107 protein-coding genes, 6 pseudogenes and 3 riboswitches (1 of these 116 only partly in view) are annotated in these 115,343 nt (G+C 30.3%); of the genes and pseudogenes, 23 read left to right on the forward strand and 90 right to left on the reverse strand.

The features are described 5' to 3' along the window. The 18 genes from ACWPW7_RS19085 to ACWPW7_RS19170 form a co-directional block, all read right to left on the reverse strand. On the reverse strand, nucleotides 1-1,212 hold the 5' portion of the coding sequence (locus tag ACWPW7_RS19085; RefSeq protein ID WP_454054802.1) for an opine metallophore biosynthesis dehydrogenase. 108 nt of this gene lie to the left of the window's left edge; only the first 1,212 of its 1,320 coding nucleotides appear in the window; the start codon lies at nucleotides 1,210-1,212; its stop codon lies off the left edge, out of view. Further along, on the reverse strand, nucleotides 1,209-1,988 hold the full coding sequence (locus tag ACWPW7_RS19090; RefSeq protein ID WP_454054803.1) for a nicotianamine synthase family protein: 780 nt from the start codon (nucleotides 1,986-1,988) through the stop codon (nucleotides 1,209-1,211). Before ACWPW7_RS19090 ends, ACWPW7_RS19085 begins: the two co-directional genes overlap by 4 nt. 69 nt (nucleotides 1,989-2,057) lie before the next feature. Next, entirely contained in the window at nucleotides 2,058-2,816 is a 759-nt protein-coding gene (locus tag ACWPW7_RS19095; protein WP_454054804.1) for an ABC transporter ATP-binding protein, read from the reverse strand. Continuing rightward, nucleotides 2,816-3,877: a FecCD family ABC transporter permease gene (locus tag ACWPW7_RS19100; RefSeq protein ID WP_454054805.1), complete on the reverse strand. Its 1,062-nt coding sequence runs from the start codon at nucleotides 3,875-3,877 to the stop codon at nucleotides 2,816-2,818. Before ACWPW7_RS19100 ends, ACWPW7_RS19095 begins: the two co-directional genes overlap by 1 nt. A gap of 3 nt (nucleotides 3,878-3,880) precedes the next feature. After that, on the reverse strand, nucleotides 3,881-5,017 hold the full coding sequence (locus ACWPW7_RS19105; RefSeq protein ID WP_454054806.1) for an ABC transporter substrate-binding protein: 1,137 nt from the start codon (nucleotides 5,015-5,017) through the stop codon (nucleotides 3,881-3,883). A gap of 300 nt (nucleotides 5,018-5,317) precedes the next feature. Further along, nucleotides 5,318-5,506: riboswitch (cobalamin riboswitch) on the reverse strand. A 402-nt stretch (nucleotides 5,507-5,908) separates the two neighbouring features. After that, a complete protein-coding gene (gene ribH / locus ACWPW7_RS19110) occupies nucleotides 5,909-6,370 on the reverse strand; it encodes a 6,7-dimethyl-8-ribityllumazine synthase (RefSeq protein ID WP_454054807.1) in 462 nt (153 codons plus the stop codon). 66 nt (nucleotides 6,371-6,436) lie between these two features. Next, complete coding sequence (locus ACWPW7_RS19115; protein WP_454054808.1) at nucleotides 6,437-7,636, reverse strand: bifunctional 3,4-dihydroxy-2-butanone-4-phosphate synthase/GTP cyclohydrolase II; 1,200 nt, start codon at nucleotides 7,634-7,636, stop codon at nucleotides 6,437-6,439. Between the two features lie 12 nt (nucleotides 7,637-7,648). Continuing rightward, nucleotides 7,649-8,293: a riboflavin synthase gene (gene ribE, locus ACWPW7_RS19120; RefSeq protein ID WP_454054809.1), complete on the reverse strand. Its 645-nt coding sequence runs from the start codon at nucleotides 8,291-8,293 to the stop codon at nucleotides 7,649-7,651. 4 nt (nucleotides 8,294-8,297) lie between these two features. Beyond that, complete coding sequence (ribD, locus tag ACWPW7_RS19125) at nucleotides 8,298-9,365, reverse strand: bifunctional diaminohydroxyphosphoribosylaminopyrimidine deaminase/5-amino-6-(5-phosphoribosylamino)uracil reductase RibD (protein WP_454055541.1); 1,068 nt, start codon at nucleotides 9,363-9,365, stop codon at nucleotides 8,298-8,300. Between the two features lie 197 nt (nucleotides 9,366-9,562). After that, nucleotides 9,563-9,710: riboswitch (FMN riboswitch) on the reverse strand. A gap of 159 nt (nucleotides 9,711-9,869) precedes the next feature. Beyond that, nucleotides 9,870-10,364, reverse strand: coding sequence for a hypothetical protein (locus ACWPW7_RS19130; RefSeq protein WP_454054810.1), 495 nt, complete (start codon nucleotides 10,362-10,364; stop codon nucleotides 9,870-9,872). 204 nt (nucleotides 10,365-10,568) lie between these two features. After that, a complete protein-coding gene (locus tag ACWPW7_RS19135) occupies nucleotides 10,569-11,216 on the reverse strand; it encodes a hypothetical protein (protein WP_454054811.1) in 648 nt (215 codons plus the stop codon). After that, nucleotides 11,143-12,396: an ABC transporter permease gene (locus ACWPW7_RS19140; protein WP_454054812.1), complete on the reverse strand. Its 1,254-nt coding sequence runs from the start codon at nucleotides 12,394-12,396 to the stop codon at nucleotides 11,143-11,145. Before ACWPW7_RS19140 ends, ACWPW7_RS19135 begins: the two co-directional genes overlap by 74 nt. Then, the gene (locus ACWPW7_RS19145; protein ID WP_454054813.1) at nucleotides 12,393-13,259 is read right to left on the reverse strand and encodes an ABC transporter ATP-binding protein; all 867 of its coding nucleotides are present in this window, start codon (nucleotides 13,257-13,259) and stop codon (nucleotides 12,393-12,395) included. The genes ACWPW7_RS19140 and ACWPW7_RS19145 overlap by 4 nt, the downstream gene beginning before the upstream one ends. Further along, nucleotides 13,240-13,530, reverse strand: coding sequence for a hypothetical protein (locus ACWPW7_RS19150; RefSeq protein ID WP_454054814.1), 291 nt, complete (start codon nucleotides 13,528-13,530; stop codon nucleotides 13,240-13,242). Before ACWPW7_RS19150 ends, ACWPW7_RS19145 begins: the two co-directional genes overlap by 20 nt. Continuing rightward, nucleotides 13,520-14,083 (reverse strand): RNA polymerase sigma factor, encoded by a 564-nt coding sequence (locus tag ACWPW7_RS19155; protein ID WP_454054815.1) that lies wholly within the window; start codon nucleotides 14,081-14,083, stop codon nucleotides 13,520-13,522. The genes ACWPW7_RS19150 and ACWPW7_RS19155 overlap by 11 nt, the downstream gene beginning before the upstream one ends. A 372-nt stretch (nucleotides 14,084-14,455) precedes the next feature. Then, nucleotides 14,456-15,025 (reverse strand): NAD(P)H-dependent oxidoreductase, encoded by a 570-nt coding sequence (locus ACWPW7_RS19160; RefSeq protein WP_454054816.1) that lies wholly within the window; start codon nucleotides 15,023-15,025, stop codon nucleotides 14,456-14,458. Nucleotides 15,026-15,048: 23 nt separating this feature from the next. Next, nucleotides 15,049-15,606 (reverse strand): flavodoxin family protein, encoded by a 558-nt coding sequence (locus ACWPW7_RS19165; RefSeq protein WP_454054817.1) that lies wholly within the window; start codon nucleotides 15,604-15,606, stop codon nucleotides 15,049-15,051. Between the two features lie 100 nt (nucleotides 15,607-15,706). Then, nucleotides 15,707-16,033 carry an ArsR/SmtB family transcription factor gene (locus ACWPW7_RS19170; RefSeq protein WP_039633574.1) on the reverse strand — a complete coding sequence of 109 codons (327 nt, stop codon included), beginning with the start codon at nucleotides 16,031-16,033 and terminating at the stop codon, nucleotides 15,707-15,709. Between the two features lie 172 nt (nucleotides 16,034-16,205). Continuing rightward, nucleotides 16,206-16,388, forward strand: a riboswitch (Lysine riboswitch). Nucleotides 16,389-16,553: 165 nt separating this feature from the next. Between ACWPW7_RS19170 and ACWPW7_RS19175 the strand changes: the two genes are divergently transcribed. Both ACWPW7_RS19175 and ACWPW7_RS19180 read left to right on the forward strand, forming a co-directional pair. Continuing rightward, on the forward strand, nucleotides 16,554-17,948 hold the full coding sequence (locus tag ACWPW7_RS19175; RefSeq protein WP_454054818.1) for an APC family permease: 1,395 nt from the start codon (nucleotides 16,554-16,556) through the stop codon (nucleotides 17,946-17,948). 4 nt (nucleotides 17,949-17,952) lie between these two features. Next, nucleotides 17,953-19,557: an amidohydrolase gene (locus ACWPW7_RS19180; RefSeq protein WP_454054819.1), complete on the forward strand. Its 1,605-nt coding sequence runs from the start codon at nucleotides 17,953-17,955 to the stop codon at nucleotides 19,555-19,557. Nucleotides 19,558-19,699: 142 nt separating this feature from the next. Here ACWPW7_RS19180 and ACWPW7_RS19185 read toward each other — a convergent pair whose 3' ends face one another. The 7 genes from ACWPW7_RS19185 to ACWPW7_RS19215 all read right to left on the reverse strand — a co-directional run bounded on the left by ACWPW7_RS19185 (nucleotide 19,700) and on the right by ACWPW7_RS19215 (nucleotide 27,612). Further along, nucleotides 19,700-20,407, reverse strand: coding sequence for a DNA alkylation repair protein (locus ACWPW7_RS19185; RefSeq protein ID WP_454054820.1), 708 nt, complete (start codon nucleotides 20,405-20,407; stop codon nucleotides 19,700-19,702). A gap of 438 nt (nucleotides 20,408-20,845) precedes the next feature. Next, nucleotides 20,846-22,591, reverse strand: coding sequence for an ABC transporter ATP-binding protein (locus tag ACWPW7_RS19190; RefSeq protein ID WP_454054821.1), 1,746 nt, complete (start codon nucleotides 22,589-22,591; stop codon nucleotides 20,846-20,848). Nucleotide 22,592: 1 nt separating this feature from the next. Continuing rightward, nucleotides 22,593-24,383: an ABC transporter ATP-binding protein gene (locus ACWPW7_RS19195; protein WP_454054822.1), complete on the reverse strand. Its 1,791-nt coding sequence runs from the start codon at nucleotides 24,381-24,383 to the stop codon at nucleotides 22,593-22,595. A gap of 318 nt (nucleotides 24,384-24,701) precedes the next feature. Beyond that, complete coding sequence (locus tag ACWPW7_RS19200; protein WP_454054823.1) at nucleotides 24,702-25,661, reverse strand: helix-turn-helix transcriptional regulator; 960 nt, start codon at nucleotides 25,659-25,661, stop codon at nucleotides 24,702-24,704. Nucleotides 25,662-25,776: 115 nt separating this feature from the next. Next, complete coding sequence (locus tag ACWPW7_RS19205) at nucleotides 25,777-26,295, reverse strand: GNAT family N-acetyltransferase (protein ID WP_454054824.1); 519 nt, start codon at nucleotides 26,293-26,295, stop codon at nucleotides 25,777-25,779. A gap of 47 nt (nucleotides 26,296-26,342) precedes the next feature. After that, a complete protein-coding gene (locus tag ACWPW7_RS19210) occupies nucleotides 26,343-26,999 on the reverse strand; it encodes a class I SAM-dependent methyltransferase (RefSeq protein ID WP_454054825.1) in 657 nt (218 codons plus the stop codon). Between the two features lie 91 nt (nucleotides 27,000-27,090). Then, nucleotides 27,091-27,612 carry a GNAT family N-acetyltransferase gene (locus ACWPW7_RS19215; protein ID WP_454054826.1) on the reverse strand — a complete coding sequence of 174 codons (522 nt, stop codon included), beginning with the start codon at nucleotides 27,610-27,612 and terminating at the stop codon, nucleotides 27,091-27,093. Between the two features lie 222 nt (nucleotides 27,613-27,834). Between ACWPW7_RS19215 and ACWPW7_RS19220 the strand changes: the two genes are divergently transcribed. Further along, nucleotides 27,835-28,596, forward strand: coding sequence for a kanamycin nucleotidyltransferase C-terminal domain-containing protein (locus tag ACWPW7_RS19220; protein WP_454054827.1), 762 nt, complete (start codon nucleotides 27,835-27,837; stop codon nucleotides 28,594-28,596). Between the two features lie 190 nt (nucleotides 28,597-28,786). On the opposite strand, the gene ACWPW7_RS19225 is transcribed toward ACWPW7_RS19220, so the two are convergent. The 6 genes from ACWPW7_RS19225 to ACWPW7_RS19250 all read right to left on the reverse strand — a co-directional run bounded on the left by ACWPW7_RS19225 (nucleotide 28,787) and on the right by ACWPW7_RS19250 (nucleotide 33,078). Continuing rightward, a complete protein-coding gene (locus tag ACWPW7_RS19225; RefSeq protein WP_454054828.1) occupies nucleotides 28,787-29,260 on the reverse strand; it encodes a HepT-like ribonuclease domain-containing protein in 474 nt (157 codons plus the stop codon). Continuing rightward, entirely contained in the window at nucleotides 29,244-29,402 is a 159-nt protein-coding gene (locus ACWPW7_RS19230; RefSeq protein WP_454054829.1) for a hypothetical protein, read from the reverse strand. Before ACWPW7_RS19230 ends, ACWPW7_RS19225 begins: the two co-directional genes overlap by 17 nt. A 129-nt stretch (nucleotides 29,403-29,531) precedes the next feature. Further along, nucleotides 29,532-29,891, reverse strand: coding sequence for a metal-dependent transcriptional regulator (locus tag ACWPW7_RS19235; protein ID WP_291566106.1), 360 nt, complete (start codon nucleotides 29,889-29,891; stop codon nucleotides 29,532-29,534). 285 nt (nucleotides 29,892-30,176) lie between these two features. Beyond that, entirely contained in the window at nucleotides 30,177-30,782 is a 606-nt protein-coding gene (locus tag ACWPW7_RS19240; protein ID WP_454054830.1) for an MptD family putative ECF transporter S component, read from the reverse strand. Between the two features lie 24 nt (nucleotides 30,783-30,806). Next, a complete protein-coding gene (locus tag ACWPW7_RS19245) occupies nucleotides 30,807-32,318 on the reverse strand; it encodes an ABC transporter ATP-binding protein (RefSeq protein ID WP_454054831.1) in 1,512 nt (503 codons plus the stop codon). Nucleotides 32,319-32,349: 31 nt separating this feature from the next. Next, on the reverse strand, nucleotides 32,350-33,078 hold the full coding sequence (locus tag ACWPW7_RS19250) for an energy-coupling factor transporter transmembrane component T (protein WP_291566112.1): 729 nt from the start codon (nucleotides 33,076-33,078) through the stop codon (nucleotides 32,350-32,352). A gap of 694 nt (nucleotides 33,079-33,772) precedes the next feature. Between ACWPW7_RS19250 and ACWPW7_RS19255 the strand changes: the two genes are divergently transcribed. Continuing rightward, nucleotides 33,773-34,741: a helix-turn-helix domain-containing protein gene (locus ACWPW7_RS19255; RefSeq protein ID WP_454054832.1), complete on the forward strand. Its 969-nt coding sequence runs from the start codon at nucleotides 33,773-33,775 to the stop codon at nucleotides 34,739-34,741. A 499-nt stretch (nucleotides 34,742-35,240) separates the two neighbouring features. Here the strand turns inward: ACWPW7_RS19255 and ACWPW7_RS19260 are convergent, their stop codons facing one another. From ACWPW7_RS19260 to pdxR, 9 genes and pseudogenes are all read right to left on the reverse strand, one after another. Then, the gene (locus tag ACWPW7_RS19260) at nucleotides 35,241-36,008 is read right to left on the reverse strand and encodes a C39 family peptidase (protein ID WP_454054833.1); all 768 of its coding nucleotides are present in this window, start codon (nucleotides 36,006-36,008) and stop codon (nucleotides 35,241-35,243) included. 250 nt (nucleotides 36,009-36,258) lie between these two features. Beyond that, a complete protein-coding gene (locus ACWPW7_RS19265) occupies nucleotides 36,259-36,927 on the reverse strand; it encodes an ABC transporter ATP-binding protein (RefSeq protein WP_454054834.1) in 669 nt (222 codons plus the stop codon). Between the two features lie 9 nt (nucleotides 36,928-36,936). Further along, the gene (locus tag ACWPW7_RS19270) at nucleotides 36,937-38,379 is read right to left on the reverse strand and encodes an ABC transporter permease (protein WP_454054835.1); all 1,443 of its coding nucleotides are present in this window, start codon (nucleotides 38,377-38,379) and stop codon (nucleotides 36,937-36,939) included. Between the two features lie 560 nt (nucleotides 38,380-38,939). Next, nucleotides 38,940-40,247, reverse strand: coding sequence for a sensor histidine kinase (locus ACWPW7_RS19275; protein ID WP_454054836.1), 1,308 nt, complete (start codon nucleotides 40,245-40,247; stop codon nucleotides 38,940-38,942). After that, on the reverse strand, nucleotides 40,237-40,923 hold the full coding sequence (locus ACWPW7_RS19280; protein ID WP_454055542.1) for a response regulator transcription factor: 687 nt from the start codon (nucleotides 40,921-40,923) through the stop codon (nucleotides 40,237-40,239). Before ACWPW7_RS19280 ends, ACWPW7_RS19275 begins: the two co-directional genes overlap by 11 nt. A 195-nt stretch (nucleotides 40,924-41,118) precedes the next feature. Beyond that, nucleotides 41,119-41,859, reverse strand: a complete 741-nt coding sequence (locus tag ACWPW7_RS19285) for a WD40/YVTN/BNR-like repeat-containing protein (RefSeq protein WP_454054837.1) — start codon at nucleotides 41,857-41,859, stop codon at nucleotides 41,119-41,121. A gap of 355 nt (nucleotides 41,860-42,214) precedes the next feature. Then, a complete protein-coding gene (locus ACWPW7_RS19290; protein ID WP_454054838.1) occupies nucleotides 42,215-43,300 on the reverse strand; it encodes a uroporphyrinogen decarboxylase family protein in 1,086 nt (361 codons plus the stop codon). Nucleotides 43,301-43,722: 422 nt separating this feature from the next. Beyond that, nucleotides 43,723-43,881, reverse strand: a pseudogene (locus ACWPW7_RS19295) (DUF5780 domain-containing protein); the annotation flags it as partial. Between the two features lie 177 nt (nucleotides 43,882-44,058). Next, complete coding sequence (pdxR, locus tag ACWPW7_RS19300; protein WP_454054839.1) at nucleotides 44,059-45,444, reverse strand: MocR-like pyridoxine biosynthesis transcription factor PdxR; 1,386 nt, start codon at nucleotides 45,442-45,444, stop codon at nucleotides 44,059-44,061. 129 nt (nucleotides 45,445-45,573) lie between these two features. Here pdxR and ACWPW7_RS19305 point away from each other — a divergent pair, with 129 nt between their 5' ends. After that, nucleotides 45,574-46,443 (forward strand): pyridoxamine kinase, encoded by an 870-nt coding sequence (locus tag ACWPW7_RS19305; RefSeq protein WP_454054840.1) that lies wholly within the window; start codon nucleotides 45,574-45,576, stop codon nucleotides 46,441-46,443. 282 nt (nucleotides 46,444-46,725) lie between these two features. After that, nucleotides 46,726-47,481, forward strand: coding sequence for an ECF transporter S component (locus tag ACWPW7_RS19310; protein ID WP_454054841.1), 756 nt, complete (start codon nucleotides 46,726-46,728; stop codon nucleotides 47,479-47,481). Nucleotides 47,482-47,888: 407 nt separating this feature from the next. Here ACWPW7_RS19310 and ACWPW7_RS19315 read toward each other — a convergent pair whose 3' ends face one another. Next, the gene (locus tag ACWPW7_RS19315; RefSeq protein ID WP_454054842.1) at nucleotides 47,889-49,097 is read right to left on the reverse strand and encodes a DUF5780 domain-containing protein; all 1,209 of its coding nucleotides are present in this window, start codon (nucleotides 49,095-49,097) and stop codon (nucleotides 47,889-47,891) included. A gap of 371 nt (nucleotides 49,098-49,468) precedes the next feature. Here ACWPW7_RS19315 and ACWPW7_RS19320 point away from each other — a divergent pair, with 371 nt between their 5' ends. Continuing rightward, on the forward strand, nucleotides 49,469-49,771 hold the full coding sequence (locus ACWPW7_RS19320; RefSeq protein WP_454055543.1) for an agmatine deiminase family protein: 303 nt from the start codon (nucleotides 49,469-49,471) through the stop codon (nucleotides 49,769-49,771). Nucleotides 49,772-49,832: 61 nt separating this feature from the next. Here ACWPW7_RS19320 and ACWPW7_RS19325 read toward each other — a convergent pair whose 3' ends face one another. Further along, nucleotides 49,833-50,582 (reverse strand): MerR family DNA-binding transcriptional regulator, encoded by a 750-nt coding sequence (locus tag ACWPW7_RS19325; protein ID WP_454054843.1) that lies wholly within the window; start codon nucleotides 50,580-50,582, stop codon nucleotides 49,833-49,835. A 1,219-nt stretch (nucleotides 50,583-51,801) separates the two neighbouring features. On the opposite strand from ACWPW7_RS19325, the gene ACWPW7_RS19330 reads away from it, so the two are divergent. Further along, on the forward strand, nucleotides 51,802-53,331 hold the full coding sequence (locus ACWPW7_RS19330) for a thiol-activated cytolysin family protein (protein ID WP_454054844.1): 1,530 nt from the start codon (nucleotides 51,802-51,804) through the stop codon (nucleotides 53,329-53,331). 139 nt (nucleotides 53,332-53,470) lie between these two features. Here ACWPW7_RS19330 and ACWPW7_RS19335 read toward each other — a convergent pair whose 3' ends face one another. The 8 genes from ACWPW7_RS19335 to mntA all read right to left on the reverse strand — a co-directional run bounded on the left by ACWPW7_RS19335 (nucleotide 53,471) and on the right by mntA (nucleotide 62,686). Then, nucleotides 53,471-54,550, reverse strand: coding sequence for a 2,3-butanediol dehydrogenase (locus ACWPW7_RS19335; RefSeq protein WP_454054845.1), 1,080 nt, complete (start codon nucleotides 54,548-54,550; stop codon nucleotides 53,471-53,473). 332 nt (nucleotides 54,551-54,882) lie between these two features. After that, a complete protein-coding gene (locus tag ACWPW7_RS19340) occupies nucleotides 54,883-56,823 on the reverse strand; it encodes a sigma-54-dependent Fis family transcriptional regulator (protein ID WP_454054846.1) in 1,941 nt (646 codons plus the stop codon). Between the two features lie 783 nt (nucleotides 56,824-57,606). Then, nucleotides 57,607-58,530, reverse strand: a complete 924-nt coding sequence (locus ACWPW7_RS19345) for a DUF5692 family protein (RefSeq protein ID WP_454054847.1) — start codon at nucleotides 58,528-58,530, stop codon at nucleotides 57,607-57,609. A gap of 557 nt (nucleotides 58,531-59,087) precedes the next feature. Next, complete coding sequence (locus tag ACWPW7_RS19350; protein WP_454054848.1) at nucleotides 59,088-60,527, reverse strand: SWIM zinc finger family protein; 1,440 nt, start codon at nucleotides 60,525-60,527, stop codon at nucleotides 59,088-59,090. After that, on the reverse strand, nucleotides 60,494-60,760 hold the full coding sequence (locus ACWPW7_RS19355; RefSeq protein WP_454054849.1) for an SWIM zinc finger family protein: 267 nt from the start codon (nucleotides 60,758-60,760) through the stop codon (nucleotides 60,494-60,496). Before ACWPW7_RS19355 ends, ACWPW7_RS19350 begins: the two co-directional genes overlap by 34 nt. 433 nt (nucleotides 60,761-61,193) lie before the next feature. Then, nucleotides 61,194-61,712, reverse strand: a complete 519-nt coding sequence (locus ACWPW7_RS19360) for a hypothetical protein (RefSeq protein WP_454054850.1) — start codon at nucleotides 61,710-61,712, stop codon at nucleotides 61,194-61,196. A gap of 166 nt (nucleotides 61,713-61,878) precedes the next feature. Then, nucleotides 61,879-62,286: a type VII toxin-antitoxin system HepT family RNase toxin gene (gene hepT, locus ACWPW7_RS19365; RefSeq protein WP_454054851.1), complete on the reverse strand. Its 408-nt coding sequence runs from the start codon at nucleotides 62,284-62,286 to the stop codon at nucleotides 61,879-61,881. Beyond that, nucleotides 62,279-62,686, reverse strand: coding sequence for a type VII toxin-antitoxin system MntA family adenylyltransferase antitoxin (gene mntA / locus ACWPW7_RS19370; protein ID WP_454054852.1), 408 nt, complete (start codon nucleotides 62,684-62,686; stop codon nucleotides 62,279-62,281). The genes hepT and mntA overlap by 8 nt, the downstream gene beginning before the upstream one ends. A gap of 279 nt (nucleotides 62,687-62,965) precedes the next feature. On the opposite strand from mntA, the gene ACWPW7_RS19375 reads away from it, so the two are divergent. Continuing rightward, nucleotides 62,966-64,423, forward strand: a complete 1,458-nt coding sequence (locus tag ACWPW7_RS19375; protein ID WP_454054853.1) for a TldD/PmbA family protein — start codon at nucleotides 62,966-62,968, stop codon at nucleotides 64,421-64,423. Further along, on the forward strand, nucleotides 64,413-65,741 hold the full coding sequence (locus tag ACWPW7_RS19380; RefSeq protein ID WP_454054854.1) for a TldD/PmbA family protein: 1,329 nt from the start codon (nucleotides 64,413-64,415) through the stop codon (nucleotides 65,739-65,741). Before ACWPW7_RS19375 ends, ACWPW7_RS19380 begins: the two co-directional genes overlap by 11 nt. Before the next feature lie 152 nt (nucleotides 65,742-65,893). Here the strand turns inward: ACWPW7_RS19380 and ACWPW7_RS19385 are convergent, their stop codons facing one another. From ACWPW7_RS19385 to ACWPW7_RS19410, 6 genes and pseudogenes are all read right to left on the reverse strand, one after another. Further along, nucleotides 65,894-66,418 carry a 2-oxoacid:acceptor oxidoreductase family protein gene (locus ACWPW7_RS19385; protein WP_454054855.1) on the reverse strand — a complete coding sequence of 175 codons (525 nt, stop codon included), beginning with the start codon at nucleotides 66,416-66,418 and terminating at the stop codon, nucleotides 65,894-65,896. Between the two features lies 1 nt (nucleotide 66,419). Continuing rightward, entirely contained in the window at nucleotides 66,420-67,202 is a 783-nt protein-coding gene (locus tag ACWPW7_RS19390) for a 2-oxoacid:ferredoxin oxidoreductase subunit beta (protein ID WP_454054856.1), read from the reverse strand. After that, nucleotides 67,202-67,324 (reverse strand): hypothetical protein, encoded by a 123-nt coding sequence (locus tag ACWPW7_RS19395; RefSeq protein ID WP_454054857.1) that lies wholly within the window; start codon nucleotides 67,322-67,324, stop codon nucleotides 67,202-67,204. The genes ACWPW7_RS19390 and ACWPW7_RS19395 overlap by 1 nt, the downstream gene beginning before the upstream one ends. Nucleotides 67,325-67,383: 59 nt before the next feature. After that, nucleotides 67,384-68,165: pseudogene (locus tag ACWPW7_RS19400) on the reverse strand (hypothetical protein). 154 nt (nucleotides 68,166-68,319) lie between these two features. Then, entirely contained in the window at nucleotides 68,320-68,508 is a 189-nt protein-coding gene (locus ACWPW7_RS19405) for an indolepyruvate ferredoxin oxidoreductase subunit alpha (protein WP_454054858.1), read from the reverse strand. 322 nt (nucleotides 68,509-68,830) lie between these two features. After that, on the reverse strand, nucleotides 68,831-69,460 hold the full coding sequence (locus tag ACWPW7_RS19410; protein ID WP_454054859.1) for a TetR/AcrR family transcriptional regulator: 630 nt from the start codon (nucleotides 69,458-69,460) through the stop codon (nucleotides 68,831-68,833). A 542-nt stretch (nucleotides 69,461-70,002) separates the two neighbouring features. Between ACWPW7_RS19410 and ACWPW7_RS19415 the strand changes: the two genes are divergently transcribed. The 3 genes from ACWPW7_RS19415 to ACWPW7_RS19425 are packed head-to-tail and all read left to right on the forward strand — an operon-like array spanning nucleotide 70,003 to nucleotide 71,475. Beyond that, nucleotides 70,003-70,578 (forward strand): heparan-alpha-glucosaminide N-acetyltransferase domain-containing protein, encoded by a 576-nt coding sequence (locus ACWPW7_RS19415; RefSeq protein ID WP_454054860.1) that lies wholly within the window; start codon nucleotides 70,003-70,005, stop codon nucleotides 70,576-70,578. Beyond that, nucleotides 70,557-71,090, forward strand: a complete 534-nt coding sequence (locus ACWPW7_RS19420) for a DUF418 domain-containing protein (RefSeq protein WP_454054861.1) — start codon at nucleotides 70,557-70,559, stop codon at nucleotides 71,088-71,090. Before ACWPW7_RS19415 ends, ACWPW7_RS19420 begins: the two co-directional genes overlap by 22 nt. Next, on the forward strand, nucleotides 71,077-71,475 hold the full coding sequence (locus ACWPW7_RS19425; protein ID WP_454054862.1) for a TetR/AcrR family transcriptional regulator: 399 nt from the start codon (nucleotides 71,077-71,079) through the stop codon (nucleotides 71,473-71,475). The genes ACWPW7_RS19420 and ACWPW7_RS19425 overlap by 14 nt, the downstream gene beginning before the upstream one ends. A gap of 386 nt (nucleotides 71,476-71,861) precedes the next feature. On the opposite strand, the gene ACWPW7_RS19430 is transcribed toward ACWPW7_RS19425, so the two are convergent. The 9 genes and pseudogenes from ACWPW7_RS19430 to ACWPW7_RS19470 form a co-directional block, all read right to left on the reverse strand. Next, complete coding sequence (locus ACWPW7_RS19430) at nucleotides 71,862-72,656, reverse strand: class II fructose-bisphosphate aldolase (protein ID WP_454054863.1); 795 nt, start codon at nucleotides 72,654-72,656, stop codon at nucleotides 71,862-71,864. A 28-nt stretch (nucleotides 72,657-72,684) separates the two neighbouring features. Beyond that, entirely contained in the window at nucleotides 72,685-73,443 is a 759-nt protein-coding gene (locus tag ACWPW7_RS19435; RefSeq protein ID WP_454054864.1) for an SDR family NAD(P)-dependent oxidoreductase, read from the reverse strand. A 23-nt stretch (nucleotides 73,444-73,466) separates the two neighbouring features. Further along, nucleotides 73,467-74,534: a 2-hydroxyacid dehydrogenase gene (locus ACWPW7_RS19440; RefSeq protein ID WP_454054865.1), complete on the reverse strand. Its 1,068-nt coding sequence runs from the start codon at nucleotides 74,532-74,534 to the stop codon at nucleotides 73,467-73,469. 38 nt (nucleotides 74,535-74,572) lie between these two features. After that, entirely contained in the window at nucleotides 74,573-75,400 is an 828-nt protein-coding gene (locus ACWPW7_RS19445; RefSeq protein ID WP_454055544.1) for an FGGY-family carbohydrate kinase, read from the reverse strand. Then, a pseudogene (locus ACWPW7_RS19450) lies at nucleotides 75,386-76,071 on the reverse strand (FGGY family carbohydrate kinase); the annotation flags it as partial. The gene ACWPW7_RS19445 and the pseudogene ACWPW7_RS19450, both read right to left, overlap by 15 nt. A gap of 48 nt (nucleotides 76,072-76,119) precedes the next feature. Next, nucleotides 76,120-77,394, reverse strand: a complete 1,275-nt coding sequence (locus tag ACWPW7_RS19455; protein ID WP_454054866.1) for a PTS galactitol transporter subunit IIC — start codon at nucleotides 77,392-77,394, stop codon at nucleotides 76,120-76,122. Between the two features lie 505 nt (nucleotides 77,395-77,899). Beyond that, the gene (locus ACWPW7_RS19460) at nucleotides 77,900-78,475 is read right to left on the reverse strand and encodes a glycerol-3-phosphate responsive antiterminator (RefSeq protein WP_454054867.1); all 576 of its coding nucleotides are present in this window, start codon (nucleotides 78,473-78,475) and stop codon (nucleotides 77,900-77,902) included. A gap of 107 nt (nucleotides 78,476-78,582) precedes the next feature. Continuing rightward, the gene (locus ACWPW7_RS19465; RefSeq protein WP_454054868.1) at nucleotides 78,583-79,077 is read right to left on the reverse strand and encodes a GNAT family N-acetyltransferase; all 495 of its coding nucleotides are present in this window, start codon (nucleotides 79,075-79,077) and stop codon (nucleotides 78,583-78,585) included. A 196-nt stretch (nucleotides 79,078-79,273) separates the two neighbouring features. Continuing rightward, the gene (locus tag ACWPW7_RS19470) at nucleotides 79,274-79,969 is read right to left on the reverse strand and encodes an HAD family hydrolase (protein ID WP_454054869.1); all 696 of its coding nucleotides are present in this window, start codon (nucleotides 79,967-79,969) and stop codon (nucleotides 79,274-79,276) included. An 843-nt stretch (nucleotides 79,970-80,812) separates the two neighbouring features. On the opposite strand from ACWPW7_RS19470, the gene ACWPW7_RS19475 reads away from it, so the two are divergent. The 7 genes and pseudogenes from ACWPW7_RS19475 (at nucleotide 80,813) to ACWPW7_RS19505 (ending at nucleotide 84,731) form a co-directional block, all read left to right on the forward strand. Continuing rightward, nucleotides 80,813-81,229: a hypothetical protein gene (locus ACWPW7_RS19475; protein WP_454054870.1), complete on the forward strand. Its 417-nt coding sequence runs from the start codon at nucleotides 80,813-80,815 to the stop codon at nucleotides 81,227-81,229. A gap of 13 nt (nucleotides 81,230-81,242) precedes the next feature. Further along, nucleotides 81,243-81,448 (forward strand): annotated as a pseudogene (locus ACWPW7_RS19480) (helix-turn-helix transcriptional regulator). A gap of 73 nt (nucleotides 81,449-81,521) precedes the next feature. Continuing rightward, nucleotides 81,522-81,737, forward strand: a complete 216-nt coding sequence (locus tag ACWPW7_RS19485) for a hypothetical protein (protein ID WP_454054871.1) — start codon at nucleotides 81,522-81,524, stop codon at nucleotides 81,735-81,737. Nucleotides 81,738-82,293: 556 nt separating this feature from the next. Further along, nucleotides 82,294-82,356, forward strand: a pseudogene (locus tag ACWPW7_RS19490) (TetR/AcrR family transcriptional regulator); the annotation flags it as partial. A gap of 138 nt (nucleotides 82,357-82,494) precedes the next feature. Continuing rightward, nucleotides 82,495-82,866 (forward strand): hypothetical protein, encoded by a 372-nt coding sequence (locus ACWPW7_RS19495; RefSeq protein ID WP_454054872.1) that lies wholly within the window; start codon nucleotides 82,495-82,497, stop codon nucleotides 82,864-82,866. Beyond that, nucleotides 82,866-84,112 (forward strand): annotated as a pseudogene (locus tag ACWPW7_RS19500) (cation:proton antiporter). Before ACWPW7_RS19495 ends, ACWPW7_RS19500 begins: the two are co-directional and overlap by 1 nt. Next, nucleotides 84,096-84,731 carry a GNAT family N-acetyltransferase gene (locus ACWPW7_RS19505; protein WP_454054873.1) on the forward strand — a complete coding sequence of 212 codons (636 nt, stop codon included), beginning with the start codon at nucleotides 84,096-84,098 and terminating at the stop codon, nucleotides 84,729-84,731. Before ACWPW7_RS19500 ends, ACWPW7_RS19505 begins: the two are co-directional and overlap by 17 nt. Before the next feature lie 196 nt (nucleotides 84,732-84,927). Here ACWPW7_RS19505 and ACWPW7_RS19510 read toward each other — a convergent pair whose 3' ends face one another. From ACWPW7_RS19510 to ACWPW7_RS19520, 3 genes are read right to left on the reverse strand one after another with little or no spacing between them, the layout of a single operon-like run. After that, a complete protein-coding gene (locus ACWPW7_RS19510; protein WP_454055545.1) occupies nucleotides 84,928-85,998 on the reverse strand; it encodes an FAD-binding protein in 1,071 nt (356 codons plus the stop codon). Between the two features lie 13 nt (nucleotides 85,999-86,011). Then, nucleotides 86,012-86,236, reverse strand: a complete 225-nt coding sequence (locus ACWPW7_RS19515) for a helix-turn-helix domain-containing protein (protein WP_454054874.1) — start codon at nucleotides 86,234-86,236, stop codon at nucleotides 86,012-86,014. A gap of 16 nt (nucleotides 86,237-86,252) precedes the next feature. Next, nucleotides 86,253-86,744: a DUF2975 domain-containing protein gene (locus ACWPW7_RS19520; protein ID WP_454054875.1), complete on the reverse strand. Its 492-nt coding sequence runs from the start codon at nucleotides 86,742-86,744 to the stop codon at nucleotides 86,253-86,255. Between the two features lie 453 nt (nucleotides 86,745-87,197). Here ACWPW7_RS19520 and ACWPW7_RS19525 point away from each other — a divergent pair, with 453 nt between their 5' ends. Next, nucleotides 87,198-87,995 carry an epoxyqueuosine reductase gene (locus tag ACWPW7_RS19525; protein WP_454054876.1) on the forward strand — a complete coding sequence of 266 codons (798 nt, stop codon included), beginning with the start codon at nucleotides 87,198-87,200 and terminating at the stop codon, nucleotides 87,993-87,995. Between the two features lie 81 nt (nucleotides 87,996-88,076). Here ACWPW7_RS19525 and ACWPW7_RS19530 read toward each other — a convergent pair whose 3' ends face one another. The 3 genes from ACWPW7_RS19530 to ACWPW7_RS19540 form a co-directional block, all read right to left on the reverse strand. Beyond that, nucleotides 88,077-88,649: a TetR/AcrR family transcriptional regulator gene (locus tag ACWPW7_RS19530; protein WP_454054877.1), complete on the reverse strand. Its 573-nt coding sequence runs from the start codon at nucleotides 88,647-88,649 to the stop codon at nucleotides 88,077-88,079. Between the two features lie 643 nt (nucleotides 88,650-89,292). Then, a complete protein-coding gene (locus ACWPW7_RS19535; protein ID WP_454054878.1) occupies nucleotides 89,293-90,423 on the reverse strand; it encodes a zinc-dependent alcohol dehydrogenase in 1,131 nt (376 codons plus the stop codon). A gap of 182 nt (nucleotides 90,424-90,605) precedes the next feature. Beyond that, a complete protein-coding gene (locus tag ACWPW7_RS19540) occupies nucleotides 90,606-91,550 on the reverse strand; it encodes an aminoglycoside phosphotransferase family protein (protein ID WP_454054879.1) in 945 nt (314 codons plus the stop codon). Nucleotides 91,551-92,001: 451 nt separating this feature from the next. On the opposite strand from ACWPW7_RS19540, the gene ACWPW7_RS19545 reads away from it, so the two are divergent. Beyond that, nucleotides 92,002-92,496, forward strand: coding sequence for a hypothetical protein (locus ACWPW7_RS19545; RefSeq protein ID WP_454054880.1), 495 nt, complete (start codon nucleotides 92,002-92,004; stop codon nucleotides 92,494-92,496). A 242-nt stretch (nucleotides 92,497-92,738) separates the two neighbouring features. On the opposite strand, the gene ACWPW7_RS19550 is transcribed toward ACWPW7_RS19545, so the two are convergent. Together ACWPW7_RS19550 and ACWPW7_RS19555 are read right to left on the reverse strand one after the other, a co-directional pair. Further along, nucleotides 92,739-94,136: an alginate O-acetyltransferase AlgX-related protein gene (locus ACWPW7_RS19550; protein WP_454054881.1), complete on the reverse strand. Its 1,398-nt coding sequence runs from the start codon at nucleotides 94,134-94,136 to the stop codon at nucleotides 92,739-92,741. Nucleotides 94,137-94,151: 15 nt separating this feature from the next. Continuing rightward, nucleotides 94,152-95,567, reverse strand: a complete 1,416-nt coding sequence (locus ACWPW7_RS19555; RefSeq protein ID WP_454054882.1) for an MBOAT family O-acyltransferase — start codon at nucleotides 95,565-95,567, stop codon at nucleotides 94,152-94,154. Between the two features lie 705 nt (nucleotides 95,568-96,272). Between ACWPW7_RS19555 and ACWPW7_RS19560 the strand changes: the two genes are divergently transcribed. Continuing rightward, nucleotides 96,273-97,154, forward strand: coding sequence for an alpha/beta hydrolase (locus ACWPW7_RS19560; RefSeq protein WP_454054883.1), 882 nt, complete (start codon nucleotides 96,273-96,275; stop codon nucleotides 97,152-97,154). A 205-nt stretch (nucleotides 97,155-97,359) separates the two neighbouring features. Here the strand turns inward: ACWPW7_RS19560 and ACWPW7_RS19565 are convergent, their stop codons facing one another. From ACWPW7_RS19565 to ACWPW7_RS19645, 17 genes are all read right to left on the reverse strand, one after another. Beyond that, nucleotides 97,360-98,979, reverse strand: a complete 1,620-nt coding sequence (locus ACWPW7_RS19565) for a PucR family transcriptional regulator (RefSeq protein WP_454054884.1) — start codon at nucleotides 98,977-98,979, stop codon at nucleotides 97,360-97,362. 319 nt (nucleotides 98,980-99,298) lie between these two features. Next, the gene (gene arcC, locus ACWPW7_RS19570; protein WP_454054885.1) at nucleotides 99,299-100,243 is read right to left on the reverse strand and encodes a carbamate kinase; all 945 of its coding nucleotides are present in this window, start codon (nucleotides 100,241-100,243) and stop codon (nucleotides 99,299-99,301) included. Nucleotides 100,244-100,354: 111 nt separating this feature from the next. Then, on the reverse strand, nucleotides 100,355-101,572 hold the full coding sequence (locus ACWPW7_RS19575; RefSeq protein WP_454054886.1) for a dicarboxylate/amino acid:cation symporter: 1,218 nt from the start codon (nucleotides 101,570-101,572) through the stop codon (nucleotides 100,355-100,357). Between the two features lie 48 nt (nucleotides 101,573-101,620). Next, nucleotides 101,621-102,454 (reverse strand): DUF2877 domain-containing protein, encoded by an 834-nt coding sequence (locus ACWPW7_RS19580; RefSeq protein ID WP_454054887.1) that lies wholly within the window; start codon nucleotides 102,452-102,454, stop codon nucleotides 101,621-101,623. A gap of 44 nt (nucleotides 102,455-102,498) precedes the next feature. Beyond that, nucleotides 102,499-103,764: a DUF1116 domain-containing protein gene (locus tag ACWPW7_RS19585; RefSeq protein WP_454054888.1), complete on the reverse strand. Its 1,266-nt coding sequence runs from the start codon at nucleotides 103,762-103,764 to the stop codon at nucleotides 102,499-102,501. A gap of 17 nt (nucleotides 103,765-103,781) precedes the next feature. Continuing rightward, on the reverse strand, nucleotides 103,782-105,539 hold the full coding sequence (gene fdrA / locus ACWPW7_RS19590) for an acyl-CoA synthetase FdrA (RefSeq protein ID WP_454054889.1): 1,758 nt from the start codon (nucleotides 105,537-105,539) through the stop codon (nucleotides 103,782-103,784). A 20-nt stretch (nucleotides 105,540-105,559) separates the two neighbouring features. Then, nucleotides 105,560-106,609 carry an ureidoglycolate dehydrogenase gene (allD, locus tag ACWPW7_RS19595; protein WP_454054890.1) on the reverse strand — a complete coding sequence of 350 codons (1,050 nt, stop codon included), beginning with the start codon at nucleotides 106,607-106,609 and terminating at the stop codon, nucleotides 105,560-105,562. 171 nt (nucleotides 106,610-106,780) lie between these two features. Beyond that, nucleotides 106,781-107,572, reverse strand: coding sequence for a (S)-ureidoglycine aminohydrolase (allE, locus tag ACWPW7_RS19600; protein ID WP_454054891.1), 792 nt, complete (start codon nucleotides 107,570-107,572; stop codon nucleotides 106,781-106,783). Nucleotides 107,573-107,596: 24 nt separating this feature from the next. Further along, entirely contained in the window at nucleotides 107,597-108,850 is a 1,254-nt protein-coding gene (locus ACWPW7_RS19605; RefSeq protein ID WP_454054892.1) for an MFS transporter, read from the reverse strand. Between the two features lie 25 nt (nucleotides 108,851-108,875). Continuing rightward, nucleotides 108,876-110,105 (reverse strand): allantoate deiminase, encoded by a 1,230-nt coding sequence (allC, locus tag ACWPW7_RS19610; protein WP_454054893.1) that lies wholly within the window; start codon nucleotides 110,103-110,105, stop codon nucleotides 108,876-108,878. A 1,123-nt stretch (nucleotides 110,106-111,228) separates the two neighbouring features. Then, nucleotides 111,229-111,918: a hypothetical protein gene (locus tag ACWPW7_RS19615; protein WP_454054894.1), complete on the reverse strand. Its 690-nt coding sequence runs from the start codon at nucleotides 111,916-111,918 to the stop codon at nucleotides 111,229-111,231. 141 nt (nucleotides 111,919-112,059) lie between these two features. Next, nucleotides 112,060-112,251: a hypothetical protein gene (locus ACWPW7_RS19620; protein ID WP_454054895.1), complete on the reverse strand. Its 192-nt coding sequence runs from the start codon at nucleotides 112,249-112,251 to the stop codon at nucleotides 112,060-112,062. A 110-nt stretch (nucleotides 112,252-112,361) separates the two neighbouring features. After that, a complete protein-coding gene (locus tag ACWPW7_RS19625; RefSeq protein ID WP_454054896.1) occupies nucleotides 112,362-112,889 on the reverse strand; it encodes a YcxB family protein in 528 nt (175 codons plus the stop codon). 662 nt (nucleotides 112,890-113,551) lie between these two features. Continuing rightward, nucleotides 113,552-113,845, reverse strand: coding sequence for a GNAT family N-acetyltransferase (locus tag ACWPW7_RS19630; protein ID WP_454054897.1), 294 nt, complete (start codon nucleotides 113,843-113,845; stop codon nucleotides 113,552-113,554). Between the two features lie 58 nt (nucleotides 113,846-113,903). Then, the gene (locus tag ACWPW7_RS19635; RefSeq protein WP_454054898.1) at nucleotides 113,904-114,086 is read right to left on the reverse strand and encodes a hypothetical protein; all 183 of its coding nucleotides are present in this window, start codon (nucleotides 114,084-114,086) and stop codon (nucleotides 113,904-113,906) included. 50 nt (nucleotides 114,087-114,136) lie between these two features. Beyond that, the gene (rpmB, locus tag ACWPW7_RS19640) at nucleotides 114,137-114,343 is read right to left on the reverse strand and encodes a 50S ribosomal protein L28 (RefSeq protein WP_454054899.1); all 207 of its coding nucleotides are present in this window, start codon (nucleotides 114,341-114,343) and stop codon (nucleotides 114,137-114,139) included. Between the two features lie 629 nt (nucleotides 114,344-114,972). Beyond that, nucleotides 114,973-115,248 carry a CD3324 family protein gene (locus ACWPW7_RS19645; protein ID WP_454054900.1) on the reverse strand — a complete coding sequence of 92 codons (276 nt, stop codon included), beginning with the start codon at nucleotides 115,246-115,248 and terminating at the stop codon, nucleotides 114,973-114,975. Nucleotides 115,249-115,343 lie beyond the last annotated feature (95 nt).

The following is a 115,343-nucleotide window of genomic DNA, read 5'->3' on the forward strand; positions in this document are numbered from 1 at the left end:
TCTATTCAAATGCATATCAAACACATATATTAGGTCTTTTGTATTTTTCATCTCTATATCTAGCATAGCCCCAATATTGTATAAAAGTTTAATCTTTCTATAGTCCTCGAAGGGCATTCTAGGTATATTCCATTTACCTAAGCTATCTTTGTAAATTTTAGGATAGGGAACCTTTGAAAACTCAAGATATTTGCCCTCTTTATCAGGAATAGAAAAAGGATCTATTAATATTGAAGAATATCTAACATAGAGTAAATACTCCTGTTTTATTTTACTGTATTGAGTAAAGCTATCTATATCATCTCTGGATATAGATTCTTCCATCACAGGATAATTATCATCATTTAAAAACTTAAGAAGATTCATAGGTTTAATTTTTAGATGACTATATACATTAGATATTTCTTTCCATAGAGAACACATGGTGGCAATAGTTTTCATTGTTATTGGTCCCTCAGGATATAGCTTGTACACATATTTATTTGTTTTATCATAATCAAATACTTGATTTAAACTAATATCATTAATCAAGAAAGCTGGATGCACAAATACAGTTATGTTCTTACTTTCTACTTCTAATGGTTCATCTAATATTTCATAAATAACTCCGATTTCTTTTAAAAAGCTTTTAAGAACTAGTATTTTAGAACTCTTTTTAAAAGTTGAACCTATATATATCTTTTTCTTCAAAGCTTTTGTTGTTATTTCTAATAAAGATTCCTTAGAAGTATACTTTGTAGCTCCAAAATAATTTGATAAACTAATTATTTCAATATCTCTTGCATACAATTTTAAATAATTAGAAACCAAGATGCTTGACCCAAATTCTGGTGACATTAAAATAATAGTTTTGATTTTTTTTAGTTTGTTAAAATCCACTTTTTCTAACACTTCTATATAACAGTCGCAAGGCACACACAATATAATAGTTTCCCAAATATCTTCTATGTTAGAATAATCTATATATAAGTTTTGTAATCTATAACTTCCTTCCATCATAGCTAATTCTTTTTTAGCTACATTTCCTTTTAATGTGAAATTGTTGTTTTTTAATTCTTCTACAAAACATATAGACTTACTACTATTTCTAATAACTATTCCAATTTCATCTGAAAATCCCTTAGATAAATTAATTATCATGTTAATTGCTACTGGTCCAGAACCTATTATTAGTGTGTTTTTTAAACTGTTACTCATATTTTTATTCATCATAAAGTTTTCTCCAAAACTACACTTTCATAAATATATTTATTATCTTTTATTATTGTTTTTTGGCAGTTCTTTATTTCTTTTATATCCAAAGGATAATTAAATATACTTTTTAATTTATTTCCATATCTCAAAATAACCTTTGTATCACCATCAATATTTTCTAATAAATATTTTGCCATATCTAATTTGGGTTCAACTAAAGAAGCTATTATAATATGGCTAAAACTATTTAAATCAAAATTACTTATATCTTCTGATGAAAATGATATATTTTTAATGCCATACTTATCAGATAACTTCTCTGATAGCTCAAGTGCTTCATTATCCACATCTAAACAAACTACTTCAGAATTAACTTCATCATTTATAGTGAATGCTGTTATAGGCATAGCCCCAGAACCTATAAATAAAATTTTTGATTTATTATTTATATCAAATTCTAATATTTCATTTTCTACTGCAAACCTTAGTTCATCAGAATACTTAAATGAATCTAAGTTATTATTTAATATGCTGCGAGCTTGACATTTTTCAACCCATCCTAAAGCCTTTGAATTAGCCTCTCTCACTTCTTTCACTAAAGTATCATAGTCTTCTTTTGATACATATTTGCTCCATTTTAAATTGTTAGAACTATCTAATATAAAATCGCATACGTAATCAAGCTTATCTTTCAAAACTATAAAACATTCACTATGTTCCTTACATAAACTCATAATTTCATTAATATCCACGTTTATTAATTTTAAATCTAATAAAAATTTATGTTTTTCCATATACATTAACCTCTCAACCTCTTTATACTTTTAATATTCAAACATTAATAAAATAATGTTATATCAATACTAACTGCAATTAATTGGTGTCACACTAAGATAACCTTTCTTTGTACAACAAACCTCTACTTCTACTTTATATACCTCTTTTAATAGTAATGGATCTAACACTTCTTCCGGCTTTCCTTCTTTAGCCACATATCCTTCGCTAAGTAGTATAAACTTATCACTGTATCTTGTAGATAACGCTAAATCATGGATTACTATAATAGTAATAGCATTGTTTTCTGTGGTGTATTCTCTTGCTAGATCTAAAACCTGTAATTGATGCCTTATATCTAACGCACTGGTTGGTTCATCTAATAGTAATATCTTTGGCTTTGAAACTAAAGCTTGTGCCATAATCACAAGTTGTTTTTCTCCACCACTTAAACTAGAAAACTTATTATAGCTTAGATGACTTAAATTTATTTTCTTTAATATTTTATTTGTTTCTTCTAGCTTATCTTTAGAAATCTTCCATCTTAGATCCTTCATATGTCCAAGCAATACCATTTCAAATACAGTTAAATTAGAGTTACTATTACTCATCTGTGGAACATAGGCCATTTTCTCTATAGGAATTTTTTCCTTTGGATTTCTGTCCATATGTATGGTTCCTTCATAATTGATCATTTTTGACATAGCCTTTATAAATGTAGTCTTTCCTGTACCATTTGGGCCGATAATAGAAGTTATTTCTCCCTCGTGAAAGGTAGCGGTAATATCTTTTAGTACTTCTTTATTTTTAAACTTAACTGAAACTTTTTCTGCTGTAATAAAACTCATTATTCTGCTCCTTTCGATAGTAATAAAAATAATAAGAATGGTACACCAACGATAGATGTAACAATTCCTATTGGTATTAAGGCACCTGGCTTTATTATTTTAGATATTATAGAAGCAACAACCATAATAAGAGCGCCAAACATGGCAGAAACAGGAGATAAATATCTTTGATCTTCTCCAACTGATAATCTAGCAAAGTGAGGAGAAATCAATCCTATAAATCCAATAGGTCCTATAAAAGAAACTGCCCCAGTTGTTAGTAAGGTTGCGATTGTAAATACTTTTAGTTTTAGCTTGTCTACATCTATTCCAAGGCTTCTTGCTCTTTCTTCACCAGCAGATAATGCGGTTATTTTCCACACTACTGTTGTGGTTAATAAAAGGCATATAATAAAAATTGACATTGTAACAAAAACACCAACCCAAGTAGATTTTAGTAAACTTCCAAACATCCAAAATACAATTTGTTGAGATACTTCTGGTGCAGACATATATTGAACTAAGGATTGCAGTGCCTGAAATAAAAAGTGAATAACAATCCCTGTTAATATCATTGTTATAGATTTCATCCCTTTATTTTTTCCTATAAAGTAAATACACATACTAGATATAAATGAAAATAAAAATGCCATCAGCGGTATAGAAAGCCAACCTATATTTCCAATAGTAAACCCTGTTAAAATAGCAAGTGAAGCTCCAAACCCTGCTGCTGAAGAAATGCCAAGAGTATATGGACTTGCTAAAGGATTATTAAGTATTGTCTGCATATGAGACCCTGCAAGACCTAATGAAGCTCCAACAAATACACATGTGAGGGTCATTGGCAGTCTTATAGACCACATCACAGCTGAATGTACACTTTTGTTCTTTGGTCCTTGTAACAATGTACTTATTACATCAGATAAGGACATACCAGATGGTCCAACAGCTAAATCTATGATACAAAATACAGCTAATAATGAAATTACAATAACAAATAAAAGAAGTCTTTTTTGATTGATATTTTTGTATATATGCTCTCCATTATTTAAATCTTCTAGTGCTTCTTTTTTATTTGTCATTATCTATTCCTCCTTTATCATAAAAGTACCCTCTGGTTTTACAGGTAAATACTTTGCATAGAACTCATTTAGGTTTGCTAATGGATCTACATCTGTAAACTTTTCTGGGTGAATAACTTTCGCAATATATTGAAGATATACGTAGTCATAAAGTGTTCTAAGTCCACTGTGGTCAACACCATATATTTCTTTATCCTTCACTGCATTTAAATTCTCCCAACCTGGTCTTTTCAAATACATATTCATTGTTTCTAAAGCTCTTTCTTTTTTAACATCAAATCCCATTTCAAATCTTTGTTTACCTTGATCTTTAGAATTGGTTTGTCCAGAAAAAATTATAAGCTGTGGATTGCTAGAAATAACATACTCAGGATTTAATGGTCCATAGTCTGTAATTTTTCCCTGTGCTATGTTGTTGCATTTTGCAGTTTTAAGTATATTTCCCCATAGAGAATCTCCATAAGAATTTCCATAGGTTTCTGGTCCTTGGCTTGCAAGCTCAAAATAAACAGATTTAAATTCACTTTCTGGTATTTCTTTTAACTTATTTTCAACATCTTCTGTCTGTTTTTTATAGTTTTCTATAAGTTCTTTTGCTCTTTCTTCTGTTCCAAGAAGCTTACCAAGTATTTCTGTGCTCTTTATATGTTTTTCTAAAGTAAATGAATTGTAATCAACTACTGCTATAGGTATTCCAAGATTTTTAATTGTGTTAATACCATCTCCTAATTTTTTTGCTTGATAAGGTGCAAGAATTACTAAATCTGGTTTGGCATCAATTAGCTTTTCCATACTGAAACTATCTAAATAAATTGAACCTGTATCTATACAGCCTTCTAAATTTGGAATTGCTTCTGCATATTTAGTCCACATTGCATTCATTAAATCTTTTGTTTCTCCTTTTGATATGGCAACGATTCTATCTAACTTAAAATCTCCAGATACAGCAAGATAATTTTCTATATAAAACCCTAAAAATATTTTTTCTGCTGGTTTTTCTAAAACAATTTTATCTCCGTTAATATCTTCTACCTCAATAACCTTACTTTCTGCAGACTCACTTTTCCCATCTCCTTGTGAGCAGCCCCCTAAACTTATAATCATTAATAAAGTTAATATAATACTAAATACTTTTTTCATAAGTATTCCTCCTAAATTAGTTCGGTAATTTGAAATTTTCCGATAATTGTAATGTGATTAAAACTATTTCTCAAATTTTTATCATTCTTATATAATTTTATGTGCATTTTAAAATGTATATTATTAATTGATAACGCACATTATTTGCATTATACAAACCTTTTTCTCTAAGAAAACCTTTCACCTCCTATAAAATAAATTATTTTTTCATAAATAATAGCCCTTTAACAACAGTTAAAGGGCTATTTATCCAAAAAAATATTTTTCAAACATTTATACCCCCCCATCGCTCGTAGAGTTATTAGTATACTAAAACAGGCAGGTCTTCTGGCTTAAGCATCAACATTCCTGCAGCCTTCCCAGTTTCCCAGTGGCGCAATTGCAGGAACTCATCTATTACAGTGGCGGGACCGCGTGGGATTCAAACCCACTTCCCTTTTAATTAATAGATATTAAAATATCTATCAAACCTATTTTCAATATATTCAATTTTCCAAAATCATTTTAGCACATTATGGTTACATTTAGCAAATACTTTTTAATATTCCATGATAAAGACCATACAATTTAGATTCTTAAGAGTCCAAATTGTATGGTTTTTTGTCTATTTAATTACATTTTTCACTTCAATGCTATAACGCAAAATTATGATAAGTAAAGTCTTTTAAAATTTTAGTTAATTTATTAAATCTGCTAGTAAATTCAATAATTGATATTGCTCATGAACCTAATTTCCACACTTCAATAAATAATTAAAATTCTTGGATATACTTTATATATAACTATTTTTTCTCTAACTTTATCACACACTCAAAATGTATTATAAAATATACTCTGAAATCCTCTTCCTTATGAAAACCTAATCAAATAGGTTGATTAACACTACTTAAACTAAATATTTTTAATCAAATTAACCATTTCAATTGCTGTACAAGCAGCATCATATCCTTTATTTCCAGCCTTTGTACCCGCTCTTTCAATAGCTTGTTCAATGTTATCTGTTGTAAGCACTCCAAAAATCGTAGGGATTCCTGTTGCTAACCCTATAGAAGCAATTCCTTTTGATACCTCTGCACACACATAGTCATAATGGGTAGTAGAACCTTTAATAACTGCTCCAAGACAAATAACTGCATCATATTTTCCAGATGACGCCATCTTTTGTGCCACTAATGGAATTTCAAAAGCTCCTGGAACCCATGCAAGGGTAATATCATCATCATTAACTCCATGACGTATTAATGCATCCTGAGCTCCCGATATTAATTTTGATACAATAAATTCATTGAATCTTGCTGCTACAACTCCTACTTTTATATTGCTTGCTACTACATTTCCTTCCAATTTTCTCATTTCTTTTCCTCCAATTATTCTTTATAATTTTCTTCCCTTAACCATGAATACTTTCGTCATATCACACTAATAAGTTGTCATATGTTCCATCTTTATTTGTTTAGTCATAAGGTAAAATCTATCATCTTTGTTAGGATTAATTTGAATAGGAACACGCTTTTTTATAGTAATACCGTAATCAGCTAGTCCTGTTATCTTTTTAGGATTATTTGTTAAAAGTAAAAGTTCTGTTGCTCCTAAATCATATAATATTTGAGCACTAATTCCATAGTCTCTTAAATCTTCTGGAAAACCAAGCTTAATATTAGCCTCTACCGTATCACACCCATGTTCTTGAAGTTCATAGGCCTTTAACTTATTGATAAGTCCTATTCCTCTTCCCTCTTGACGCATATACAGAATAATTCCTCTTCCTTCTTTTGCAATAGCTTTCATAGCAGTATCAAGTTGTTCACCGCAGTCACAGCGACGGGAGCCTAATATATCACCAGTTAAACATTCAGAATGGAGACGACATAAAACAGGTTCTCCATCAGCCACATCTCCCATTACTAAAGCTACATGCTCCTCTCCATTTAATGTGTTTTCATAACCATAAATAGTAAATTCGCCGTACTTGGTAGGTAGCTTTGCTTTTGCACTCTTCTTTATAACACTTTCTTCTTTTAATCGATAAGATACTAAATCTGCAATAGTTATCACCGTTAATTTATGTACTTTTGCAAATTCCAAGAGTTCTGTGGTACGCATCATCATTCCATCTTCTCTCATAATTTCGCAGCATAATCCACATTCTTTAAGTCCTGCAAGCTTTACCAAATCAACAGTTGCTTCCGTGTGTCCCCTTCTTTCAATTACGCCGCCATCTTTTGACTCTAAAGGAAACATATGACCAGGACGTCTAAAATCTTCCGGCTTAGCATCATCTTCTACCGCTTTTATAGCAGTAATGGATCTTTCATAAGCAGAAATCCCTGTAGTGGTATCTACATGGTCGATAGAAACAGTAAAAGCTGTAGAATGATTATCTGTATTATTGTTTACCATCTGCTCTAATCCAAGCTTCTTAGTTAACTTGGCACTCATAGGCATACATATTAATCCTTTTCCATAACATGCCATAAAATTTACATTTTCCTGTGTTGCAAATTCTGCTGCACATACTAAATCTCCTTCATTCTCTCTGTCAGGGTCATCGATAATTAGAACGATTTTTCCACTTCTGATATCTTCTATTGCTTCTTCTATTGTGTTTATTTTTTTCATAATATCATCCTCCTAAAAACCATGTTCGATTAAAAACTGTTCCGTAATCTTACTATTTTCTTCTGATTCCTTTGATTTTAAAAGCTTTTCAACATATTTTCCTACCATATCACATTCCAAATTTACCTTATCACCAATTTTCTTATAAGATAAAATAGTTTCTTTTTGCGTATGAGGTATAATTGATACTTTAAATCCCTCTTCATCTACACAGGCAATGGTCAGACTGATTCCATCTATTGCAATAGATCCCTTTTCCACAATATAGCAAAGCTGTTTTTTATCTGTGGTAATGGTGTACCAAACAGCATTGTCATCTTTTCTTATGTGCGATATGCATCCTATCCCATCAATATGTCCAGATACCATATGTCCTCCAAATCTTCCATTGGCAAGCATAGCTCTTTCTAGATTTACTTTTGAACCGCTTCCAATATTCCCAAGAGTGCTTCTGTTCATTGTTTCAGACATGACATCTGCAGTAAATCCATCCTTTGCCATATCAGTTACGGTAAGACATACTCCATTAACTGCAATGCTATCTCCAATTTTTGTTTCATCCAGAACATCCTTACATTCAACAGTTAAAATAGATGATTTGCTTCCATTTCTAACTGACTTTATAGTTCCTATCTCCTCAATAATTCCAGTAAACATAATTTCAACTCCTCAAATATCCTTCTATGCAGAAATCATTCTCAAACTTTATTATTGTGGTATCTTCTAGTTGAAAGGCATCACTCATCTGTTCCCGTCCTTTACCTTCAACAGGCGTAAGTGCTTCTTTTCCTCCAATTATCTTAGGTGCTATGTAAACATACGCCTTTTTTATAATTCCTGCCTCTAGAGCTGCCTCGTTTAAGGTTCCTCCCCCTTCAAGCAGAATGCTATCAATGCCTTTTTCGCCAAGCTTTTCCATGAGCTTCTTTAAATCAATTCTTTCATTATCACGAAATTCCATAAGAGTTACCCCTGCCTTGCTAAGCTTATACTTCTTCTCTCTATCTCCTTTGCAAAAAGCAATGATCGTCTCAATTTCATGAGATGATTTTACAATTTTGCTCTCTAGTGGAATTCTTAAGTTGGAATCACATATGATTCGAATAGGATTTACTCCATGGTCTATTCTGCAGTCTAACATTGGATCATCTGCTAGTACTGTTCCTATTCCTACCATAATTCCTGTGTATCTTTTTCGGAGATAATGCACATGTTCTCTAGTATCTTCTCCTGTTATCCATTTGGAATTCCCTGTACTAGATGCAATCTTTCCATCTAGGGTCATTGCATATTTTAATATGACAAAAGGTTCTTTCGTGGAAATGTAATGAAAGAATACTTCATTTAGTTTCCTACATTCCTTTTCTAATACTCCAATTGTTACTTCAATGCCATGTTCTCTTAAAAATTCAATTCCTTTTCCACCAACTAGAGGATTAGGATCAGTACAACCTACAATAACCCTCTTTATCCCATATTCCACAATGGCTTCTGTACAGGGTGGTGTCTTCCCATAGTGACAGCATGGTTCCAAAGTCACATACAATTCTGCCCCTTTCGTGTCTTCTATGCAGCTTAAAAATGCATTTCTCTCTGCATGGAGATCAGCATATTTCATATGCCATCCTTCACCTATGATACGTCCATTCTTTACGATGATGCATCCTACCATTGGGTTTGGAGATGTATATCCAATCCCCAGTTTTGCAAGCTCTAAAGCTCTTGCCATATAATTTTCATCCAAGCAATCCTCTCCTTTTTACTTCAGGCAATAGTTAGGAGAATTTTTCTTTTAAAACACAAAAAGCCCTGAATATAAAAATATCCAGGGCATAAAATTCGATAGTTATTAAATTTAGATTGCATCAAAAAAACATCCGCAAAATAAATATAACGACTGCATCAAAATAAGTAGAGATATTCTCTCTGCTTCTTCTCCCATCCAGACTTTACTGTCGGCTTTGGAATTGCCAGATAATCAATTATCAGCTTCACCAAATCAGCAGTCCATGTACATGAACCGCTCGCGGGCTTTACCGCCGGTAGGGAATTTCACCCTGCCCTGAAGAACTTATTTTCTTATTAACTTTTACATTATTTAATATAACATTAAAAAAATACTTTGTACAGTACTTTTCTTAATTTTCTGAAAGAGAAATTTCCTCTCAATTATTAAAGTAAGTAGCAGTTATACTAAAAAATTTTTATTACTACTAAAGAATTATTAAATTAATTACTCAAAAAAACCTTTATGAGAAATCTTTATATCATTATTTGCATTTATTTTTATATTTAAATTGCCACTTGCATTTTTTCCAACAATTCTAATAATATATTTCCCACTTTTAGGTGTAGTAAAATTTATATCTCCACTTTCATTTGATTCATCTTTTTTAGCTATTATATTATAATCTGAATCTAACACTACAACATAAAACTTACCTTTGTTAATTTTTGTATTATCATTTATAGTTATTTTATTATCTTTGTCTGAAGTAAACTCTATTATTGACCATTTACCTGTAAATCTATCAAAATCAAAGCTTTTGCCATCTTCAGTGTCTTTTTCATTTTTCATAGAATAAACACTTCTTTTTGCTTCTTCACTTGATAGATAGCTATCTGAACTAATATAAAGTGAGCTATTTTTATATAACATACTTCCTATTAGTAAGATTGCTATTATAAATGTTAGACAAATATTTATTAACCTACTTTTCTTTTTCATTCTATTCTTCCCCCATTTTTATGTTATCAAGTTATGAATAAGTTATTGTTATATGTAATACTACTGGATAAATATATATAATATACTTATATTATCCAATATTTATTGTATATAATATTACATATACTTTCAATGCATGAAAATTATAATAATAAAAATATACCCCTTTGAATTAAGGGGTATATTTTTATATATTAATATTATTTAACTTAGCTTTCTTTTTAACCATTTAGCAACAATCGCTATTAAAATTAAAACAATACTACCACCAAGCAGCCAATATTTTTCATCAAAACTGCCATTCTTCATAGACAATATATAAAAATTGCCTACATACTTATTTTTTGTGGCCATATTTAATATTAAATAACCAATAGAAGCCATATAACCAAGTATAGTACTGCCTGATATAGCAGATGAGCAAAGTCCTACACTTCCTAAAAATACAGCAGATAAAAAAGTACCTAACATATATTTTATAAGTGGAAAATCACAGCCCTTATGCTTTAATATCAATATAAAAGAACCCACTAAAACAAAAATAATTACTAAGTTTAGAATTATTCTAACTGTGTAAGGTATAAATAGTGACATTGGTTTTGATGCCACTATTTCATCAATTTCTCTTTCTTCCTCAGGAGCAAATATTGGCACAAGAAGTATGATGCCAATGATAGCCACATAGTTTTCGAGACAAATTGCACTGGACACTGCATTAAGGTTTGATGTTCCTTGAATGAAGGGCAGAGCAAATAAAAATACAACTGAAAATGCTAAGTTAGCGAGTGTACTTAACTTTAGGTTTACTTTTATTAAAGCTAAACCATTTCCCCATTTTTCTCCTAATGTCAAGCTTACCCCTCCTTTTTTGTTCATATATAAATACAGTTATTATAACTATTAACAGTGCAAGTCCTGTAATTACAAGTCGATTTGTCATAATTTTACTAAAATTTTCCCCAATCAACATACCCTTGCCACGATTATTGTGACGAACAAATAATCCTAAAAGTGGATAGTCACCTGTAAGTTGTATATTGTTTATGTTGAAAAACCATATAAATAACTCTACTGCAATAGCCACTGGTGTATCTGTCAGTGTAGTTAGAAACATTCCTATAGCTGTAACAATCATAAGTGTAGGCAATATCCACCACACTATATATTTTACAAATGCAAATAAATCAATAGTCAAATTCTCACTGTTTGCAAAGGACATAAAAGTTATAGTTTCTTTAATGCCTAATATTATGATTGGCAACATCATCATAAAAACAAGTGAAAAATACCGTGATAAAACAAGCTTTAAAGAAGAAGTTTCCCTAAAATAAACAAGCTCCTCCATTTTACTACGTCTATCCTTAATTGATGTAAATACCACTACAAATATAGGAAATATCCCCATAACAATGCCCATATAGTCACAGAATAATCGTGCATATCCGTTGGTTAATTTATCATTTTGTATCATATATTCATATTCTTCAACTGCTTCCTCATAGGTAACAGGTATACGAGTGAACCTACCGATAAAATCTTCTCCATAGGCAGAGCCTCCTCCTAAAAGCTTATCAATACTTGCCATTAACTCCTTAAATCTCTCGAGTGTTATATCTTCACTAACTGGTAAAGAAGCGGAATTAGTATTCTCCCATAGTAAGTTTAATTCTTCTATAGTTTTCCCAGTTATCTCTTCCAAAAAAAGTTCTATTTTTTTTGTTTCACTATCATCTAACTTAACAATTTTATAAAATCCCAGTGGATAAGTCACATATGAATTTTCTTTATATTCACGATATAAGTTATCTACTGTCTTTGGTATCATTTCCTTTGACGGTGTAGACTCTTTTTCACCATAAGGAGCATAATGTGTTTCCATATCTATTTTAGGTGGTGGAGAAAGTAATGTTTTTAAATCCTCCGAAGTAGTAATTCCCATTTGTGAGATATAAAATGATACTGCAACTGCAATAAAAATATAATATATATATGTTTTCAATATATTTCTGCACTCTTTAAAAAATAAGCTCATTTTGCCTGCCCTCCCATCAGTAGCATATATCCATCTTCGATGGTAGAGTTGCATGGTATAGCAGTATCAAAAGGCTTACTATCTGCCAAAACTCTAAGGGTGACATTGCTGCCTTGTGAGAGCATAGAGGTCACCATACATTTATCTTTAATATTATTCAAATCCTTTTGCGATACAGTAATTGTATAAACCTTACCACTTGCAAACTCAGCAAGTTTCCCAGTTGTACCTTTGTAAATAACTTTGCCATTATTTAAAATTGCAATGTTTTCACAAGTTGCTTCAATATCTTCTACAATGTGAGTGGAAAGGATAACAATTCGATCCTTTGCAATTTCACAAAGTAAATTTCTAAAACGTATCCTTTCCTCAGGATCAAGCCCTGCTGTTGGCTCGTCAACAATTAAAATCTTTGGCGCATGCATAATAGCTTGAGCAATTCCCAGTCGTCGTTTCATGCCTCCTGATAGTGCCTTTACTCGTACTTTTTGACAATCATATAAATTAACCTTATCTAACAGTTCTAAGATAATTTTTTTCCGCTCTTGTTTTGGTATTTCAGACAGTACACCTAGATAATCCATAGCTTCATATACTGTCATGTTTGGATACATAGAGAACTCCTGTGGTAAATATCCTACCATTTTACGAATATCTTTTGTATTTTCAATAGGAACACCACATATCGTTACAGTTCCTTCATTTTTAATTAGAAGTGTAGTAAGTATACGCATTAGTGTGGTTTTCCCTGCACCATTTCTACCAAGTAGTCCAAACATACCACTTGGTATTTCAAGATTTATATTATCAAGTACTGTTTTCTTGCCAAATTTTTTAGTAAGATTAGATATCATAATTTCCATAAGTTTTATCCTCCAATGTATTAGTTGATAAATATTCAAAAATAAACGCAATAGACAATCCCCCAATGGTTAGAGGATATATTGCATCACCAACAAATTGTGGGTACAATATAACAAATATAAAAGCTATTATAGTGAAAATCACAGTACCCGTGGCTTTTATAGTAAGCCTGCGATTAAGGGCTTTTATACGAACTTTTTCAAGTTCTTCATACTCTAAAATATTGACTTTACACCACATACCATTTAAAAATTCTCGTTCACTTTTCATTTTGCATATCCTCCTTAACATATTTTTGAAGTTTGTTTCTTGCCCTATAAAGGATGATTTTTATTTGCGGTAATGACTTGTCCATAATTTCTGCAATTTCCTTGTAGCTAAATCCATAAATCTCATAAAGACAAAATGCAATACGGTAATCAGCCTTTAGGCTATTAAGTAGCTTTGCTGAATATTTTAGCCTTTCTTGCTGTTCCATTAACTCATATAAAGTTGGTTCTGTACTTACTAAGTTTACATCTTCTAGACTTACAATATTAGAATCTTTATTTTTGCGTATAAAATCTATACACTTGTTTCTTATCACTGCAAACAGAAATGTTTTAAATGTATTTTTAGCCTTGTATCTATGACGATTTATGTATATAGCTGCAAAACTTTCTTGTACAATATCTTCTGCCATATATACATCTGTCAAAAAGCTAAATGCAAAACCAATTGCTTTTTCTCTATGTCTTAGAACAAGTTGTTCAAAAGCTTTTGTATCACCATTTTTAGTTTGCTCCATTAACATGTTGTCATCACAAATATAAATCACCACCATTCAGTAAAAAAGTTAATTCCTAACTCTTCCTTCATAAGCTTACACGAAAAAAACTTGAAGAAGTTACACTTAAATTAAAAATGATGAAATTAATTTAAAACAAATTAATTTCTTTAGATATTTACTAAAAAAGCCAGTAAAGATTTCAAATTGAAATCTCTACTGGCTTATATATTTAACTTATTATTCAATTCTACATTCAACTTCATTTCACTCTTCCAGCAAATAGTTTATCTCAAGTTTTTTAATATATTCTTTTATCTATAGTTCCTCTCTATGTAAAAGTAAAAGAACTATAAAATAAAAACCTTGCAAAATAACTATGTATTTGCAAGGTTTTTACTTATTATTTCATCTGAATATATACAATACTTAAATGTCAATCGCTAACTTTTGTAAAAATTTCTCTCTCTTCACTTGAGCGCCTTTAGAAACATCCCCACAATGAATCCACTTGGCATTTTTAATTCCAACACCTTTTAATGTAGCATTAATAAATGTTTTCTGAATCATATTACCAGCAAGATATTTTACATACCAACGTGGAGCTTGACCTGTTGTTATCACTTTGGCAGATTTAATATGGGTTAATTTCCCCTTTAAACCTGAACTCGATTCTGTATATGAGAAATTTTTCAACATAACTTTATCAATGAAACCTTTAAGGATAGCAGGGGTATTGTACCACCAAAGAGGAAATAGAAAAATAATTTCATCTGTTTTTTTTAGCATATTTTGATATTTTGTTACCAAAGGGTCCTTATGTTGTCCTTTTGAGTACAAAGCCAATTCCCCTTCAGTCATAACAGGGTTAAAGTTATCTTTATTTAAGTCAATTACCTGGTATTCCTTTTTCTTTTTTTCTAAAGCAGTTGTTATTGTATCCAGTATAGCCTTATTAAAACTTCCGTGCCATGGATGAGAAAATATAATTGTTACCATCTTGAATCACCTCTCAATAAATATTATAAATATTTTAAAATGTCTGCTCCTAATGCATAGGAAGCCTTTTTATATTGATTATTTTCATAAACCTGCAATTCATATGTGCTTGCATTAAGGTTTTGTATAAACTCCATACCAAGATAATTGGAAAGCATGTTGATGGATTTAACGATGTTTTCAACCCCTGCATTGGCTTCATTGATATCGCCATAGGTAGTTAATAGTACAATTTTTTTATTTAATAAAATATTATGATCTACTGCATATAACCGGTCTAAAAAAGTTTTTAACTGTCCACTCATATTAAAAACATAAACAGGGGTAGCAAAAACCAAAATATCTGCTTTTTCCACACTTTTATAAATATCCTGCATATCATCCTTTAATACACATTGACTTTGACTACTTTTTTGACAGGTGTTGCAGCCTGTACAATATTGTATATTTTTTGACTGGAGATAAATTGTTTCTATTTGGGCTGATGGTGTTAAATCTTCTACACCTTTTAAATACTCTTTTAATAAAATAGCTGTATTTCCTTGCTTTCGTGGACTTGCTAAAACAGATAATATATTCATATTTATTCTTTCCTTTCAATTAATTCGGTGAATGAATACTCTTATGCACATATATGCATATTATGATGTTTTTAAAAAGGCATACCTGCCTTTTTAAATTTTACTGCTGTATTAATTTTTTTAAATTGATTGCTGTTAACTCAAATTTTTCAAGAATATATTTATCGTTCAATTCATAAAAAACACTTCTATTTTCTTTTGTTTTATTAACTATTCCATATCTATGCATTAATTCTAAATGTCTTGAAATAACTGAACGGTCCTGTGTAAAATTTTCAGAAATATCTTTGATATTCTTAATGCCATTAACAGCAAGATATTTCATAATATCACATCGTACTGGATCAAATAAAGTCTTAAAAAATTCAAAATCAATACTTTCTTCTATTTCTTTGGCGCAGTCTAAAATTAAATCATTTTCATTCATATCTATCACCTAATTAAGATTATATATGCACATTCATGCACATGTCAATAATAATTTATAAATATTATTATGAACCATCCCTTAAATATATATAATCATATAGAGTTGACAAGATGTAAATATCATGTTACGATATCAAAAATTAAAATTTCATAAAAATCCTCATCCTTAAGGGTGGGGTAGAGGCGCGATTGCTAATATTAACTATATCGAGGTCGGAAACCTATGACATATAGTGAAAGGAGCCGTCGCCGAAGTTTCAGATACCAAAATCTGATGCTGGGTCTGTATTTAATAGGTACAGGACTGTCATCATCGTATTTGCTCGATACTTTGATGTTGCGCTATCTCACATTGAGCCAGAAAGGAGAGGATGTCTTTAGCTTTGCTATACGCATATAAGCACCCGACAAACCTGTTAGGTGTTTTTATTTTTCGTATTAATTTTAATTTTCTTACAATATTGTAAATTTAATGAACTAACATTGATAATTAATTACTTAAAAAGGAGGATGAATATATGGCTAATAATAATTTAAATGATTTAACTCAAGTAAAGGATTCAGGTTTTAAAAAAGAAATTAGTCTATTTGGTGGGGTCAGCATTTTAGGAGGTATAATGGTAGGGTCAGGTATTTTTTATCTAGGCTCATATGTATTAATGAGAACTGGAATGAGTCTTGGCTTAGCTTTATTAAGCTGGATTATTGGAGGCTTAGTTTCTCTATTAGGTGGTATTTGTTATGCTGAGCTAGGCGCTTCAGATCCCCGTGCTGGTGGACTAACTGTATATTTAAGTGAGGCCTATTCACCTATGGTTGGTTTTTTAGGTGGTTTTAATAGTTGGTTAATCGCTGGTCCTGGCTCTATTGCTGCCATAGCAATTGCACTACCAAGTGCTTTAACCATTATTATGCCTCTTGGAGAATGGACGATTAAAATTCTTGCTATCTTTTTAATCATAGCATTGACCATTGTAAATTATTTCGGTGTTAAATTTGGTTCTAAACTGCAAAATCTATCTATGATCGCAAAATTAATTCCTATTGGAATCATAATGATCTTAGGACTTTTATTTGGAAAAGTATCACCTGATTTAAGCCTAGTTCCCAAGACAGCAGATGCAAGCTTTGGCTCAGTTATTAGTATGATAGCCTTTGCTGTAGTAGCAAGCTTGTGGGCATATGAAGGCTGGACTAATTTAAATACCGTAGCTGAAGAAGTAAAAAATCCTAAGAAAAATTTACCCCTTGCTATCATTATTTCTATCCTTTCCATAACAGCACTGTATACATTATTTAATTATTCCATATATAAGGTTATACCTATTGATGAAATTGAAAGTTTAATATCTAATAATCAATATTATTTAGGAACTTATGCAGCAGAAAAATTGCTAGGAAATACTGGTAGTATTTTAGTTGTAATAGGAATGGTAGTTGCTATGTTTGGAGCTTTAAATGGTTGTATCTTAGCCTTCCCAAGAATGTATTATGCAATGAGTGAACAAGGTCATTTCTTTGAAAGTTTTAGAAAATTGCATCCTGTACACAAAGTGCCCTATGCTCCTTTAATAGTACAATGTGTAATATCTGTGATACTGGTATTACTTAGAAACTTAAATCAATTAACTTCTTTAGTTGTATTCTCTGGAATGATGTTTAATACTTTAGGTGTATACGCAGTTATGATTTACAGGAAAAAACGTCCTAATGTAGAAAGACCTTATAAAGTAATTGGCTATCCTATTACAGTAATCTTAACAACTTTTATCTTCGTAGGATTAATGATAAATACCTTTATTGAAGATCCTCAAACCTCAATTATTGGTTTATTGGTGCCAGCCATTGGTACATTATTTTACTTCTATTTTGATAGAAAAAATAAAACTTTACAAGAAAATATAAGGGGATGATATTTTGAAAACAATTTTACAAAACTGCAAAATCTATGTTGAAAAAAATAATTTTCAGGAAGCAATCTTTATTGAGAATGGTGTTATTCAGCAAGTTGGTACCAATGAGGAAATCTTAAAAAACAATGCTGATAATATCATAGACCTTCAAGGAAAAACTGTTTTACCAGGTTTCAACGACAGCCATCTTCATATGTCACATATGGGAGATGCTATGAGTTCCTGTAATTTAACATCCGCTAAATCAATTGATGAAATTATTCAGTTGGGTAAAAAATTTATAGAAGAAAATAAAGATATAACAGTTTTAAGTGGTAGAGGATGGAATCAAGATTACTTCACTTCTGGTGAAAAGCGTCTATTAAATCGCTTTGATTTAGATAAAATATCTACAGAAATTCCAATTGTCTTTGATAGAGTATGTGGACACGTTTCAGTAGGAAATACCAAGACTTTAGAAGTACTAGCTGTAGATGAAAGTACTATTATAGATGGTGGTGTAATTGAAGTTGGAAACGACGGAAAGCCAAACGGTATATTCAACGAAAACGCTGTCCGTGTTATTCAATCAGTTATCCCCAAAAAAGATGATAAAGAGAATGAAAACGAATTTATAAAAGCTGCAAATTATGCTTTAAGTGTTGGAATAACCTCTGTTCAGTCATGTGATATCATGGGCAATGATTTTAAAAGAATGTTCGATATAATTCATAATATTTATGACAATAAAAAATTAAAATTAAGATATAGTCACCAATACAATTTTCAAAATATAAATGATTTCAAAGCTTATATTGAAACTGAACATAAGACAGGACAATATGATGAAAAATTCTTATCAAAAGGTGTATTAAAACTATTTAAAGATGGTTCTTTAGGTGCTAGGACTGCTTTAATGTTAAAGGATTATGAGGATGCTCCAGGTACTAAAGGTGTAGCAGCATTAAGCGATAAACAGCTACAAGATTTATGCGATTTAGCAACAGAACATGGAATTACTGTAGCAACTCACGCAATTGGTGATGGTGCCATAGAAAGTGTTATTAATGCCTATGAAAAAACTATGAAGAATGAGAAAAATCCTCTTCGTCACGGCATTGTTCATTGTCAAATCACAAGTCAGGAACAATTAAAGAGAATTGCTAAATTGAATATCCCTGTTATGTACCAACCTATTTTCTTAGACTACGATATTAAAATTGTAGAGGCACGTGTTGGAAAGAAATTATCAAGTACTTCTTATGCTTTTAATACTTTATATAAATTGGGAGCTCCAATAAGTTTAGGAACAGATTCTCCAGTAGAAGACTGTAGCCCATTCTCAAATATTTATTGTGCAGTAACAAGACTAACATTAGATGGTAATCCAGTGGGAGGTTTTTATCCAAATGAAAGGATGTATCTTGAAGATGTTATTGATGCCTACACAATTGGTAGTGCTTTTAATGAGTTTAAAGAAGATTTTAAAGGAAGATTAAAACCAGGTTATGTTGCTGATTTAATCGTATTGGATAGGGACATATTCACCATAGATGAATTTGAAATCAAAGACATTAAGGTTGAAAAGACCATGATAGATGGAGAATTTGTATATGAGAAACAGGATTAAAAGTTAAGTTAAATTAGATCTATAAATTATAATATAAAATACCCTAGTAGGTAGTTCACCTGCTAGGGTTCACATATAAAAAACTACTTTAAAGATAAGGGTTCCACAAAATTCATTAATAGAAGTAATTTTCTATTTTTTTCTAACGTCCTAAGTTTTTAATCTTAATGCCTATTTTCCCTTTTTCCGCATATTTTTTTAAATATTCCGCTGCTGTCTGAGTATTACAGCTATTTTTAGCTATAACAGGCTCAATTTTTCCAATTTTTTCAGCAATTTCTAATGCAAATTCATGTAGTGGCTTTATATAAATACCTGCCATTATTACAAAATTATTCATAGAATTTTGTAATCGAATTTTTTCATTATGTATATTATTTGCTATTTTATTTAAAATGTTTTTAACCTCTTCTAAATCTATTTCACTATCATCTAATATAGTAAATAAAGTACAATAAATGGCATAGCCTGCACATACTATTAGTTCCTCACTACTATTGAGCCACTTTCGTGCAATTTCAAATCCAAAGGGAGTTTTTGCTGCAACTACAGCTACACAGCGGTCACTAAGCATATCCCAATTAGCAGCTTTTATCCATTCATCCATTTGATCAATAGAAACTTCTTTAGGATCTTCTATGAGTCCAGCAAGGTACATTGCATCACTATTGCCAGTGTTATACAATTCTAAGGCTAAATTATGATTAGTCTTAATTTTCTTTTTTAGCAATTTTAAATCACCAAGCTTTACGCCATATAGAGGTTCTTTTGCCCCATGGCTTAAATAGATTTTTTTGGTTTGTTCATTGCCATGTTCTTTTAAATATATCATTACTTCTTCTTTAGTCATTTTATTCTCACCCTACCTTTTCTTAATTTTTTATTTCGATTTTACCTAATTTGCTTTTTTTCTTCTTTTTCTTTATTAAAATTTTTATTGATTCTAGGGAATAATCTATACCAGCTCTGCTAAATTTAATAGGTAGAATAATCAATTGCTGTAGCATCTCTAAATACTACCTTATTCATATTTTTATCAATTAACATTTTCTAAAGTTTGTTATAGATAAATGCCCTCTTAACCTTTCCCGCATTCCTCTAATGCATGTAACAACTATTAATTATTGTACACCCTAAAGTTTATCTTAAATAATTATACCTTTCTTAATATAATGTAACAATATTTTCAGTATGCATTTATGAACTTGTATTATATTTATGTATAAAAGTTTAGAAGAGAAGCTACAATAGCTCCTCTTATTTTTGTATTTATGCAGTACAAATATTTTTAAATACTCCATCCTTCCGCTGTCTTTCTTATGTCTAAAAATCTTTTATAAACACCTTTCTGATTTATTAATTCTTTATGAGTTCCTCTCTGTACAATTTGCCCCTCATCCACTACAAGTATTTGATCTGCGTTTTCAATAGTAGCAAGACGATGTGCAATTATTATAATGGTTTTTCCATGTACTAAAGTACTAATAGCCTTCTGTATTGCATGTTCATTTTCTGGATCTATGCTGGCAGTTGCCTCATCTAGAATAACAATAGGAGCATTTTTTAACATTGCTCTAGCTATAGATATCCGTTGTTTTTCCCCTCCAGAAAGAGTTGAACCACCGTCGCCAATCACTGTTCCATATCCATTAGGAAGACTCATAATGAAGTCATGACAGCAAGCTTTTTTAGCTATCTCCACTACCTCTTCAAAGGTTGCCTCTGGTTTTCCAAATCGAATATTATTAAGCACCGTATCATGAAATAAATATACCTTTTGAAATACCATACTGATGTTTTTGAGAAGGCTATCACAAGTCATTTCCCTTACATTCATACCTCCTACTGATACACTTCCTTTATCAACGTCATAGAATCTAGCAATTAGATTACATATAGTTGATTTTCCACTTCCTGAAGGACCAACAATTGCTGTAGTAGTATTTTCTGGCATAGTGAATGATATATTCTTTAATATTTCTCGCTTTTCATATGCAAAGGTAACATCTTTAAATTGAATATCATATGCGGATAATTCCATATCCTTGCTGTTTTTATCAATAAATTCTGCATTTTCTATACTATCTAATTTATCTAATGTGGCATCAATAATTTCTAATACATGAGCTGCATTATTTATAGCTTCAATATGTCCAAAGATGACAAAAGAGAAAATAGCCATCATAAGCATGGTAGGGATATCCATAGCTCCATTTGTCGCCATTATTGCTGATGCAAGAACAATGCCAACAGATACTGCCTTAAGAGCGAATAAATGGAGACAGTTATAAGGAACATAATTCTTTTCAATTTTCATATTTATATCTTTACTCATCTTGTAGGCATTGTTAATACCTTCTATGGAAACTCCATCACGTTTAAATGCCTTAACTACAGGCATTCCTCTGATATACTCAATAGTAGCTGTAACCATGCTATCTTGTGCCTTTTGATGTATCGGTGCATTTTCACTACTCTTATTACCAAGTAATTTTAAGAATAGTGCAGATAACAATATACCTACTACTGCAATCAGAGCAATCCATAAATTATAAAATGCCAGACAAAACACCATTGTAAATGCACTAATATATCCGTTTACTACAACATCAATCATCTTCATTCCGTACATCTCAATAAAAGACAAATCTGTTGTTACAGCTGAAGCAATTTCTCCAGCACTCTTTTTGCTAAAAAAGCCCAAAGATACTCTTTTTAATATGTCACCAATTTTAATTCTTTGTTCTGCTGCTACTTCATGTCCAATACTTTCTTGAGTAGATGCACGAAGATAAGCAAACAAAAATCTACCCATTACAGTAAAAATCATAAATCCTAACATATAGAATACCCAATCTATTGTTAGCTTGCTATTCCCCTGCATGTCCTCTATAATTAGATTCAATCCATATGCAGCTCCCATAATTGGCATGGCTGTAAACATAGTATTAAAGAAGGAGTATATAAACCCTATATATAAACGCTTTTTTCGCTGTCCAGACCACTCAATAATTCTTTTTATTGATTTAAACATCTTACTTCACTACTCCTTTCTCATTGTTAGCTGCCCATTTCTTTGCACCAATATGAGCCTCCCACATTCCCTTATAAAGTTCACACTCCTTAAGAAGTTCGTCATGAGTACCTGTATTTATAATACATCCTTTTTTCATAACGATAATTTTATCTGCATTTTTGATGGTAGACAATCTATGAGCAATCACTAATAAGGTTTTACCTTTGGTAAGGGCAGCAATAGATTTTTGAAGTTTATCTTCATTTTCCGGATCAGTAAAAGCTGTTGCTTCATCCATGATAACAATAGGTGCATTTTTTAATATAGCTCTTGCTATAGCAATTCTTTGTTTTTCTCCCCCAGATAATTTTCCTCCTGCCTCTCCAGTATTGGTATCATATCCCTTATCAAGATTTTGAATAAACTCATCACAACAAGCTGCTTTTGCTGCATTAATTACTTCCTTATCTGATGCCTTAGGATTACCAAGTCGTATATTCTCCATAATTGAACAGTTAAACAAGAAATTATCCTGAGTTACAAAACTCACTGTATCAGCAAGTTGTGACAGTGGAAGTTTTTTTATATTAATACCTCCAATTTTCACTTCTCCACTACTCACATCCCAAAACCTTGCAATCAATCTTGCAACAGTGGACTTTCCTCCTCCTGAAGGACCAACCAGTGCCGCAAAGTTTCCTTGTGAAAGTTTTAAATTAATATTATTAAGTACATCATTTTCTTCACTATTTAAATTATCATTTTTATCAGTATCATAGGAAAAAGATACATTTTTTAGCTCAATATCATATTGATGAAGGGTTACTGGTTCTAATGAATTTTCAAGTTCTTTCAAATTTAAAAATTCATATGCATCCTTTACAGCATATTCTATAGCTTTAATCTCATTTACAAATACAGTAAAACTAGTCAATGGTGCTACAATTCCCAATGACAATATTAAACACATTGTAAGGTCCGCTGGACTTAAAGAGCCATTGATATAAAGGTACATACCAATAGGCATAGTACCAAGTAGAGTTGATGGTAAAACTGATCCACCAAAATTCATAAGTTTCCAAGTGCTTTCAAACCAGTTTAGTGTATATGCTTTAAAAGACTTTACTGCTTTTTCAAATTTTTCATAAGAGGATGAAGACCGATTAAATGCCTTAATAACTTCGATTCCCTCTACATATTCTACAACCACGCTATTTACATAGTTGCTGGACTCCATATAATCCGCATACTGTTTATTAAATGTCTTCATCATAATTGCATATGCTACAACTGCAATTGGCACCGTGACCATTGCTGCAAGCGCCATGCGCCAGTCTATCATAATGATGTAGATAAACACACCTATAGGCAAAAGTAAATTAGAGATTCCCTCTGGAATCAAATGAGCTAACGGAAGCTCAATAGTTTCAATACGATCTACAATAACATTCTTAAGCTTTCCTACTGGCTGATTCAACACAGTACCAAGTGGTGCTTTCATTAATCTATCAGCAACCTTAAGTCGCATATTCTCTAATATGGTATATGCAGAAAAATGGGCTAACATAGTAGATATGGCATAGAAACTAAGCTTCACCACATACCCTACAAGACATATTACTGACCAAAATAATATATTATTTAATGTTTGACTTCCATCGAAAAATGAAACTATGATTTGATAAACTCCTACATAAGGTACAATTCCACCTGCAACACTGATTATGGCGCATATTACTGAAAAGATCATTTTCAACCTGCACTCTGATGCAAAAGTTAAAACTGTTCCTAACCAATTTTTTTCTTTCATTTTACACTCTCACCTCTCACAGATTTTTTAGTTTTAAAGACTATACCTTTTTCTTGTCTTTCTATTGCGGTATGAATGCATAGATTTCTATGTCTATAATTAGTCTTTTAAAACAATTATAGGGATTAGTTACAACTAACTAATCCCTATTTTAATCATTCATAAATATGTCTGCCACTCCGCAAGGGTTAAATATGCTCCAATTGGACATTAGAGTTAGGATACCCTAACTCTAATGTCCAATAAAAGCGCCTTTCGGCACTTATAAACACATATATGATAATGTTATAACAACATAAAAGAAGAAGACCACTCCATTTATACAAAGTTTTTTCTATATTCAGAAGGCGAAATATTCATAAGTTTTTTAAATGCAGAGGCAAATTTACTTGAATTTTCGTAGCCAACTTTCCCTGCAATTGTAGTAATACTTTCATTGGTTTCACGGAGCATTAACGCCGCTGTTTGCATACGATAAGATCGCATATATGCAGACATTGATGTACCATAAACGCCTTTGAAGCAATTCTTCATAGAAGTAAGTGGCATATCAAATTGAGTGGATAATTTCTCTAAGGTAATATTTTTTTCTATATTATCAGTCATATATTTCATAATTAATTTTACTTTTTCAACTTGCTTTTTAGAAAAATATGGTCGTTCTTCAGCTTTTTCCGATACATCTACTACTGTTAAAAACAGTAGTAGTTCTAAAACCTTAATCTTAAAATAATTTATACGAATTTTATCAGGCACAGTATAGAGTTCGGAAAAGATATGTTGAATGGAGTCCTTTGCACGCATAATAAAAGGCAATTTTCCTAAACAAAATTTGCTATATAATTCTTGTAGATCAATGGAAAGACTGCCAAAAATATTTGATAATGTTTTCGATGCTTCCTCAATATATATTGCCACTGTAATTCCATGATAATGTTTTAGAGGAAGTCCAAATCCTATAGCATGATGATTTCTTGAATTAATCTGTAAATCTCCCTCCTGCAAATACATATATAAGCCGCCCTCAAGTTCCCATTCGATACGACCCTCTTGACAATGATCAATTCCTATCATCTTAACTTTAGGTAAAAACTCTGAGAAACAATTTTGCATGTGAAAATCATTATACATCAAATCAATGCCAGGAAACACATTATAGCAGGTCATGGTACCTTCTCCAGTGATATCTTCCATTTTATATACAGTACAATTTTCATCTCTTTTTATTACAGTAATATTATCACCATAAAAAGCTTTTTCTTCCGATAATCTATCCAATTTGACCCATCTCCATTTCTATCTTAATGAGAAACCTAATAATAGAAAGCTTAAAAGTATAAAATCTTGTGCCTCCTAAAGTTTATCTTAAATAATTATACCTCTATAAACATTATCACTTAATCCATTCCTCTTTTAAAATCCCCATAATAATTTTATCATGAAAGCTACCATCTCTATAAAATGCTTGTCTCATAATACCTTCTGTTTTGAAATCAGCCTTAGTATAAGCTTTAAGTGCTCCTACATTTTTTTCAGAAGCAGTAAGCATTATTCTATTAAGACCTAAATCTTCAAATCCATATTTAACAATTTCTTTTGTTACAAATGTACCAACACCTTTTCCATGATAAGATTTATCTCCAATAAATATAAAATATTCACCAGATAAATCTATTTCACTGATTTGAACTATACCAGTATATCCAATTAGTTTTCCATTACAGTTATCTACAATAGCTTGATTATAAGATGATTTATCCAATAAAAGTTCATCAAACCAATTTGATATTTCATCATTGCTTTTCATTTTTTGAAATGTAGATAAAGAATATCTTATTACCTCCTTATCTTTTATCCAAGAAAAGAAATATTCTTTATCAGATGGCTGTAAATCTCTTAATTTAATATCCATACAACATCTCTCCTATCGGTATCATCCAATATTTATTTAAATATCATCTATTTCTTACATGCATTTATATAATAATATTTAGAATCTTGCTTTTTACCATTTAAATAACAATAATCTATATGGCGTATTTTTTCTATATCAAAATTGTGGAATAAATTTAAAATATCTTGCCGATTTGCATAAAAGTGTGGTACATCTTTTTCTGGGCCATCTTCTTTATTTATTACTGTATTTTCATCTATTTTAGGGAATCCAGCTTTAGCAAAATCCCAAGCTTCCTTAGAACACATTGATGTATATATTTCTCCACCTTGTTTTAGCACTCGCTCTATTTCACTTATAACCTTTTTTGCACCTAATGTGTCTGTATGCGAAATAACATGATATGCAAATACGCAATCAAAAGAATTGTCGGCATAAGGTAAGGCATTCATATCCCCAACTCTAATATCAATATTTAAGTTTTCCTTTTCAACCCATTCTTTTAGGTTGTCCATTGCGTAATCTGATAAATCTATAGCTGATACACTAAAACCTTGTTTTGCAAAAAATATAGAGTGTCGTCCTAATCCAGCACCTAAATCTAAAATATTTTTAAAATTTAATTCTAACCATTTATTAGACAGATAATAACTATCTTCAGTTGGCTTTAACCAAGGTGACTGATTTACTTTTTCCCATTCCCATCCTTTTGAATTTACCATTTCTATCTCCTCAATTATTTAGATTTTTATTATATACATTAATAAGATTACACTTATTTAAGCATCCTATAAATTTTTAATATTCAACCTTTTAATCTAATATTTTTTCAAAACTTACACTATCACACCACTTTCCATTTTGATAAATACACTGATTGCTTCTCCCTGTAAATTGAAAGCCATTTTTAATTAAGACAATTTGTGAACCTATGTTGTCAGGTGATGTCCCTGCTTCTATTCTGTGAAGCTTGTACCTATTAATTGCTTCATTTAAAACAAGACCTACCGCCTTAGTTGCATAGCCCTTACCAATGTGTTCTTTACCTATTCTATACCCCAATTCAGCCTTATTGAAGCTTCCCCTTACTATAGAAACTAGATTTATTCTTCCAACAATCCTACTACAATCGTCCTTTATCAAGTACATATATAGAAGTCCATTTTCTTGTTCATCTATAATATCCTTTAATATGCTTTTGAAATTATCATAGTTATAATAACTATCTCCTCTAGATAGCACCATAGTTTCAAAGAACTCTCTATTTTCACATTCAAATTTAAAGAGTTCCTCTCCATCTAATTCCTTAAGTAAATCTATAAAGATATTTGACATAATTCCCTCCCAAATAGCACGTTAAACTTATTTCATATAAACTTTCAATAATTATACCATTTACTTCATAGATATTACATTATTTTGTAATACTTAGCTAAATCCCATATACTATATTATTTTGTCAGAAGTATAACAATATATGAAATCTTTCTTTTCCTATTGAATTCAAAATGATAAAATTAAGTAAAATTGTTAATATATTTAAGGAGGTAGAAGTCAATGCTTTCATATCCTGCTTCAACTTCTAGGGATGAGAAATTAGAAATTATTAATCTTATAAAAAATAAATTACTATCTATTTATAAAACAGATATAATCGCTATTGGAGTTTATGGTTCCTTAGCCTTAGGAAATGATGGACCATTTTCAGATATTGAAATGCACGTTGTAACTAAAGATGGATTTAAAATAAAAAGTTACGAATTTATTTATAAAAAATTCAAGATTGAGATTAATACAAAGCAAAAAAATGAATTTTTAAATGAAGCCATGATGGTTGATGACTCTTGGGCAATACGGGTAGGTATGTTCATAAACATTTTATCCATTTATGACCCAAATAATTTTTTTAATGACGTAAGAAAACTTCCTTTTCATGTTCCAGACGCAGCTATCAAAGAAACAATGAGAGAATTTATGATTTGGGAGCCTTATGAAACAATGGCTAAAATAAGAAATAATTACAATTGCAAAAATTTTAATTACCTACCTCTTGGTGCCAAAGATCTGATTTGGCAAACCTCAAAACTTATTGGACTTGCTAATAAGCAATATTATAGTACAAGAGCAAGAACCTTCGAAGAATCTTTAAAAATGAACAGTAAACCTTCTGGATACGAAGAATTGGTTTTTTGTGTAATGGATGGGAAGTTGAATGATAAAGAATATATTTATAAGCTCTGTGAAGGTCTATGGCTTGGCCTAAATGATTGGTATGCAGAACTCGGAATTGATTATAAAGTTACCAAACTTCCCTTTTAAATTTTATTGAATAACAAGATTTTACTTTAACAGCAAAAGAGCTTAATTATTTAGCTAAGCTCTTTTCTTAATTAAAACTAGCTCAAATTTTTTGAAGAAAAATAAAATTACTATAAAATTCATTTCTGAATAATACAGTATTTAAGAAATTTGTAATATAATAGCACAAGGTGTTATACCTATAATTTCTCTATAATCTCAATGAATAATTATTTTTTCTATATTTTAATATAATATCATCCTTACTATTTTCTAAAAAGATATCTAGATAAATAATTTGAGAATAGCAAAATTCTTCTATCTGCTTTTCAACTATTTCTCTTTTGTAATAATCGTGATTATATCTATTTCTAAGTTTTACACACTTATATAAATAATCTTTAAGTGTTTCATCAAAGAATTCCATTTCATAGGAAATCTCTATTAATTGTAGTACAGAGGTAGAGCTATCTATTTTTCCGTTATTTATTACTATATAACTTTCACACATATCAATGATATATTCAGAAAAATCTTGGAAAAAGGCAAATATAGCTCTTCTTATAATTCTGTTATTATTTTGTCTATATTCACTTAAAGAAGCTTTTAAATCTTCTAATGCAGATGTAGCACATTTATACTTTTCTAAAAACTTTTCTTTTTTATATTTATAATATAGACTCATCGATAATACCTCCAAAGTAAGTATACTGTTCATCAATTTTAAGTTTCTTTTCAAAATCTCTATTATTTCTTGCATATTTTAGTAGATAGTTATGAAAATCATGCCAGAAATCATAATCAATTATATATACTTCTTTACTCACTATTTATCTTTAGAGTTAAAGATTATATATATGCGATATTTTTTCTATGATATAAATTTTATACATTAAGTTCAAGAAAACATAATATAATAAAAAAAACAAATTGTATTCACAATTTGTTTTTCCATACTATTTTTTTAAAAACTTCTTAATTCCTTGAAAAGTTTCATCACTGATTATATGTTCAACCCTACAGGCATCTTTCTCAGCTATTTCTTCACATACATTTGCTGTTTGAACAAAGAATTCAGTCAATATCTGATGACGTTCATATATACTTTCGGCTTTCTCACGGCCCATCTCAGTCAAAGTTATATATCCTTTACTATCTACATTAATATATTTTGATTTTTTTAACAATCCCACTGCATGGCTTACGCTTGGTTTGCTAAAACTAAGTGCTTTTGCAATGTCAATGGATCTTACTCTACCGTTGTTGTTTTCTAATATTAAAATTGTTTCTAAATAATTTTCTCCTGATTCATACATTGCTACCCTCCATAATATAAAATATAATATTATATTGCTAGTGAACATATTTTTCCACTAGTTAGTGATTGTATTCACTATAATATAACACTTAGGTAGTTTTTTCAATGAATTCAGTTTTTTCTCTTATATGCCTATAGTAGCTAAAAGCTAAGAAAAAAGCTTAAACAATTGTTATAGACAAATGCCTAAAGTTACTAAATATTATATGCATGTATTACAGAATCATCTAATATTTTTTCTTATCTAAAATCCATATTAAATATAAGTTTCTTCAATTATTTCTTATACAATTCCTGCTTTTTCAAAATGCTTATGAAGAAGTTTTTTGCCCCATAAGCTTCCTACATATGCAGCAATAATTGTTATAATGCTTAAGATAATCATAGTTTGAACATTTACTATATTTAAACATCTTTTTAATATTTCTATGGACTGTGAACCCTTTGCGGATTCTTGAGCAATATATGCCTCCTTCATAAAAACAAAAGGAATATATTCTCCTAGAGCAAATCCAAGCATATATGTAGCAAAACCTGTAGCTGCTGCTAAGAATTTTTTTCTGCCCATAATGCTAAATATAACTTCTCCAAGTACTCCTCCAAAGAAAGTACAAATCCCCATAACACCACCAGGTGCCATAGTTAAAAAGCATAGTCCAAGAAGTGTGCCACTTATAACAAATATTCCAGTCATATCAGCTTTTGCAATGATAAGCATAAAGATAATCCCCCCAGCAAGTGCCAAAATAATTGGCAGTACTACTAAAATTGGTGGAAACAGACCTATAGTAAATCCTAAAAGAAAAAATATTGCAATTATCAAGGCATTAAATATCCCAATTGTTATCAGCTTTCTTACATCATTATTGTTATCTTTCTTTTTAGCCATAATAACATCTCCTTTATTATAAAGTTATTTCATAGTTCTTGAATAAATTAATTCACTTGAATATTCATTAAAGGGTAAACTACTGAATTTTCTATTATCATCAAAATATAATAAACGGTTAAATGTATTCAATGCAAACTCATAATCATGGGTAATTACAAAAATACATTTTTCCTCTTTTGCCATATCTTTTAAAACATCACTAACTATTTTCATATTTTTTGCATCTAATCCACTAGTAGGCTCGTCCAAAAATAAAAATTTACTATCCTGCATACATGCAAGAGCAATTACTAGACGTTGTTTTTGCCCACCAGAAAGTGATGCAGGATGAGAATCCTTATAGTTTTCTAAGTTAAATAACTTAAGATATTTTTCTACTTTTTCCTCTATATCTTTAGTCGTTTTTTTACCAACAAGCATTTCATCCCATACACTTGGAGCAAATAATTGATAATCTACATCCTGCATAACATAGAAAGAATTTTTAATACGACACCTCTTTCCTGCAGGCTTTCCATTTATGTATATCTTTCCATACTTTTGTCTTGTAAGCCCCATAAGTACTCTTGCTAAAGTACTTTTTCCAGCACCATTTCTCCCCATAATTCCTATAATCTCTCCTCCATTGGCATTAAAAGAGATATTAGACCATAGTGTTTTTCCCATCTTATAAGCAAAGCTAAGATCATTTACTTGAAGTAATGGATAACTTTTTTCTTTTGCTGAAATTTTTTTAACCTGTGGAGATGGAAGTGTATCTAATGCAATATGACGAAGTCCCATATCATCAAACCATTGATTTGATTTTTGTTTAAAAACTTTTCCTTCAAGGATTTTTTCTATTTTTCCTTTCTTCATTATAATTACTCTATCTACTAAATCCTTTAAATAATATAGTTTGTGTTCAGAAACTATAATTGTATGTCCTTTAGACTTTAATATTTTTAAAATCTCAAAAAGTTGTTTAGTTCCTTCCACATCCATATTGGCTGATGGCTCATCTAAAACATATATTTTAGGTTTTAGTGCATAAACAGACGCAACTGCAATCTTTTGCTTTTCACCACTTGATAAATTTAAAATTTGTCTATCCATTAAAGAATCTAATTTCAAATCCTCTATGGACTTTCTTACATTACTCTGTATCTCTTCTCTGCTAATTCCATAGTTCTCACTTGGAAATGGAATTTCGGTTTTTACATGTAAGGTAAAAAATTGTGACCGCGGATCTTGAAATACAGAACCTACCTCTCTTGAAATTTCTCTAAGTGGAGTGGTACTTATATCCATACCATAAATAATAGCTTGTCCCTCTAGCTCACCATCATAAAATTCTGGTATCAAACCATTAATACATCGATTTACTGTTGTTTTCCCACAGCCGCTTTCTCCTGTCAGTACAATAAACTCTCCCTGTTTTATCTTTAAGTTAAAATCTAGTAGACTTTTTTCTTTGCTGTCTTTATATGTAAAATTAACATTATTAAATTCAATTACATTTTCATTAGTATTGTTCCTTACTTTGATTCTCATCCAAATCAATCTCCTCATTTCTTTCCATTATTTAAATGAAAATATTACTGTTATGAATTACTATAAATAAGACGGAAATAACTATGCATCCAAGGCAATAAATAGCATCTCTTATTTGAAATTTCACTTCAGTACATGATGTTCTTTTATGTTCTGTATCAAACCCTTTACATAGTGATGCAGCTGATAGCTCCTCAGATACTTTACCACTTCGTATTAACAGCGGTATCATAAAGTTTTCTACAGCACTTATAGGATGTGTTATTATTCCAATAAAAGAAGTATTTATTCCTCTCATCTTTAAACTTTCTCTTACTTGTTTTATTTCATCCTTTATTGTTGGAACATAACGATACACTACGGCTAATGGAAGAATTACTACTTTCGGAATATGCATCTTTTCCAATGCATACAAAAGCTCATCCATATAGACTTTCTCAAGTAGTATAATACATGCCATGTAAACTGGAAATAAACGAAGACACAAGAATATTAATGTTGTAAACATCATGGTAATAAGCGGCACTTGTAGATATATAAGCAAAGCATTACCTACATATAACAATATATAAGTAATTGCAAACCTAATAGCTGTTGAAGTCATATCTTGAAATATCATCAAGATATCCATTACAATAAATAAAAATAATAGCTCTATAGGACGATTTATTACAAAATTGAGGCTTGATACAACAATCACTTGAAATATCAATACTCTAGGATCAGGTTTTGATGCTTTAAACTCCACTTTATTCAACATTCTCACCTCCTGGATTTCGAGAGTTAGTCTATACTAACCAAATATGATGATACATTAGCTTTTTTCACTTTTCAATTATTTTTATAACCTTCGTCTAATCATGGTATATTTTCGTCTAATCGTGGCATAACAAATATTTTTATCTACAACCATAAAGAAGCTAGAGGATGATGCATATCTTCTAGTTATAAATTTTTATATTTATCCTATTCCAATAGATTATTCCTAGGAAATACTCTCCGTTTTTCTTTTAAAAATTCTTCTTTAAATGATTCACATGACAGCTTATTTTCAATTTCTATTCTCATCTTCTTGTCTATTTACTGATTAGACGATATAATGATTTAAAGTTAGTTTTAACTAACCTTGATATGAAGTATAGGGATACAATGTGAAAGCTTAATATATACTCTGGAAAATAAGTTTCTTATAAAAACAGATTAACCCCTTAAAAATTAAGGATTAATAATTAAAAATGAAGAATTTAGGATGAAATTCACCCTTAGTGAATTTCTTAAAATAAAATTTATTTCACGAAAACTCCAAAGGCTTTGACCGTGGAGTTTTAACCATAATTCTTCATTTTTCATTCTTCATTTTTCATTCATGAAATCCTATAGGTAGTCAATTTAATTTTAATATATATCTATTTGAAATGTTTATTCATTTAATTATGGTATAAGGAGGTAATGAGATGGAGGATATTATAAAAGAAATACATGATCCCTGTCTAATGAAGTATGGTTTTTATTTAGATAAGGAATATAAAGGTTTTAACAGTGAAGGTATAACATATTCTATTCTCTCTGAAAAAAGTTCTGGTCATTATTGGGTTTATACTCATAAAAACTTATTTTCTATTTCTATTCATGATTTTGTATTTTCCGAAGACATATTTCTTGAATATAAAATACCAGAATATTTAAGCATTAGTTACTTTGAATCAGGATCAGGAGAAGAATTTAAACCATATAAACGAATAAATTGCGGCTGTATCAGAGGTTTTATTGGAAATTATAATTTATATCAAGCTCTATTTCATAAAAATATTCCTATTCGTTCTATTGGCATTGAAATTATGCCGGAATACTACAACGATTATTTAAAAACAAAGTACCCTGGAGAATATAAAAATCCATGCTCCGCTTTTTTAAGTATAGATGGTGCTACTAATTTTCCTGAATTAGTCCATTTATTGAAACAGCTCAAGAACTATCGCGGAACTGGTATGTCAGCAAAACTATTTTATGAAAGTAAAGTAGCTGAAGCCATCTCTCTAATAGTTGATAAATCAAAAACTCTGGCTTCTACATCACCAGCTAAAAAAATATCCAATCAGGATATGGAAAGTATAAGAACTGTAGCTTCATATATTGATGATCACTACTCTTTTGATATTCATCTAGAACAACTTGCCAGAATTGCCTGCATGGGTACAACTAAGCTCAAATATACATTTAAAAGTGTTTACAAATGTACAATTACCCAATATATACAAAATAAAAGAATGCATGAAGCAGAACATATACTTTTAAATACAGATTTAAATATCAATCAAGTAGCACAAATTGTAGGTTATAAAAATGCAAGTCGATTTTCTGAATTATTTTATAAAAATACAGGCTTACTTCCAAATGAATTTCGTAAAAATTTAAATTTTTAACTATATTTACTATAGATTCTCCTATGACATTTTAATATATAAAAACAAATAGCTACTAGCTATAAAACAATGTTTTTTGTTTTATAGCCAGTGGCTATTTTTATAAATATCTCAATACTCTTAATATGGATTTATAAATTTTTAATCTATTTATTGTTAAAAATTTATAAGAGAAGTCCAATTGACTTCTCTCATTTTAATCTTTATTTAATTTTATTCAGCTCACCTACAAAAATTAGCCTTTTTATATTTAAGGCAGATATTTATCAATTGTTATGATTTTCTGCTTATAACTTAAAGTAAACTATACTGATTTAGATTTATCACTAATTTTAGCTATTTTTGAAGAGCTTGATTTTCAAATTAAAACTTTTTTAAGTTTATTACTTAAATACAACTAAACAAATTGTATTTACAATTTGTTTAGTTAAGTCTTCATATTTTTGAATAGTTATAATATCCTATCTCCTATATACTCTTTCTTTGATATATTAAAAGATTATTCTTTAATGGTCATTGCTTGGGAACCCATTTGCTCCCATGCCTCTTCAAAATTTACACGATTTATCTTTTGGTTAGCTTCTGGATAAAGCGGATCATTAATATAGATAAATTTATCATCATAACCTGTAATAATCACACTATGCTGATTATAGGTAACTTGCATCTCACCTATTTTGGTATTCCAAGTTTCAAATTCATCTGAAGATAATACTTGAAAACTGGAGTTGTTTATCACCCAGACTGGATGACCTTGATCAATTTGATTATATAAATCTTTCATACTTTTTCCTGTAAGATTTATAATTCTTTCAGAAGAAACATATTTTTCTGCTAAATCAATGATTGGCTCAACATAAACACCTAAACCATTATTATCAAAAGTCTCCATATCACCAACAAAACCTTCATGCATATTTCCACGTTGGCCATCTTCATCTATAAATGGAACATATTTTATCCTTTTTGAAAGCTCCATTTTATCCACATCTATGTTCATATACTGCAAAAGCATTGCAAGACTAGTTACTTCACATCCTCGTGCTAGCTCTGGTTCTTGCATAATTAGCGGAACTTCTAAACATTGCTTTACTTTAGAAACATTATCTTTAGAATTAATAACTGTTTTGCTTTCTTTTCTTCCGGCAGCTTTAGCAATATATTGATTGTCTATTACTTTCCAAAGAATAAAAAACGCAGTAATTAATAATAAAAAACTTACTATCTTCACAAAGTTTATTTTATATTGCAATTTTTCACTTTTCATTTTAAATTTTCTCCTTTGTATTATCTTCTATATGTGAAAATGAACCCTTATCTGCCTACATCTAAATTTGTTTAATCTTTAATCATTTTCTTTAGCACTCCATCACTAAAGAAAAACTGCTTGTCCATAATTTTATTATAAACTTTAAAAGAAATTTATTAAATATTAATCTATAAAAATTAAATTTTCCATTGCATCTTTTTATCAAATTATTTTTTATTTGGATTATTATTTTTTTCAAATTTCTTACCTATTGACTGACTTGTATTAGCCTACCTTCATTAATACCTAAAACTACATCAGCAACAGAAGTAACCTTTTTAGAGTGAGTAACAATGATAACACATTTATTCTCCTGATGAGCAAGGGTAGTAAAAATTTTGAGAATTTCCATTTCAGTATCTTTATCCAAATTTCCTGTAGGTTCGTCCGCAATTATAATACCTGGACTATGAGATAAGGCTCTTGCAATGCCCACACGCTGTTGCTCTCCACCAGAAAGTCTTAGTATTTTACGATCTGCAGTTTCTCTATCAATACCTACATTTTTCAAAAGCATATATGCAAAAGTTTTTTTATCTTTTTCATCACTACCACTGATATTCATGGACAGTACAATGTTCTCCACCGCAGTTGCATTTGTTAAAAGATTAAAACCTTGGAATACCACTCCGATGTCCTTTGACCTGTATTTGTCACGATTAATATTTTTAAGATTTCCCTGCCTATACAATATCTCGCCGCCCGTACAAACGTCAAGTCCTGAAATAAGGGAAAGCAGTGTGGATTTGCCAGAACCAGATTTTCCTACAATGGTGTAAACTTTTCCTGCTTCAAATTCTGCACTCACTCCATTTAAAACTATCTTTTTTCCACCTTCATATTTATAGCTTACATTTTTTAATGACAATACACTCATATGTCTCACCTAATTCCTTTCCATCAGTATTTTAATAGGTTCATATTTTGTAATTTTACCTATGGAAACAATTCCTGAAACTGAAGCAAGAAGTAATGAAATGGCAATAATTTCTCCTATTGTATCAAGTCCAAGGGAAACGTTCATATTATCTAGTGGCTCTGCATTTGTAGTTTTTGCCGGTTTTCCACCTACTATTACCATTTTAGGCCCCCCTGCACTTGCCTTAGTTTCTGCTAACTCTGCTGCTACAATTTGATTATCAAGTAAAATATTTGCTACAGGTTGTGCTGCAACTGTTCCTGAGCTTATTCCAACCACTAAGCAGATACAGGTTATGATGAGCATTTCTGCCCAAAGTCCTAAAGCTACTTTTCCTTTTTTCATACCCATAGCTCTTAGAACACCAACCTCATATTTCCTTTCACGAATAGAAATTGAAGAAAGAAGTGCAAGAATGATTCCACCAAGAATCAAAACTATGATCATAAAGGTAAGAGAAATGCTCTTTAAGCCTTCAACTGGACCTACGATTTTATGGTAGCTTGCTTCATCTGTTGTAACATCATATATTTCGTTTAGACCCTTTTCGTATACTTCACTTCTAAAATTTTCTATCATATCTGGATTCTTCAAATAATAGGTAGCAGTAATCTCTATGCCTCTTTTTTCTGACTCCATGGGAGCTAAAACTGTGTCAAAATCAGATAAGATTTCATTACGTCTATTCATATAAGGACTTTTGAACATTGAGTTGGAATATTCTTCTGTTGTATCATAAAAAGTACCAACAACAGTTAATGTATACGTAATATTATGGGTATTACCTTCTTCGTCAGTAAGCATTCCATCTAAAGTAATTATATCTCCGACTGAAATATTGTTAAGCTCAGCAAGATCTGTGCTTATAACACATTCATCTTTATTTTCTACCATCTTGCCCTCTGCAATTTCACGATCTCCAGCTTCAAAATCCTCCCAAAGATTTCCGTAAAGACGCATTTCTGGCTGAAAGCCATTTGCTCCTTCCCGTCCCATCATTGTGGGTTTACCTTCTATTGCAGTTCCACCTTCTGCGGTATCTGCATCCATTGAGGTAATACTTTCGCTCTTAACACCCACAGCTGCCGTATAAGTGCTGTTTAAAATATATTCTGAATCACCAAAGGCAATATATTGGTCAGGTGATATAGGTGGACGCTGCATTCTAACAGTGGTTTTACCATTATCCACCTGTGTTTGGGTCTGCTGTTTCATTTTTTCCATATTTGGAGTAATGGTAACCTCCGAGCCAAAACGAGCTTTATAATCGTCAATAATTCCACTTGCGGTGTTATTGATAATCAGCGCGACTACTGTTGTAACAATAATGGCAAAAATTATAATACCCATCAAAATATTTCTTCCACGATTTCGCACTATATTTTTTAATGCATTTTGAAAAACATACATATTGATTTTCTCTCCTTTAACGTCTTATATTTTGTGAATAACCACTCCATATTTAACATTATAATTTCTCAACCTTTAACGAACCTTAAATGGAAACTTTATTCTCAAACACTAAAAAATACCCTTAAATAGTGAAGCACTACCGAAGGGTTATGACAAATTTATTAACAATTTTGAATTATGACTTGTGAATTCTGCATTGATTGTAGCGGAGAACAGCGTTCTCCACAAAACCCAAATCTATTTCCATTGTCAGATATTGAACATATAAAAAATGGCGAACAATGTTCGCCGCTACAAAAATCTATTAAAGAAATTAGTTTGATTAAAACTAATTTCCGCCATAATTGTCAATTGTCCATTGATTAAAGTTGTGAATTAAAATATTTAGAGCTGTAGTTATATTGAGCTGCACATTAAAATTAAGATGAAATTTACTGTTAGTGAATTTTTAAAATAGAGTTTATTCTAAAAAACTCCAAAGGCTTTAGCCATGGAGTTTTAACCATAACTCTTCATCTCTAATTCTTAGTTTTTAATTCATCATGAAGAAGCCTGCATTATCCAAGTATAAAAGTAAAGGTCGCACCTTCATCTTTTACACTGTCAGCGTAAATTTTACCATCCAGTCTATCTATAATTGCTTTAGCAATAGACAATCCTAAACCATAGCCACCATTTTCTTGTGTTCTTGCAGAGTCAGCCCTATAGAAACGATCAAACAGCTTTGTTATATTTTCTTTTGGTATACCCTTGCCACTGTTTTTAATAGAAAACACTAATTGATGTCTTGTCTTTTTTAGGATAATATCAATACGCCCTTTTTCATCCGTATATTTTATTGCATTATCAACTAGTATAGTAACTACCTGTTTAATTTTTTCACAGTCACTTTTAATAATGATATTTGCTTCTATATCTTGTAAAAGTCTAATGTCTTTCTCAAAAGCCACAGCCTCCATTGATAATATGACATCACTTACTACCTCACTAATATTAAAAGGTATATAAAGTATTTTGCTGTTTGTATCTTCTGTCTTAGCCAAGTATAAAAGATCATTTACAAGTTTACTCATTCTATCAATTTGGTTTTTTATATAATCAAGCCACTTCTTCTGACTTTTAATGGTTTCCTCCTGATTTGCAAGAAGAGCATCAGAATTAGCATTTATAATAGCAAGAGGTGTTTTTAATTCATGAGAAGCATCAGCAATAAATTGTTTTTGCTTCTCCCATGCCTCTGAAATAGGCTTAATAGATCTATTTGCAAAGAAAAGACTGATTACAAATATAACAAAAAGCATAATAATCCCAACAAAAAATAATGTAGTAAAGAGCTCCATCAATGTTTTGTGAGAATCTGTGACATCTAAAAATGTAATTTGATAATTGCCATCATTAAAGTTTATTATAGTTTTGCTTCCATTTTCATGAGTTATGAAATTTCTTCCAATAGGAGATATTTTATATTGCCATCGTCTGTTTTCAAGGGAAATGATGCTATAATCTTTTTTCTCATTCCAAGCAAGTTCTGCTGCCTTAAAATATATTTCCTCAGACATGTCAATATGTGAAATTATTTTAACAATGTTACCATCTGAATTTACAAGTATACGAAAAGAAGAAGAAGAGTCGGAAGGAATCATACTAATGATTCTATTATCTTTTTTTGTACCGTCTGGTAAACTAAGAGCCCCTGTATTTACTCTTGAAGATAACATTTCAAGTTTATCTCTATTTTCTGTTTGTGTGTTATTATACGTTGTAAAATAAATAACTACAAAGGCACTAATCATCACCACGGAGATAATTGACATATTTAGTATAATGAATCTATTACGTAACTTTTTAAACATATCAATCTCCATCCTTTGTAGTGTTTAAGACATATCCAGCACCTCGCACTGTTTGAATGATAACTTGAGATTTTATACGACTTAATTTTTTACGTAAGAAAGATATGTACACTTCCACATTATTATCCTCTGCACAGGTTTCATACCCCCATAACTTCTCAATGATAGAGTCCTTCGAAATAATAATATCTTTTCGCTTGATTAAAAGTTCTAACAGTTGACATTCCTTTAAAGTTAATTTAAATTCTTTGCTGCCACAGCTAAGGTTTAAAGTAAGTGGATTCAATTCAATATCTGCGTATTGTAAAATGTTGTCTTTTATCAGCTCATTTTTTCTCCGACTTAAAGCACGTAAACGTGCCATCAATTCTTCTGTTTTAAAGGGCTTTGCCAAATAGTCGTCAGCTCCACTATCAAGACCTATAACCTTATCCTCAGTTTCGCCCTTTGCTGTCAACAGGATAACAGGTGCCTCAATACCGTTTTTACGCAATTCTTTTAATACGCCTACTCCGTTCATTTTAGGAAGCATGATGTCGAGAATAATAATGTCATATATACCAGAAAGCCCACAGTCTAATCCATATTCACCATCAAAAGCTAAGTCAACGCTATAATTATTTTTCTTTAGAACCTGTTCTATAGCTTCCGCCATATATTTTTCATCTTCTACCATTAAAATTCGCACATGCATCTCTCCTTTTTACTACGTCAAAAGCATAAATTATTGATATAATAGGTAATCTGCAACTTTATCCTAAGCAGTTATATTGAAATTACTAATATTTATTCTTTAAATATTATATCATAATAGCATCCGCACCAAAAAAGCTGTTATACCAATTTGTTGCGGATACTCTTTGATTTCTTCTTTATTAAATTCTTATTTAATTTCTATAGACATACCTTCAGGAAGATCTTCACTCCAAGTCTGACCACTATCCTCGGAATAAAATCTTGTTCCATTTTCATTTTTCACCATAAAACTATTACCGCCTTTAGATAAAATACCATCTTCAGACTTTACCTGTCCACCTATAAAAAGTCCTTTTTCTGTTTGACCAGAATTTTTAATTCCTACTTTTCCATCTTCTTTGGTGAATGCCTCAACGCCTTCTGGAGCATTTTCACTCCACGTTTGACCTCCATCTTTAGAATATAATTTAACACCATCTTCTAACTTTACTTTTACATTAATTCCGATATCATCTTTTGAAATATTAGTATTTTTAATTTCTATTTTCCCATCTTCGTTCTTAAATTCTATCAAACCTTCAGGAGCATTTTCACTCCATGTTTGACCTCCATCTATAGAATATAGCTTAACACCATCTTCTAACTTTACTTGTACACCAATACCAATATCATCTTTTGAAATATTAGCATTTTTAATTTTTATTTTCCCATCTTCGCTCTCAAATCCTGTCAAACCCTCAGGGGCATCTTCACTCCATGTTTGACCTCCATCTATAGAGTACGTTATAACTCCATTTTCATTTTTTACTTGAACAGAATCATCAACATCACTAGCAAAAACTTTTCCTGTTCCTAATGTTAGAACAAGTGCACCACAAAGGATAGAAGCACCTGCTTTCTTTTTTGTTATATTCATAATGTTTTTCATACTATCTATACCTCCATTAAATTCTTTATAAGTAGCTACCTTATGACTTAATTATAAATGTCATACCTTTAATGAACCTTAAATAAAAAATTTTCAAAAGAATTTTTGAGAATTTTACTTCATTGACATTTTATAAAACATTATGAAGTAATATATCTATTTCTAAAATCCAAATGTGCTTTTTAACTTTTATGCCGTAAAGCATTTTAAATGATATATGTACTTTATTCAGAACAAATAAAGAAGATAGTTTTACAAACTATCTCCCTTCTTTTTTCTCTTTATCTTAATGTATTGACCTTTGTCATTAAATAATCAAGTCTATTTTTATATTATCTTTAACTTGTAGTATATATTATTTGCTATAACGATCTAAAAGCTCCTTAACTCTTTCTGGCTGAACAGGATAACCCACTTCACGAACAGTGTTCATCATAGTTTCAATATTTTCAAATGGTGTTTCTACCGGTAAGCTACATCCCGACATGACAACATAACCCTTTGGCGAGTCGTAAACATCTAAAATTCCCTCTAAGGTTTTGATGCGAACGTCCTTAGGGGTTCCGGAATACATAATCCCAGCTGGATCAACATTGCCTAGAATCTTGGTTTGACTTCCAATTGTATTTTTACAATCTTTTAAACTTGCAATATTATCTATGCTCATGCCGCCGATACCCAGATCCCCAATATCCTTCCAAATTTTATCAGTCTGTCCACAGATATGCACTACTACATTACTGCCATATCCCTTAATATAATCAATAAGCTCCTTCAAGTAGGGCAGAGAAAATTCTCTGAAATCCTTAGGACTTACAACTGTACAAGAAGACATAGGCTCAGATATGGTAGGACTAAGTCCAATATCAATTGCTGCCTTTGCATAAGCTTTACAGGTTTCAAGAGAAACGCGACAAAGCTTATGTAGTGCTTCAGGATTTTTGTGTATGAGCTTCAGCGCTTCATTGACACCAAACAAGAAAAATGCGTTAGTAAAAGGTCCCACAATACCAGCAGAACATTTTATTTCATCCTCTGCAAGATCCTGAAGATATTTCATTGCATCAAGGTGTACTGGCAATCGTCCATCTTTATAAGGATTAGCAGGACGCAAAGTATCAATATCCTTTACACTAAAAATTGCCGATTTTGCCAAATCAGCAGTATCATCATCAGGGAAAGTAACAGTTGCCCCCATGGCTTCCGCCCATGTAAACAAATCAGTAAAAATGCGAAGACTGTCGCAGCCAAATTTACGATAGGTTGCCATTTGTGCCTCTGCAATGACTCTAGGATTGTGATTAAACTCAGAAATCTTACAGCCATATACCCTGGCAACTCCATTTGCAATATTAGGGTTGCATGGCAATCTATCCACTTCCATTCCCTTGGCAATAGCAGTCCCTCTTTCAGCTGGAGTCATAGAATCTTTATTAAACACAACTAACCCCTCCTCATAAATCTATTTCCATATAAGTAACTATTTTTATATCGGTAATGCTAAATTTTTTTAGCTATTTAAATTAGCTTTTAATTCCATTTCATAAAAAGATCTTACTGTTTCTACAATTTCATATAGATTAAAAATAATATCCATTTGAAATGTATTTAAGTCTTTTTTTATTAATAATTCAAGGTCAAATCAGTGGCTACATAAAAACTAATTTTTCTTTTATTTTAATAATTAAAATTATATAGTACACCATAGGTATTGTCGAATAGCCAATATTTATAGCAAATCTCTAGCTATTTGTTTTTTAAATAATTCAGATATTACTACATATTCATTATTTATATATTAATCTCTCTTTTTAAAATTCAAAAAACCTGTACTTTTATACTTAATACAGGTTTTAGCTATAATTATTTATATGGTTTACCTAAATATTCATCTTGCCAATAATTATAGTAATCATTTGTCCATTTACTTCCATTATAGTATTTAACATCTCTAACACAAGCAATTACTTCTTTTATAGTTCCATAATTTGTATATAAGTTCCATACATTGTTATAGACTAATGTTTCATTTTCAAATTCTTCCTCACCTTTTAGTACTTACTCTTTATACTCTTTTTCATTATTTTAAATCTGTTCTTTAACCTATTCTACCAAATAAGAAAAGAGCCTTTGAAGCCACCATCCCAAATTCAAAAATGGTAAATCTTCAAAAGCCCATATTTACTAGTTTTCATCATGCTACTCCTTAAAAAATGCCTCTTTAAGTAACCTTAGCGCTTTTTCAAAATCCTCCTCTGAAACTCCTGAACAAGATAACAACAATGTTGGATATTTGCTTTTCTCTACAGAATCAAAGGCTTTTACTAAAACCCCAACCTCCTCAGCACGCCTTGCCAGTTCCTTAGATGAGAGATTACTTTTCACCTCAACTTGAATTAAAAATCCTCCAGAACCTGATATTGCTTTGGCTTTGTCTTTAAAAATCTTATTTACAGCAAGACAAAGCTGATTACTTTTAGCCATATAGAGTTTTCTTACCTTTTTTATCTGTTTCTCTAAGTGGCCATCTCGTATGAATTGACATAGAGCAATTTGTTCAGTTTTTGAAGCTGTCTGATTATAATCCTCTCCACACTTACTATAGGCATCCATTAATTCCATAGGCAATACCATGAAGCTAATTCTTAAAGAAGGTAGTAAGAGTCTTGAAAAAGTCCCCATGTACACCACTTTATGTCCTCCATCTAGCCCTTGTAGAGATGGAACAGGACGACTATAATATCTAAATTCACTATCATAATCATCCTCTATAATCAAGCAATCTTGAGCCTTAGCAAAGGATAACAACGAAAGTCTAGTCTGTATAGGCATAACATCTCCCCATGGTGTGCTATTGGAGGGAAATGTGTATATTATTTTTGCCTTTGCTTTCCCAAATTCAGATAGATCATTAGCCAACGGACCATATATAAATGTCTCAAAACCTCTATCTTGAAAAATTGATCTCCCTTGTTCAAATTCTCCTCCTGTAAAAAAAACTGGTGACCGTACCCCTGTTAAGGAGCACAAAATGTGTAACAAACTCTGTACTCCAGCACCAACAACAATTTGCTCTGGAGTACATATAACTCCTCTGCGTTCAGCTACATAACGTGTTATAGCTACTCTAAGATCATACTCTCCTTGAGCATCACCATAAGATAAAAGCCTGTCTCCACTTCGAAGTGCACTCTTAATATATCTGCTCCATAAATCAAAGTTAAAGCTTTTATGATCAACAGTGGAGCTTACGAAATCATATAATGGCTCTTCTTTTACTATTGACTTTGTATAGTTTAAAAGGGATGGAGTTTGTATATCCGTATAATTTAGGTCACTCACATAGAAGCCACTACCTGCTCTAGATGTAATATAACCTTCAGCGGCAAGTTGTAAGTATGCCGCTTCAACTGTTGTACGACTTATCATTCGCTCTGATGCACAGCGCCTTATAGATGGAAGTTTGCTACCCGATTTAAGGCTGCCTGACGAAATAAGTGATTTATAGTGATTATAAAGCTGAATATATAACGGCATTCCCAATAAATTCTCAGTATTAATAGTAGTTTTACTAATCTTACCCATATAAAAAAACCCCTCTCCCTAAACTGTCCTTGTTAAAATTCTAATATTTGTACATTTTAATAATGACAAATATTATGTATAGTATATCAAGGGATATAAATTATTCAAGTGAGGGGGGGAAAATTAATATTGGAAATTTTAAAAAGAGTTGCTGCAATACATGATTTATCAGGCTTTGGAAAATGCTCATTAACTATTGCCTTACCTGTAATTTCTGCTGCTGGAGTAGAGTGTACCTGTATGCCTACAGCAGTGCTATCAACTCATACTGGCGGATTCACTGGGTATACCTTTCGTGATTTAAGTTCAGATATGTATAACATGGCAAAACATTGGCATTCTTTAAATTTAAAATTTGATGCTATATATGCAGGTTATTTAGGAAATCCTCATCAAGCAGAGATACTAGAAGATATTGTAACATTAATTAAAAATGAAAAAACTATAGTTATAATTGATCCTGTAATGGCTGATAACGGAAAATACTATAGCAAATTAGATGACGAAATGTGTAAAGGTTTTAAAAAGCTTTGCAAAATTGCAGATGTTATAACACCTAATTTTACAGAAGCTGCTTTACTCCTAGGAGAAAAATATGTAAAACCGCCATATACCCATGAGTACGTGGAGAGTTTATTAAAGAAACTTTCTACCCTTGGCCCATCAAAAATTGTACTTACTGGAGTATCTTTTAATGATGATCAGATTGGTGCTGCTTGCTATGATTCAGTAAGTGGAGAAGTTCACTATTCTTTAACAACAAAGATACCAAACAGTTATCACGGTACTGGTGACCTTTTTACTAGTGCTCTTTCAGCTGCAGTAGTAAGAGGGATTAGTCTTCATGAGGCTATAAAAATTGCCGTTAATTTAGTTAAAAATTCAATTGAACGTACATATTTACAAGGAACTGCATCTAATTACGGAGTTAATTTTGAAGGAGTATTGTACTCCTTCATTGAAGAAATTCAGAAAAATTGTACTGATCGTACTGTATAAAATTAAATAGAAGCGAACAATACTAGGAAACAAGTGAGTGAGGAGGGTCGTTTACTTAGGTAAATAAGCACCATAGCCAACGCAGTTGACGACGTAGTGTGAAGCTTATATTGATTTTAGAAAAGTTAATATAAGCGAACAGAACAAGGAAGTGAAGGAACGAAGAGCAGAGTTTACTAAAGTAAATGAGCACTGGAGTGACTGAAACTGACGCAGTAATGTGAAGCTTATATTAATCTTAGGTCAAGCTACTTAAATTATTAATAATGGAGGGTAAATACATTGAATACAAAACAACATAAATTTTCTATACACACTATGGTTTTAATTGGACTTTTTTCTGCTCTTTGCTATGTAGCCTTACTTTTTAAAATACCAATACCATCTCCTGTTGGTAAACCATTTTTACACATGGGAAATATGTTCGTAATCTTAGCTGCACTACTTTTTTCAGGCACCATAGGAGGACTTTCTGGTTCTATTGGTATGGGTCTATTTGACCTAATGAATGGATATGTCTCTAGTGTTCCAAAAACTTTTTTACTAAAATTCGGTATAGGAGCAATTGTAGGAATAGTGGCCTCAAAAGGAGATAAAGAAGATGCAAAATCACCTATAAAATTGATATCCATTGCTTCAGTCATACTTATTTGCATAGGTATTACACTTTTTATTATTTCAATGGTCTTTGGTAATGAAATTACTGTAACTGGAATTGAGAAAAAACTAGTAGTAAACCCTGTGTTATATATATTTTCTCTTATCCTTGGCATAGGATTAGGCAGTGTATGTATCTCAGCTAAAAAACTATCTATTAAAGTTCAGTATGCAATTTTAGGTGCTGTAGCAGGCATAGCCTTTAATCTTGTAGGAGAATTTTTATTTGGAATCATAACACTTTTATTCGCCGGAAGTGGATTTACAGCAGCTCTATTAAGTTCAGCTGTAAGCTTACCTGCAACACTAATTAATGGTTCCTTTTCTATATTTGTAGCTGTAGTACTTTACATTCCACTTTCTAAATCTATAAAGAATTAATGTCATACCTTTAATGAACCTTAAATAGAAAATCTTTTAAAAGAATTTTACTTCACTGACATTTTATAAAGTATTATGAAGTAGTATATCTATTTCTAAAATCCAAATGTACTTCTTAGCTTTTACACAGTAAAGTATTTTAAATGATATATTTACTTTATTCAGAGCAAAATAAAGAAGATAGTTTTACAAACTATCTCTCTTCCTTTTCCTCTTTATCTTAACCTATTAACCTCTACCATTAAATAATCAAGGCTTTTTTTATTAATAGTTTAAATCAGTAATTACATAAAGGTTTACTTTTCCTTTATTCCAATGATTATACATATTCATTGTTTATATATTAATATCTCTTTTTAAAATCTAAAAACCTGTACTTTTATATTTAGTACAGGTTTTAGTTATAATTATTTATATGGTTTACCTAAATGTTCATCTTGCCAATAATTATAGTAATCATTTGTCCATTTGCTTCCGTCATAGTATTCAACATCTCTAACACAAGCAATTACTTCTTTTACAGTTCCATAATTTGTATATAAGTTCCATGATCTATTATAACCAAATCTTTCACCTGCTTGTATATTTGCTGACTCAGATTTACCTTTAAATAATTGATTTTCTCCAGCAAGTATTCCTGACTTAAGAGGATATCCATTACCATCATACATAAGGATACCTACTGTAAAATTCTTAACAACTTTATTTGTATTATTTTTCACTATAACTTGAGCTTCATCGTGAATATTAAAATAGTCTGAAACTACACTGCTACTAATTATAACTAATTCTTGCACTCCTTTTAATTCTTCAATTTTTTGTTTCCTTTCAGCTTCTAATTTTTCTTGTTGTAATTTTTTATATGTTTCATTTTTTGCGGTTAAATCCACATCATCTGAAAAAACTGATATTGCTTCAGACAATGTTGTTATTGCTTTATTATAGTCTTTTTTATTTGCAAATTCTTCAGCACTTTTTAATATTTGATCTTTATACTTTTTTTCATTATTTTTAATCTGTTCTTTAGCCTTTTCATAGTTCTTATCATCAGATATTACATTTTTATATTCTTCTATAGCATTTTTTAAATCATTGTTTTTAAAAAACTCCTCTGCTTTTTTAAATGCAATTCTTGAATTATTAAGATTATTAACTTTAATGATTGAATTAGTAGCATCGGTTGGCACTAAGCGTGTATTTTTTATTGTCTCAAGCCTACTTTTGGCTTTATCATAATCTATTTTTTCATCCACAAATGATTTTTCAATTTCAGCAATTTCACCCTTTAAAAATGAAATTGCTTTCTCTTCTTTGTCTGAATCTCCTTTAATTTTATTATGATAGAGTTTAACCGCTTCTGTCTGTTTATTATTTATAATTTCACTTTTAAATTTTGATACAGGATTATTAAAATAAATAATTCCAGATACTGCACAGATTATTATTATTAAAACTGTGCACAACATAATAAGATTTTTTTTGTTATTAAGCAATTTTATTTTGTCCTTAATTAATCTTTTGCTTTGTTTTTCATTATTTGATGATAACTTTGTACCACATTTGTTACAAAACAAACTATCCTTTTGATTTTCAGCTCTACATTTTGTGCATATCATTCCCAATCTCCCCTTTTATTAACATACAATTAAATTATAGTATATTTATGTATAAATTCAATAATTTTGTTAAATTATTGTAACATTTCTTCTCTATGTACCTTAAATAGTTACACTACTCCATAAAAACTATCATAAGTATCATAATAATTTCAGTTAGTATAATAATTTTTAAAATTAATTATTATATAGAGTATTATTTAAGTTAAATATAAAAATATTAGTATATAAACAATTTAAAAAGTTTGTTTTATATTTGACATTAAAGTTACTTTAAGGATTAGAACGTTGATAATTAAAAATTGATATTTAAATAATAGATTAACTAGGAGTGATAAGTTGATGACATCTATGATTTATATAAAATTGGAATTGATGAGTTTAATAATGGAAACTTTTTAGATGGTGCCCCATTTCCAACAAGAAAAGTTAAGTTTTTACCTGCTTTAAGCTATTGTAATTTTTTGATAACTAATGGTTTAGTACTTGCACAAAAATATTATAAAGAAGGAATGTCTTTAGATATAAAGAAGAAGGATGAAGAAGCTTTTAACATACTTCAGAATATTTTTCCGGATAGAAAAGTGATTGCAATAAATACATTACCATTAAATTTATATGGAGGTGGAATTCATTGTAATACTAGAAACATACCAAAGGTAAGTAAAGTTTAGTTATGATTGCATAATTAAAAGGACTTTTATTATAAGTTAAAAGTCCTTTTGTTAATTAAATTTAATCTAATAATTCAATCCAAGTTTTAAAATAGTCATATTGTTTATTATCATAAGCAGATAGTAAATATCTACAAATTACAGTTCCAGTTGAATAGCCTTGATTTTTAATAAATGATAAGTGTTCATCTAAATCATTATCTAACCAATCATTAAATGCAGACCTAACTATACATAGAGCAAATTTATTTCTAGTTGCATTTTTATCCCAAAGTATCTCAGAATTATAAAAATCATAGGGTACAGAAATGCAATTACATAGAAATTCATTTTTATGTTTATCAAAAAAAATTGTGTAATGATATTGATCTTCTAAATATAGTTTTAGCTTATCTTCCTCCGTAAAATTAAAAGAGACTATCTTATCCACATCCGGGAAATTAAGTTTATATTCATTATTCTTAATTTCAAGCAATTCATCAATTTTTCTTCTTCTTGATTTTAATTTTTCATTTATATTAATTAGTTTATCTATCTCTTCTTCAAGATCCACTTGTGTTTCATTAAGCATTGAATCTATCATAGAAAGATTTAACTTACTTAAGTCTTTTAACTTTTTTATTGGTACATTAAGGCTTCTATAAAATATTATATCAGATATTTGAAGCATTTCTGGAAAGGCATATTGGCGGTAGCCATTTTCAGTATTTTTATCAACATGAATTAAATTTTCTTGTTGCCAATAACGTAATGTTGGGGCAGGAACATGAAAGATTTTTGAAATTTCACTAATAGTAAAAAAATTTTTCATAGAATACCTCCATGGTTTTATAAAGATTAACATTAAAATTAAAGTATATAAATGTCTATAATATTAATCTAATATAAGCTTTTTATAATTATAGCAAAAATACTCTTTGCATTAAAGTTACTTTAACTCTTGAGATAATAAGTATTCTCTTTCTTTAAAATATATCTTAAAAAAGTATGATATTTTTTATTGATGATTCTACTACCACATCTGCTTTAATTATACTTTCTATTAACTTTGATGCTTTCTTCTCTGATTCTCCAATTATTAATATCTTATATTGATTACTCTGTATTCTTTAAAATTTTAATTCTTATAAAATAATATAGCCTTACTTAAATATAATTATGAACCGACCCTTAAACAAAATACTTTTCTATTACCTTCTAATTAGTTATCATTGCAGCTTAACTCTAATACAAGAAACATTTTACATTTAAATTATTTAATATGTTGTTCAAATATTATCAATTTATTACATTTTCCTCTCCATATTAATGTTGTGGAGTAATTATACAAATATAAATTTTTGTGAATATTTTATAAAATTATAATTTTTCAAATAATATTATTGTTTTATATAAATAGTTCATGCTATAATTTACATAACATGAATTATTTATGCAATATATGTAATTTTAAGGATTTTAGGGTTAAAATACCATGAAAGTATATTGATATTATTTAATCAATAAGATAAGAAAGTTTATGAGGCAATATTTTAATTTTTTTCGTATTAACAAGCATAAAGGGTACTCTACTAAAGCATAAAATATATTGAGCTTCTCTGAAGATTATAAATATACATTATTTATAAGAAGTTAATATATTAGACGTTTATAAAAAATCCGCACATGCTATTGACTAAGAAATTTTATTGTAAAATTTAGAAAATAAATATCTTAAATTTTTTCTAAAAAAATCCAATGATATTTTTTCAAAATCTGTAGCAATAAATTCTTCTACAATAGTATTAACAATTATTTAAATATCAATCATTATAAAAAGTAATGATAATTCTACGTTTTTTAATTTGAATCCATATCATTTCCTGGTAAATATTATAAGTTATAGTAACCCTTACAATAAAAATCCTCTAAATCTTTACTTTAGTTATTGTATTAGTATTCATGTTAAAGTGAATTTATCAGTTTAACTATCACAATAGTTTAAATTGATAAACTCAATTGACATCATATACAAGAGGGGGATAAATATTATGAGGCTAAAAAAACATTTTAAAACACAAAAATTATTAGTATGCTTATTTCTTAGTTTATGTGTTATTTCCTATCCATTTGTTACCTTTGGTAAAACACTTACAGTTAAATCACCGGTTACAACAAATAATTCAAGTGATATCGATTCTGGTATAGCAAACTTAAATTATGACCGAAATGCAATTCTAGCAGTAAATGGTGATAATATAGAAAGCTTTGTTCCAAAAGAAGGTTTTGAATCAAAAGGAAAATTTATAGTAGTTGAACGTAATAAAAAATCACTTACAACATCACCAGTAGATATTTCAATTATTGATTCTGTAACTGATCGCACATTCCCAGGGGCATTACAACTTGCAAATGATGCTTTTGTTGAAAATCGACCTAATATATTAATGTGCAAAAGAAAACCTTTAAATATCTCTATAGATTTACCAGGTATGAAAAATGGAAACACAATAAAAGTAGAAAATCCAACATATGGTAATGTATCTGGAGCAATAGATGAATTAGTATCTAATTGGAATGAAAAATATTCAACAACACATACTTTACCTGCAAGAACACAGTATTCAGAATCTATGGTTTATAGTAAAAATCAAATATCAAGTACTCTTAATGTTAATTCTAAAGTTCTTGATAATTCACTTGGAATAGACTTTAACGCCATATCAAATGGAGATAAAAAAGTAATGGTTGCTGCATATAAGCAAATATTCTATACTGTAAGTGCAGAATTACCTAATAATCCATCAGATCTTTTCGATGATAGTGTTACTTTTCAAGAATTAACTCGTAAAGGAGTAAGTAATGAGGCACCACCTGTTATGGTGTCCAATGTAGCTTACGGTAGAACAATTTATGTAAAATTAGAAACATCATCTAAAAGTAAAGATGTACAATCCGCATTTAAAGCATTACTTAAGAATACAAACGTAGAGGCTAGTGGACAATACAAAGATATTTTTGAAGATAGTTCATTTACTGTTGTAGTATTAGGCGGAGATTCAAAGGAACACAACAAGATTATCACAAAAGATTTTGATGAAATCCGAAATATAATTAAGGAAAATGCGGAATTTAGTCCTAAAAATCCAGCATATCCAATTTCATATACAAGTGTTTTCTTAAAAGACAATTCAGTTGCTGCTGTTCATAATAAAACAGATTATATTGAAACTACATCTACAGAATATTCTAAGGGTAAAATAATTCTTGATCATAGTGGTGCATATGTTGCTCAATTTGAAGTATCATGGGATGAGTTTTCATATGATGAGAACGGAAAAGAAGTACTAACCCATAAAACATGGGACGGAAACTATCAAGACAAAACTGCTCATTACTCTACGGTAATACCACTTCCACCTAACTCAAAAAATATAAGAATTTTGGCAAGAGAGTGTACAGGCCTTGCATGGGAATGGTGGAGAACAATTATTAATGAATATAATGTTCCATTAACAAATGAAATTAAAGTTTCAATTTGGGGAACTACATTATATCCATATACTAGTATTAGTCATTAATAAATAAAAATTTTAATACCATAGTAATCTTTTTATAAAAAAGTTACTATGGTATCTTTTTATTTAACTATTTCATTGTCGTTGTATATATTGGTTATATGCTTAAATTTCTTTATAAAAAATAATTAGGTTATTTCTTTTATTCATTTAAAAGAGATTTATCTGGAGTTACAAGAATCTTTACATGTTTTTTCTTTTCAGGCCCTGTTAGAGCTCCAAAACCTTCTTCTACTATATCATCCAGAGCTATCTTCTTCGTTATATATCCTTCTGCTTTAATTCTTCCATCGTTCATTTGTGCAATTGTTGCTGGGAATTCATGTCTATAAGCTAAGGTACCCACTATTTTCTTTTCAGAAAACACTAAGGCATTAGGATTAAAACTTACATCCTCTTCCCAAATACTTGTCACTACAAGAGTTCCTTCATACTTTAAGCTATTTAATCCTACATCAAAGCCTATCTTTGCTCCTGTAGTTTCAAATGCTGCATCTACACCTATTCCATTAGTAAGTTTTTTAACTTCCTCGGCTATATCAACTTCATTTGGATCAAGTACTACATCTGCACCTGCTCTCTTTGCATATTCTTGTCTAATTGATTTTCTTTGTAATACTACCACTAATTTTGCTCCTGCTGCTTTTAAGCACTCAATGGTTGCAAGCCCTATTGGTCCTGAACCAAGTACAATAGCAGTATCTCCTGTTTTAAAATTAGAAATTCTAATAGAATGAAGCGCTACAGCCATTGGTTCTATTAATGCTGCCTGTTCATAAGACATACCATCTGGTATTTTATGTATAAATTCTTCTGGAAATACAGTATATTCTGCAAGTCCTCCACCGCTGCCACAAAGTCCATGGAATCCTAGTGAAGAACAGAGATTATATTTACTTTCTTTACAAGCTGAACATTCTCCACAAGCTACTATAGGTTCTACAGTAACTCTATCTCCAGCTTTAAACTTAGTTACACCTTCTCCAACTTCTACAACCTCTCCTGAAAATTCATGACCTAGAACTACTGGTGCCACATTACCGCTTAAAGGATGTGGTTGTCCAACTGGTATAAAAATAGGTCCTCCTAAATATTCATGTAAATCTGAACCACATATTCCACACCATTTAACTTTAACTTTTACATTTCCTTTAGTAACCTTTGGTTCCTCTATTTCTTCAACCCTAATATCTTTTTTATTGTACCATAACGCTGCCTTCATAATAAAATACCTCCTAAAGATAATCATCATATATTGTTAATTTTCTCACATACCTATGAAGCAATTATTATACCAAGACATCGAATTGTGATACTTTTTTAGATATTATTTAATTTCTCTTACTTACTTTGTTATACACAGCTATATCAAGCCATTTTCCTATGATTCAAATCTCTATAATTAAAATTCAATTTAATATGAAAAATAATTATTAAAATAAATAATCTCAAAATGATACATATTTTACTGTTTCATTTTGAGATTATCTTTATTTTATTCTCATTTTGATACATATACAATGCTATTTATTGATAGTTAAAAAACAAACAAAGCTACACATTTTTTATATTATATTTCTTTATCTTTCTATAAATAGTAGCCCTACTTATTCCTAACATTTCCGCAGATTTTACTATATTACCTTCACAAAGATTAATAGCTTTTATTATACTTTCTTTTTCTAAAACATCTATTGGAAGTATCTTATCTAAATCCTTTGATTCTTCATTATTAAAACTACTTTCTATTATGGAATCATTTTCTGAATACTGCATATAGATCATATCATTTTCACTAGAATAATAATCCCTCTCTATTACATTCCTAAGTTCTCTTATATTACCAGGCCAATCATGCTTTTTTAATTGATTTATATAATCTTTTTTTATAAGCTTACATTTATCCATATTTTTTATATTAAGATTATTAACAAAATATTTTGCTAGTATTTCTATATCTTCTTTTCTATCTTTTAAAGGAATCGTTTTTATGTTCATTACATTTAACCTATAATATAAATCTTCTCTAAAGGTTTTTCTATTTATTTCTTCTATTAATTCTTTATTAGTTGCTCCTATTATTCTCACATCTAATTTCTTTTCATAATTTCCACCAACTCTAACAATGGTATTGTTGTCTAAAACTCTCAATAACTTAGATTGCATATCTAGTGGAAGTTCTCCTAATTCATCTAAGAAAATAGTTCCCCCATCAGCTAATTCAAACTTTCCTGGATGCCCTTCTTTAGCAGCTCCAGTAAAAGCACCTCTATCATATCCAAAAAATTCACTTTCCATTAATTCTCTAGGAATTGAAGCACAATTTACAGCTACAAAAGGACCATTACTTCTTTCACTGTAATTATGTATAGCTTGAGCTATCAACTCTTTTCCAGTACCGCTAGCCCCTTCTATTAATATATTACAATCACTTTTTGAAGCTTTCTTTGCAAAATTTATTAAGTTTATCATTTTCTCGTTACTAGTTACAATATCTTTAAATGTATAAGTTGCATTATAACCTACTACTTTATTTACAAACTTATGTACAAATTTACTTTCCCTAAAAGTTATAACTACTCCCATAAACTTGTTATTAACACTCATTGGCACCACATTCAATATACATTTTATTCTTCTATTTTTAATATGAAAATCACATTCTATATTATTATAGGACTCCTCATGGTTTTCTATAATGTAATTAAAATTTAAATTTCCTAAGGCTTTTTTTATATTTATTTTAAAGATTTCATTTCTACCTATACCTAAGATATTTTCCGCTCTATGATTTACTTTCTTAATATTAAAATTTTCATCTATAACTATCATACCTTCTACAATAGAATCAAAAGTTATATTTAATAAATTATAGGATAATATAAGTTCTAATTGTTTCTTTATAGATTCAGCTGCTGCAATAACTATTCCTAAAGTATGCAGATGAGCATCTTTACATATACCAGACATATTAATACATCCTAATATTTCCCCATCACTATCATGAATAGGTGCTGAAGAGCATGTCCAAGAATGTTGCTCTATTCCATAATGTTCAGCACCTATAGTTTGTATAGGTTTATTTAAATACAAACAGGTTCCTATAGCATTAGTTCCTACTACTTTTTCTGACCATAATGCTCCCTTTTCAAATCTTAATTCCTCAGCTTTCTCTAAAATATTCTCATCACCAATAACATCTAATATATATCCATCTTTATCTGAAAGAAATAGTGCAAAACCTGAACCTGATATTGTGTTATACAAATTCTCCATTATAGAATATGCCACTGAAACTAATTCCACATTCTCTCTTATTTTAATTTCTACAGGAACTTTATATTCTTCAATACCTCTTCCATCCATATAGTCTACATTATATTCTTTGCACCTTATCCATGAATCTCTTATATCCTTTTTAATTTCTTTATTAACCTTATTATGTTTTACAAATTCATTCCAAGCTTTTTCAACAAATTTCATATAATCATTCATATTACCACCCCTTCCCCCTATGTAAATAGACTATCTTAAAATTGATATATATGTAAAAATAGTTGATATTTTTTAGTATTATGATTAGAACTACTGAATTCACAATGCACAGTTCATAATTCACAATTATGGGTATTTCTCAGCAAAAGCTGAGAAATTTAAAATTATTTATTTTTGAAGTGATGTAGTCACTTTTGTGCAGTAAAATTTATTCTTATTGCTTATCTCCATTATTTTAGTTAAATAAATAGATTTGTTCCAAAACATACTGCACCTCAGGGGAACCCTAAAGGGTTTCACTACTGTTCCCCAGAGGTGGAAGAACTAACAATGTATTGCTAATAAAAAATAGTTTAAGAAATTAATTTATAAAGAATTAATTTCAATCACAATTATGAATTAAAGTCCCCAACATGTAGTTATATTAGCTGTAATCTTGAATATTTCAATTAACACCCTAATTTTAACAAACTATTCAATGTTAATAAATAGAGATAGCTTCAAAATAGATTTTATAAGTCTTATTATCCTTTAGTTTAGGGCATGTGAAAAAAATAATGAATCAAAGATATTAGTATGTTTTTTATCATACAAGGAGTTAGGTTCTGCTCATAGTGGCGCTATGTGCAGGTTCTGACGACGCGATGTGATGGAAAATAGGCTAATATACTGGTCTATTATTTTTTTGAAGATGCCTAAAAGAAGTTTATAAAGAGGGTGCTAATTTTGCACCCTCTAAATCATTTAAATTTATTAAATTTTTTAATATATTAATTATTAAAATTATTCCACTATATCTTTAGCCATAACTACTTTGTATTCTTTTAAATCTGTATATATTTCATCTTTAAACGGATTTCTCTTATATTTTATTATCCTTCCAAAATGATATATAAATACTGCAATATTAGCTGCAAGAGCTAATCCACTAACTACCCATAATGCAGCCTCATTATGCGATGAATACACAGCAAATTTAGAGGTATCTGCAAATGTTGGAAAGGTTAAAGAAAACATTGTCCAAAGTGCTAAGGTTTGAGCACGATGTTGTAACCAAGCACCTTTCTTTATAAAGAATGCTGGAATTGTGCATGATAATAATAATATTGCACCTGCATAAAAGGAATGATCAGCAATACAGTTATAAACATAAGCAAAATTCCAAAGATCATAGGCAATTATCCAAAACCAAAGTTGATCTGGCCAAATCATATCTTTACTCTTATCCTTTGATACATAAATTCCAATCCAGCCTGAAATAGTAATAATATTTAAAATACCTGCTATTCCATTCATTATATTCCAAGGTCCACCAGAGATAAATATATTATCTACAATACCATTAAAATTATAACATTGAAATTCACGAAAAACTGCTTCTAAAATATTAATTGAAAGGATAAGTGGTGGAAATGCCAACATCCATTTCTTAGCATCTAAATTTTTAATATATCTTAGTGCCATAAAACCAAGTACTCCTGCTAATGCAGAATAGGTTTTCACCCATGGGAACCAATAACCTACCGTTGTTCCTTTACCTGCTGTTTTAGGCCACACAGCAATAGTCATTACAATAGGTAATACAAAATACATTAATATAGCAAGCCATTTACTTCTTCTTGTTATTTCATTAATAAATATTAGACCTGCTAATACTACAAGTCCTACTAATGCAGAATACCATGGTATATTTTCGAATAAAAACATATTCTCTCCCTCACAATTCTTAAAATTTAAAATCCTAAAACTGTATTTCTACATTATCCATAGTATATAATTTACAATAATATCTACAATATGCTTCTCTATTAATATTGCTTCATATGTTTTTTGTCATACCTCAATTAAATATTAACACATATCCAACAAATTTTAAACAATTTATGAAAATTTTTACATTTCATATACCCTTTTAAATTCAGATATAATTCATAGTTATCTAATGCCGAACCTTAGGTAAAATTTCTGGTTTTTTAGGTGATATAAAAGAACATTGTCACACTGAAATCATGAATAAATATATCTTAGATTTTTTAATGAACATTTAAAATGTACAAAAAATTCAAATTCTCTTCTCAAAGGTTCTTCCTCAAAATATCCTGAGGTTACTATAGATATAAAATAATTTTTATTTTTAATGAATTTCTAAGTAATCTCCAAAAAATTAATTGAAACTTCTCTATAAGTGAGAAGTTTCAATATAAGAATTCTAAATATATAATATAACTTTTTAAAATTTATATAATACTTCCTTTATTTTAAGTTTATTTAATCTTACTAAGTTCATCTAAAAAAGCTGGCCTTCTTCTATATAAAGCACTTAACTCATTTAATACTCTTTTTTGACTTTCTTTACCAGCTATCTTTTCATATTTCCTAAGTATTCTGCATACTCCTTTATAATGGATTCTACATGATGAAGATTCTGCTTCTGATTTTATATAATTTTTATAAATTTCTACAACCTCATCCTCAAATTTATCTACCAGTATATCTGCATACTCTTCTATATTTTCTGGATTTTCTCTTACAAATTCCATTATCTCATCCAAATCATTTTCCTCTATTATAAGTTTTAGGTATATGCCTCTCCCCTTCCAACTATTATAATTTTTCAGCTCTTGTTTTAATTTATTGTAGAATACTTCTTTATCTCTTGTAACTAGTGCCTTTAGTTCTTTGTAATACTCAAAGTTTCCATCAAATAAAAGATCTTTTGCTAATTTTTCTTGTTCTTCTTTAAGTAAAAGTTCTTTATAAGCTATATATCTTATTTTTTTCCATTTTGATACTAAACCTGCATATTGTTCATCTTGTTTTTCTCCTTCTAAAGCCAATTCTATAACTTTATGGTAGTTTTTTTCTTCAATGTACTTATTTATCAGCATCTCTCTAAAGTATGTAAATTTAAGATTATCTTCTATAAATTCTTCTGCTTCTTCTTTAGTACCATATTCATTTATCATATAAAATAATATTTTGAGAATACTCTCATTTGTATACTCTACATAATAATCACCAGAATTTTCATTGATTATACATTCCAACTTTTCCCTTAATTTATTTCTAAATTCTTCAACATTAATAAATTCAGCACATATTCTAAGCATATCAATTTTATAATCTTCCCATCCATCAAAAACCTTGCTATCGCTTTTATTTAATAATTTATTAAATATTTCTTTCTTTTGATTTATATCTAAATTTTTACTGTTAGCTATAGTTTCTCCTATCAAATATATTGTTTCTGATACAAAATTTCCTATGCCTCCATCTGAATCATCTGTATATTGAAAAGCTTCCATACCTTCATCTAAAACTAAAAAGGCAATATCTAATGCTAATAGTATATTATCTGTATTCTTTACCTTTTCTAATAGTTCTTCCATCTCTCTTATAAAATTATCAACTTCTCTATAAGTAATAAAGCTTTCTCTGCCTCTATATTTTCTTACTATAGAATCTATAAATTTCTTGCATTTTTCTATTTCTTGTCTCTCATCCACTTTTGAATATCTAAAAATTATACTATTTTTTAGTGTATTATCTTTTTTAGTTATATCTACTATGATATTAATTAACTCTTCTTTTGAAAGATTATCTAGTACTTTTTCTATTTCAGGTTGCTTTATCACTTCTTTTTTCATTCCTTCACAATTATCTTCACTATTTAAAATATCAAATAGTTCAAAATAAGCTGCCACTTGGTGCTTACATATTTACCAAAATCATAAGGACAATCACAATCTGAATATAGTATTTCTCCATTGTTATTTATCTTTACTACAACCTCGTAATCTTCACTTCCTTGAACTTGAAAAATATATTCGTTCTCTCCTTTATTATATGTTTCAGTTATATTCCCTTCGCTGTAATAGACATATCCTCTATCTAAAATTGTTTTGTTAATATGATTTTCAAAATTATTTATGTTCATCCAATATTCCTCACTATCTCTTCCTAAAATGTCAAATCATCAATATCATTATTTAATTTACTGTTTTCCACTAATCCATCTTTAATAGCTTCTTCCCACGTTATACAAAAATTAGTTCCATTAAAAGTGTATCAAACAATATAGTAAAAATATTCATTACTTTCTTGATAATCTATATCATAGCTCCCTGTATTCATTAACTTTTTCTTCTTTTTTATTTTTTAATATCTCCTTTAAATGTATACTATAGATTACATTCTGCTTTTTCCTAATATTACTTACAGTATCATCAGAAGTTCTATTGTTTTTTTATTAATTGTCTAATATTTTCTTAAAAACACATAATCTGCGATCACTCAAATTTTATAAGAATAATTATATTCTTATTACAGAGTTTACGCAGATTATTTTCACTTTTAAGTATTTTATTAAATTATTTTGTATTTGCACTGATATACTCAATATTAGGTGTTCCATTTTTCCCATCATAACTAAAAATATATTCACTAGTTAAATTTTCTGAAGTAATCTCAACCTTATATTGTGGTATTCCTTCTGGACGAATGAGTTTAGTACTTAATACAAAATTTTCTGGAGTTTTTTCACATTCATATATCTTTTTATTAGGAGCAAGGCTATTATCTGTAAATTCAAGAGACCATATTGAAATGGTCGAATTAGTATTTTTCGGAATAAGTAATATCTGCTCATTTGCCTCATCTAACTTAAGATTCTCACTAATGGTAACTGACTTTAATTGATCACTGCTAGGATTATTAACAATTAATAACATCACATCTTCTGGTATATCTTTTCCAAAGGTTTCAAAAGGTGATGATGAATTAGATGTGTTAGATTTTGAGTCAATTTCTCTATTATTTTTACAGCCTACTAATATAATGCTGCTAAAAATGGTAGACACTATGAGGACTATGATAAATAATTTTTCCATTTATAAATCACCTTAAATACCTCCATTAATGAATTTAGAAATTATGAAAATTTATTATTTCTTAATTGTTTCATATAAAATAATTGTTTCGCACTTTAAACTCTTTATTCTTTACTCTTCTAAAATATAAGATTTCTATATTATCTAGACGGAACATTATCCTTCATTATATAAATTTATTTACAGCTGCAACAAACTCTTCAAAATCCCCTAAGTGATTTTCTATAACTTTTTCTAGAACTTCTAAATTTAATTTCTGATAATTATGAACAGCAATATTTCTAAATCCTATCATACCTTTAATTTTATTTAATAAGATATCATTGATAATTCCATTAACATTTAAAACCTCAAAAGCGTCTCTGCTATTTTGAGGAATACCCAATTTTTTCTTAGATACTATATGCATGGATATATCAATGCATGCTTCTACAACTCTTTGAATATTTAGTATTATTGAGTCTTGTTTTGTATAGTCTTTTAAATTTTCTGGATTATTATCATATACTTCTTTAATTCTTATTAGACATCTTTCAATTATACTAATTTTATTATATAGCACATCATTAACCATAAATTTTCCCATCCTTCTTTATAGCATCTAATACTACTTGTCTTTCCTCATTAAGCTTTGCATAATCCTTAAAAGCTCTAATTTCATATTCAATTCTTTTATTTTCTTCTATTGAATAAATTATTTCTCTAGTCCCAACTATTTGAGCACTAAAAACCGTACTTATATCTTTTAAATTAATTAGTTGAACATCTCTTTTTACAATAAAGCTAAGTTCATTAGCCAATGTAAATAGTTCATATTCATCAATCTTACCATCTACATGTACTGCTACATCTATATCACTATCTTCTCTTCCTTCACCTCTAGCAAAAGAGCCAAATAAATAAATAAAATTAGGCTGTAATTTTTCAACTAAAAACTCTACAATTTTATTCACATCTTCATTTTTTAAAAACATAAAAATTCACCTCTTTAACTTCATTAAAATTTAATTAACTCTTTTAATAAAATAACTTAATTATAGATGAAGCTACTAAAATCAACATCTCTTATGTACTATTAATTATACCCAAATGAAAAGATTTAAACAACTACAACAGTTAGTTCATAACTTTTTCAATCCTCCATTTTTATATGATATTCACTCCTCTAAAAATAGTTAAAAGGAGATTTAAGTATTTTATGGAATATACATACATATACTTACTTGGAATTTGTTAATTTAGGAGGGATATTTTTGAAAGATTTGAAAGAACTAATTAAAGAAGTATTGGATTTTCTAAAATCTAATGGTGCTAGTTACTCTGACATACGTATTGTAGACAAAACTAAAGAATATATTTCAACTGAAAATCTTAAAGTTAATAACTTAGAAAACTCCAGAAGTAAAGGAATAGGAATTCGAGTTATATATGATGGTTCTCTTGGATTTGCCAGTTCTCAAAATATAGATGATATAAAAGAAGTGGCAAAAAAAGCTGTAAGGATTGCTAAAGCTAGTAGAACTATTCAAAAAGAAAAGATAAATCTTAGTCCTAAAGAAGTTGTTGTAGATCATTACTCTACCCCTATACAAATTGATCCTTTCACTGTATCAAAAAAAGAAAAAATAGATTTATTGATTAAAGCAGAAGAAGCTATGAGAAGCAGCGGAAGCCTATTTAAGAGCAACGGTTATATGCAATTTCAAAAGGAAGAGAAAATATTTGCTGATACTGAAGGCAGCTATATAACCCAAACTCTTTATGAATCTGGTGCTGGTATAGAAGCCATAGCTGCTAACGACCATGATAGACAAGTTAGAAGTTATCCTGCTTCTTTTGGTGGGAATCATGGCACAGCTGGATATGAATTTGTAACTTCCTTAAATCTTGTTGAAAATGGAAACCTTATAGGTAAAGAAGCTCTAATGCTACTTGATGCTGAAGAATGCCCTAGCGGAGTTTATGATTTGATAATAGACAGCTCTCAAATGGTACTACAAATTCACGAAAGTGTTGGACATCCTTTAGAACTTGATAGAATTTTTGGCTCTGAGGCAGCTTATGCTGGAATGAGTTTTGTTACTACTGACAAAAAAGAAACTTCTTTTAAATATGGCTCAGAACATATAACTTTAGTGGCTGATGGTACTTTACCTCAGGGGCTTGGTACTTTTGGCTATGATGATGATGGTGTAAAAGCCCAAAAAACAATATTGATAGATAAAGGAATATTAAAAAATTTCCTCACTTCAAGAGATACTGCATATAAAATTGGTGAAAATTCTAATGGAACTAATAGGGCTGATGGATGGAATAACATTCCTATTGTTAGAATGACTAATATAAGTCTTATGCCTAGAGAATATGAATTTGATGAACTTTTATCTGGAATAGATTATGGATTTTATTTATCCACTAATAGCAGTTGGAGTATAGACGATAAAAGAATTAATTTTCAATTTGGAACTGAAATAGCTTATGAAATTAAAAATGGTAAATTAACAGGAAAAATATTTAAAAACCCTATATATACAGGTATCACTCCTGAATTCTGGGGCAGTTGTGATGGAGTATGTAATGAAAAGTACTGGAAGCTTTATGGAGTACCTAACTGCGGAAAAGGTCAACCTGGTCAAGTTGCCCATGTAGGTCATGGCTCATCTCCTGCTAGATTTAGAAATGTAAAGGTAGGTGTAAAAGATGTTAAATAAGTCAGAAATCTATAATTTAATGGATAGTGTTTTATCGCAAGGTAAATATTTTACTTCTATCACATTACAATACGAAGAAAATGGCTTAACTCGTTTTGCTAATTCTGAAATTCATCAAAATGTATATTCTGAAGATTGTGAAATAGATATATGTGTATTTCACAGTAAAAAAATGTCTAAACTCTCCACTAATATTTTAGATGAAGCTTCACTCCTAAAAACTTTAAGGGATGCAGAAGAAAATTTAGAGTTTCTTCCAGAAGGAGATTATGAATATTCTCATACTGATAGTCCGAATTTTTTAGAATATGAAGACTCGCATATCAATAGTTCAAAGAACCTAGATATTGAGGACAGAGCAGCCATATTAGAAAAATCTCTTAAATCATTACCTATAGATTATTTAGCTGCCGGTGCACTTTCAAGAACTGCTACTATTTTGGCTTTTGGAAACTCTAATAAAATTAAAAGGTTCTCCTCAAAAAACTCCCAAGATTTCAATGTAGTAGTAATGCATAAAGATGGTGCTTCTGGCTATGGAGAAATTACTGCTAATGATCCTGAAGATTTTTTAGTTGAGGAAACCTTTAAAAAAGCTTATGAAAAAGCTGTTCTTGCACTTAATCCTATTTCCTTAGAGCCTGGAACTTATGATGTTATCCTTGAACCACTAGCAGCATCTGAGTATGTATCCATGGCAGCTTATATTGGAACAACAGCAAATAGTATTAAAGATGGAACATCTTTTTTAGAAGGTAAAAAAGGAGGAAAAGTTTTTGATTCTAAAATAACTATAAAAGATGACTGGAAAAACAAAGACAGTTTTCACCTTCCTTTTGACTTTGAAGGCTATGAAAGAAAATGCTTAAGTATATTTGAAAATGGAGTATTTAAAAATATAATTACTGATAGCAAAAATGCTTCTATATTAAAAGAAGAAAACACAGGGCATTCATTAGGATATGGCTCTGGCTCAGTTCCTATACATCTAGTTATGGATGGTGGAAATAAAACTCTAGCAGAAATTATTAAATCTACTAAGAAAGCTCTTTTAATAACTAGATTCCACTATATGAATGTAGTAAATCCTAGAGAATCTTTACTTACCGGTTTAACTCGCGATGGAGTATTTTTAGTTGAAGATGGTGAGATTAAGTGTGCTGTTAAAGATATGCGATTTACTGAATCTATATTAAATGCCTTCAATAATGTAGAAGAAATAAGCTCCGATAGAGAAAAAATAGACTTCTTCTTTGGACCTATAATAATACCAGCAATGAAAATAAAAAATTTTCATTTCACTGGAAAAACAGAATAATAAATATTCCCATAGTAATATATATGCTATGGGAAAGTTTATTTATCGCAATATATTTTATAAATAAATTTTATATTAAGTTTATTCTTTCAATAATAAATATACATTTTTTAAATTCTATTATTTAAACCTAGCAATAATATTCAATAAATCTAAGCACTTACCAGATTTATGCCTGCTTGAAAAGCAAGTAAATTTTTATCTATGCTACTTTTAGGTACATTTTCACAGATAGCTTGCCTAACTGCTTCACGGCTTACCATTTTAGTAGTTTCAGTTAGAATACCTAAGCATAGCATATTTATAGACTGGGAATTTTTTAGAATTTCTTCAGAATATTTCACTATGTCATATTTTCTATACCTTTTATTTCCTTCTAATTGAAGATTTTCATCAACGATGATAATAGCATCTTCTTTAGAGCATTGTAGAAATTTATCCAACCCATTTTGACTTAAGGCAAATAATATATCTGCATTGCTTACTCTTGGATAATAAATCTCCTCATTAGATATAATCACATCAGATCTACAGTAGCCTCCTCTAGATTCTGGTCCATAATTTTGGGTTTGCACAACATGTTTTCTCTCCAGCACTGCTGCCTCTGCTAATATAACCCCAAATTTTACTATGCCTTGACCTCCTAAGCCTGTAAGAATTATCTCTTTTCTGTCCATGCTAAAACACCTCTTTAAAACTTTTTAAGTATTCTTCTACATATTCTGGTTCTCTTACATTCTTTAAAATGCCTATTTTAAATTTACTATCTTCCCTTTCGGAGGCTTCTTGCTTTAGAAGCTTAACCATATCTGAAGGCTTTCCTATTTTATTTCTTCTGCCATATTGTACTGGACAAGGAGTTAAGGCTTCAACTAGAGAAAATCCCTTATTATCAAAAGCTTGCTTTATAATATTTACTAAATGTTTATAGTGAGCTACAGTGCTTCTCGCAATATAACTTCCTCCCGCTGCATCGCAAAGCTTGCAAATATCAAAATTTCTTGATATATTTCCCTCTTCTGTAGTGGTGGTTCTTGCATGAATAGGAGTAGTAGGAGAACATTGTCCACCAGTCATACCATATATATTGTTGTTAAATACTATTACATTTAAGTCTATATTTCTTCTGCAAGCATGTATGAGATGATTGCCCCCTATAGCAGCACAATCCCCATCCCCTGTTATTACTATTACTTTAAGCTCTGGGTTAGCTAGCTTTATACCTGTAGCATAGGGTATAGCTCTTCCATGTAAAGTATGAATGGTATCAAAATTCATATATTGTGCCGCTCTTGAAGAACAACCTATACCTGAAACAATGCATAGCTTATCCTTCTCTATATTTAAAGAATCTATAGCTTCTATCATGGCACTTAAAACTATTCCATTACCACAGCCAGCACACCAAATATGAGGAAGACGGTGTTTTCTTAAATATTCATTCATTAACTGTTCCTTCATTACACATCCACCTCCCTTATGCTATTAATTATTTCTTCTGGCTCAAATATCTCACCACAATATTTATTTATTCCTATAACCTCACATCTTCTGCCTACTATTCGTTGTATCTGATAAATCAATTGTCCTGCATTCAGTTCAGGAACATAAATTTTTTCAATAGCATTTTTATTTACTATATCTAAAAGTTCTTTATCTGGGAAAAGTATAAAGTATAGGGTATAAACAGACCTGTATTTTTTATCCTGTTACTTTGGACTAGATCCATGCATAACCTTGATACGGAACCAAAGGAAACTATAAGATTTTTACAATTTTCAATGTTTACTCTATCAAATAGTACAATATCATCTCTATTCTTATCTATTTTAGACAATATTCTAGTTAATAGTTGCTCCGCCACTTTCGTAGAGTTTGATGGATATCCATATTCATCATGATTAAGTCCAGTTACATGAAATCTATAGCCTTCCCCTAGGTCTGCCATAGAGGGGACCAAATCCTCCGTATTCTCATAAGCCTTAAAAGCTTCTTTTTTAGATGGTTTCTTTCTACTAACTATTTCTACTATATCCTCTAGCTGAACGCTTTCTCTCATATGAGCTATAATCTCATCTAATAAAAGTATTACAGGCACCCTATATTTTTCTGAGTAATTGAAAGCTTTGATGGTTAGAGTATATATGCTGGAAACGCTGGTGGGTGCTATAACTATAATAGGGTGATCTCCATGAGTCCCCCATCTGCTTTGCATAACATCTCCTTGAGAAACAGAGGTAGGCAATCCTGTACTTGGACCTCCTCTCATAACATTTACTATCACACAAGGAATTTCTGCCATAGAAGCATAGCCTATAACCTCCTGCTTAAGTGAAAATCCTGGTAGCTGGTAGCAGTCATAGCTTTCACTCCTGTAAGAGAGGCTCCTACCACGGCAGCCATACTTGCTATTTCATCTTCCATCTGTATAAACTTTCCTTGAACTTCAGGAAGCTTTAAGACGAAAGCTCTGATATCTCACTGGCAGGACTTATAGGATATCCTGCATAGAACTTCATACCTGCTTTTATTGCTCCCTTTACACATATTTCCCTCACTACCCTGCATCAATATAAAATTACTCATCCTTATCCCTCCTTAAATGAATGGCAAAGTCAGGACAAATATTTTCGCAAATACCACATTTTATACAATGCTCTTCCTGTGCGATTTCTGCCTTTCCTAAAGATTTTATTAAAACTTTTTTAGGACAAAAGTCTACACAAAGACCACACCCCTTGCAAAAGCTTTCATTTATATATAACATCAAACAATCCCCCTAAGCTTACATAAATTATTTATGAACCTTATAATAGATAAAATAGTCAAATTTAGTTTTGAATCTATCCTCCCATTCACCTATGAACTCACCCTTGAACTTAGAATGTGCTATGTTAACTATGGGCATCCAATATGAAAACTTAAAATATACTCTGGAAAATATCTTTTCTAAAAATTTGAAGTAATTACTGCTTTTTTCTTAAGCGATGAGTACCTCAACATTAATAAAATATAAAATAAAATCTGTCAGGTAGATTTGTAACGTAGGTTTCATAAGCTTATTGTTTGTATTTCATTTCAGTAAGCACTTATACATTACCTTTTACGGCTTTACTAACAATACTTACAAGTTCATTACTGTATGTTTGCAGGTCTACTCTTTTTGTTATAGTATTGCCAACCATATATTGTTCAATTGCTCCTTGAATCATGCTCGCTATGACGTCTATATTAAATGTTCCAAATTCTCCGTTTTCCTGACCTTTTCGCAATATCTCTCGAAGTAAATTTACAGTTGGCTCTTCTTCATAATCACCAGCAAATTTATAATAAGGAACATCATTAAGTGTTCTTGCGTTAAAAATAATTTCTATCAAAGCAATAGTATGCGTCGGATTTGTATACTGATAAGTTAAGCTGGCTTCTATAAATTCCTTTAATTTCTCTTGCGACGTACTCTTTTTGTCTACTCGCTCTGAAATATATGAATTTGCTCTTTCAACAAGCTGCATCAGTAAATGATTCATCAAATCATTTTTATCTGAAAAGTGATAAGAAATCAACGCTGTACTAATTCCTGCCCTTTCAGCAATTTGAGAGAGACTGGCTTTTACATATCCAATTTCATCAAGAGTTTTTATAGCTGCCTCAGTAATTTGTGCACGTCTCGCTTCTGCTATAAATGATTGTTTATTATCAGTTTTGTTTTCATGTTTCATTAATATATCACCTCTTTAAATTAAAAACTCAAACAACAATGAAATTCTCATCATTATAGATAATACTTCATCGATTAATACAATTTTAAAATTTATAACACTTTATTTAATTATTCTTTGTACTAGTTTTAAGCATTTTTATTATTTGATTAACTATTCAAATTTTTGATTACTTAATCAAATATTATCATAGAGAAAAATAGCTGTCAATAGATTAAACATTAATAATAAATATATTCTTTTGATAAAATTCATCACGTCTTTTTTCTTCTCTATAAAGTCTAAAATATAAAAAAAGAGTGTATCTATAGATGAATTTGTCTATAGATGCGGGATCTCGCTAACATTTTCAAAATGTTAATGATATCCCAATATAAAGTTTTAGTTTTATAAGTGGTTAGTTAATATTTATAAAACATTTTAATTTCTTATCAAGAAAAAAATTACAAAAATATATTGTCAAAATAATATGTAAATGTTATATTTTACTTACCTACCGTTAAGTAATTTTTTAAAAAATATTAATGTAAAGGAGATTAACGATGAAAAGATTAGAAGGTTTAGATTTTGCAAGATCCCTAGCCATATTAGGCATGATGCTTGTCAATTATAGTTTAGTCTTTAATGCAGGAGAACCTAAGTGGCTTGCCCAAGCATTTACTCTATTTGAAGGAAGAGCTGCTGCTGTTTTTCTGACATTAGCAGGCATCGGTATTAGCCTCATGACACGTAAGGGTCGCACAACAGGAGATAAGAGTATTCAGCATAAAGAACGTGTCACTATCGCCAAACGTTCAATTTTTCTATGGATCATTGGTCTAATTTTATTTACAGTTTTTCAGTGGAGCGCTGATATTTTACATTACTATGGAGCTTATATGCTCCTCATGTTGCCAATTTTGTACTGGAAACCTAAAAACATAAAAAAATTAATGATAGTAGTGTTGCTTGTCACCGGCTATTTGCAAATGACATTTAATTATATTGCTGGTTGGCAATCAGACTTCATACTTATACGGATTTCTGGACCTTGTCAGGTTTTTTTAGAAATCTCTTCTTTAATGGCTTTCACCCAATTTTTCCATGGTTTACTTTCATGCTCCTTGGCTTTGTCATAGGGCAGCTGGATTTGACGAGCCATTCCCTAAGAAAGCAGCTTTTAGCATACGGATTCACCACAGCTATAATCACTGAGTTGACTTCTATGGGCTTAATCGCCTTGACAGGTGGTACTGAGTTAAGTATCTATTTATTTGGTACAAAACCTATGCCACCAAGCCTTTTCTATATCTTTGCTGCGTCAGGTTGGGCAATTTGTTGGATTACTCTCTGTCTATCATTAATCGACAGATTCCCAAAAAGCCGTTGGGTTCAGGTTATGGTGAAGACGGGGCAAATGGCTCTTACTCATTATATTTTCCATAGTGCCTTTGTGTTATCCCTTATGTTCTTTTTAGGGCTAATTACTCAACAAAGTTCGGTATTTGTGTTATTATTATCATTAATAGTTTATGGCGTCATGATGTGTTTTTCTGTGCTATGGCGTTTCAAATTCCAGAGAGGTCCCTTTGAGACCCTTATGAGATTAATATCAGATACTAGGGAGGATAAAACTCATGTCAACTTATGAACAAATTTTAGAAGCTGCCTTTAAAGAATTTGCAGAGCTAGGCTATGAAAAAGCCTCATTGAGTCTTATTGCCAACAAAGTTGGTATTTCAAAACCTGCTCTTTATCATCACTTTACATCTAAGGACGCTTTATTTGAAACTCTTTATGATGCGATAATTTTGGAAATCATTAACGGCTTTCATAATGATCTAGAGAGCTGGACAATGGAGACGTACATTGAGAATTTAACAGAGGTCGGCTTAGGTGACATTCACTACTTAAAAGAGCATCCTCAATTAGGGAGTATTTTAAAACAATATCATCTTTTGTCCATGCGTCAAGAAGGATTAAAACAAAAGACTCAGTATTTAGAAGAAAAACCTTCTCCTATCATCAGCGCCTAATTAATCGTGGAGTAGTCTTAGGTTTTTTCCAAAAGGAAGAAGCCGAATTCATTGCTGAGGTATTTAATTCTCAATTAGCAGGCATTTCTTGGGGGATTATAGTAAGACCAACAGGTTCTTACGAATTATCATGGCAAATTTTTATGAGTAAATTGTTAAATCATAAAAAATAAGACTTCCTTTGGATACTAGTGTTACAATAAAGTAAAATATACTTGTTGACAAGTATATACAGAATAATAAATATTCCCATAGCAATATATATGCTATGGGAAAGTTTATTTATTGCAATATATTTTTTAAATTCTATCATTTGAGCCTAGTAGCAATATTTTATTTTTAACTACTTCTTTCATAGCCTTTATAGGTTCCCTATATGCGGTGCTTTACCATATAGCCATGTTATCATTGCTATTTAATACTTCTTTTAAAGAGCCAAAGAATGCTGCTAATACTTCAGAGAAAATATTTATCTTACATATTCCCAATTCAATGCTCTTTTTAATTAACTCATCCGGAGTACCTGAACCTCCATGCATCACCATAGGAACAGAAGATATTTCATTTAAAGCTTTTAATCTGTCAAAATGAAGTTTTGGTTCATGAACATAAACTCCATGTGCTGTTCCTATTGCCACTGCAATAGCATCTACATTGGTAGACTTTAAAAAATATTCTAATTCATCTGGATTTGTTAAATAATCATCTGGATTATCAGAACCTTCCTTTTTCAATCCAGTTTCAGAATCTCCAACTATGCCATCACCAACATGTCCTAATTCTGCCTCTACTGTTACTCCATATTTATGTGCATAATCTACAACCTGTTTTGTATTTTTTATGTTTTCCTCTAAAGGTAATACTGATCCATCATACATTACAGATGTAAAGCCACAATCTACTGCTTTTTTTATCAAGTCAAAATCTGTTGCATGATCTAAATGCATGCATACAGGAACTGAAGAGTTTTCTGCCATAATTTTAATGCCTTCTAATAAACACTCCAATTTTGTCCCTTCTAAATCCACCTTCAATCCCATAAGTATCACTGGAGATTTTAACTCCTCAGCAACCTCAATTACTGCTCTTGCCATATCATGATTGCTAACATCAAAAGCCCCTACTGCATATTTATTTTTTCTTGCATCTTCTAATATATCTTTTAAATTAACTAATGACATATAATTACCACCTCTCTTATATAATTTTTTATCTCATTAACATTCCGCCTGTTACATCTATAGTTGCACCAGTTATATAGTCTGATTTATTTGATGCTAAGAAAGCAACGGTATTTGCTACTTCTTCTGGCTCTGCTATCCTTCCCAATGGAATTCTCTTTAAATAATATTCCTCATCAGTAACTGAATTTAAAATCATATCTGTTTTCATTATCCCTGGAGCCACAGCATTTACATTAATTCCATGCTTTGCAACCTCCCTAGCCAAAGATATAGTAAAGGTTACAAGTCCACCTTTTGAAGCTGCATAATGAGCATGTCCTGTTGTAGACCCATGAAATGCTGCCTGTGATACTATATTTATAATTTTCCCTTTACTCTTTCTACTAATTAAATGATTTACCATCCTTTTACTCAATATAAAAGGCGCTTCTAGATTTACTTTTATAGTTCTTTCAAAATCCTCAACTTTCATATCTTTAACATATGCTTGATACCAAACACCAGCATTGTTTACTAATATATCAACACTTCCAAAGCCCTCATAAGCTTTATCAAATATACTATCTACTTCATTAGACTCAACTAAATCCGCCTTTACTCCTAAAACCTTCACTCCATACTCTCTGCTTAAGTGATCTGCAAATTTTAGCGCTTCATTTTCCTTAGATCTATATTGCATTAAAATATTAGTGCCTTCCTTAGCCAAGGTTTCACAAATAGCCTTTCCTAATCCGCCACTACCGCCTGTTACTATAGCTACTTTTCCCTTTAAATTTAAATCCATATTATTTCACCTCTTTCTCAAATTTATTTAGTTATCCTAAGTTTATCTTTATTTGCACTATACTCATCTTTATTCACAATATATCTTGAATCCTCACCTTTAATAGCCTTAAGCATTTCCATTGCTAATAGTTTTGGCGATTGAGTAAATGCATCCTTTGTACCTCCAGCTAAATGAGGGGTTATAGTCACATTATCTATTTTTACTAATGGATAATCTTTGCTTGGCGGCTCTTCATTAAATACATCTAACGCCGCTCCTATAATTTTTTTATCTTTCAGCGCATTATACAGAGCATTTTCATCCACTAATCCTGCCCTAGATGTATTAATTAAATAGGCTGTTGGCTTCATTAAACTTAAGAATTTTTCATCAATTAAATGTTTTGTATCCTTTGTAAGTCTTGCATGGACTGTTACAAAATCAGAAACCTCTGCCAACTCCTTTAAGGAAGCTTTTCTTACATCTTTTAATTCTTCTGATATAAAAGGATCGTATACTACTACCTTCATATCAAAAGCTAACAATCTCTTAGCAACCTTTCGTCCTATCTCACCAAAACCTATAATTCCTACAGTTTTATCCTGTAAGTCTGGAACTGAATCTCTATTAGCATAATCTCTAACCCAGTTACCATTTTTCAGCTCCATGTGACTTTTAGCAATATTTCTACATTCTGCAAGCAGCATTCCAACTGTAAAATCTGCAACTGCATTTGAATTTCTTCCTGGAGTATTAAATACGATTATGCCTTTTTCCTTTGCATAGTCTATGTTGATATTTTCATATCCACCTCTTAAAACTCCAATAGCTTTTAAGTTTATACAACTATCTATAACTTTTTTGTTGATAGGACAAAATTGAGTTATAATTATATCTGCATCTTTTACCTCATCAATTATATATTTCGGAACTTCATAAGCCTCACTTCCATCCTGTTCAACTAGAAGGTTTATATTTTGTAGCTCCTCATAATCACTTAAATCCCATTGGATTGTTTTAACCTCTATCCCCAAATCCTTAAAGCTTTTAAATCCATCTTCTATATAATTTTTAGGTATTAATAAATCTCCTATTCCTACAATTTTCATGTCAATTCCTCCTCAATACAATTTCACTCAATCTTTATTTAAAACTTACTCCATAAACTTGATAATGATTTTATAGTTTCTAGATACAGTTTATATTTTTTATCATAAACTTCCTTTTTAAGCTCATTAGGATTACACACATAGCCTATATTAACCATGGAATCTGCAGCTTCATCAAAAGATTTAAAAGTACCTCCAGCTACTCCAGCGCATATAGCTGCTCCTAAAGCTCCTAATTCTGTACTAGTTGTAACTTCTATAGGTGTTTGTAATATATCAGCAAACATCTGAACCCATACTTTAGACTTAACTACACCTCCAGCCATTCTTATACTCTTAGGCTTTTCTCTTAGCTCTAATAATTTTTCTATATGATATCTATGGCTATATACAACCCCTTCATATAAAGCTCTTAATATATGTGCCTTTGAGTGCCATCCGTTAATACCTATAAATGCTGACTTTGCATCTAATCCTACATTTGAACCAAATAGGAATGGTAGAAATACTATATTACTCTCTTCAGGGCTTGTACTTTCTACTAACTCATTACAATATTCATAGGAAGACTTTCCACCTTTATCTAATTCATCTATGAATTGTACAACAAACCACTCTAAATTATTAGCTGATGTAGGGCTTGCCTCAGTTATTAACCAATGTCCCTCCATACAATAAAGAGATGTCATGAATAAATCTTTTTGAATAACAGGTTTCTTGCTAATATACTCATTTATACTCCAAGTTCCTGCCACTAAACAAAGTTGATTTTCCTCTGTTATGCCTGTTGCTATAGCTGATGCATCTATATCAAATAGTCCTCCTGCTACAGGAGTTCCTCTCTCTAAACCAGTTAGCTCTGCCACTTCGTCTGTTATATATCCACATACTTCTGTTGAATACTTTATTGGTGGTAGCTTGGACATGATGTTCTCTAACCCAAAGATTTTTAATAAATCTAAATCATATTTAACATCTCTTATATTCATTAAATTACTTCCAGATATATCAGTTATCTCTGCATAAGCTTCTCCTGTAAGCATATATCTTATGAAATCTTTACACATGAATACATATTTAGTTCTCTCTAGCACCTCTTTATTATTATCTCTAAACCATGCTAGTAGTGAGACAGGTTGTCCTGCCCATATTGATTGCATTGTCATAGGTAGTATCTCATCAAATACGCCTTCTTTTCTCCATTTGTCAATGTAACTATTAGCTCTAGAATCTGTTGATATTATCCCGTTATAAGCTGGTTTACCATCATAACCTATTAGATACATACCATTACCATGCCCTGTTGTAGCTACCCCACTGATATCCTTAGGGTTTACCCCGATTTCTCAACTACCTCTTTTATTGCTTTAACATTAGCCCGCCACATTTCATTCATATTTCTTTCTGTAAAACCAGGGTATGGCATAAGAAGTTCTGTTTTACAACATGAGACAGCAATCTCCTTCCCCCTCATATCATATATGGCAGCTTTTATAAGTGTCCCCCCATTATCTATTCCTAATAAATATTTATACATATCCCTACCGCTCCCTTATAAATGTTAAATAAATCTATTCTAAGTATTTTAAAAAGATATTACACTATTTAATAATTTTGAAATCCATATAGCAAGCCAACCTAGTGGTGTTGTTGCCCCTCCAACCATATTAGCCATTTGAGTTCCAGCTACACCATCTGGCATTGCAACCTTGGATAAATTTGCGGCTTCTGTATAATAAGGTGCAATAAATGTTCCTGCATACAACACTATAGTCACTATAACTATTCCTGAAATAAATATTCTAAACATATTCTTTTTACAATAAGGAGATATCATTGCTATTAAAAATACCAATGAAGCTAAATCTACAAAAGGTAACATTCTATTTCCTGGCAAGATTATAGCTAGTAATAACGATACAGGTATTAGCATTAAACCTGTTGCAAGTACACTTGGATCTCCTATTAATAAAGCAGTATCTAATCCAATATAGAACTCTCTATCTGGAAACTTTTTCTTTAAGGTTACTTCTGCTGCAGTTCTTACTATCAATAATCCTTCTACTAGAACGTTTACCATGCTTGGTAATAGTACCATTACAGCTGCAACTTTCACTGCTAATCTTGCTACAGCATATACATCCCAACCTGCTAGTATTCCAAGAACTGCACCTAATATTGTTCCTAGAGTTAATGGTTCTCCTAATACACCAAATTTTTTATTAATCATATCTGGATTTATATTTATATCTTTCACACCTGGTATTTTATCAATAATCCAATTTACAAAAATACCTACTGGAACAAAAGGTGCTGATGTTGCATGTGCAAAAGATACACCTTTTAAATTGTATGCTTCCTGAATTTTCGGTGCTGTTTTATCTGCTATAAACAACACTATTACATAAATTATTAAGCAACATATAGTTGAAAATAATATACTTCCTGTAACTATATAGACAACTCCACCAGTTAGTAATAGGTGCCAGTAGTTAAAGATATCTATATTTACAGTTTTAGTTTTATTTATTAAAAGTAATAATATATTTATAGCTATAGCTCCAAAGACTACAAATGGAACTATTGGTGATGCCCAACCTATTGTTGCCCCAACTGGCCACCCCACATCAACCACACTAAAATTTAGTCCAAATCTTGTTACCATGTCTTGAGTTGCTGGTCCTAAACTATCTAATAATGCTCCAACTACAAGGTTTATACCAACAAATCCAATCCCTACTAACATTCCTGCTTTAAATGCTTTCCCTATTTTTACCCCACATACAAGTGCCAAAACAAAGAATATTATAGGCATCATAACTTCTGGTCCTAAATCAATTATGCTTTTTATAAAACCCATCATAAGCCCTCCCTATTTTTAATTTAAAATTCACAATGCAAAATGCACAATTAAGATGGAAATTATTTTTCATTAAAATAATTTCTTTAATAGATTTTTTAACTAGCAATACAATTACTAGTTTTACACCTCTGGGGAACAGTAGTGAAACCCTTTAGGGTTCCCCTGAGGTGCAGTATACTTTGGAACAAGACCTATTTATTTAACTACAATAATGAAGATAGGCAATATAATTAAATTTTGCTGTGCAAAAATTACTACATTACTTCGAAAAAAGAATCAATTCTAAATTTCTCAGTTACCACTGAGAAATATCCACAATTGTGAATTGTGAATTTAGTAGTTTTAGTTACGATATCAATAAGCGTTAATTGTTTCTCATATAGATTGAATTTAAAAGTGTTACATCTATTATTCCTCCCTCCTCTTCTATAAAAATATAAAAATCCTGCTTAAAGCACTATTTTTCAATAGCTTTTAAGCAGGATTCAAATTCACTATCCAACTATATATTTTGTTGTAAATTTATATTCCACATTTCTTTATCGCTGACTGTAACACCCCAAAAGCCTTTACTATAAGCTGTTCTTATTATGTCAGCATCATCTATAAATCCACCTAAAATCAAAGACACATCCCTAATTTGTTTTATGTCCTCTGCAAATTTAATTCCATAATAAGAAGGTATAACCTCTATGGCATCTGCTTTAGAGCTCTCTATTGATTTAAATGCTGAATCTAAGGATTTAGAATCCATGAGAATTACCCTATGAATAACTTTCATCCCCATACTCTTTGCCATATTAATTTTAGATACATTAGATCCAATTACTATATCTACTTTATATAAATTTTTTAGCAAGCTTATGCCAACCTTATCTAAAGCTAGTCCACTTATTAAGTCCATATTAACTGCTGCATATTTATTAGACTTATGACATAAATCAACTAATCCTTTTAAATTTCCAATATGTACATCACTTAATAATATATACTTATTACTAAGTTTTAGAGAATATTCTAGTTCCTTGATTCTTCTTATGGATGGAATTATGTTGAATTTTTTATTATCTTCAAACACCTAATTACCACCTTTACTTTTAGCTTCACTTCTTTACTAACATAATAAGTTTTTTTTAGAGTCTTGTCAACTAATTTTCAGAATATTTGATTTTTATAATTTTATTTTTACATTGTCCTACTAAGTATTTCACCTGGAAGTCCATCAATTTCACATATTTTTTCTGAAATAAAATTATTCTTTAATAATATTTTCTTTGATGCTACATTTTTAGGATCTATTATTGCTATAATTCGATGCAGTAATTTTGATTCTTCAGCTTTATTTAATAATATTTCTGCAATTTCACTTCCATATCCTTTTCCCCAAAATTCAGGAAGTAGTAAATATCCAAGTTCTGCCTCACTAAAATCATTTTCGTTTATTTCTAATTTTCCTAAACCTATAAAATTATTTGTAGCTCTCTCTAAAACTTTAAAAATTCCGAATTCTTCATGTTTTTCATTTTTACACAGCAATAATTTAAAGTCATTTCTCGCTTCTTCTAAAGGAATTGCTCTTTCCGTAACCATTGCCATCACTTTTGCGTTAGCAACTAAGCTAAAATAATCTTCAAAATCTTTATCAGAGACAAATTTTTGCATATAGATTCTATTTATCATTTCAACACCTCACTATAGGATTCCATAATTAAAAATTTAAAATGCAGAAGTTGCTCATCAGCCCATAACTTCTGCATTGATTAGTAAGTTCCTTTAATTTATATACTATAACTATAAAAACATTAAGTTATAAGCTATATCTGTATTTCTTAGCGTACTAATCTATTTATCATAATGCTTTATAATTTAAATAATTTTATAACTCTAATAATTCGTTTAAAGACCTAATTATAGGATATTTACTTTTAAGATCTTCTGTATCGTACCTATCAATTAGTATTGGAATCATACCAAACTCTTCAGCAGCTACAAGATTTGATTCACTATCATCAACAAATATTGTTTCCTGTGGTTTTATCCCTAATTCTTCAATGGCTATTTTAAATAAGGTTTTTTCAGCTTTATATGAACCATATATAGAGGACATTATAAAAGTTGAAAAATACTGTTTTAAATTTTTGTTGTTAAATACTCTTTCTAATGATGGTAAAGTATCTGAAACCACTCCTAATAAATACTTTTCTTTTAACTTAATTAATGTTGACTCTACGTCATCGAAGAATAAAAATTTCTCATCATTATACACATTATCCTCAGCTAATAGTTCTATAATTTCATTACTAATATCGGGATAATCAATTTCTTTTAGTACAATTTCATAAAACTCTTTAAACATAGAGAACTCATCTTCTTCAGTTTCTACTAATAGTATTTTATTAATATGATCAAAGGCTTTTCCCATTGCTTCATCTAATTTTTCCTCTGTACAAGTAAAATTTGAATTCTCGATAATATTAAAAAAATTAGGCGTAATAAACCAATGTCCTGTTCTAGGTATATTTAAGGTACTGCCTGAATCAAATATAATTGCTTTAATACCCTTCATCTCCATTATAAATTCCCCCATAAATTTAATCATAAACATAAGTACATATGAATTTTTAGCTTTTCATCGATTCTACCCTTGCCACATGTATTGATTTCTTTTTAACTACATTATTTTACTAAAATCCATTTTAAATTAAAATAAATACTAATTCATTCCACATACTCCTCAAAATCAAATATATCAGAAAAAATGTAATATCTCAATTTTATATTTTCATATTCTAACAAATCAAATTAATTCTTGACACCCTCTTTAAGATAGTGTAATATGAAGTTGACTTCACATGAAGTTTACTTCATATGAAATAAACTTCATATTATACATATTTAGGAGGAATTTGTTTGAAAAATAGATTTACACAACTTTATTTATGTTCATTAGCAATTCTTACAATGGGGTTTTTTGAAATAATTTTCAATTATACTAAGGCTAATATTACAGGAGAATTTTATTTTGGTGTTTTAAAGTTATTTATAGGTATAATTGCTTTAATACCCTTCATCTCCATTATAAATTCCCCCATAAATTTAATCATAAACATAAGTACATATGAATTTTTAGCTTTTCATCGATTCTACCCTTGCCACATGTATTGATTTCTTTTTAACTACATTATTTTACTAAAATCCATTTTAAATTAAAATAAATACTAATTCATTCCACATACTCCTCAAAATCAAATATATCAGAAAAAATGTAATATCTCAATTTTATATTTTCATATTCTAACAAATCAAATTAATTCTTGACACCCTCTTTAAGATAGTGTAATATGAAGTTGACTTCACATGAAGTTTACTTCATATGAAATAAACTTCATATTATACATATTTAGGAGGAATTTGTTTGAAAAATAGATTTACACAACTTTATTTATGTTCATTAGCAATTCTTACAATGGGGTTTTTTGAAATAATTTTCAATTATACTAAGGCTAATATTACAGGAGAATTTTATTTTGGTGTTTTAAAGTTATTTATAGGAGTAATATTTTTAGTTTTTGCTATAACTTCTCACATTAAATATAAAACTAATTCCAAACAGTTAGAAAGAGAGATGTCAAGAGAGTATGATGAACGAGATGATTTAATAGATGGAAAAGCTTCACATTTTACTATGAGTGTTCTAATGATTGTAATTTTACTTATGATGTTTCTTTCAAAATGGATTACAATTCCAACAAATACTGCATTATTTATCATTATAATATTTTCCATGATTACTAACATATTAGCTAAAAAATATTATAATTACTTTCTTTGATTAGGAGATATCTATGAAAAATAGAATAAAAGAATTACGGTTAAAACATGGAATAACACAACAGAATTAGCTGATAAAGTCTGTGTATCTTCAAGAACAATTATCTCTTTAGAGAAACAACAATATAATCCATCTGTTTTACTAGCATATAAAATATCTTCAATTTTTAACTTACCAATTGAAGAAACTTTTATATTTGAACAAGATGACCAATTATAGTAGTATACAGTACGATTATGGAATAAAATTCTAACATTACAGTAAAGCACAAATAATAAATGGAGGTAAATATATGATAATTCACAAACTATTGTTTATACTTTTTGGAGTAGTCTTAATATTATGGGGTACATATAAAATGAAAACAGATGGTGCATTTCTAGGAAAAACCCAAACAAGAAAAAATATTTTTAATTTTTTCTTGCTTGGAGAGGCTTCTGGACTAGGACAATTTTTAGGTGGAATCATGTGTATAGTTTTAGGAGTTTTGTCATTTATAATTAAATAATTTGTAAATAAAAGGAGTTAAACTATATTTTAAGTTTAACTCTTTTATTTACATCTCATATTCCATACTCTCATTACGCAATATTCAAATATTATGCAATAATTTTGAAATACTATGAAGTAGTACTACAACTTATTATTTCTATTTGCTGCTACATTCATTAATACCATACTAAATTTTTATTCATTCTATTACTCCCTATGCTTTTAACCCCTTTCAATTAAAGAACTCCTTTATTTTAATTTTAAGAAATTTACCTTTAGTGAATTTTTTCCTAGATTCGTATTCTTAACTATCAATCCTTAATTTCTAAGGATTTAAACTATTTTTTAGAAAAATTATTTTTAGAGTATATTTTAAGTTTTTACATTGAATACTTATATCAACGTACATATAAAATTCTGCTAAAAAACTTTACATTTCAATTATTGACCTAGTGGTCTAGTTTTGCTATAATGTAAAACAAACCACATGGTCGATTTTTATTTTAAAGGAGGAAAACAATGAAGCAAGAAGAAAAAGTCAAATTAGCAAAGAAAAAATATTAAATGCTGCTATTGTAGAATTTGGAACAAAAAGCTATGAAAATGCTTCACTTAATAATATATGCAACAATAATAATATTTCAAAAGGACTAATCTATCATTATTTTAAAAATAAAGATGAATTGTTTCTTAGCTGTGTAAAAGCTTGTTTTGATGCACTTGTTGATTATCTCAGTAAAGAGGACTTTAACCAAAATAATTTTCAAGACAGCATGGAAAAATATCTTAATTTACGATATCGCTTTTTTCAGAAAAATTCTTATTACAGCCAAATATTCTTTAACATCTTATTACAACCACCTATACATTTGAAAGAACAAATCAAAGATTTGCGAAGTGATTTTGATGCACTGAATATCAGTCAATATCGAATGGCTTTATGCAATGTAACACTGAGAGAGGGTATTAGCGAAGAAGAAGCAATTGAATACTTTTTCATTTTTCAAGAGATGTTCAATGGATATTTTCAAAGTAAAGCCTATGAAAGCTCTGATTTTAATTCCCTAATTGAAGCACACGAAGTCAATCTTCCGAAGATACTTAACATTATACTCTATGGCATTGCAAAGGAGGAATCAAAATAATGATACTATTGTTATTAAGACTTTCATTAGCAATTACAATTGCTTTTCTTGTGGGTAAGCTTGTTTCAAAAATTAAACTGCCTGCTATTTTAGGTTGGCTACTTACAGGTATGATACTTTACCACACGCATTAGGACTTATAAATGACGCAGTTTTGAATGCACAATGGTATCAAACTGTTGTACATATTTTGGAATGTGCTGTTGGTCTTTTAATTGGCACAGAGCTTGTCTGGAAGAAAATAAAAAAATCAGGCAAGCAGATTATTGTAACGACCTTAACTCAATCATTAGGTACATTTTTTGTTGTATCCTTGGTATTTGGTATTGTGTTTTATCTTACAGGAGTACCACTATATCTTGCGGTCATTTTTGGCAGCATTGCCCTTGCAACCGCACCTGCACCTGCACTATCCATTGTGCATGAATTTAATACAGACGGTCCTGTAACTAAAACCTTAATTCCCATGGCAGCACTTGATGATATGGTAGGAGTCATTGTGTTCTTTTCGACTATTTCCATTGTTTCTGCCAATATCTCAGAGCAAAACCTACCTGTCTATATGATTTTATTTGTTGTATTATTACCTATTGTTATCGGTATCGTGACAGGACTTATAGCAGGATTTGTGCTAAAAAAAGAGCGCTCACCATTAATGACAGTATTACTTTTAATTGCAACAATACTTGTAGCATCAGGAGTAGGATTTATATTCAACAATTTGATTTTGCCAAATCCTGTGCTTAACTTTATGCTCATAGGTATGGCTTTTTCAGCAACTTTTTCCAATATGATTTCGGAGGAGCGATTAAATCAAATAATGCATTCCTTTAATCCTATTCTTGGAGTTTCTATGATTGTAGTGATTTTAAATCTTGGTACCCCACTGGACTACCATCTAATTTTCGGAGCAGGCTTATTTACTGCAGTTTATATTATTGCAAGGGCTGTTGGAAAATACGGTGGTGCATTCTTTGGTGCAACCATTACCCATTCACCGGAGACCGTAAAGAAATACTTAGGACTTACCTTACTCCCTCATTCTGGTGTATCTCTTGTGTTTACAGGAATTGCGGTATCTGTTTTAACTGTTCCAGCTCCAGAATGTGCAAAAATTATACAAGGTACAATTGCAGCAGCGGCAGTTATCAACGAAGTTATTGCGGTGATTGCCTCTAAAAAGGCTTTTGAATGGGCAGGAGAATTCAATAAAAAAGTGGAGGTAAGCAATGAATGTAATATATAGAGAAATTAAAAAAAGTGATTATGGTGCAATTGAAACCATTATAAATAATAGCTTTGGACTTTATAAGTATATTAACGACCCAAAAGTCTTGAAAAGCCTTTTGAAAATGTACCTGCAAAGCTGCCTTGCAGAAAAAACATTTAGTTGTATTGCAGAAAAAGATGGAAAAGTCGTAGGTGTAATATTAGGTCAGGCAAAAAGCGATTATAAATATTTGTCGCACTTAAATCATATTTTTGCTATGAAATTTCATTCAGTAGTGATGACTTTAAAATCTACTTTATACAAATGTAGCACCAATGACTACAAAAAAGTCCATGAGATTTATCATAAGCTTATTTCAGGTAAAGAAAAAGAATTTGACGGTATACTTACCCTTTTTGCCGTCACACAAGATTGCAGAGGTTTAGGTGTTGGTAAAAAGTTACTATTCAATTTTTTTGAGTATTTGAAAAAGAAAAACTCAACACACATTTACTTATATACTGATTCCTCTTGCAACTATGGCTTTTATGATAACCAAGGCTTTGTGCGACTAGGTGAGGAAACTGTGCAAATCACAAGCGAACACAAAGCAAGCACACTTGATGTATTTTTATATGACTACACATTAAAATAATTAAAAGGACACTAGACCAAAACTATTGGCTAATGTCCCTTTTTTATTTACAATGCTACTTTAATATAGATTCCACTGTTCAGCTGGCAAGAATGAGATTTGTCCTCCCTTGAAAAAAGATTCAAATATCAGTTTCTGCATTTTCTGTGAATGCCTATCCATGTGTACTTATCTGCACTTAATTCATCTTTACACTTTAAGGTTCTTCCGAAATAATATCAATACTTTGGAATCTGCTTTTCAATACTAGCTTACGTAAAAAAGAATTGTACATAAAGGGACATTTAAATAGTTTCAAAAATATTTTTAAACGAATATTAAGAGTTTTTAATTTATATTTTTTGTTTACATTTTTACTATGAGCATTTAAAACTTCACTCAAAGCTCGTGCACTGTTGATAGCTGAGCTGATTCCCTCTAGTGAACTTGGACTAATAAAGCCTGCAGATTCCCCAATCAAAAAAGCGTTGTCCTTACCGCAGCAAAAATCATGAAATGCTGACGGTCGCAGTACCATACAGGCCTCGGTTTTTATAGGTTCTCCGAATCGAAATCCAACTTTCTCAAGCTTTTTTTTCTGATTTTCAAACCGTTGCCGAGAATTATCCATGGGAAATGCACCACCAAAAATAAACTGATTGTCCTTGGAGATGGACCAAGAGCAGCAGTCGGTATTCTCCATATCGAAGATACAGGAATAAAATGGATTGGTATGTGTTTCAGGAAACCATTGCTGGATTGACATATAAGTTCGTATTTTCTTTTTGGGATAAAGTGTTCGGCGTACCAAGGAATTGGCACCATCTGCCCCAACCAGATATTTTGCAATGATAACTTGTTCCATACCATTTTCATAAAAAGTTACTCGGTAACCTTCCTGTACTTTTTCAATAGCAGAACAACAAGAATTGTCGTGAACTTCTACACGATTCGGAATAAGTGATTTCAGCCATAAATCAAATTTATGACGATCAATATTAATATAAAATCGTTGGTAATGGCGGATTAGGTCATTTTTTAAATCTATAGTTTTAACAGCAAAAATCTGGGGGTCTACCATCACATCTTTTGGAATGGTCATGTCTAACTCTGCCAGTGCTTTCTGTGCGTCGGAAGATAGCAATCCGCCGCAGGGTTTCTGAAATCCATTTTTGTTAGAGTCCTTTTTATCGATGGCAATAATTTTATATTTTTTAGAAAGCAGTCGTGCCAGTGTGGAACCAGAAGGTCCCAACCCAATAATTGCAATATCATATGTCATAATCATTACCTTTTCCTCTTTATTTTCCATTCTCTAAATCATCATCTTCTCTATATTCTAAAATATCTCCCGGTTGACATTGGAGTATTTTGCACAAAGCATCAAGAGTAGTAAAACGAAAAGCTTTTGCTCTCTGATTTTTAAAGTTTGATACATTTGCCATTGTCATTCCTAATTGTTCTGATAACTCTGTTAGAGATATTTTACGTTTTGCCATCATAACATCTAAGTTAACTATAATCATATTTGATTCCCCCCTTTTAGAATGTCAGATCATTTTCTTCTTTGATTTCAGCAGCTCTTTTAAATATGTTAGACATTACCAAACATAAGAATCCGATTGTCACCGCAAGAAAAACTACAATTATCAAAGGCATTATAGTTACTGCATATAGATAAAAATCAAATACTATATATAAAAATAGATTACTCAGAATGTAGATAATAGCTTCCACAAATGCGCAGATGGCAATCACTTGAAACTCTTTTGATATAATTGGTGAAAATGAATTTTCACCTGTAAGCAATCTACAAATTTTTTTTAACTTAAATAAAGCTGTCACGTAAGGAACTGCACACAGATAAATACACACTGTCAATATCCACTTTATATTTGGAGTTGATAGTTTCATACTTGAACTCTTTAAAAATGCTGTCAGCACAAGTGGAGTGCCTATAAGAGCAAGAATTGTTAAAATAATTCCTGCAATAACTAATCCATTTAATAGTTTTGAACTTGTTCTCTCTTTCATAAAAATTACCTCTCTTTAAAATAGTTTTTCTTCATTATTTACAACCTTATTATATATTATAATTTTAACTATTACAATAATTATTTATCGTTATTCTTTATGTTTTTATCGTTTTAGTTATCTTTCTTCTTTTATTTAGGTATTAGAATGATGTACTATAACACAAACTTCCCATTTGTAATCTCCCATAGTCTTTTGCTTAATCAATTTGTAGTTATTAATAACATCTATACTTATCGCTGAAAATAAATTCATCCTTGAACTCCTGAACATGAGCTATCAAATATAAATATTTTCTTATGATTATTTACATAGAGTGCAATATATGCTATATTAAAAATAATAGACCGGTTGGTATATTAACTGATACTTTAGTTAATTTCTGTAATTAGTGAATATGTATACTATTGCTTTTCTAAAACATTATTTAAGTAAGAAAGGAAAAATGCTTTTATGATAAATATTCAAAATGAAAATTATATAAAAAGAAAATTTACTAAGTTTATAGAAAACGATCCTCGAAATGTACTTCATGATTATAACAATATGAAAATTTATGATGCTCCTCTTATTGGTATTGCTTCAGCTAATGACCCATACTTTGAAGAGTTTCGCAAGCCAAATATTATTGGGTCAAAATTTATTTTACCCAATGAATGGTTACCAGGAGCAAATTCAATCATCTCTTTCTTTTTTCCTCTTACAAAAGAATTGAGAGATACTAATCGAAATGCCAGCCTCCCCTCTGAAGAATGGGTTTCGGAAAGGATTGAAGGTCAGGTTTTCATTGACGCTGCACATGCTTTTCTTGTTGAATTACTAAAGGGATTAGATGTGGAAGCTGTAGCACCAAGTATAGATCCACGATTCCAGGTTGAGGACAGAATATCCAATTGGTCTGAACGGCATATTGCTTTTACAGCAGGACTTGGTACCTTTGGGCTACATCGAGCTCTTATCACTGCCAAAGGAACGGCAGGTCAAATTGGTAGTGTAATCACTACACTTTCATTGACACCAACACTACGTCCTTATACTCGATATGATGAATACTGTCCTTTTCTCACAAGTGGAAAATGTGGAGCATGTATGCGAAGGTGTCCATCGGTTTCAATCAATGAAAAAGGTAAGGATAATCAACTTTGCAGTGAGTATATTGATAGAGAGGTATTGTCTAGATTCTTTCCACGATATGGTTGCGGCAAATGTAATATAAATGTACCCTGTGAAAATAGAATCCCAGTAATTTAAATATACTTTATATCTCAACAAATAAATAACAATACTTAAAAAGCCGTCTATTCAGACGGCTTTCCTGTTCTATACAAGAAATTAAATATATTTATCAATCATTTTTAAATCTCTTAGAAGTTTTTCTAATTCATTGATGTCTTTGCTCATTCTATAAAATAATAGATATCCTTCATACATAGCAAAAGCACGTTCTGCAATTATTGCTGCTTTATCTTCAGATATGCCGGATCTTTTAAGAACATCAACAAATATACCTACTTGGTTTTTGATTGTAGTATAATATTTTTCTGCAATGTCTGGCTCTAAAAAAGAAATTTCCATACCTAATACAGCATTTGGACAACCATAGCTATTTTGCTGCTTTGCTTTTTCTATTTCATCACCCACAATTTTTTCAACGAATGATTCCCATGTTCTTCCTTCTGCAGCTTTCGAAATCTCATTTACTTTAATTCTATTATAGTACTCAGCAACCTCCATAGCTAAGTCTTTCTTACTGGCAAAATAAAAGTAGAAGGACCCTTTTGATAAACCTGCACTATTTAAAATATCATTTATACCAGTTGCATTATATCCTTTTTCCAAGAATAATTTGGCTGCACATTCAATTAAATTTTCCTTAGATTTTTCTCCTTTAGTATTTTGACTCATAAAGGATTCCTCCAGTCTTATTTATTTTATCCTAATAATTTATCAACACTGATCAAAATAAAAGCCCTCTTATCAGTATTCATATGTTTAACTTTTGATTATACCCTACAAATATTTATTTCTATAAAATAAATATATCAGTCTATTTTCAGATTGTAACATATCTACTAGCCATGTCAAGAACTTGAATAACCACTTCTTTTAACAAAAGGAGATCTTTTTGAGCACACTGTTCGCTAAAGCTTTTCAAAACTTACTAGCATAGCATGTAGTTTTAAATATACAAAAAAAGTTTTGCATATTTTATAATAGTGTAATCATCCCCACATGTATCATCTATAACAACATATTTGCTGGCTGCAATTTTAAGATATAATTATAAACTTCCCCTTAAGTATTAGAGTGGTTAATCTCTTTTAGTATAAATTTATAAAACTTTTTAAACATAAAAACAAGGGCACATATTTGTATGCCCTTATTTTTATATAAAATTATTAGCAATAAACATTAACTGAAAACTCTATACATGTTAAATTCTTTTACTTTTAATTCTATTGTTATAATATCTATGGTGATTCCTTAAATCTTTATATTGTATTATAAATTTTTCCTATAAACATAACATATCATATTATTCTCTTTTCTATGGCTTTAAAATTACTTTTATACACTCATCATCTTTTTCATCAAAAATTTTATATCCATATTCAGCTTTGTCTAATGATAATCTATGAGTTATAATATCCTTTGCATCAAATTTATTTTCTTTTATAAGCTTTAATATAGGGTCAACATAGGAGTGAACTGGACACTGTCCCATCTTTAAAGTTACATTTCTCGAGAAAAAGTCCCCAAGAGGAAAAGCATTATATCTTGCTCCATAGACTCCTACTAATGATACAGTTCCGCCTTTTCTTACAGCTTGAGTAGCTATTTCGATTGCAGATTTTGAGCCTCCTTGCAACTTTAAAAGTGTCTCTACTTTTTCAACCATAGTCATTTTACCATCCATACCAACACAATCAACTACAACATCAGCACCACCATTGGTTATCTCTTTAATATACTCACCTACATTATCATGGTCTTTTACGTTAACTGTTTCTACTCCGTTAAATTTGCTTGCATGTTTAAGTCTGTAATCAATATAATCTACTGCAATTATTCTTTTAGCTCCCATATAAGCTGCCCATTTTTGTGATAAAAGTCCTACGGGACCACACCCTAATATTACAGCAGTATCTCCATGTTTAACATTACCGTTTTCAACTCCCCAATATGAGGTAGGAAGTATATCTGTTAAAAACAGAACCTCTTCATCTGTAAGCTCTTCTGGGATAATCACAGGCCCCACATTTGCATATGGTACTCTTAAAAATTCTGCTTGACCTCCATTATATCCACCTAAAACATTGCTATATCCAAATACGGCCCCAATCTCTCCATTAGGGTTTGAATTATCACATTGACTCCATAAATCATGTTCACAATACCAACAGTGACCACAGGATATTGGGAAAGGGACTATTACCCTATCACCTTTTTTCACTTTAGTTACTCCTTTTCCTACTTCCTCCACAATTCCCATAGTTTCATGGCCCAAGACATAATCTTTAGGAGTACTAGGTATCATCCCATGTAATAAATGCAGATCAGAACCACAAATTGCTGTTGACGTAACCTTCACTATTATATCGTCCTCTTTCTCAATAATAGGATCTTTCACATTTTTTACTTTAACATCACTTATACCTTGATATGTTAATGCTTTCATTACAAACCTCCTCAAATATACTTTATTTTATCTTTCCCCAAAATTTTTAAAGTAACATTTGAGAGATTTATATATTAATGTTCTATAAAATCTAATCAAGGTCAATGGTAAAATGTATTACTCTAATTTAGATTAACTTTTTGCACTATTTATTTATAAATTATCTTTTATTATATAGTTTTTTAAAATTTAATATCTTCTAATTCTCTTTTTAAATGACTAAAGTTCTCCATCATACTATGTTCATTCTGATTATCAAATAAGAATTGCTCAATAAATTCCCAAATATCCTCTAATTTGCGTTTTATTTTATAAAACTCTAAAGCTTTTTGGTTAATTTTAAAATTTTTATGGTATCTACAATAGATATCTATAAATAGATTATAATAAGGCTTATCTATTAAAAACATTAAGTCAGCTTCTGGAGGGGCCATCTTTAATCCTTCCCAATCAATTAAAACTAACTCTTCATTGCTTTGCATTAAATTCCAATAATGAAGATCTGTATGACACAGTACCATTTTCATACTCTCCCCTTTTAAAGATACTGATAAATTTTCTAGAGTATCAATTAAATAATTAATAAATTTTATATGGATATTTATTAACTCTTTTACTTCCCTAGGAAGAGTGCTATTTTCTCTTTTTAATTCCTCTCGAAGATTAGATAAAAAAGGAACCTCAAAATTTTCCTTTATGTCTTCTGTATTAAAAGGTATTTCATCATTGTAACAGTGTAGTACAGAAACAATTTCTGAAAACTCATATATTTGCTTTTTTGATAATTCCTTATTTCCAATGGTTTCTCCATCAATATATTCATAAAGCAAGTATATTCCTTCATGGTCTTCACATTTAAATTTTCCCTCCTTGGTCAATAACGGAACAGGAATTTTCTCTCTTAAATTCGTATTATTATTAAGCCAAATAGTAATAGGAATGTACTTCTCAATAAGTGCTGTTAATTTAGGAGTAGAAGCTCTACTCTTCTCATAAACCTTTAGAAAGTAGTTATTCACTCCATCTGTAACTTTATATGCTAGTGCCGACCATCCTCCTATTTGCTCGATAATACTAATACAATTTATTCCATATTGATTTTTTATTATATTCTTAATCTTATTCATAGCTCCTCCTATATTAATATCTATTTCATTAAAGACTAATTTTTAGTTTAAAGAAAATCTCTTAGAAAATAAAGCCAGCATGTAATATACATCTTAATCATATATTGAACCATTATAAATGTGAAGAAAAATGCATAAGTAAGTTTAAAATTTTTTATCTCTAATTAAAAATTGATATATTCATGTTATGTTATAAATTATTTCTGCTCTCTATTTACTTTTTAATTAAATATTTTTGTAATATGGTTTTTGTATTTGTTCTACATCTAGTTCAAGATTTCTAACTCTTAAGATAAAACTAAACAAATATATAGCCCTCATTTAGTTCTGCATATTTGCTAACTTTCCTAAAAAGAAAGGATATTGAAGTTTTTTATGTTAAATAGTAACATAAATTCCCAATAATCAATAATATGTTATATAGAAGTTAAAATAGGAGTGGAATAGTAAAATGAAAAATTTCAAATCCTTTCATGGCACCATTATCATGATTGATGATTTTGCGATAACCCCAAGTGGAGAAGGGTTAGGATGTTATAAATTAATGTCTGTAGAAGACCAATTGGGAACTTTAATAAATTTCGTCGTGTCGCCATCTACTTACTTTGTAGATCATGTAATGGTAGCAGTAGGAGATATGGTAACTGGATTTTATGATGCAAATGCACCTGCTCCCCTAATTTTCCCACCACAGCTTCGAGCAATTGTTATGGCGAAAGATACAGAACACCAAAATGTGAAAGTAGATTATTTTAACAGTGAGTTAGTAAGTAGTGATAACCAGCTAAAATTAAATATTGACCAAAATACTCCGATAGTATTAGAAAATGATCAAAGATTTACTAGAAACCCTGCAAACCGAAACCTAATTGTTGCATATGGTGCAACCACAAAGAGTATACCAGCACAAACAACGCCATATAAGGTTATTGTTATGTGCTTATAGTCTGAAAAAAGAAGCTATTTCTCTTTTATTTCATAAATTTACTTATTTTTTTCATATTTAGCTTTTGCCATTTTTGAAAGGAATTAGTTCAGGCTGTAGAGAAATTCTCTAATATCCAAAACCTGAAAAGGCTTTTAACATGTCATTTTATACATGTTAAAAGCCTTCTTAAATCATATCACTTAAAAATAATAAAATCTTTTATTATTCTGTTACTATTGTTTAAACTAAAAAATAAGTAACTAGTTTAATTTTAAAGGAACTTTTGCAAATTCACTTTCATCTTCAGAAATTAAATATAAATTAAATTCATTTAAATTTGCTATTTCTGAAGTTGGTATAGAAAATTCAATGTTTTGTACTCCATTGGCATCACTTATTCTACAATCTAGTATTCTATTTGAAATGTCAGTATAAGCATAAGATACCTTTCCTCCTTCTATAGGAATGGAGAAATTCGTCAAATTAGTATCTGATTTTTTAAAAGTATTATTTTTTGTATATGCAAACTTACTTTCTAAAAGATTAGAATAATCTTTAAAGTCCTTATTATAAGTAGAATTTTTCATTTTATCTACAGGAAAATAGTAATTTGTATGAGTATATTCTGTAGACTCAAATAAAACTATATCTGGATTAAAAATATTTATATAATAATCATAATCAATTACGTTATGATAATTATGTATCATAACTAACTCTGAAAAATTCTCTTTAAGAAATTTTTCTCTCTCTTGAAAATAACTTCCACCAAAAATAAGTATCTTAGGTGCATCTTTATTATCTGGATTTTTATAATGAGAAAAAGCTCTAAATTGTTCAGATTTTTTAATTTCATCATTCAAATCAGTAATATATTCAGATTTTCTCTCTTTTAAATTATAATGTGTAGTTTTTTCATTTATAGAAAAATATGAAGCTGGAAGAGTTGTATTAGTATACTCTACAGGTTCAAATTTATTGATATCAAATTTATCCACTGTTGAATCTAAATCATATAATCTATCTAATATAGATGAAATTCCAATGACAGCTCCAGTTTCATTCCAATGCCCAGCATCATATTTTTTATCAAAAACTTGCTTGGAATCTTTAGCATCTATCAAAGCTTGTCCAGTATATAAATAGTTAATATCTTTATTTTCAAGAAGACTTAAAAAGTAATCAAGATTTTTATTGTCATAATTATATCCCTCTGGTAAAAACTCAGAGTATACAGTTGCTTTACTAGGCTCAAGGGAATATAAAAATTTTATATCTCTATCTATGCAATATTTTTGAAAATTTAATATAAAGTCAGAATAGACTTCTTGAAACTCTTTATCAAGTGGGTTTTCGTGTAATTTCGAAAAAATATATCCATCTTTTCCGTACTGATAATTTGGATGTATCATTTCATCAAATAACAAATCCATCCCTTTAGTGTACATATTAACCATTTCAGTTCTAAACCCTATACGATCTTCTATATAACTTTCTACATTTTCAGTAACATTACCTTGTGAAAATATCTCTGAAGAATCCATAAGTTCTCTATTATCTATATCTGAAACTTGATTAGACTTTAAATTTATATTAAATATAGGCAATACTATAATAAAAAGAAATATACCTATTCTAAAAAGATGTATCTTTTTCATACACTAACACCTCCTTTAAAATTGAAAGTAAATAAATGGACTATATGTTGAATTAACTATAAATATTATTGCAATAATTAATAAAACTCCAATAAATATTGTTTTCACTATCTGGAACGCTTTTTTATCTTCATATAATTTAAATATATTATGAATTATCGGAAGAGAACCTATAGTCGATATAAATATCCAAAAAACTAATGATTTATTAACAAAGTAACTAAATTGGAAGGTAACTGTTGCAGCTTTATTTATCCCAAACATTATTGATAAATAATCTATAGCTTCCATTAAACCATTGGCTCTAAATAATACCCATCCTAATATAACAATAAAGATAGTAATTGTTCTTTTTATAAAAGATGGAATTTTTACATACCATGTTTTTTTATTTATAAGCTTTTCAATAATTATAAATACGCCATGCCATACTCCCCATACAACAAAATTCCATGAAGCTCCATGCCATAAGCCTGTAACTAAAAAAACAATAAAAAGATTTAAATATGTATTGCCTGTCCTATTTCCACCCAATGGTATATAAAGATATTCTCTAAACCAAGTAGATAAAGATATATGCCATCTTCTCCAAAATTCAGTTATAGATTTTGATATATATGGATAATTAAAGTTTTCCATAAATTTAAAACCAAATAAATGTCCTAATCCAATAGCCATATCGGAATATCCTGAGAAATCAAAGTATATTTGAAAAGTATAACAAATAGCTCCTAACCATGCTGTGGGTAAATCAATTCCCGTACTTGAAAGTGAAAATATTGTATCAGCTATCATAGCTACAGTATCAGCAATAATTACCTTTTTTGCTAGTCCTATAACAAATCTTTCAATACCATAACTAAACTGTTCAATAGTTTCTTTTCTTTCTCTTATTTGATTATCTATATCCTTATATTTTACAATAGGACCTGCTATTAGTTGCGGGAAAAATGATACATATAAGGCAACAGAAAAGATATTTTTATTAACATTTGCATCATTTCTATATATATCAATTATGTATGACATACCTTGGAATGTAAAAAATGAGATGCCTATAGGTAATATAATTTCCTTGTATTGAAAACCGGTATTGAAAATACTATTAATATTTTCAATTGCAAATCCATAATACTTATAGTAAAAAAGTAAACTTAAATTTAATATTATACCTATTAATAAAACAATCTTTTTTAATTTTTTCTTCTCTTTTAACTTATCAATAAGTATCCCAAATATATAATTTATTAAAATACATACACCTAATAATGGTAGATTCTCTATTCCTCCCCAAGCATAAAATAATAAACTTGCAAAAAGAGATATGTAATTTTTTAAAAGTTTACTAGGAAAAAGATTCCCTACGGTATAATAAATTAACAAAGTTATTGGTAAAAATACAAAAATGAATATTTGAGAACTGAATACCATGCCTTTCCTCCTTGTATAAAATAATATAAGTTGTAACCAAGTTGTAACCATTTTGTTTATTATACCATGTATGTCAATACCAAAATTTTGTTTTTAAGTACTTGAAAATATTGTTTTTAGTCCAATATAATTCTTATTTAAGAGCTTTATCTTTAGTTTTTTTGTTATGTAAAAAAATGCATAAATATTCATAATTTCTTAATATTTTTCATGTAGAAAATTTACAATAGATATTCTCATTCTAGATACTCTTGTTTGAACTATAGTTATATATCTACTAAATTATTTATAACTTCTAATGATGTTATATCTTTATTCCCTCCTAAATAATCAATTTTCAATAATGTAATATTATATATTAATTTTCTATATTTCTCTCATGTTTGCAATTCAATTTGCTGTATGCTAAACTTTGATTATACGTTTTCATACCTTTGAATAAGCTCTTCTATTATAATATAGTTTACTAATAATAATAGAAGGATTTCTTTTTTATCCTTATATCTATAGACCTTTGTATAGAAATAAAAAATCAATTTCAATTTATTGTAGAGGATAATGATTTTACCCAAAATTTCTTTATATATTCTGCAAAGAACTGGGTCATTTTGGAACAAATTGAGAATCTAAAAATTTAATAAAAAGTGAGAAAATACAAAACATATAGTTTTCAAATATTCTCATTCTTGATATGGAGGTATTCTTTTGCATTCTAGGAATCTAAACAAAATATCATCGGAAACATTTTCCTATAAAAAAACAAATATCGAATTATATGCTACACTATATCGAAGCACACAAAAAACAACTCGTGCAACACTTTTATATTTTCATGGTGGAGGCTTGCTATATGGAAAAAGAACAGACCTTCCAGAATATCATATTAATACATTTTGTGATGCAGGATACTCTATCCTTGCCTTTGACTATCGCTTAGCTCCAGCAACTAAGCTACCTAATATCATAGATGACCTCAAAGATGCTATTCTATGGTATTTAAATAACCGTACAAATTTATTTTATTCTAAATGCCCATATTTCTTGTGGGGAAGATCTGCTGGTGCATACTTATGTCTTCTTGCTCCAAGGATGGATTTACCGGAGAAACCAATTGGAATTCTTTCTTATTATGGCTATACCTTTGCTCACGATTTCTGGTACAATCAGCCAAATACATATTATTCACAATTTCCTTCTGTAGATGAGAAGACAATCATCTCTATGTGCAAAGAAGGTGAAACAGCAGAAGGCTTACTAGATACACGATACAGCTTATATGTATATGCCCGTCAAACAGGAAAGTGGATACATATGCTCACTGATGATTCTATAGAGAATTTTTATAATTTATACTCATTAAAAAAATCAACAGATTTTAATTGTTATCCTCCCGTCTTCCTTGCTCATAGTTTTCATGATACAGATGTACCTTTTGCAGAATCTCAAATTTTATCTTCTTTGCTACCTAAATCTCATCTATTTGTAGCTTCTGCCAAGGCACATGACTTTGACAAGGACACTACCTGTGAGGATACCGTATCTCTAATAGAGGAATCCTTATACTTTATGAATGAAATAAATTCTTAAGTAAATCACATACTATATAATATTTACAAATTCACTTACTATGTGCCAAATTATTATCCATTTTAAATATACCTCCTTTGTTGGTTATAATGGACAAACCTACTTTTATTTTACATGGGAGGTACTATTTTTTGTGCTAATAGTTAAAAGCTTTTTAAAACCACAGGTATAACTTGTGGTTTTTTATGTACAATAAAGTGATCTATTATTTGTCTTCTGTTAAAATCAGACTCAATTGTAATTGAAATATAAAATCAGAGTCGTCTATTTTTCGCTCCAGAATATCTTCACATTTTTTTATTCTATATTTTACCGTATTTCTATGAATAAACATCTTATTTGAAGTTTCTGTAATATTACATTTCAATTCTAAATAAGTCTTTAAGGTATTTCTAAGTTCTAAGGTCCTCATATTCTCCGGATATGCTAATGTTCTTAGATTATAAAGACAAAATCCTTCTATCTGATCTCTAGGAAGTGTTTTTAGCAATTCAGCAGCATTTTTAGTTTTATAATATTTAATATAAGAAATATTGTTTCTTTCTTCTCCCATCTTATAACTTTCTAAGGCTTCAAAATAAGAGTATTTTATTGCTTCTATTTCTGACATTCTATTACCATATGAAAAACTAACCTTCACTTGTAACATTGACTTAAGCTTATCATGATAATATCTAAGCTTTTCTGTTAAGTCATCTGTATTGCCTTGGATTAAAAAGACATATCTGTAATTTTTAATTTCTGGCAGCAAAATCACACTATTACGATACTCCTTAAACAACTCTTTTTCTAACCATTCATAAATAAAAATATACTTTTGTTCACGATGAGAGAACTTATTAACATGAAATTTATTATTTTTAAAAGACTCCAACGTTACCAAAATAACATAATAGAACTTACTAGGCTTTAACCCATGTGCTTTTCCAAGGGTTAGTAACTGCTGAGACGTCAAATTATCACCTTTATGTTTATTTAATATAGATAGTAACGATTTTTCATCATCTTTTAATTTGTTATATGAAATACACAGGTTTTTATATAATAAAAATTCAAATGCAAGCAATACCTGCTCTATCACTAAAGCCGATGTATCAGCAGACAATGACTCTGAATCAAAAATAAAAAGATAACAAGAATTTTCATCAAAAGCACGATAAGGATAAATGGATATTCTCTCTTTTTTATGCTTTGTATCAATATAATGTTGCACTGTACTCGATTTTTTTTTATATAGTGGAAGAGAAAAAAATAATTCTTTTGCTGTTTCTATATTTTCTTCTTTAAAATTACAATTGGTACCGATAACATTTCCAAGGGGATCTATAAGTAAAACTGGCTTTTTTAAGATATTACTCAAATTATTCAACAACATTTCTGCAGATTCACCCTGAAAAAGAAGATTAGAGAACTTTTTCTGAGTATTCAATGCATGAAGTATTTCCTTGTTTTGAACGTTCCATAAATAAGAAAGCACCTGTTGATACACTTCTCCCAGCGTAAGCTCCATAGGAATTTGTAAAAGAGGAAATCCCAACTTATCTGCCGTCATGATAACCTTTTTATCTAATTCATCAATAAAACGACCTAATTTGATTGCCAATGCTGCACAGGGTAAATCATTTAATTTATAAATAAGTTCACAAAGCTGATCCTGGTTATCCTTATATACCATAGCCGTTGTAATAAGTAACGTATTTTGAGGTAGATAGGTAGCTACATCTGGAGTTTCTGTTGACTCTATTGTCTCTACTTCTCTATATAAATCAGCTTTTGTATTAATTACCTTTAATTTAGTCAAGTTCAATAATTCAAAAACAGTCATCTAATCCCTCCTATTGAGTTCCTGTAAATCATTATAAATATCTATTTCGCATGATAATGTCACAACTTTCAAACCTTAGACAAGCTTTAAATCATACAATTATTAGGTATATTATAGCATATGTTGTCAATTTTCGAGCTAAATCATCCATACTATTCAAATTTTTTAAAATAAAGATTTAAAATAAATAAAAGCACCACAGCTCCTAAGAGTGTGATGCCTAAATTATATTATTGAAACTTGAAATTAAAACAGTATTCTTTCAAAAATACTGTAAAACTTATATTTTTAATTAACCTTCAGCATAAATTTAGTATTATTAATCTAAGGTTATAATAGTTCCACTTTCACCTCTTAATGCTAACTTTGCCTTGTCTAGTGAAGCAATAATTGCTTTTTTACCTTTTTTAGATTCAGCAAATTTTAAAGCCGCTTCAACTTTAGGGAGCATACTTCCATTAGCAAAGTATCCTTCCTCAATATACCTTTTAGCATCTTCTACTGTCAATTTATCTAGATTTACTTGATTTGGCTTACCGTAATTTATTGCAACTTTATCAACAGCTGTCAATATAATAAGTTCATCTGCATCAATATCCTCTGCTAATTTTTCTGAAGCAAAATCCTTATCTATTACTGCTGCTACCCCTTTAAGCCTTTTATCTTCTAGCTCAACTACAGGGACTCCACCGCCGCCTACTGTAATTACTACAGTACCATTATCTATTAATGTTTTTATTGATTCTATTTCTACTATTTTTTTAGGTTTAGGTGATGCAACTACTCTCCTATACCCACGTCCTGAATCTTCTACCATCACATAATCTTTTTCCTTCTGAAGACGTTCTGCTTTGTCTTTTTCATAAAATGGTCCAATAGGTTTTGTTGGATTTTTAAATGCAGGATCATCTTTATCAACAACAACTTGAGTTATAAGACTTACTACTGGCTTCTTGATCTCCTTTTTCATAAGTTCTTCTCTTAAGCTCTGCTGTATATGATAACCAATCATCCCTTGACTCATTGCACCACAAACATCAAATGGCATAGCAGGAGTTACTTCACTTGCATATTCATTTTGTATTACAATTCTTCCTACCTGTGGTCCATTACCATGAGCTATTACTATCTCATATCCTTCTTCTATTAAATCAGCAAGATGAACAGCTGTTTCTTTTACAACTTCTAATTGAGACTCTGCCGTTGCTTCCTTGCCCTCTGCTTGAAGTGCATTGCCACCTAAGGCTACAACAATTCTTTTCATAATATTCCTCCAAAAAATTTAATATATTCTAAGTTCACATTAAAAACTTTTTATTTTTTTATTCACAAAGAGTTGCAATCATAACTGCATTCCAGCAAAATATTAAATCTTCTAACTATTTAATATTTGATAATCCAGTTCTTTTTCATCTTTTGCAATTATCATTGCAATTAGCGCGTCAATATCTACATTTAATACAGTTCGAAACATACCAGAAAACCAGTCTATCCCAGAAAGTAATGCAATACTTTCTAGCGGTAGTCCAAGACTTGGTACTACCATTGTCAATGCTATAAGTCCTCCTCCAGGTACTGCCACTGTACCTAGGCATGCTAATGTTGACAATATGACTATTTTAATCATATTTATCGCAGATATTTCAATTCCGTAGAATTGTGCAATCATAATGCAAGAGAGAGCTAAATACATTGCTAACCCATTGCTGTTTAAAGTCATTCCAAGTGGATTTACTAGTCTAGACACTTTTTGGCTAACTCCTAGTTTCTTTTCGCTATCCTCCATTTTGATAGGAAGTGAAATTGCTGAAGATGTAGTTGCAAATGCAAATAATGTCATTCTTGACAACTTATTTGCAATACGAATAGGATTAACTTTACAATAAAAAGAAACAAAAAGGATTACAAAAATAAGATGAAGACATGAACCTACAGCAAAAATCAACAAGAACCTCATTAATGGTATTATTACTTTAATCCCAGTACTTCCAGTTGTATAGGCTACTAGAGCACATATCCCTATTGGAGCTATTTTCATGATAATAGTAATCATTTTTAAAATAATTCCATTAAACTCTTTCAATATTCCTAAGAACTTACAATTTTTGTGTTCTGCATTCCAAGCGCTTAAGGTAACTCCGAAAATAACGGAAAAAACTATTATCTGTATCATATTTGAATCCACCATGGATGAAAAAATATTACTTGGAAAAAAGTTTAAGATAATATCATATATACTCTGATCTACTGTCTCCACTATGTACGTGCCTTGGGTAACACTCGCTATTTCACCTGACATAAAAATCTTTCCTAGAATCATGCCTAATGCAGCTGCTAAAAAAGTGCTAAGCATAAACCAAAAAAACATTTTTCCTCCAATTCTCCCCAGTTCATGGTAGTCTAAATTTCCTACTGCTTCAATAACAGCTCCCATAACTAATAGTACTACAGGCATCATGAGTATCCTTAAAAAGATATCTCCTATAATCTTAATTCCGATTACCTTCTCCTTAAAAATAATCCCTATTAAAATTCCCAGAAAAGCACCAATAAGAATTTGTTTTGTCATAGAAATAGTCTTTATTTTTTTCATAGGTTCCCTCCTATATCAATTACCTAAACCAGTTTGTAGCTTTTTAATCTATAAATTTAGCCCTACAAGAATGCCCGCCATCATATCACGTCCTGAGGTATGTCCAAATTCAAGAATTTTATCTATACTTCTTCTCATCATTTTTTTATCAACTGTAATCAACGCCTGATACATATCAAGCAAAGCATCATTATAACAATTTTCAAAAGCACTGATGTAATAATGTGCACTAATATCTGTTGTATATTTTTCTTCTTTAATAATTTCTTCTAGTTCTTCTAAAAATTCCTCACTTAATATATTGCATATTCTATGGGCAAATAAAATACCTACTAAAAAATCATCTCCTGCTGGAGTTAACCCTAATCCATATCCTACCCATTTTAATAAAACTGACTTTATAAAATCTTTTTCTTTGCTTCGGAAACTGGAATATAGTGTCTCTCTTGCCCTATTATCTTCATTTATTAATTGCCCTAAGGATACTCCCAGTCCCGTCTTCATATTCATATCAATATTATCTTTAAGCAAATCAAAACAGCATCTTGATACCTTACAGGGCTTCTGGTCTAAAAAACTGCTAAAGGATTTGCATCCTTTAAGCTCTATTGTGATTTCTTCCGTTACCAATTGACTCATTTCTTTATTCCAAAGAAAACTAATCTTTCTGCCATTTATTAATTCTAATAATGGAGATATATGCTGTTCTTTAAGTAAAATACCATATGGTAATTTCGTATTTTGTCTGTTTCCAACAAAACATAAAAATTTATTTACTTTTATATTAAATCCACTTTCAAAGCAACTATGAACAGCATATTCCTCTTTATCCTTTAGCAGCTTCATTAACTCAGCAGAAATATTTTGGGCTTGCACCTTCATCTCTATTCACCTCGTCATACATATGAAGCTTTATATAAATGTAATTACTCTGTATATCCTAATTTTTTTGCATATGCTATAACTGCTTTTTCAAAGCATTCAATAGGCGGATGCACTGTTCCCGCTCCAATTTGGCCTAATCCCGCTTTTTTATGAGCAATTCCTGTATTAATAACTGGAGTAATCCCTTTTTCCACCACTTTCCTAGCATCAATTCCAAGGCATATTCCTTTGAAATTCCATGTTGGGATAATGAAATTAGGATTTTCATCAATGACAATCTCTCTCATTTCATTACTAATTTCAAGTGCATCTTCAAAGCCTCCAGTTCCTACAAACCTGGTAACTGCCGGTGCCGCAATCATTGCCATTCCACCAACACCAAATGTTTCTGTAATAGCACTATCACCCATATCAGGACTTGCCATATCTCCGTCATATCCGGCAAAATACAATCCCTGTGGAGTATTTACAGGTGCTGTAAACCATTCATCTCCCATTCCTGCTATCCTAATACCAAAATTTTCTCCATTCCTACACATAGCTGTAACAATGGTTCCCTGCTGAATTTTTCTCGCACCGTCCATAATCGCTTTAGACGAAGCCATAATGATATTAAGGAAAAATTGATCTGTATCTGCAAGAAATTTGATAACCTGGCTTTTATAATCCTCTTCTATATCAAGCTTAACAATAACAGGACTTATCTCTTTCAAGAATATTAAAGAAGCTGCAATGTTTCTTTGATGAAATTCATCTCCCATGGCAATGGCTTTTGCAACCATAGGATTAACTGCTAATCCACTTGGAAAAGTTCTAAGAGCTTTTCCTAAAATCGGTCCTAACACATCTCTCATCCATCTAAGTCTCTCAATTACTTCTTCAGAATAAGCTCCAAATCTTAATACTTTACCGATTCCTTCATTTAAAGTGCAATATGCCCTGTTACCCTCTGTTGTATTTTCTACAACTAGCACTGGCATATTACCAGAAGTAATTCCACCCATAGGGCCAACTGCCTGTACATGATGACATGGAATAAATTTGACTTTACCTTCATTCAGGAGATTTCTTGCTTCTTCTTCTGTATCTGCCCACCCTTCAAAAAGTACTGCTCCAATACATGAGCCCTGCATAGGTTCTGGCATATTGTCCCATTTAATAGGTGGACCTGCGTGTAATAAAACTTTCCCCTCATTGAGTTCCTCAATTACTGTATTTGCCGGTACCACATCTAGAAGAACGGGAGATGAAGCTACTATTTTACCAATAACTGCCCTATTGGCAGCATCTATTGTTTTATAAACCATTTTAAAAGCCTCCTATCCTAAGAAAATTTATAATTTCTCAAATAATTTAATGCTCCAATCATCTGCATATCCCCGCCTGCTGGTGGAGTCCAATTATACTGAACCACTTCACAGGAAAATTCTTTTAGAACTTTAGAAAAGCTTTCTAATCCCACATTAATGATTTTTGGTTTTTCCTGAAGTAATCTACGAAGAGCTTCTGATATACTGCATTCTGGCTGCTCTGTTGTTTTTTTCATAGGGATAACAGGCTTTTCTCTTTCATTAAAATCATAGCCAATCAAAGCAAGGGATGTTTCTACAGCCTGTTTATTGCTTTCACAAACAATAACTCCTGCATCCTCCATAATTTTCTTTTGTTTATCATAATTCTGATAGTCTTTTCTTGTTCCACATATTGTTGTGACGAAATATAAGTCTCTATTTTCCTCTTTTACCTTCTCCTTTAATTCTCTAATAGCTGGCAGTAAAGATCCTGCCATATCCTCATGGGAACCATATCCTAATACAATATCAAACAATATAACTCCGGTGGATTCATCTTTAGCTGCCTCTTTCATACATTCTACTCTCTTAGTGGGATCAATCATCGGATGCGGTTTTCCTTGAGTATATGCGTCATCTCCTAAATCCACCACAGTATGTCCTGATGTATTTAGCATATAGCCTGCCTGTTTTCCTAAAGGTACAGATAAATCCAATATATCACGAATCATCATTGCAGCTTCTGCTGCCAATGTTCCTCCTGAGTAGTATCCTTTAATTGTCTTATTTTCTTTAGCAGAAAAGTTTTTATCTACATTAACTTTAAACTTATCTCCTTGTATGTTTTCATTTCTTAGTAATTGCACTGCAATTCTAGCTGCTTCATCTAGTGTGTATGCATGATAAAAGTTTTCTTCATGGACTTCAGGTTTTTCACCAAGAAATAATGTAACTACAGGCTTTTTAAAATGTCTTAGACGTTCTACTACATGATTACGAACTTTCTCAGCAGGTGGTTTTGAGATAACAATAACTACCTCTGTATCCTTATCCTCTTCCATTGCATTAATGGAATCTATCATAGTAATTGCTCCTACCTGTTCAGATAGATCTCTTCCCCCTGTTCCAATTGCATTGGTTACTCCTTCTCCTAAACGATCAATAATCGTTGTCAACTCTTGTATGCCTGTCCCTGAAGCTCCTACAATTCCTATTTTTCCAGGTGTAACATTATTGGTAAATGCTATAGGTACACCTTTGATAATTCCTGTTCCACAGTCCGGTCCCATGACAAGTAATCCTTTTTTATGAGCTTTTTCTTTTAGCCTTTTTTCATCTTCTAATGTAACATTGTCACTAAACATAAACACATTTAAGTTCTCATCAAGTGCTCTGTCAGCTTCTGAAGCTGCATAAATTCCAGGAATTGATATAACTGCTAAATTGGCATCCGGAAGTTTCTCCAAAGCTTTATCCCATGAAATTACAGTATCAGATTCTCCTTTTTTATTGGATTTTGCTGACTGACTTTTAAAAAACTCATCTACTTCCTTCAACACCTCATCTATGATATCATCTTGTGTTTCCACTACAATTGCCATGTCATTGGACCCTGCTTCTAATAATTCAGGTGTAGCCATTCCACTTTCTTTGTATATATCTTTATTTGAGGGTGTTGCCATCATGATAGAGACTTTACTAACACCCTCCATTGTTGAAATCTTGTTAGTTAATAACATAAGCACAACAGAATCGTGATAATTTCCCTTCTTTATGATTGTTTTTAACATAAAATCACCCCATTCCTGTTTTATTCTGCAAATTTATTCTTATGATCATAGTTATCAAAGTGAATAGCATCGCTGATAAGATAATTATAGATGTCATCTACAATCTCAACGCCCTCTTTATCATATTTTTCTTTTCTAATTAATGCTCTCTCTCCTGGATAATTAACCTTATCAAAACCTTCCGCTGGTTTTATTTCTCCTAATTCATCTAATACGGTTGACATGTTCTTTTTAAAGCTTTCAATATCCGTAAATCTGCTTGGATCAATTACAATATGAAGCTGTCCTAAATCTCTACCCTTGGATAGATCTTCGTACATAGAACTTACATGTTTTCCAAATGGAAGACCTAACAATACTCCAGATAATACGTCAACCATCATCATAAGTCCATATCCCTTTGGCCCTGCAATAGGAACTAGAGCATTTACCTTAGTTGAGTCAATAGTAGGATTTCCATCTTCATCTACTGCCCAAGTATCTGGAATTGGTTCTTTTTTAGAACGTGCAACTAAAATTTTACCCCAAGCTTGAACTGTTGTAGCCATATCAAATATTACTGCTCTGTCATCTGCAGTAGGAACTCCAAAAGCAATTGGGTTTGTTCCATAATAAGGCTCTGAACCTCCATATGGTACGGCCATAGGATCTGACTGACACATTGAAATTGCAACTAAGTCTTCTTTTGTAGCCATCTCTACATAGTAACCTATACTTCCGCTATGAGATATATTTTTTACTCCTACAACTGCAACTCCTGTTTCTTTTGCCATCTTAATAGCTTCCTCCATAGAAAAAGTTGCTGCTACATATCCACATCCGTTATCTCCACTATATATTCCGCTGGCAGGACCAGTTTTCTCAAATGAAAACTTTGGATTTGTATTAATACCACCTTTAAAAATTCTCTCTGCGTAATACTCTACTCTTACTGCTCCATGTGAATGATAGCCTCTTTCATCAGACCATGTTAAAATTTCAGCTATTATATCTGCATGTTCATCACTAAGTCCAGCCTTATGTAGCTTATCCTTCATCAACTGTTTTAATTTTTTGTTTTCCACTTTCATTTTTTCAGTTCCTCCCTTAATAATTAAATATTAATTTTGCTAAAATGTATCTCTATTTTCATTTGTATATTACGAAAATCCCTGTGGAAATCTCATTTAAAATCAAGTCTTTTTTCTCTTAAATTAAGAGTACATTACAGAGATTTTCGTACTATAAATTTTTTATCTGTATTATAGTTTTATATCTCTATTACAGTCTTTTGAATAAATGTATGCAAAGTCCTCATCCCTACCAACTCCATAAGCTGCTTGCAAACTGTAGGCACCCATAAAGAGGTAATCTCCTTTTTGTACTGGAATCCAATTATTATCTAAGTTATACATACCTTGTCCTGAATAGATATATGCTCCATGCTCCTGTACATGTGTTTCTATATATCCATGACATGCTCCTGGCTTAAAAGAAAGTATATGAAAATTCATATCAAATCCAATATCTGTAGCAGACGGTAGAAAATCTTTTATTAATACATCCTTCATTCCTTCATATTCCACCCACTGAATATCATTTATATTATCAATTACAGTATAGGCACTATGTCCTTCTATACGGTCATATTTTCTTTTATATAAGAATGCCCTTACTTTTTTATCTCCACTGTTCTCAAAATATAATTTTCTATTTTCTGGACAGAAGATAAATCCCCCATCTGTAAGTTGTGCCTCTTTTTCTTCATTCCATACTTTTAGATTACCTTCAAATACATAAAGGAAGGTTTCTATTCCATCTTCACCAAATCCTGAATGGTTGTATCCACCTTTCTCAATGTTCAATAGGTAATCTACAAATGAAGCTCCTAGCTTTGGAGAGGATAATATGGTAACCTCACATTTTTCAAAGTTAGGAATTACATTTTTCACAATACCATCCGGTTCAATCAGTGCAAAATTTCCACGTTTTACAATAGATCTATTAGTTAAAATATCCTCTCTATAACCTGTAACTTTATTTAAATAACTCATAATACTTCCTCCTAGTTTTTTTAATTAAGCTGTATGTTTTACATTTTTGAAATTCTTAGCATTAAATATTGCAAATAACACAACCCCAATAACTAATAAAAATGCTCCAATATAAAATCCTAATACTCCAGAACCTGTTGTATCCATGATAATTCCTGTTGCTGCTGGAGCAATAATTGATGATGACATTCCAAAGAAATTAAAGGTTCCTAAAGTTGTGGCAAGGTTCTTTTTATCTGCTTTATCTGAAACATAAGAAATCAATACTGGATCAACTGCCATTTTCCCTAAAAATCCATAAAGTAATAAAATTATAGCTAAACTACTTGTATTAGGTGCCATCATAGATATTGCAACTAAAACAAATGCTGCAACTTCAAGTCCAATAATTATATATGATTTTTTATCTCTCTTTTTATCTGATAAGTAAGCAAAGAATAATGCTCCTGGAACTGCAGTTACTGAAATCATAGATACTATTAATCCAATTAACCCTCCTGTAATTCCTCTTTCAGTCTCTAAGAATTTTGGAAGCCATGTAACAATTAAATAATAAGCATAACATGTACAAAAATACAGAATGTAGCAAGAAACCATATTTAAGCTAAATAATGAAGATTTCTTTTCTGATGAATCTATTTCTTCAACAGTATTTGCTTTGACCTGATTGTCTTTTTTTACAGTGTCTGTATTTTTTATCATAAAGAAGAACCATAACACCATAAAAAAGATTAATGCTGCAGAAATATATACCATTGACTGCCATGGCATTTCCAATGTTTTTACAACATAACTAGATCCAGTCATACCTATGATGAAACCTAAAGCAGAACCACTATTTACTATTGCTGTTGCTATTCCCTTTTTACTTGGCGGCACATGCTGAGTTGTCAATGAGAAAGCTGCTCCATAATAAGTTCCACAACCAATCCCTGCAAGCACACTACCCATATAAATAGTTCCTATAGTTTTTGATAATGCAATACTTACTGCACCTAAAGTAAATATAATAAACCCTGGTATTAATACTTTTTTCTGACCAAACTTATCTACCAAAAATCCTGAAGGAATTTGCATAGATGTATAGCCGAAGAAATAACAACTTGCAATCAATCCCATTGCTGCATTTGTTTGCGGCCCTATTGTTCCCTGAATTTCCGAGTAAATAGGGGATAACATTGCCCTATATATCCAAATAATTGTCCAACCTAGACAAAAGGTAAATACAATAGTCTTCCAATAGTTCTCTGAAAATGACTTTGATGAATTTTCTCTCATTTTCTATCTCCTCCATTTTTATATGCTATTTATATGCTAATTGATATAAAGTTGCCTTTAAGGTATCAATACCTTTACTTATATCTTCTACCTTTGTATTTTCAGCTGGATTATGACTGATTCCCTTTATACTAGGTACAAATATCATACCTGTCGGAATTCTAGGTGCAATTATCTGAGAATCATGTCCTGCGCCACTATGCATAATTTTATAATTTATATTTTCACTCTTACATACGTTCTCAATTACATTTATAATATTGCTATCCATAGGAACTGGATCTTCATTCATCCAATTATCAATTTCTATTTCTACATTAGCTTCTTTTGCAATACATCTCATGTCCTCTTCTATTTCTTTTGTAAAGCTATGTAAAAACTCTTTATCTGTATGTCTACAATCCATTGTAAATAGCGCCTCACCTGGAACAACATTTACTGTATTCGGTTTCACTGAAACCTTACCAAAGGTTAAGACTAATGGATCTCCCTCTGCTTTTGCCTTTTCAATAGATTCTGTTACAATTTTTCCAAAAACCTGCATAACATCTCTTCTATATTTCATCAATGTTGTGCCAGCATGATTGGCCTCTCCTTTTAAAGTAATGTTATATCTCTTCTGTCCTACGATACTGGAAATAACGCCTACAGATTTTCCTTCCATCTCTAATGTGTTTCCCTGTTCAATATGAAGTTCTACAAAGGCTTTCACATCTGGAATAGAACATGTATTATCTTTTTTAAAGTCAAATCCGCATTGATGCATCGCATCCACAAATTTAATTCCATTCACATCTGTGATATTTTCTACATCTCTTTTATCTGCTATTCCAAAAATATTCTTACTTCCCCAAAAAACATATGGGAATCTGCTTCCTTCTTCCTCTGCTAAGGATATTACTTCTAGATTTTTCTTAGGTCTACCATATGTTTCTAGTAATTGTTTTATTGCTAAATATCCACCTACAATTCCTAATTGGCCATCTAGCTTGCCACCGTTTACAACGGTATCAACATGTGAACCTGTTGCAATTGTTTCATCTCTATTGTCTGTTCCTATAACCTTTCCGTACAAGTTACCAATTTCATCAAATCTTACTTCCATACCTAATTCTTCAAATTTTTTCTGTAACCCCTTTTGTACTTCTAACCAGCTTTCTGAATATAACAGTCTGCTCGTTCCACCTAAATCATCTAATCCAAAAGAAGAAATCCAACTTATCATATCCTCAATTTCTTTCAATAATTTACTCATTAGTTTATCCCCCTTTACCTAATCTTGATATTATCTTACTTTTTAGAAAATAAGAAAACAATATCTAAAGTAGACAAGTTATCTTCTGTTTTTTTGTTTATTGTGAACATTCAGAAATCCATAATTTAGGTAATTGTGTGAATATTAAGTGAAATTTTTATTTATAAATAGATAATTTTACTATATTTTTTAAAGAATAAATGCTAGTAACTAGGATGTCTTCAACTTCATCTTAATTTGAAAATGGCCTAGTTACTAGCTTCAAAACCTGTGTGGAAATTTAGTTATAAAAAAAGAACTCCATTTCTAGAGTTCTTAGTATTTTAGGATAAAACATATTTAATTTTTCTGATTAGTGGCTTTATAGATAAACTAGCTTAAAGATTAATGCATACCAAATATAACTCCACACTTGAGCATTTTAATTCACAATTCACAATTAAGGTAAAAATTATTTTGGTTAAAATAATTTCTTTAATGGATTTTTTAACTAGCAATACAATTGCTAACGTTTTATTGTAGAGGCAAACAGTGTTCACCAGACTTACCACCTCTGGGGAACAGTAGCGAAGCCCGTAAGGGTTCCCCTGAGGTGAAGTATAGTTTGGAACAATCTTAGTGATTTTACACTAAGATTATGGAGATAAGCAATGTAATTAAAATATTAGTTAATGTTGCAGATACACTACCATATTATACTGCACCCCAGGGGTTTAAATAGAAAGTAGTTATACATTAGAATTTTATGATTACTTTGATTTTATTTAAAACCTATAATTTTGTTGTAAACCCCAGGGGTGGAAGATTAATGCTGAGAAATATCCACAATTCTAAATTTTGAATTTAGTAATCTTAGGAACGATACCAATAAGTGTTAATTATTTTCAGAGATAGATTAAATTTAAGCGTGATATATCTATATACACTTGTAAAATCAAAGTCAATTTTAGATATTATTGACGATGAAGAAATATTAATATGTATCAAGACTCTTTCTCTACTTTAAAATTTTGGACTTCTGTAATATTAATTTCATCTATAAGTGCTTTTATCTTCATAAAAATTCTTTTTTCATTTTTATTAACATTTTTTCATACAAGAGTATACTTATTGGCACTAGCTTCTATTGAAAGTTGTACTCCTTACTGTCACATCTCTCAGTATTAATACCCTCAAGGATAAAGTGCCCAGTATTTTTCTCTTCAAAACTTGGAACAGAAAAACATACATATAGCGGCAATCCATGTAAACCATGTGGTATATCTTTTTCCTTTGATGAAATAAAAATTGCAGTAGGCCCACATGATCCACCAATAATACCAAAGGATGATGTAGCGGTAGGGCTGAATTTTTCCTCTGGTGTCTCTGTGTATTGGATACTGCTGGCAAACTCTAGAGTATCACCTTGTGGCAAAGCAGGCTCTATTTCATATATTAACTGCATAGTGTGAAAGCTGCGACTTTCCTCTTCATCAGCTGGAAATTCCACCAATTCCGGGTCTTGAAAATATAGTGTATGTGTTATTCCTGTTACAGGATGATTAAAATAAATCTCCTTCTGTTTTTCATTCACTGACATATCTAAATGTATGTCCAGAGGTACAAAATCTTGTACAGAATAGGTTGATAGCTTCACTTTCTTTACCCTGTCCAAGCGTAAAAACCGCAATATTTTTCGGAGTTTTGAATCTGTTTTAGGATATGGAACAGAAAAACGTTCACAAGCAAAATAAGCATTCTCCTTTAAAATAGACGAATATGCTTTTCGTACAGATATTAACTCATCATTTTGTTCTTGCCACGGTGTGTTCATAGTACCACTGGAGGAATATCCATCTTCTTCTTGTTTTCCATTTATCCATATTTCTTTTATTGGTACAGACTGATAGGGATGTTCTTGTTCTGCACAACGCTCTTGTAATGGTGTTAATGCTTTCTCAATGCTTTCATACTTCTAAAAAAATTCATGGAGTTTTGTTTCATCTAAAATTGTAATAATATCAAAAACAATGCCTTTTGAAAAACGATATATAACAGGTATATACCGCTTTGTTCCTCCAAATTCAAACTGCCAGTTTACTCTCTGCGTTAGTCCACAAATCCCTTTTCCTCTGTTCCACATACTAGAGTTATAATATATTTTCATTTAGCTATCCTCCGCTTTATCTATTATATATTATTCCCAATTTATGTTTTACAAATTTATACCTTCTAAAGATATAATTCTAATTATACGGTTCATATATAATTATTAAATTAAATTTTTCTATATTTACTTCCCATATTCTTTTTATATAGCGCTCTTAACTTATCACAGGTTTCCTCATCCATGTCTTTCTTTCTTATTAAAGATGCTTGGTTCATATTAAAATAATTTATAAAATAATCCTTTGATTCTAATACTTGATAAAATTGATTATACTTAATCTTAGACTCACCTTCAAATACTGTGCTTTTTATGATTAGAAAATCCTCATAAAAATCTAATATTTCTTCCGAATTAAATACTCCCGTCTTATCTGTTTTTATTCTTTGCTTGTTTTTTCTTTCAATCTTAAAAATTATTACTCCCACTGCAACAGCCGCTAATAGAATCCAACATATAAAGAATTCTATTATATTCACTTGATTTTCACTATAAGAGAGATATACAGCCATTAAAGCAGATAGCCCAAATATAAAAGGAATTATTACTTTACTTCTTAAAAATGTTGCTATATATAAAAACTTATGATAGTCTTCTTTTCTCATACCAGTTTTCACTGTAAATAGTTTGTCGTCCATGCCTTCACCTCAATTTACTTTATATTCACTCCAAGCTCTTAATCCTACTAATTCATTTTGCCAATAATAATTATCATATATTATTTCCATCATCAAACTCTCCCCCTCTATCCTTTTCTTTGATTATTAAAATTTACCACCTTTATAAATTATATCATTATCATACTTTTCTTCAATAAATTTCATAATGAAGCTTCAATTGGTAATTTTAATATTCCAAAAACATGTGAAATAAAAGATTCAACTAAGCACACCTTTTGAAATAATTATTGCCTTGGTAATTACTGATAAGATATATGCAGAATATTAAGCGTATATTTTAATACAATAAGAAACATTCTGTTATTTTTTATATTTACACCATTCAGCAATATCTCTATTTATTACAGCAAGTCGTTGTCTCTATAAACTCAAAAATCCCCTCATTATAATTATTGAGGGGATAAAAATACACTTTAATTTTTTATTTAGATATTCTACACAACTTGGTATAAAAGTACTTCTTCTCTATATCTGCTATACATTCAATATGTACAGAGTATTGTATGTGTATAAATAATATACTTGTGTTTACCTAATATAAGTTAATCTTATTTTCATTATTTTTAAAATTAAAATTACAATTTAGAGCAATTTTTTGCTTCTGATTAAGTTACACAAAATTATAGTAAAAATTCTAATTGGTAATCTCTTGGGTCATTTTCGTATAGTTCTTTATTTATTTCCTCCGCCTCTTTACAACCTATTGCAAAGTAAAAAGCAATTGTTTCTTCAGCAGAGCCTGCACAAATATAAATTTTATCGGCATTCCACTCTCTTGCAACATTTGCAGAAATCATAAATAACTTTTTGCCTATTCCTTTATTTCTATGTTCTAAGGTTATAAAAAGTTGTTCTAATAAAACGTAATTACACTTTTCACCAAAGAATTCACGATTGATTGTTGAAAATCCCAATAATTTATTATTGCTATCAAAAGCACCAATAGCACTTCCACCGCTTAAAATAGTTTTTTCAAATTATTGAAATGATATTCATAACCATTTGGTACCAATCAGAACCTTGATAATTGATTTCTACTAATTTACGTTTTCCCTCCACCTCTCTCCATGCTTTTCCTATGTATTGAGATGGATTCATTTGCTTTATATATTCACACTCTTCTAAATTTAACTTCCTATAAATAACATTTATCATACCTTTACCTCCAAACGTACATTATATAGAAATCAATATAAGCTTTATTTCTATTGTTTTATATTTCTTGTTACAATGTTAGAACGTAAGCACCTTGTACAAATATATATTGTTTTTGGTGTACCATCCTCTAATATTTTAACTTTTTTTAAGTTTGGCTTAAAAGATCTATTTGATCTTCCACTTACATGAGAACGGGACTTACCAATTTGCTTCCCGTAAACTGTCGATTTTTCACATACATAACATTTTGCCATTATAAAAACTCCCTTTTATTATTTTTTATTCTTTTGCTTATTAAAAATACATTGGCATAAACTCACCCCTTATAAAAAATAAAAAGGCTGTAATGAAATTAGATTTTATTTACAACCTCAATAGGATTATTGATATACTATATATGCAAAATATATATACAAAAACCTATCTATTACATGAAAAAAACATACGTCAAGTATGCTATCTAATAACATATCAAATACAAAAATATGCAAATTAAAAGAACATGACAAAACATATACATTTCTTTTAATAGCTAAATTTATAAAAGTTCTAAACATAAAAATTATTTTTTAATGTTTCTTATCTCAAAAATTATATCTATATATTCTAATATTTAAATTAACTATATAAATTTACTCCAGCTTCAATTGCTATACTAATAATAAAATCTTTTTAATTATATTTATTGGGATTATAATCCCCTAACTATATACTAAATTGTTTTTACTAATTATTTATACTTCACTTGTCTTACCATTGATACTATCCTTCCTTGAAAATTCTATTTAAATGATATCACTACGTAAATCCCCCTATCAACCTACAACATTTTTCTGAAATAAAAATGCGCCATTAAGCATTTTGCTTATGGCGCATTTTATTATTAGATTTCTCTTTTTATTTTTAAAATAATTCTTTGTATACTTTTGGGAGATAAATAATACATTTCAGAAAGAGCTTTTACGGATATCCCCTCTTTATATTTCTTATAAATCTGCAAATTTCTATTATAGGTTTCCTTTTTGCTCTTGGTAGTCTCTCCCCAAGGCTTTCTATTACATTCCTTTTTAGGAATATAAATATATTTACCTTCAACGTATTCTTGAATTAAATCTAATACTTCCTTTGGCAACACTTCTGTTGCTTTAACATAGCTCATTAATATGCTCCTCCTAAATATAAATTCATTTTAGGATTGAGCAAAGGCTATTTTATATTTTACTATTATTTATTAATATTAATGCAATAGCCTCT

The sequence above is a fragment of the Clostridium sp. Marseille-Q7071 genome, assembly GCF_965112025.1.

Excerpts from the sequence above, each read along its gene's own strand:
- ACWPW7_RS19090 (WP_454054803.1), bottom strand. The coding sequence starts at position 1,988 with ATGGAAAAACATAAATTTTTATTAGATTTAAAATTAATAAACGTGGAT.
- ACWPW7_RS19095 (WP_454054804.1), bottom strand. The coding sequence starts at position 2,816 with ATGAGTTTTATTACAGCAGAAAAAGTTTCAGTTAAGTTTAAAAATAAA.
- ACWPW7_RS19100 (WP_454054805.1), bottom strand. The coding sequence starts at position 3,877 with ATGACAAATAAAAAAGAAGCACTAGAAGATTTAAATAATGGAGAGCAT.
- ACWPW7_RS19105 (WP_454054806.1), bottom strand. The coding sequence starts at position 5,017 with ATGAAAAAAGTATTTAGTATTATATTAACTTTATTAATGATTATAAGT.
- ribH (WP_454054807.1), bottom strand. The coding sequence starts at position 6,370 with ATGAGAAAATTGGAAGGAAATGTAGTAGCAAGCAATATAAAAGTAGGA.
- ACWPW7_RS19115 (WP_454054808.1), bottom strand. The coding sequence starts at position 7,636 with ATGAAAAAAATAAACACAATAGAAGAAGCAATAGAAGATATCAGAAGT.
- ribE (WP_454054809.1), bottom strand. The coding sequence starts at position 8,293 with ATGTTTACTGGAATTATTGAGGAGATAGGAACTATAAAGTCAGTTAGA.
- ribD (WP_454055541.1), bottom strand. The coding sequence starts at position 9,365 with ATGGCAAGAGCTTTAGAGCTTGCAAAACTGGGGATTGGATATACATCT.
- ACWPW7_RS19130 (WP_454054810.1), bottom strand. The coding sequence starts at position 10,364 with ATGAAAAAGAAAAGTAGGTTAATAAATATTTGTCTAACATTTATAATA.
- ACWPW7_RS19140 (WP_454054812.1), bottom strand. The coding sequence starts at position 12,396 with ATGAGCTTATTTTTTAAAGAGTGCAGAAATATATTGAAAACATATATA.
- ACWPW7_RS19145 (WP_454054813.1), bottom strand. The coding sequence starts at position 13,259 with ATGGAAATTATGATATCTAATCTTACTAAAAAATTTGGCAAGAAAACA.
- ACWPW7_RS19150 (WP_454054814.1), bottom strand. The coding sequence starts at position 13,530 with ATGAAAAGTGAACGAGAATTTTTAAATGGTATGTGGTGTAAAGTCAAT.
- ACWPW7_RS19155 (WP_454054815.1), bottom strand. The coding sequence starts at position 14,083 with ATGGTGGTGATTTATATTTGTGATGACAACATGTTAATGGAGCAAACT.
- ACWPW7_RS19160 (WP_454054816.1), bottom strand. The coding sequence starts at position 15,025 with ATGGTAACAATTATATTTTCTCATCCATGGCACGGAAGTTTTAATAAG.
- ACWPW7_RS19165 (WP_454054817.1), bottom strand. The coding sequence starts at position 15,606 with ATGAATATATTATCTGTTTTAGCAAGTCCACGAAAGCAAGGAAATACA.
- ACWPW7_RS19170 (WP_039633574.1), bottom strand. The coding sequence starts at position 16,033 with ATGAATGAAAATGATTTAATTTTAGACTGCGCCAAAGAAATAGAAGAA.
- ACWPW7_RS19175 (WP_454054818.1), top strand. The coding sequence starts at position 16,554 with ATGGCTAATAATAATTTAAATGATTTAACTCAAGTAAAGGATTCAGGT.
- ACWPW7_RS19185 (WP_454054820.1), bottom strand. The coding sequence starts at position 20,407 with ATGACTAAAGAAGAAGTAATGATATATTTAAAAGAACATGGCAATGAA.
- ACWPW7_RS19190 (WP_454054821.1), bottom strand. The coding sequence starts at position 22,591 with ATGTTTAAATCAATAAAAAGAATTATTGAGTGGTCTGGACAGCGAAAA.
- ACWPW7_RS19195 (WP_454054822.1), bottom strand. The coding sequence starts at position 24,383 with ATGAAAGAAAAAAATTGGTTAGGAACAGTTTTAACTTTTGCATCAGAG.
- ACWPW7_RS19205 (WP_454054824.1), bottom strand. The coding sequence starts at position 26,295 with ATGGATATTAAATTAAGAGATTTACAGCCATCTGATAAAGAATATTTC.
- ACWPW7_RS19210 (WP_454054825.1), bottom strand. The coding sequence starts at position 26,999 with ATGGTAAATTCAAAAGGATGGGAATGGGAAAAAGTAAATCAGTCACCT.
- ACWPW7_RS19215 (WP_454054826.1), bottom strand. The coding sequence starts at position 27,612 with ATGTCAAATATCTTTATAGATTTACTTAAGGAATTAGATGGAGAGGAA.
- ACWPW7_RS19220 (WP_454054827.1), top strand. The coding sequence starts at position 27,835 with ATGCTTTCATATCCTGCTTCAACTTCTAGGGATGAGAAATTAGAAATT.
- ACWPW7_RS19225 (WP_454054828.1), bottom strand. The coding sequence starts at position 29,260 with ATGAGTCTATATTATAAATATAAAAAAGAAAAGTTTTTAGAAAAGTAT.
- ACWPW7_RS19235 (WP_291566106.1), bottom strand. The coding sequence starts at position 29,891 with ATGTATGAATCAGGAGAAAATTATTTAGAAACAATTTTAATATTAGAA.
- ACWPW7_RS19240 (WP_454054830.1), bottom strand. The coding sequence starts at position 30,782 with ATGGCTAAAAAGAAAGATAACAATAATGATGTAAGAAAGCTGATAACA.
- ACWPW7_RS19245 (WP_454054831.1), bottom strand. The coding sequence starts at position 32,318 with ATGAGAATCAAAGTAAGGAACAATACTAATGAAAATGTAATTGAATTT.
- ACWPW7_RS19250 (WP_291566112.1), bottom strand. The coding sequence starts at position 33,078 with ATGTTGAATAAAGTGGAGTTTAAAGCATCAAAACCTGATCCTAGAGTA.
- ACWPW7_RS19255 (WP_454054832.1), top strand. The coding sequence starts at position 33,773 with ATGGAGGATATTATAAAAGAAATACATGATCCCTGTCTAATGAAGTAT.
- ACWPW7_RS19260 (WP_454054833.1), bottom strand. The coding sequence starts at position 36,008 with ATGAAAAGTGAAAAATTGCAATATAAAATAAACTTTGTGAAGATAGTA.
- ACWPW7_RS19265 (WP_454054834.1), bottom strand. The coding sequence starts at position 36,927 with ATGAGTGTATTGTCATTAAAAAATGTAAGCTATAAATATGAAGGTGGA.
- ACWPW7_RS19270 (WP_454054835.1), bottom strand. The coding sequence starts at position 38,379 with ATGTATGTTTTTCAAAATGCATTAAAAAATATAGTGCGAAATCGTGGA.
- ACWPW7_RS19275 (WP_454054836.1), bottom strand. The coding sequence starts at position 40,247 with ATGGAGATTGATATGTTTAAAAAGTTACGTAATAGATTCATTATACTA.
- ACWPW7_RS19285 (WP_454054837.1), bottom strand. The coding sequence starts at position 41,859 with ATGAAAAACATTATGAATATAACAAAAAAGAAAGCAGGTGCTTCTATC.
- pdxR (WP_454054839.1), bottom strand. The coding sequence starts at position 45,444 with ATGGGTAAGATTAGTAAAACTACTATTAATACTGAGAATTTATTGGGA.
- ACWPW7_RS19315 (WP_454054842.1), bottom strand. The coding sequence starts at position 49,097 with ATGATATGCACAAAATGTAGAGCTGAAAATCAAAAGGATAGTTTGTTT.
- ACWPW7_RS19325 (WP_454054843.1), bottom strand. The coding sequence starts at position 50,582 with ATGAAAAATTTTTTTACTATTAGTGAAATTTCAAAAATCTTTCATGTT.
- ACWPW7_RS19330 (WP_454054844.1), top strand. The coding sequence starts at position 51,802 with ATGAGGCTAAAAAAACATTTTAAAACACAAAAATTATTAGTATGCTTA.
- ACWPW7_RS19335 (WP_454054845.1), bottom strand. The coding sequence starts at position 54,550 with ATGAAGGCAGCGTTATGGTACAATAAAAAAGATATTAGGGTTGAAGAA.
- ACWPW7_RS19340 (WP_454054846.1), bottom strand. The coding sequence starts at position 56,823 with ATGAATGATTATATGAAATTTGTTGAAAAAGCTTGGAATGAATTTGTA.
- ACWPW7_RS19345 (WP_454054847.1), bottom strand. The coding sequence starts at position 58,530 with ATGTTTTTATTCGAAAATATACCATGGTATTCTGCATTAGTAGGACTT.
- ACWPW7_RS19355 (WP_454054849.1), bottom strand. The coding sequence starts at position 60,760 with ATGAACATAAATAATTTTGAAAATCATATTAACAAAACAATTTTAGAT.
- ACWPW7_RS19360 (WP_454054850.1), bottom strand. The coding sequence starts at position 61,712 with ATGGAAAAATTATTTATCATAGTCCTCATAGTGTCTACCATTTTTAGC.
- hepT (WP_454054851.1), bottom strand. The coding sequence starts at position 62,286 with ATGGTTAATGATGTGCTATATAATAAAATTAGTATAATTGAAAGATGT.
- mntA (WP_454054852.1), bottom strand. The coding sequence starts at position 62,686 with ATGTTTTTAAAAAATGAAGATGTGAATAAAATTGTAGAGTTTTTAGTT.
- ACWPW7_RS19380 (WP_454054854.1), top strand. The coding sequence starts at position 64,413 with ATGTTAAATAAGTCAGAAATCTATAATTTAATGGATAGTGTTTTATCG.
- ACWPW7_RS19385 (WP_454054855.1), bottom strand. The coding sequence starts at position 66,418 with ATGGACAGAAAAGAGATAATTCTTACAGGCTTAGGAGGTCAAGGCATA.
- ACWPW7_RS19390 (WP_454054856.1), bottom strand. The coding sequence starts at position 67,202 with ATGAAGGAACAGTTAATGAATGAATATTTAAGAAAACACCGTCTTCCT.
- ACWPW7_RS19405 (WP_454054858.1), bottom strand. The coding sequence starts at position 68,508 with ATGTTATATATAAATGAAAGCTTTTGCAAGGGGTGTGGTCTTTGTGTA.
- ACWPW7_RS19410 (WP_454054859.1), bottom strand. The coding sequence starts at position 69,460 with ATGAAACATGAAAACAAAACTGATAATAAACAATCATTTATAGCAGAA.
- ACWPW7_RS19415 (WP_454054860.1), top strand. The coding sequence starts at position 70,003 with ATGAAAAGATTAGAAGGTTTAGATTTTGCAAGATCCCTAGCCATATTA.
- ACWPW7_RS19420 (WP_454054861.1), top strand. The coding sequence starts at position 70,557 with ATGCTCCTTGGCTTTGTCATAGGGCAGCTGGATTTGACGAGCCATTCC.
- ACWPW7_RS19425 (WP_454054862.1), top strand. The coding sequence starts at position 71,077 with ATGTCAACTTATGAACAAATTTTAGAAGCTGCCTTTAAAGAATTTGCA.
- ACWPW7_RS19430 (WP_454054863.1), bottom strand. The coding sequence starts at position 72,656 with ATGTCATTAGTTAATTTAAAAGATATATTAGAAGATGCAAGAAAAAAT.
- ACWPW7_RS19435 (WP_454054864.1), bottom strand. The coding sequence starts at position 73,443 with ATGGATTTAAATTTAAAGGGAAAAGTAGCTATAGTAACAGGCGGTAGT.
- ACWPW7_RS19440 (WP_454054865.1), bottom strand. The coding sequence starts at position 74,534 with ATGAAAATTGTAGGAATAGGAGATTTATTAATACCTAAAAATTATATA.
- ACWPW7_RS19455 (WP_454054866.1), bottom strand. The coding sequence starts at position 77,394 with ATGGGTTTTATAAAAAGCATAATTGATTTAGGACCAGAAGTTATGATG.
- ACWPW7_RS19465 (WP_454054868.1), bottom strand. The coding sequence starts at position 79,077 with ATGATAAATAGAATCTATATGCAAAAATTTGTCTCTGATAAAGATTTT.
- ACWPW7_RS19470 (WP_454054869.1), bottom strand. The coding sequence starts at position 79,969 with ATGGAGATGAAGGGTATTAAAGCAATTATATTTGATTCAGGCAGTACC.
- ACWPW7_RS19485 (WP_454054871.1), top strand. The coding sequence starts at position 81,522 with ATGATAATTCACAAACTATTGTTTATACTTTTTGGAGTAGTCTTAATA.
- ACWPW7_RS19495 (WP_454054872.1), top strand. The coding sequence starts at position 82,495 with ATGGAAAAATATCTTAATTTACGATATCGCTTTTTTCAGAAAAATTCT.
- ACWPW7_RS19505 (WP_454054873.1), top strand. The coding sequence starts at position 84,096 with ATGAATGTAATATATAGAGAAATTAAAAAAAGTGATTATGGTGCAATT.
- ACWPW7_RS19510 (WP_454055545.1), bottom strand. The coding sequence starts at position 85,998 with ATGATTATGACATATGATATTGCAATTATTGGGTTGGGACCTTCTGGT.
- ACWPW7_RS19515 (WP_454054874.1), bottom strand. The coding sequence starts at position 86,236 with ATGATTATAGTTAACTTAGATGTTATGATGGCAAAACGTAAAATATCT.
- ACWPW7_RS19520 (WP_454054875.1), bottom strand. The coding sequence starts at position 86,744 with ATGAAAGAGAGAACAAGTTCAAAACTATTAAATGGATTAGTTATTGCA.
- ACWPW7_RS19525 (WP_454054876.1), top strand. The coding sequence starts at position 87,198 with ATGATAAATATTCAAAATGAAAATTATATAAAAAGAAAATTTACTAAG.
- ACWPW7_RS19530 (WP_454054877.1), bottom strand. The coding sequence starts at position 88,649 with ATGAGTCAAAATACTAAAGGAGAAAAATCTAAGGAAAATTTAATTGAA.
- ACWPW7_RS19535 (WP_454054878.1), bottom strand. The coding sequence starts at position 90,423 with ATGAAAGCATTAACATATCAAGGTATAAGTGATGTTAAAGTAAAAAAT.
- ACWPW7_RS19540 (WP_454054879.1), bottom strand. The coding sequence starts at position 91,550 with ATGAATAAGATTAAGAATATAATAAAAAATCAATATGGAATAAATTGT.
- ACWPW7_RS19545 (WP_454054880.1), top strand. The coding sequence starts at position 92,002 with ATGAAAAATTTCAAATCCTTTCATGGCACCATTATCATGATTGATGAT.
- ACWPW7_RS19550 (WP_454054881.1), bottom strand. The coding sequence starts at position 94,136 with ATGAAAAAGATACATCTTTTTAGAATAGGTATATTTCTTTTTATTATA.
- ACWPW7_RS19555 (WP_454054882.1), bottom strand. The coding sequence starts at position 95,567 with ATGGTATTCAGTTCTCAAATATTCATTTTTGTATTTTTACCAATAACT.
- ACWPW7_RS19565 (WP_454054884.1), bottom strand. The coding sequence starts at position 98,979 with ATGACTGTTTTTGAATTATTGAACTTGACTAAATTAAAGGTAATTAAT.
- arcC (WP_454054885.1), bottom strand. The coding sequence starts at position 100,243 with ATGAAAAGAATTGTTGTAGCCTTAGGTGGCAATGCACTTCAAGCAGAG.
- ACWPW7_RS19575 (WP_454054886.1), bottom strand. The coding sequence starts at position 101,572 with ATGAAAAAAATAAAGACTATTTCTATGACAAAACAAATTCTTATTGGT.
- ACWPW7_RS19580 (WP_454054887.1), bottom strand. The coding sequence starts at position 102,454 with ATGAAGGTGCAAGCCCAAAATATTTCTGCTGAGTTAATGAAGCTGCTA.
- ACWPW7_RS19585 (WP_454054888.1), bottom strand. The coding sequence starts at position 103,764 with ATGGTTTATAAAACAATAGATGCTGCCAATAGGGCAGTTATTGGTAAA.
- fdrA (WP_454054889.1), bottom strand. The coding sequence starts at position 105,539 with ATGTTAAAAACAATCATAAAGAAGGGAAATTATCACGATTCTGTTGTG.
- allD (WP_454054890.1), bottom strand. The coding sequence starts at position 106,609 with ATGAAAGTGGAAAACAAAAAATTAAAACAGTTGATGAAGGATAAGCTA.
- allE (WP_454054891.1), bottom strand. The coding sequence starts at position 107,572 with ATGAGTTATTTAAATAAAGTTACAGGTTATAGAGAGGATATTTTAACT.
- ACWPW7_RS19605 (WP_454054892.1), bottom strand. The coding sequence starts at position 108,850 with ATGAGAGAAAATTCATCAAAGTCATTTTCAGAGAACTATTGGAAGACT.
- allC (WP_454054893.1), bottom strand. The coding sequence starts at position 110,105 with ATGAGTAAATTATTGAAAGAAATTGAGGATATGATAAGTTGGATTTCT.
- ACWPW7_RS19615 (WP_454054894.1), bottom strand. The coding sequence starts at position 111,918 with ATGAACACACCGTGGCAAGAACAAAATGATGAGTTAATATCTGTACGA.
- ACWPW7_RS19620 (WP_454054895.1), bottom strand. The coding sequence starts at position 112,251 with ATGAAAATATATTATAACTCTAGTATGTGGAACAGAGGAAAAGGGATT.
- ACWPW7_RS19625 (WP_454054896.1), bottom strand. The coding sequence starts at position 112,889 with ATGGACGACAAACTATTTACAGTGAAAACTGGTATGAGAAAAGAAGAC.
- ACWPW7_RS19635 (WP_454054898.1), bottom strand. The coding sequence starts at position 114,086 with ATGATAAATGTTATTTATAGGAAGTTAAATTTAGAAGAGTGTGAATAT.
- rpmB (WP_454054899.1), bottom strand. The coding sequence starts at position 114,343 with ATGGCAAAATGTTATGTATGTGAAAAATCGACAGTTTACGGGAAGCAA.
- ACWPW7_RS19645 (WP_454054900.1), bottom strand. The coding sequence starts at position 115,248 with ATGAGCTATGTTAAAGCAACAGAAGTGTTGCCAAAGGAAGTATTAGAT.